Annotated in this window: 76 protein-coding genes and 4 pseudogenes (1 of these 80 only partly in view); 36 read left to right on the top strand and 44 right to left on the bottom strand. The window is 62.4% G+C overall.

Going from position 1 to position 115,343, the window contains the following annotated elements; all coding sequences use genetic code 11:
* Positions 1 to 21: 21 nt before the first annotated feature.
* From AB4N92_RS23960 to AB4N92_RS23930, 7 genes are all read right to left on the bottom strand, one after another.
* On the bottom strand, positions 22 to 1,050 hold the full coding sequence (locus AB4N92_RS23960; protein ID WP_176332215.1) for a Gfo/Idh/MocA family protein: 1,029 nt from the start codon (positions 1,048 to 1,050) through the stop codon (positions 22 to 24).
* A 155-nt stretch (positions 1,051 to 1,205) separates the two neighbouring features.
* Complete coding sequence (locus AB4N92_RS23955) at positions 1,206 to 2,216, bottom strand: bifunctional inositol 2-dehydrogenase/D-chiro-inositol 1-dehydrogenase (protein ID WP_021491721.1); 1,011 nt, start codon at positions 2,214 to 2,216, stop codon at positions 1,206 to 1,208.
* Between the two features lie 19 nt (positions 2,217 to 2,235).
* Complete coding sequence (gene iolD / locus AB4N92_RS23950; RefSeq protein WP_047543093.1) at positions 2,236 to 4,167, bottom strand: 3D-(3,5/4)-trihydroxycyclohexane-1,2-dione acylhydrolase (decyclizing); 1,932 nt, start codon at positions 4,165 to 4,167, stop codon at positions 2,236 to 2,238.
* A 149-nt stretch (positions 4,168 to 4,316) separates the two neighbouring features.
* Positions 4,317 to 5,138, bottom strand: coding sequence for a TIM barrel protein (locus tag AB4N92_RS23945; protein WP_236267316.1), 822 nt, complete (start codon positions 5,136 to 5,138; stop codon positions 4,317 to 4,319).
* A gap of 28 nt (positions 5,139 to 5,166) precedes the next feature.
* On the bottom strand, positions 5,167 to 5,955 hold the full coding sequence (iolB, locus tag AB4N92_RS23940; RefSeq protein WP_010211023.1) for a 5-deoxy-glucuronate isomerase: 789 nt from the start codon (positions 5,953 to 5,955) through the stop codon (positions 5,167 to 5,169).
* A 3-nt stretch (positions 5,956 to 5,958) separates the two neighbouring features.
* On the bottom strand, positions 5,959 to 6,846 hold the full coding sequence (gene iolE, locus AB4N92_RS23935; RefSeq protein ID WP_460128424.1) for a myo-inosose-2 dehydratase: 888 nt from the start codon (positions 6,844 to 6,846) through the stop codon (positions 5,959 to 5,961).
* A gap of 150 nt (positions 6,847 to 6,996) precedes the next feature.
* The gene (locus tag AB4N92_RS23930) at positions 6,997 to 8,934 is read right to left on the bottom strand and encodes a bifunctional 5-dehydro-2-deoxygluconokinase/5-dehydro-2-deoxyphosphogluconate aldolase (protein WP_021491725.1); all 1,938 of its coding nucleotides are present in this window, start codon (positions 8,932 to 8,934) and stop codon (positions 6,997 to 6,999) included.
* Between AB4N92_RS23930 and AB4N92_RS23925 the strand changes: the two genes are divergently transcribed.
* Complete coding sequence (locus AB4N92_RS23925; protein WP_047543088.1) at positions 8,933 to 9,169, top strand: hypothetical protein; 237 nt, start codon at positions 8,933 to 8,935, stop codon at positions 9,167 to 9,169. The genes AB4N92_RS23930 and AB4N92_RS23925 overlap by 2 nt on opposite strands.
* Positions 9,170 to 9,219: 50 nt before the next feature.
* A complete protein-coding gene (locus AB4N92_RS23920) occupies positions 9,220 to 10,128 on the top strand; it encodes a MurR/RpiR family transcriptional regulator (protein ID WP_010211026.1) in 909 nt (302 codons plus the stop codon).
* 6 nt (positions 10,129 to 10,134) lie between these two features.
* Here AB4N92_RS23920 and pdxR read toward each other — a convergent pair whose 3' ends face one another.
* On the bottom strand, positions 10,135 to 11,547 hold the full coding sequence (gene pdxR / locus AB4N92_RS23915) for a MocR-like pyridoxine biosynthesis transcription factor PdxR (protein WP_045792250.1): 1,413 nt from the start codon (positions 11,545 to 11,547) through the stop codon (positions 10,135 to 10,137).
* 92 nt (positions 11,548 to 11,639) lie between these two features.
* Between pdxR and AB4N92_RS23910 the strand changes: the two genes are divergently transcribed.
* Complete coding sequence (locus AB4N92_RS23910) at positions 11,640 to 12,851, top strand: multidrug effflux MFS transporter (protein WP_047543081.1); 1,212 nt, start codon at positions 11,640 to 11,642, stop codon at positions 12,849 to 12,851.
* A 117-nt stretch (positions 12,852 to 12,968) separates the two neighbouring features.
* On the opposite strand, the gene AB4N92_RS23905 is transcribed toward AB4N92_RS23910, so the two are convergent.
* The gene (locus AB4N92_RS23905; protein ID WP_010211029.1) at positions 12,969 to 13,874 is read right to left on the bottom strand and encodes a hypothetical protein; all 906 of its coding nucleotides are present in this window, start codon (positions 13,872 to 13,874) and stop codon (positions 12,969 to 12,971) included.
* 334 nt (positions 13,875 to 14,208) lie between these two features.
* On the opposite strand from AB4N92_RS23905, the gene AB4N92_RS23900 reads away from it, so the two are divergent.
* Both AB4N92_RS23900 and AB4N92_RS23895 read left to right on the top strand, forming a co-directional pair.
* The gene (locus tag AB4N92_RS23900; RefSeq protein WP_010211030.1) at positions 14,209 to 14,892 is read left to right on the top strand and encodes a response regulator transcription factor; all 684 of its coding nucleotides are present in this window, start codon (positions 14,209 to 14,211) and stop codon (positions 14,890 to 14,892) included.
* Complete coding sequence (locus AB4N92_RS23895; protein WP_010211031.1) at positions 14,870 to 16,261, top strand: sensor histidine kinase; 1,392 nt, start codon at positions 14,870 to 14,872, stop codon at positions 16,259 to 16,261. The genes AB4N92_RS23900 and AB4N92_RS23895 overlap by 23 nt, the downstream gene beginning before the upstream one ends.
* Positions 16,262 to 16,319: 58 nt before the next feature.
* On the opposite strand, the gene AB4N92_RS23890 is transcribed toward AB4N92_RS23895, so the two are convergent.
* The 3 genes from AB4N92_RS23890 to AB4N92_RS23880 are packed head-to-tail and all read right to left on the bottom strand — an operon-like array spanning position 16,320 to position 18,585.
* The gene (locus tag AB4N92_RS23890; protein WP_029529162.1) at positions 16,320 to 16,736 is read right to left on the bottom strand and encodes an SRPBCC family protein; all 417 of its coding nucleotides are present in this window, start codon (positions 16,734 to 16,736) and stop codon (positions 16,320 to 16,322) included.
* A gap of 29 nt (positions 16,737 to 16,765) precedes the next feature.
* The gene (locus tag AB4N92_RS23885) at positions 16,766 to 17,563 is read right to left on the bottom strand and encodes an SDR family NAD(P)-dependent oxidoreductase (RefSeq protein ID WP_047543077.1); all 798 of its coding nucleotides are present in this window, start codon (positions 17,561 to 17,563) and stop codon (positions 16,766 to 16,768) included.
* A 17-nt stretch (positions 17,564 to 17,580) separates the two neighbouring features.
* On the bottom strand, positions 17,581 to 18,585 hold the full coding sequence (locus AB4N92_RS23880) for an aldo/keto reductase (protein WP_010211034.1): 1,005 nt from the start codon (positions 18,583 to 18,585) through the stop codon (positions 17,581 to 17,583).
* 113 nt (positions 18,586 to 18,698) lie between these two features.
* Between AB4N92_RS23880 and AB4N92_RS23875 the strand changes: the two genes are divergently transcribed.
* On the top strand, positions 18,699 to 19,592 hold the full coding sequence (locus AB4N92_RS23875; RefSeq protein WP_010211035.1) for a LysR substrate-binding domain-containing protein: 894 nt from the start codon (positions 18,699 to 18,701) through the stop codon (positions 19,590 to 19,592).
* A 27-nt stretch (positions 19,593 to 19,619) separates the two neighbouring features.
* Here the strand turns inward: AB4N92_RS23875 and AB4N92_RS23870 are convergent, their stop codons facing one another.
* Genes AB4N92_RS23870 through AB4N92_RS23860 form a run of 3 tightly spaced genes read right to left on the bottom strand, consistent with a single transcriptional unit; the run spans position 19,620 to position 23,380 of the window.
* Positions 19,620 to 20,912 (bottom strand): NAD(P)/FAD-dependent oxidoreductase, encoded by a 1,293-nt coding sequence (locus AB4N92_RS23870; RefSeq protein ID WP_236267320.1) that lies wholly within the window; start codon positions 20,910 to 20,912, stop codon positions 19,620 to 19,622.
* Positions 20,909 to 21,997: a polyamine ABC transporter substrate-binding protein gene (locus tag AB4N92_RS23865; protein WP_010211037.1), complete on the bottom strand. Its 1,089-nt coding sequence runs from the start codon at positions 21,995 to 21,997 to the stop codon at positions 20,909 to 20,911. The genes AB4N92_RS23870 and AB4N92_RS23865 overlap by 4 nt, the downstream gene beginning before the upstream one ends.
* 24 nt (positions 21,998 to 22,021) lie before the next feature.
* Positions 22,022 to 23,380 carry a glutamine synthetase family protein gene (locus tag AB4N92_RS23860; RefSeq protein WP_010211038.1) on the bottom strand — a complete coding sequence of 453 codons (1,359 nt, stop codon included), beginning with the start codon at positions 23,378 to 23,380 and terminating at the stop codon, positions 22,022 to 22,024.
* Between the two features lie 140 nt (positions 23,381 to 23,520).
* Between AB4N92_RS23860 and AB4N92_RS23855 the strand changes: the two genes are divergently transcribed.
* Entirely contained in the window at positions 23,521 to 24,417 is an 897-nt protein-coding gene (locus AB4N92_RS23855; RefSeq protein ID WP_042572049.1) for a helix-turn-helix domain-containing protein, read from the top strand.
* A 9-nt stretch (positions 24,418 to 24,426) separates the two neighbouring features.
* Here the strand turns inward: AB4N92_RS23855 and AB4N92_RS23850 are convergent, their stop codons facing one another.
* The 3 genes from AB4N92_RS23850 to AB4N92_RS23840 are packed head-to-tail and all read right to left on the bottom strand — an operon-like array spanning position 24,427 to position 27,541.
* Positions 24,427 to 25,521: an acetoin dehydrogenase dihydrolipoyllysine-residue acetyltransferase subunit gene (locus tag AB4N92_RS23850; protein ID WP_038453166.1), complete on the bottom strand. Its 1,095-nt coding sequence runs from the start codon at positions 25,519 to 25,521 to the stop codon at positions 24,427 to 24,429.
* Positions 25,518 to 26,537: an alpha-ketoacid dehydrogenase subunit beta gene (locus AB4N92_RS23845; protein ID WP_044287028.1), complete on the bottom strand. Its 1,020-nt coding sequence runs from the start codon at positions 26,535 to 26,537 to the stop codon at positions 25,518 to 25,520. The genes AB4N92_RS23850 and AB4N92_RS23845 overlap by 4 nt, the downstream gene beginning before the upstream one ends.
* A 26-nt stretch (positions 26,538 to 26,563) precedes the next feature.
* Entirely contained in the window at positions 26,564 to 27,541 is a 978-nt protein-coding gene (locus AB4N92_RS23840; RefSeq protein ID WP_010211044.1) for a thiamine pyrophosphate-dependent dehydrogenase E1 component subunit alpha, read from the bottom strand.
* A gap of 309 nt (positions 27,542 to 27,850) precedes the next feature.
* On the opposite strand from AB4N92_RS23840, the gene AB4N92_RS23835 reads away from it, so the two are divergent.
* Positions 27,851 to 29,716 (top strand): sigma-54-dependent Fis family transcriptional regulator, encoded by a 1,866-nt coding sequence (locus AB4N92_RS23835; RefSeq protein ID WP_042572047.1) that lies wholly within the window; start codon positions 27,851 to 27,853, stop codon positions 29,714 to 29,716.
* A gap of 57 nt (positions 29,717 to 29,773) precedes the next feature.
* On the opposite strand, the gene AB4N92_RS23830 is transcribed toward AB4N92_RS23835, so the two are convergent.
* Positions 29,774 to 30,553 carry an acetoin reductase gene (locus AB4N92_RS23830; protein WP_010211047.1) on the bottom strand — a complete coding sequence of 260 codons (780 nt, stop codon included), beginning with the start codon at positions 30,551 to 30,553 and terminating at the stop codon, positions 29,774 to 29,776.
* 192 nt (positions 30,554 to 30,745) lie between these two features.
* Here AB4N92_RS23830 and AB4N92_RS23825 point away from each other — a divergent pair, with 192 nt between their 5' ends.
* Positions 30,746 to 32,911: a TonB-dependent siderophore receptor gene (locus AB4N92_RS23825; protein ID WP_044287026.1), complete on the top strand. Its 2,166-nt coding sequence runs from the start codon at positions 30,746 to 30,748 to the stop codon at positions 32,909 to 32,911.
* Positions 32,912 to 32,914: 3 nt separating this feature from the next.
* Here AB4N92_RS23825 and AB4N92_RS23820 read toward each other — a convergent pair whose 3' ends face one another.
* Together AB4N92_RS23820 and AB4N92_RS23815 are read right to left on the bottom strand one after the other, a co-directional pair.
* On the bottom strand, positions 32,915 to 33,352 hold the full coding sequence (locus AB4N92_RS23820) for a carboxymuconolactone decarboxylase family protein (RefSeq protein ID WP_021491739.1): 438 nt from the start codon (positions 33,350 to 33,352) through the stop codon (positions 32,915 to 32,917).
* Positions 33,353 to 33,501: 149 nt separating this feature from the next.
* Positions 33,502 to 33,972, bottom strand: a complete 471-nt coding sequence (locus tag AB4N92_RS23815) for an Lrp/AsnC family transcriptional regulator (RefSeq protein ID WP_010211050.1) — start codon at positions 33,970 to 33,972, stop codon at positions 33,502 to 33,504.
* A 123-nt stretch (positions 33,973 to 34,095) separates the two neighbouring features.
* Between AB4N92_RS23815 and AB4N92_RS23810 the strand changes: the two genes are divergently transcribed.
* Positions 34,096 to 35,331, top strand: coding sequence for a methionine gamma-lyase (locus AB4N92_RS23810; protein WP_010211051.1), 1,236 nt, complete (start codon positions 34,096 to 34,098; stop codon positions 35,329 to 35,331).
* A gap of 153 nt (positions 35,332 to 35,484) precedes the next feature.
* Here the strand turns inward: AB4N92_RS23810 and pvdP are convergent, their stop codons facing one another.
* Positions 35,485 to 37,110 (bottom strand): pyoverdine maturation tyrosinase PvdP, encoded by a 1,626-nt coding sequence (pvdP, locus tag AB4N92_RS23805; RefSeq protein ID WP_045792258.1) that lies wholly within the window; start codon positions 37,108 to 37,110, stop codon positions 35,485 to 35,487.
* Positions 37,111 to 37,252: 142 nt separating this feature from the next.
* On the opposite strand from pvdP, the gene pvdM reads away from it, so the two are divergent.
* The 3 genes from pvdM to pvdO are packed head-to-tail and all read left to right on the top strand — an operon-like array spanning position 37,253 to position 40,787.
* Entirely contained in the window at positions 37,253 to 38,602 is a 1,350-nt protein-coding gene (pvdM, locus tag AB4N92_RS23800; protein ID WP_236267321.1) for a pyoverdine-tailoring dipeptidase-like protein PvdM, read from the top strand.
* A gap of 18 nt (positions 38,603 to 38,620) precedes the next feature.
* Entirely contained in the window at positions 38,621 to 39,892 is a 1,272-nt protein-coding gene (pvdN, locus tag AB4N92_RS23795) for a pyoverdine-tailoring periplasmic protein PvdN (RefSeq protein WP_021491742.1), read from the top strand.
* Between the two features lie 34 nt (positions 39,893 to 39,926).
* Positions 39,927 to 40,787, top strand: coding sequence for a dihydropyoverdine dehydrogenase (gene pvdO / locus AB4N92_RS23790; protein ID WP_045792259.1), 861 nt, complete (start codon positions 39,927 to 39,929; stop codon positions 40,785 to 40,787).
* A 1,434-nt stretch (positions 40,788 to 42,221) separates the two neighbouring features.
* Here the strand turns inward: pvdO and AB4N92_RS23785 are convergent.
* Positions 42,222 to 43,052, bottom strand: a complete 831-nt coding sequence (locus AB4N92_RS23785) for a formyl transferase (RefSeq protein ID WP_031291047.1) — start codon at positions 43,050 to 43,052, stop codon at positions 42,222 to 42,224.
* A gap of 200 nt (positions 43,053 to 43,252) precedes the next feature.
* On the opposite strand from AB4N92_RS23785, the gene AB4N92_RS23780 reads away from it, so the two are divergent.
* Both AB4N92_RS23780 and AB4N92_RS23775 read left to right on the top strand, forming a co-directional pair.
* Positions 43,253 to 44,905 (top strand): cyclic peptide export ABC transporter, encoded by a 1,653-nt coding sequence (locus AB4N92_RS23780; RefSeq protein ID WP_236266762.1) that lies wholly within the window; start codon positions 43,253 to 43,255, stop codon positions 44,903 to 44,905.
* 110 nt (positions 44,906 to 45,015) lie between these two features.
* Complete coding sequence (locus AB4N92_RS23775; protein ID WP_236266763.1) at positions 45,016 to 47,451, top strand: TonB-dependent siderophore receptor; 2,436 nt, start codon at positions 45,016 to 45,018, stop codon at positions 47,449 to 47,451.
* A 143-nt stretch (positions 47,452 to 47,594) separates the two neighbouring features.
* Here AB4N92_RS23775 and AB4N92_RS23770 read toward each other — a convergent pair whose 3' ends face one another.
* A complete protein-coding gene (locus AB4N92_RS23770) occupies positions 47,595 to 59,444 on the bottom strand; it encodes a non-ribosomal peptide synthase/polyketide synthase (RefSeq protein ID WP_236298089.1) in 11,850 nt (3,949 codons plus the stop codon).
* A 3-nt stretch (positions 59,445 to 59,447) separates the two neighbouring features.
* The gene (locus tag AB4N92_RS23765) at positions 59,448 to 73,487 is read right to left on the bottom strand and encodes a non-ribosomal peptide synthase/polyketide synthase (RefSeq protein WP_460128404.1); all 14,040 of its coding nucleotides are present in this window, start codon (positions 73,485 to 73,487) and stop codon (positions 59,448 to 59,450) included.
* Positions 73,488 to 73,789: 302 nt separating this feature from the next.
* Between AB4N92_RS23765 and AB4N92_RS23760 the strand changes: the two are divergent.
* A pseudogene (locus AB4N92_RS23760) lies at positions 73,790 to 73,983 on the top strand (toxin-antitoxin system HicB family antitoxin); the annotation flags it as partial.
* A gap of 9 nt (positions 73,984 to 73,992) precedes the next feature.
* Here AB4N92_RS23760 and AB4N92_RS23755 read toward each other — a convergent pair.
* Complete coding sequence (locus tag AB4N92_RS23755; RefSeq protein ID WP_010211063.1) at positions 73,993 to 75,165, bottom strand: MFS transporter; 1,173 nt, start codon at positions 75,163 to 75,165, stop codon at positions 73,993 to 73,995.
* A gap of 140 nt (positions 75,166 to 75,305) precedes the next feature.
* Here AB4N92_RS23755 and AB4N92_RS23750 point away from each other — a divergent pair, with 140 nt between their 5' ends.
* Positions 75,306 to 75,893, top strand: a complete 588-nt coding sequence (locus tag AB4N92_RS23750) for a TetR/AcrR family transcriptional regulator (protein WP_044287021.1) — start codon at positions 75,306 to 75,308, stop codon at positions 75,891 to 75,893.
* Here AB4N92_RS23750 and AB4N92_RS23745 read toward each other — a convergent pair.
* The 5 genes from AB4N92_RS23745 to fmdA are packed head-to-tail and all read right to left on the bottom strand — an operon-like array spanning position 75,877 to position 80,896.
* A complete protein-coding gene (locus AB4N92_RS23745; protein ID WP_010211065.1) occupies positions 75,877 to 77,232 on the bottom strand; it encodes an MATE family efflux transporter in 1,356 nt (451 codons plus the stop codon). The two genes, AB4N92_RS23750 and AB4N92_RS23745, sit on opposite strands and share 17 nt — an antisense overlap.
* A gap of 56 nt (positions 77,233 to 77,288) precedes the next feature.
* Positions 77,289 to 78,254: an AAA family ATPase gene (locus tag AB4N92_RS23740; RefSeq protein ID WP_176332126.1), complete on the bottom strand. Its 966-nt coding sequence runs from the start codon at positions 78,252 to 78,254 to the stop codon at positions 77,289 to 77,291.
* Positions 78,255 to 78,257: 3 nt separating this feature from the next.
* Complete coding sequence (locus tag AB4N92_RS23735) at positions 78,258 to 79,301, bottom strand: aliphatic amidase (RefSeq protein WP_236266766.1); 1,044 nt, start codon at positions 79,299 to 79,301, stop codon at positions 78,258 to 78,260.
* Between the two features lie 15 nt (positions 79,302 to 79,316).
* The gene (locus AB4N92_RS23730; protein WP_010211068.1) at positions 79,317 to 79,664 is read right to left on the bottom strand and encodes an FmdB family zinc ribbon protein; all 348 of its coding nucleotides are present in this window, start codon (positions 79,662 to 79,664) and stop codon (positions 79,317 to 79,319) included.
* A 2-nt stretch (positions 79,665 to 79,666) separates the two neighbouring features.
* On the bottom strand, positions 79,667 to 80,896 hold the full coding sequence (gene fmdA, locus AB4N92_RS23725; RefSeq protein ID WP_010211069.1) for a formamidase: 1,230 nt from the start codon (positions 80,894 to 80,896) through the stop codon (positions 79,667 to 79,669).
* Positions 80,897 to 81,130: 234 nt separating this feature from the next.
* Here fmdA and AB4N92_RS23720 point away from each other — a divergent pair.
* Both AB4N92_RS23720 and AB4N92_RS23715 read left to right on the top strand, forming a co-directional pair.
* Positions 81,131 to 81,595 (top strand): annotated as a pseudogene (locus tag AB4N92_RS23720) (MCP four helix bundle domain-containing protein); the annotation flags it as partial.
* Positions 81,596 to 81,706: 111 nt separating this feature from the next.
* Entirely contained in the window at positions 81,707 to 82,771 is a 1,065-nt protein-coding gene (locus AB4N92_RS23715; RefSeq protein ID WP_373422408.1) for a methyl-accepting chemotaxis protein, read from the top strand.
* Here AB4N92_RS23715 and AB4N92_RS23710 read toward each other — a convergent pair.
* A pseudogene (locus AB4N92_RS23710) lies at positions 82,768 to 83,498 on the bottom strand (GntR family transcriptional regulator). The gene AB4N92_RS23715 and the pseudogene AB4N92_RS23710 overlap by 4 nt on opposite strands.
* Positions 83,499 to 83,611: 113 nt before the next feature.
* Here AB4N92_RS23710 and AB4N92_RS23705 point away from each other — a divergent pair.
* From AB4N92_RS23705 to AB4N92_RS23690, 4 genes are all read left to right on the top strand, one after another.
* Positions 83,612 to 84,967, top strand: a complete 1,356-nt coding sequence (locus AB4N92_RS23705; protein WP_010211073.1) for a class-II fumarase/aspartase family protein — start codon at positions 83,612 to 83,614, stop codon at positions 84,965 to 84,967.
* A gap of 179 nt (positions 84,968 to 85,146) precedes the next feature.
* Entirely contained in the window at positions 85,147 to 86,451 is a 1,305-nt protein-coding gene (locus tag AB4N92_RS23700; protein ID WP_010211074.1) for a cation:dicarboxylate symporter family transporter, read from the top strand.
* Positions 86,452 to 86,463: 12 nt separating this feature from the next.
* Positions 86,464 to 87,534 (top strand): cation:dicarboxylate symporter family transporter, encoded by a 1,071-nt coding sequence (locus tag AB4N92_RS23695; RefSeq protein WP_460128397.1) that lies wholly within the window; start codon positions 86,464 to 86,466, stop codon positions 87,532 to 87,534.
* A gap of 12 nt (positions 87,535 to 87,546) precedes the next feature.
* On the top strand, positions 87,547 to 88,941 hold the full coding sequence (locus tag AB4N92_RS23690; protein WP_236266768.1) for a class II fumarate hydratase: 1,395 nt from the start codon (positions 87,547 to 87,549) through the stop codon (positions 88,939 to 88,941).
* Positions 88,942 to 89,004: 63 nt separating this feature from the next.
* Here the strand turns inward: AB4N92_RS23690 and AB4N92_RS23685 are convergent, their stop codons facing one another.
* The 6 genes from AB4N92_RS23685 to urtA all read right to left on the bottom strand — a co-directional run bounded on the left by AB4N92_RS23685 (position 89,005) and on the right by urtA (position 95,311).
* Complete coding sequence (locus AB4N92_RS23685) at positions 89,005 to 90,243, bottom strand: hypothetical protein (protein WP_052806507.1); 1,239 nt, start codon at positions 90,241 to 90,243, stop codon at positions 89,005 to 89,007.
* Positions 90,244 to 90,392: 149 nt separating this feature from the next.
* Positions 90,393 to 91,082 (bottom strand): urea ABC transporter ATP-binding subunit UrtE, encoded by a 690-nt coding sequence (urtE, locus tag AB4N92_RS23680; protein ID WP_010211077.1) that lies wholly within the window; start codon positions 91,080 to 91,082, stop codon positions 90,393 to 90,395.
* Between the two features lie 10 nt (positions 91,083 to 91,092).
* A complete protein-coding gene (gene urtD, locus AB4N92_RS23675; protein WP_010211078.1) occupies positions 91,093 to 91,851 on the bottom strand; it encodes an urea ABC transporter ATP-binding protein UrtD in 759 nt (252 codons plus the stop codon).
* A complete protein-coding gene (gene urtC, locus AB4N92_RS23670; RefSeq protein WP_010211079.1) occupies positions 91,848 to 93,011 on the bottom strand; it encodes an urea ABC transporter permease subunit UrtC in 1,164 nt (387 codons plus the stop codon). The genes urtD and urtC overlap by 4 nt, the downstream gene beginning before the upstream one ends.
* A 10-nt stretch (positions 93,012 to 93,021) precedes the next feature.
* On the bottom strand, positions 93,022 to 93,939 hold the full coding sequence (gene urtB, locus AB4N92_RS23665; protein WP_010211080.1) for an urea ABC transporter permease subunit UrtB: 918 nt from the start codon (positions 93,937 to 93,939) through the stop codon (positions 93,022 to 93,024).
* 163 nt (positions 93,940 to 94,102) lie between these two features.
* The gene (gene urtA / locus AB4N92_RS23660; protein WP_010211081.1) at positions 94,103 to 95,311 is read right to left on the bottom strand and encodes an urea ABC transporter substrate-binding protein; all 1,209 of its coding nucleotides are present in this window, start codon (positions 95,309 to 95,311) and stop codon (positions 94,103 to 94,105) included.
* A 301-nt stretch (positions 95,312 to 95,612) separates the two neighbouring features.
* Between urtA and AB4N92_RS23655 the strand changes: the two genes are divergently transcribed.
* Positions 95,613 to 98,996, top strand: a complete 3,384-nt coding sequence (locus AB4N92_RS23655; protein ID WP_010211083.1) for an ATP-binding protein — start codon at positions 95,613 to 95,615, stop codon at positions 98,994 to 98,996.
* Positions 98,971 to 99,636, top strand: coding sequence for a response regulator (locus tag AB4N92_RS23650; RefSeq protein WP_010211084.1), 666 nt, complete (start codon positions 98,971 to 98,973; stop codon positions 99,634 to 99,636). Before AB4N92_RS23655 ends, AB4N92_RS23650 begins: the two co-directional genes overlap by 26 nt.
* Before the next feature lie 53 nt (positions 99,637 to 99,689).
* On the opposite strand, the gene AB4N92_RS23645 is transcribed toward AB4N92_RS23650, so the two are convergent.
* On the bottom strand, positions 99,690 to 100,520 hold the full coding sequence (locus tag AB4N92_RS23645) for an IclR family transcriptional regulator (protein ID WP_021493285.1): 831 nt from the start codon (positions 100,518 to 100,520) through the stop codon (positions 99,690 to 99,692).
* A gap of 242 nt (positions 100,521 to 100,762) precedes the next feature.
* On the opposite strand from AB4N92_RS23645, the gene AB4N92_RS23640 reads away from it, so the two are divergent.
* Genes AB4N92_RS23640 through AB4N92_RS23610 form a run of 7 tightly spaced genes read left to right on the top strand, consistent with a single transcriptional unit; the run spans position 100,763 to position 107,202 of the window.
* Positions 100,763 to 101,791 carry an ABC transporter ATP-binding protein gene (locus AB4N92_RS23640; RefSeq protein WP_021493286.1) on the top strand — a complete coding sequence of 343 codons (1,029 nt, stop codon included), beginning with the start codon at positions 100,763 to 100,765 and terminating at the stop codon, positions 101,789 to 101,791.
* Positions 101,788 to 102,633 (top strand): ABC transporter permease, encoded by an 846-nt coding sequence (locus tag AB4N92_RS23635; RefSeq protein ID WP_021493287.1) that lies wholly within the window; start codon positions 101,788 to 101,790, stop codon positions 102,631 to 102,633. Before AB4N92_RS23640 ends, AB4N92_RS23635 begins: the two co-directional genes overlap by 4 nt.
* 4 nt (positions 102,634 to 102,637) lie before the next feature.
* Positions 102,638 to 103,432: an ABC transporter permease gene (locus tag AB4N92_RS23630; protein WP_010211089.1), complete on the top strand. Its 795-nt coding sequence runs from the start codon at positions 102,638 to 102,640 to the stop codon at positions 103,430 to 103,432.
* Positions 103,432 to 103,722 carry a (2Fe-2S)-binding protein gene (locus AB4N92_RS23625; RefSeq protein ID WP_010211090.1) on the top strand — a complete coding sequence of 97 codons (291 nt, stop codon included), beginning with the start codon at positions 103,432 to 103,434 and terminating at the stop codon, positions 103,720 to 103,722. Before AB4N92_RS23630 ends, AB4N92_RS23625 begins: the two co-directional genes overlap by 1 nt.
* Positions 103,719 to 105,062 carry an FAD/NAD(P)-dependent oxidoreductase gene (locus tag AB4N92_RS23620; protein ID WP_042571138.1) on the top strand — a complete coding sequence of 448 codons (1,344 nt, stop codon included), beginning with the start codon at positions 103,719 to 103,721 and terminating at the stop codon, positions 105,060 to 105,062. Before AB4N92_RS23625 ends, AB4N92_RS23620 begins: the two co-directional genes overlap by 4 nt.
* Complete coding sequence (locus AB4N92_RS23615; RefSeq protein WP_236266770.1) at positions 105,059 to 106,156, top strand: NAD(P)/FAD-dependent oxidoreductase; 1,098 nt, start codon at positions 105,059 to 105,061, stop codon at positions 106,154 to 106,156. Before AB4N92_RS23620 ends, AB4N92_RS23615 begins: the two co-directional genes overlap by 4 nt.
* A gap of 14 nt (positions 106,157 to 106,170) precedes the next feature.
* The gene (locus AB4N92_RS23610) at positions 106,171 to 107,202 is read left to right on the top strand and encodes an ABC transporter substrate-binding protein (protein WP_042571137.1); all 1,032 of its coding nucleotides are present in this window, start codon (positions 106,171 to 106,173) and stop codon (positions 107,200 to 107,202) included.
* Between the two features lie 34 nt (positions 107,203 to 107,236).
* Here AB4N92_RS23610 and nadE read toward each other — a convergent pair whose 3' ends face one another.
* From nadE to AB4N92_RS23595, 3 genes and pseudogenes are all read right to left on the bottom strand, one after another.
* Positions 107,237 to 108,046 (bottom strand): ammonia-dependent NAD(+) synthetase, encoded by an 810-nt coding sequence (gene nadE, locus AB4N92_RS23605; protein ID WP_044287011.1) that lies wholly within the window; start codon positions 108,044 to 108,046, stop codon positions 107,237 to 107,239.
* Between the two features lies 1 nt (position 108,047).
* Entirely contained in the window at positions 108,048 to 109,265 is a 1,218-nt protein-coding gene (gene pncB / locus AB4N92_RS23600; RefSeq protein ID WP_198831587.1) for a nicotinate phosphoribosyltransferase, read from the bottom strand.
* 11 nt (positions 109,266 to 109,276) lie between these two features.
* Positions 109,277 to 109,923: pseudogene (locus AB4N92_RS23595) on the bottom strand (nicotinamidase).
* A gap of 147 nt (positions 109,924 to 110,070) precedes the next feature.
* Here AB4N92_RS23595 and AB4N92_RS23590 point away from each other — a divergent pair.
* The gene (locus AB4N92_RS23590) at positions 110,071 to 110,763 is read left to right on the top strand and encodes an NUDIX hydrolase (protein ID WP_021493289.1); all 693 of its coding nucleotides are present in this window, start codon (positions 110,071 to 110,073) and stop codon (positions 110,761 to 110,763) included.
* Between the two features lie 18 nt (positions 110,764 to 110,781).
* On the opposite strand, the gene AB4N92_RS23585 is transcribed toward AB4N92_RS23590, so the two are convergent.
* Together AB4N92_RS23585 and AB4N92_RS23580 are read right to left on the bottom strand one after the other, a co-directional pair.
* A complete protein-coding gene (locus AB4N92_RS23585; RefSeq protein ID WP_187517137.1) occupies positions 110,782 to 111,555 on the bottom strand; it encodes an L-iditol 2-dehydrogenase in 774 nt (257 codons plus the stop codon).
* A gap of 18 nt (positions 111,556 to 111,573) precedes the next feature.
* Positions 111,574 to 112,884, bottom strand: coding sequence for an ABC transporter substrate-binding protein (locus AB4N92_RS23580; protein WP_010211100.1), 1,311 nt, complete (start codon positions 112,882 to 112,884; stop codon positions 111,574 to 111,576).
* 211 nt (positions 112,885 to 113,095) lie between these two features.
* Here AB4N92_RS23580 and AB4N92_RS23575 point away from each other — a divergent pair, with 211 nt between their 5' ends.
* The 3 genes from AB4N92_RS23575 to AB4N92_RS23565 all read left to right on the top strand — a co-directional run.
* Positions 113,096 to 114,034, top strand: a complete 939-nt coding sequence (locus tag AB4N92_RS23575) for an AraC family transcriptional regulator (protein WP_154846881.1) — start codon at positions 113,096 to 113,098, stop codon at positions 114,032 to 114,034.
* A gap of 155 nt (positions 114,035 to 114,189) precedes the next feature.
* Positions 114,190 to 115,137 carry a nucleoside-specific channel-forming protein Tsx gene (locus AB4N92_RS23570; protein WP_021493292.1) on the top strand — a complete coding sequence of 316 codons (948 nt, stop codon included), beginning with the start codon at positions 114,190 to 114,192 and terminating at the stop codon, positions 115,135 to 115,137.
* A 14-nt stretch (positions 115,138 to 115,151) separates the two neighbouring features.
* A protein-coding gene (locus AB4N92_RS23565) for a purine-nucleoside phosphorylase (RefSeq protein WP_045792269.1) crosses the window boundary here: on the top strand, positions 115,152 to 115,343 show its 5' portion. It continues 837 nt past the right edge of the window; only the first 192 of its 1,029 coding nucleotides appear in the window; it begins with the start codon at positions 115,152 to 115,154; its stop codon lies off the right edge, out of view.

The following is a 115,343-nucleotide window of genomic DNA, read 5'->3' as shown; positions in this document are numbered from 1 at the left end:
ATATCAACCTGTTTTAGAATTTTATTCTATTTTTGTTGAAACCACCTGCTGGCGCTCGGCGCTCAGGCGTGCGGCGTCCAATATACGGGTGGTTTCCAGAGCGTCATAGGCATCCACCGGCAGCGGTCCCTGCCCGTGTACAGCCAGTTGCAACTGTCGATAGAACTGCGTCCAGCAGCCCTTCTCCGACGGTACCCGCTCGCGCTCCGGGCCTTGCTCGAACCATCCCCAACGTCGATGCTCTTCGGCGCCCCAATGCTCGCCTTCGGTTTTCGGCGACTTGCCGGCCATCAAGGCTTCTTCCTGGCCGTCGAGGCCTTCGACGGTGTAACAGCCTGCGCTGCCACTGACCCGAAAGCGCGGCGCCTGGCTGTTTTGCAACGCGCTGCCCCACAGGTGGGAGATCACGCCGTTGGCATGGGTCAGCGAGACAAAGAAGCCGTGATCTACCGTGGGGTGTTCGACGGTGTAGTGCAGTTGGGCGAATACACGATCAACCGGGCCAAACAGTTGCAACGCCTGGTCGACCAAATGGCTGCCCAGGTCGCGCAGCCAGCCGCCACCGCTGGCGTTGCCCACGGCTTGCGGGCTGTAGCGCTCCACACGGGATTCAAAGCGGGTGATCTTGCCCAGGGCGCCGGCATCAATGAGCTTGCGCAGGGTCAGGTAGTCCGAGTCCCAGCGTCGGTTCTGGTACACGCTGAGCAGCGTGCCCTGGCGCTCGGCGGCGGTGATCAGCGCCTGGGCCTGTTCAGCGTTGGCGGCGAAGGGTTTGTCGCTGACGACGGCAACGCCGTGTTCGATGGCTTCCAGCACCAGGGCTGGGCGGCCTTTGAGGGTGGTGGAGACGACCAGAGCGTCGACGCCGACTTCAACGATCTGGCCGATGTTGTCAAAAGCTCTGACACTGGGGTGGTCGGTTGCCAGTTGCTGGCGGCGTTCAAGTGAGCGAGTCACCACGCCGACAAACGTCGCACCTGGCAGGGTTGCAATCAGCGGCGCATGAAAAACGCGCCCTCCGTGGCCGTAGCCGACTAGACCGATGCGCATGCATACACTCCTTAATGAAGGGGAAACCCAATCAAAATGTGGGAGCGGGCTTGCTCGCGAATGCGGTGTGTCAGATACACATTCTTTAACTGACACATCGCATTCGCGAGCAAGCCCGCTCCCACACTGACTGCTTTCCATCTGTGGGATCGCGGTCAGCCGTAGAAGTGTGGGCGGTCCGGCAAGCTCACTTTCACAATCTGCTCACTGTTCTGCGCCTCAATACACGCATCCGCCGCCACCGCCGCCGCAAAGCCATCCCACGCCGACGGTCCACCGACCTGTCCCGCACGCACGCTGTCGATGAACGCCTGCAACTCCACGTCGTATGCGCCGATAAACCGATCTTTCCAATCCATCAGGATTGCGTTGGACAGCTTCGCGCCGCTGCGCAGTTGCACCTGGGACGGCTCCGGCAGCTTGGCGATGCCGGTCTCCCCCACCACTTCGCACTGGATGTCATAGCCGTACTGGCAGTTCACGAACACTTCCACATCAATGCGCGTGCCTTTGGCGGTCTCCAACAGCACGATCTGCGGGTCGCGCAGATGGGCGAGCGCCTTGCTGGATTTGCGCGGAAACACCACTTGCACCGAGACGTAGTCATCGTTGAGCAACCACCGCAGCACATCCAGTTCGTGGATCAGGGTGTCGGTGATCGCCATGTCGGTCTTGTAGTTCTCGCCCACCGTCGGGTTGCGATGCGCGCAGTGCAGCATCAGCGGCTCGCCGATCTGGCCGCTGTCGATCACGGCTTTGAGGGCGCGATAGCCTTCATCGTAAGGGCGCATGAAGCCGACCTGCACCAGGCGTTTGCCGAAAGCTACTTCGGCATCGACGATCTTGCGGCAGCCTTCGGCGGTGACCGCCAAGGGTTTTTCGCAGAACACCGGTTTGCCGGCGGCGATGGCGGCCAGCACGAATTCTTCGTGGCTCGGGCCCCAGGAGGTGACGAGGACCGCTTCGACCTCGGGTGAATGGATCAGCGCATGGCCGTCGGCGTACACCTCGGCGCTGATGTTCAAGTCAGCCACCACCTTGGCGGCTTGCTCCAGGTTGATGTCAGTCACCGCCACCACTTGGCTGTTGAGCAAGGTCTGACTGCAGCGACGGATATGGTCCCGGCCGATAGCGCCTGTACCGATCACACCCAGTTTCAAAGACATACAAACACTCCTCTTGTTATTAGTACTGCCGGGCCTTCGCCAGGTGTTCATTGAGTTTTTTCGCGGCGGCATTCGTGCGTTCGCTGGTGGAGACCTGCGCCACGCCCACCCGCCACCACGACAGGTAGCCGTGGATCATGGTCTTGGGCAGCACCTTGATATCGATCAGCGTGGAAACCGTCTGCTTACGTGCATCGGCCAGTGCCGCTTCGAGCTGTTCCACGCTGCTGACCTTGTAGGTCTTGCAGCCATAGGCCGCTGCGCTCATGGCGAAATCCACCGGTACAAGGCCACCGTCAAGCTTGCCGCTCTCGGGGTTGCGGTAGCGGAATTCGGTGCCGAAGCTGTCCATACCGTTGCCGATCTGCAGGTTGTTGATGCAGCCGAACGCCATATTGTCGAGCAGCACCACGTTGATCTTGCGCCGCTCCTGGATCGAGGTCGCCAGTTCCGAGTGCAGCATCATGTAGGACCCATCGCCGACCAAGGCGTAGACCTCTTTGGTCGGCTCCGCGAGTTTCACGCCCAGGGCCGCATTGATCTCGTACCCCATGCACGAATAGCCGTACTCGACGTGGTAGGTGTTGACGCCCTTGCTGCGCCAGGCACGCTGCAAATCGCCGGGCAGGCTGCCGGCGGCGGCGACGATGATCGCGTCGTCGGCCAGGGCCTCATTCAATACACCCAGCACGCGGCTTTGGGTCAGGCACGAGCCGGTCAGCTCGATAAATTCACGCAGCACCGTGCGGTCCAGGTGGTCGTCGACCTCAGGCACGAAACCGTCGCCGGCATACTCCACCTGATGCACGCGGTCCACTTCGGCCTCCAACTGCGCCTTGGCCTCAGCGATCTGCCCGCCCCAGCCGGAACGGTAATCGCCCAAGGCATCGGCCAGTGCTTCGAGGGCGACGTGCGCGTCGGCCAACACCTGTACGCCGTCGAGTTTCAGGGCATCGCAGGGGCTGATATTGAGGTTGAGAAACTTCACCTCGGCATGCTTGAACAGCGATTTTGACGAGGTGGTGAAGTCGGTGTAGCGCGTGCCGATACCAATGATCAGGTCCGCTTCGGGCGCCAGCAGATTCGCCGCCAGGCAGCCGGTTTCACCAATCCCGCCGACGTTCAGCGGATGACTGGAAACCACGGCGCTCTTACCCGCCTGGGTTTCCGCGAAGGGAATATCAAACCGTTCAGCAAAGGCTTGCAGCGCGGCATTGGCGCCGGAGTACTTCACGCCGCCACCGCAGATGATCAGCGGCTTGCGCTTGCCCCGGAACGCCGCCAACGCATCGCCGATCATCGCGGCGGTGGCCGGGCGGCGGTCGATACGGTGCACACGTTTTTGCAGGAAGTAGTCCGGGTAATCCCAAGCCTCGCCCTGCACATCCTGGGGCAGCGCCAGGGTCACCGCGCCGGTTTCGGCAGGATCGGTGAGCACGCGCATGGCGTGAATCGCCGCCGTCATCAGCTGCTCAGGCCGGTTGATGCGGTCCCAGTACTTGCTGACGGAACGGAACGCATCGTTGGTGCTGATGCTCAAGTCGTGGAACTGCTCGATCTGCTGCAACACCGGGTCGGGCTGGCGGCTGGCGTAGACATCGCCGGGCAGCAACAGCAACGGGATACGGTTGGCGGTGGCGGTCGCCGCCGCGGTAAGCATATTCGCAGCACCCGGGCCGACGGAGGCGGTGCAGGCGTAGATCTTGCGGCGCAGGTGCTGCTTGGCGAAACCAATCGCGGCATGCGCCATGCCCTGCTCGTTGCGGCCCTGGTGCACCACCAGGTCGCCGGCGTCCTGTTCAAGGGCCTGGCCCAGGCCCAGCACATTGCCGTGGCCGAAAATGGTGAACACGCCGGCGACGAACTTGCTTTGTACGCCGTCGACTTCGATGTATTGGTTATCCAGGAACTTCACCAGGGCCTGGGCCATGGTCAATCTTGTTGTGGTCATGTTCGCACCTTGTATGAATGCAAATCTGTCGATCAACAGTGATCCCATGTGGGAGCGGGCTTGCTCGCGAAAGCGATGGGTCAGTAAGTCAATCCGGTGACTGACACACCGCCTTCGCGAGCTCGCCCGCTCCCACAAGTTATCCGCTGTCAGTTCCGGGATTTGTTCAGATGGGCAATGCTCGCGCCCAACGCTTGCTGGATATCCGCCAGCTCGTGCACGCTTGTCGCAAACGGTTCGAACGACAGGTAGCCGCTGTAACCGCTGCTGAGCAAGGTGTCGATCTGCGCGGCGTTGCCGAGGATATCGCCCTCGCCCACCAGCACCCGGTGACCGTCGCGAATCGATTGGAGCGGCGCCTCGGCATCTTCCACACCGGAGATATGCACCAGCCCGGTCAACTCCGGAAAAAACTCATGTTCGCCGGCCAGGTGATGATGGAAGGTGTCGTGCACCAGGCGAAACACATCCAGGCCGCCGATGGACTGGATCGCGTTCACCGCCACGCGCTTACGGCGCATGGTGCATTCTTCGAAGCCCAGGGGCTCGATAAACCCGAGAATCCCGTACTCGCGCAGGATCGGCGCCAGCTCGCTCAACGCAGTGCGCAAACCGGCGGCACGCTGGGCTTCGTTGCGGGTGTCGCCGGGTTCATTGAACGGACACATCACCAAGCCCTGCGCACCGCATTCGCGAGCATACGTGGCGAGCGCTATCGCCTGGGCGCGGCGCTCGTCATTCCACACATCGAAGGGGTACAGCGCGTTGATCGACAGCACCGTGATGCCCTGGGCCGCACACAATTCACGCACGCGGCTGGCCGGGGTGCCGTATTCGATCTGACGATCCTTGAGGTCGTTGCGAATCTCGATGGCATCGCATTTCAAGGCCACGGCCAGTTGGATGAAATCCGGCAGGGACAGGTTGGGCGCGACCATACGGTTAAGGGCGAAACGTAGAGGCGACTTCATTCTTGTTGTTCTCCGTCCAAACCGCTGATTAAAGGTCCAGCAGCCAACTGTGCTGCGGGTCGTTATGGAAATGCCAGGCGCGCTTGGGGCCGGCCATCACGTTCAGGTAATAAGACTCGTAGCCATAGGGCACGCTAACCGGGTGATACCCCTTGGGCACCACCACCAGGTCGCTGTTTTCCACGGCCATGGCCTGGTCGATGCTGCGGTCGTCGGTGTAAACGCGCTGGAACACGAAGCCCTGGGGCGGGTTGATCTGGTGGTAGTAGGTTTCTTCCAGGAAGCTCTGGTGCGGCAGGTCATCGGTGTCGTGCTTGTGCGGCGGGTAACTCGACGAATGCCCGGACGGCGTACGTACTTCCACCACCAGCAGGGAATGGGCCGGCTCGCTGTCGGGCAGGATGTCGCAGACGTAGCGGGTGTTGGCGCCCTTGCCGCGTACGCTGCGCTTGCAATTTTCCGGGCGGATCAGACGCGGCTCGTAGCCCACGGTGCCCGGTGCGGCGCATACGGCAATCTGTACGTCGCTCAACGCGGTGACCAGGGCATCAGTGCCCGGCGGCAGGTAGGCGGCGAACGGGGATTTGTCTTCAAACACCGATTGTCGATCGCCCAGGTTCTGCCAGTTGAAACCTTCGCCTTCGATGTTCACCCGGCCGCTGAGCAGCACCAGGCACAGTTCTTTATCACCGGCACTGACCGGCAGGGTTTCCCCCAGGCTCAGGCGGTAGGCGCAAAAGCCCACATACTCCAGGCGTCCGGCTTCCAGGGCGACCATGGTCTGGCCGCGTTTGCTGCTTTTGACCAACAAGCTCATCACTCAAGTCCTCTCGTTGAGAAGCGCACGCAAGGTGTCATAGCCTTTTTTTGCATAGATATAGCTGGGTGCGACCGCCGGGTCCTGTTCGGCTTCCACCACCAGCCAACCTTCGTATTGGGCGGCCAGCAGCACATCGAGCAATTCGGCGAAGTCGATATCGCCATCGCCGGGCACGGTGAAAGTGCCGTTGACGATGCAGTCGGGGAAGCTCCACATCTGGTTGCGCGCCAGTTGCACCACCGCCTTGCGCACGTCCTTGAAATGCACGTGGCAGACGCGGTCGATGTGTTTGCGCAGCACCTCAATGGGCTCGCCGCCGCCCATGTAGCAGTGGCCCGAATCGAACAGCAGGCCGACTTCCGGGCCGGTACGGCGCATCAGTTGGTCGATGTCTTCCGGAGATTCAACATAAGCGCCCATATGGTGGTGGTACGCCAGGCGCACGCCTTGGGACAGGGTGAAACGCGCCAGTTCGGTGAGTTTGTCGGCGTAGTCCTGCCAGGCTTGTTCGCTGTGAAAGCGCGGGCGTTCGATCAGGCGGATGCGCGAGCCCTGGATTGAATCGGCCACCTCGCCGTACACCAGCACCGTAGCGCCATTGCGTTTCAGCAACTCGACATGCCCGACGATGGCCTCGATTTCTTCAGCCACCGAGCGCCGGGCCAGGCGGCTGGAGTACCAGCCGGAGACCAGCGCCAGGTCATAAGGGCGCAACACATCGCCGACGCCCTTGGCGTCCTTGGGGAATTTTCCGTTGAGTTCGAAGCCTTCGTAGCGGATGTCCTTGCCTTCGCTCAGGGCGGTGCTCAGAGGCGTTTCGCCGCCCAGGGCGGGGAGGTCATCGTTGCTCCAGGAGATCGGGTTGATGCCAATTCGGATTGCGGGCATGGCTGCACCTTTTGTTTTTATCTGACTTGAGCCTGGTGAGATTTGCGTTATGTGGGAGCGGGCTTGCTCGCGAATGCGGTCTATCAGATCGCAATTCTTTAACTGACCCACCGCGCTCGCGAGCAAGCCCGCTCCCACATTTGACCGTGTTTAATTTCGGGCACTGCGCCAGGCGTTTATGAGCTGTTCAAAGGTGGCCTGGACTTGCTGAATCAAAACCTCATCATCAATCTCCCCCGCCATCCACGCCCGGCTCGGCTCCTGGAAGATCGTGCGGCCAACGGCAAACCCTCGGCAGGTCGTGCTCTGGCTGGCCTGCTGGAAGCCGTCGGCGAGAAACTCGGCCGACGCATTCAGGCCCAGCAGCACCACGCCACGGCAGTACGGGTCGCGCTCCTGGATCAGTTCGTCGAGCTTCTTCCAGTCCTCGGCCGACTGCGCCTCGATCTTCCACCACGCCGGGTAGATACCCAGGTTGTACAGACGCTTGAGACTGCGGTAGAGCACGTCGGGGTAAGTCGACGGGTGATCCTTGGGCGGGATGACTTCCAGCAGCAGTTCATGGCCGCTGACAATCGACGCTTCGTACACTGCCTTGAGTTGCGCTTCCTGTTCCAGGCGCAGCAGCGGCTCGTCGTCGGGATGGAATTGCACCAGGCACTTGATGATCTGCTCCTGGGGCCAGGCAATCAGGTTGCTGCCCACCGAGCGACCGTGTTCGAACGCCAGGGGACGCGAGTTCTGCACTTCCACCGGACGCGCAATCCACCAGCCGCGACCGCTGGCGGCGTTGAGCGCATCCTGGCCGAAGCGCTGGTCAGCGAGCAGGCCGACGTCGGCCTCGACGCCTTGCTCTGCGAGTTTTTTCTCCACGCGCTCAATGGCCTGGATGAACAGTTGCTTGGCGTCACTGATGCGCGCCAGGTCCTGGCCGCCTTTCTGCGCCAGGTCCACCAGCTGCCAGCGATGATCGAAGGCAAACACGAACAGTTGTTTCCAGGCCTTGCGCGGCACCGTCACACGGTGCAGACGTTGCAGGGTCAGGTCCTGGTCCGGTCGGGTAATCGGTACCGGGCTGTTGAACAGGTATTCCAGCTCCGCCGGCGTGGGCATGGCCGGGGCGCAGGCGTGGCGTGAGACGACCAGGCCGCCACAGGCATTGGCCAACTGGCTGCAACGCTCGTCACTCGCATCGTTGATCCAGCCGCTGAGGAAGCCCGACATGAACGCATCGCCGGCACCGAGCACATTGAGCACTTCTACACGCACACCGGGGTAGATGGCGCCGTCTTCAAGACGTGCGGGAATGGCGCCGTGGATCACTGTGCAACCCTGCGGGCCGAGCTTGACCACCAGGGTCGCCGGGGTCAGTTCGCGCACCTTGCGCAGCGCAGTGAGCAAGTCTTCACTGCCCCCCGCGATGAGGAATTCTTCTTCAGTGCCGACGATCAGATCAAAGCGCGGCAGGATCTTCTGTACATGCTGGCTGACATTCTGGTCGGCGACAAAACGGGTTTCACCATCAGCCTTGCCCGCCAGGCCCCACAGTACGGGGCGGTAGTCGATATCCAGCACGCGCTGGACGTTGTGCTTGGCCGCGTAATCCAGCGCCTGGATGCTGGCCTTGTACACGCCGTCGGTGGAGAAATGCGTGCCGGTGATCAACAACGCCTTGCTGGAGGCGATAAAGGCTTCGCTGATGTCTTCGGCGCGCAGGGCCATGTCGGCGCAGTTTTCGCGGTAGAACACCAGGGGAAAGGTTTCGCGGTCCTTGAGACCAAGCAGGACCAGCGCGGTGAGGCGTTCCGGATCGACCTTGATGCCGCTGACATCACAGCCTTCGCGGGCCAGGGACTCCACCAGGAAGCGCCCCATATGGTCATCGCCGACCCGGCTCAACATCGCCGACCTGAGGCCCAGCCTGGCGGTGCCGAAGGCGATGTTGGCGGAGGAACCGCCGAGGTACTTGGCAAAGCTGGACACGTCCTCAAGCCGCGCACCCACTTGCTGCGCATAAAGGTCGACGCCCAGGCGCCCGAGGCAAATCAGATCCAATTGACGCCCACTGGCAAAACGAGTCTGGCCCATGCTGGCTCCTGTTATTTTTATCAGCCTGCGTTGTACCGACGTGGCGACGGCAAAACGCTCTTGGTGGGAGCAGACTAGAACGTCCGGCGACGCCAATCAATATTTATTCCAGATATTTTTTCATTGGAATATTTTTTCCATTAAGCTCGTACAGGGGCACTCCCACCACAGTGCATCGTTTCAGCAGGCCACGCCGGCCGTGATGCCAAGGTATTTTTTTGCGCCTACCCTGTAGACTTGCGCTACCCATCAGCGCAACAGACAAAAACGCCAGAAGGATTACCCATGTCCCGCACCGATCCCGAGACCACCCTGGAAGACACCATCGCCAGCCCTCCGATCAATGCCGAGCGCCTGTTGCAACTGATCACCGACGAATACGAGAGCCTGCCGCGCCAACTCAAGCGTATCGCCAGCTACATGAGCCAGCAGAGCGACCGGATCATGGTCGACCGCATCAGCGACATCGCCCGCGAGTGCGAAGTGCACCCGTCGGCCATCGTGCGCTTCTCGCAGCGCTTCGGGTTCAGTGGGTTCAGTGAGATGCAGGCGCTGTTCCGCGAGGCCTACACCCACAAGACCACGCCGGTGCAGAACTATCAGCAGCGCATCCGCAGCATGATCGCCAACAAGTCGCAGAAAGCCAGCGGCGGCGACCTGGCGCGCGAGTGCGTCAACGCGACCCTGTCCGGCATCGAGCGCCTGGGGCTGGAGTTGGATGATGTCGCTTTCGACAAAGCCGTGGACCTGGTGGTGAATGCCGACAATATCTACGTGGTCGGCGTGCGCCGCTCCTTCGCGGTGGCGGACTACCTGGTCTACAACCTGCAGCACACCAACAAACGCATCCATCTGATCTCAGGCCTGGGCGGCAGCTACCGCGAACAGATGCGCAGCGTGCGCGCCAATGACCTGGTGATCGCCATCAGCTTCACGCCCTACGGCAAAGAGACGCAGCATTGCCTGCGCATCGCCCAGCATCATCAGGCCAAGACCCTGATCATCACCGACAGCAACCTGTCGCCCCTGGCCAAGCGGGCGAACGCGGTGCTGTTGGTGAATGAAGGTTCGTCGTTTGCCTTCCGCTCGTTGAGCGCCACCCTGTGCCTGTGCCAGGCGTTGTTTATTGCGGTGGCGTACCGGTTGGAGTTGAAAGTGGATGAGATTCACGAGCAAGTCGGGTTCGACGACTGACGACGCCTACCACAACTGCGCCAACGCGCGGCCGTGGTAGCGGATCTGCGCCAGGGTCAGCGCGGTGTAGCCAATGATCACCGCCGGCGGCAAGGTCACCCCGTGACAGAACTTGCCCAGCGGCTGCAGCGTCAAACCTGCTTCAGCAGCGCGGTTGCAGAAATCGACCTCTTCGACACCCGCCGGCAGCCACATCACAAAATGCAATCCGGCCTGCTGGCCGCTGACCGCGCAGTGCCCGCCCAGGCACTCCAGCAACGTATCGCGTCGGGCCTGGTACGCTTGGCGCGAGGCACGCAAATGACGTACGAAGGCGCCGCTGCGCAGGAACTCCACCAGCCCCAATTGATCAGTGGCCCCCACCGAATGCCCGGTGAGTTGCAAGGTGCGCAACAGTCCGCGGCGCAACACCTTGGGCAACACCATGAAGCCTACGCGCAAGCCGGGGAACAGGTTCTTGTTGAAGCTGCCGCAATAGATCACGCGGTCGGCCGAATCCAGGGATTTGAGCGCCGCCAGCGGCGCGGTGTTGTAGTTGTACTCGCTGTCGTAATCGTCTTCGACCACCCAGGCGTCGGCGCGAGCGGCCCAGTCCAGCAACGCCAGGCGACGGGATACCGACAGGGTCATGCCCAGCGGCGCCTGGTGCGCCGGTGTGACATAGGCCAAGCGCGCCCTCTCAGGGAGTTGGCCAGTGTCGAGGCCCTCGGCAGTGACGGGAATACCCTGCACATTGGCGCCTGCCAGGGCGAACAGACGCCGCGCCGGCAGGTAGCCGGGGTCTTCGACACAGGCCGTCTCGCCCGCCTTGAGTACGCTGCGCGCAATCAAGTCGAGGGCATGACGGATGCCGGTGGTGACGATCACTTCATCGGCCTCGCAGTGCAGGCCGCGATAGCTGCGCAGGTAGTCGGCGATCTGTGCGCGCAATTCAGGCAGGCCGGCCGGGTGCGATGCTTCCAGCACGCCCGGCCCTGCTGCCAGCAACCCACGGGAGATGCAGCGGGCCCAGGTCTTCAGGTCAAACAGACTGGCATCCGGGCGGCGTGCGACAAAGGGCACATGGCTCTGCACACCGACATCCGGCGGATCAGGCTCCGCAGGGCGACGAGGTATGTCCTTGGCCAACGGCGCGGCGATGAACTGCTCCGGGATTACCGCACACACCCGCGTGCCAGACCCGGCGACGCGTTTTACGTAGCCTTCGCTGTGCAGGCGGTCGAACACGGCTTCCAGCGTGCCACGTGACACCCACCAGCGCTCGGCCAGGCTGCGCGTGGAGGGCAAGCGGCTGCCCGCCGGCAATTGCCGGTTGAGGATCGCCCCGCGCAAGGCTTCGTAGGCGCCCTGCTGCTTGCCCGCGCCCAGCGTGTCGGGACGCGGCAGGTCGAGCACGGATGCGGTTTTTCCTCGGCTCATAGTGGTCCTATCAAACAAGGCATAAGTGGTCCTCAGGATTAAACCACAATACAGCTAGAGTCCGGGCTCTACTCCTTGCTTCGAGACGCCCCATGACTCAACGCGCCCTCTCCACTGGGTTCTGGCTGATGCTGCTGACCGCGCTCATCGCCTTGCCACGCGTCACCCTGGACATGCACCTGCCGGCCCTACCCGCCATGGCTGACTATTTCCACACCAGCGACAGCCAGTTGCAACTGACCCTCACGCTGTACGCCCTCGGCTCGGCGATTTCGCTGCTGGTCAGTGGGCCACTCACCGACCGCTTCGGCCGCCGTCCGGTATTGCTGGTCGGGTTGTTCCTGTATGTCCTCGCCACGGCAGCGTGCGCCCTGGCGGACAACCTCGCCGTGTTGATCATCGCGCGCCTGTTCCAGGCCTTGGGCGGTTGCTGCACCACCGTGATCGGCCGCGTGATAGTGCGTGACTACTTCGACCGCGACGAACAGGCACGCCTGCTCGGCCTGATCTCCATGGCCATGGCCATCTCACCCATGGCCGCGCCGGTACTGGGCAGCCTGATGCTGCCGTTCATCAACTGGCGCGGGCTGTTCGTGCTGCTGGGGGGGATCGGAGCTGTGCTGTGCGGGGTGGTGTATCGCCGCCTGCCCGAAACCCGCCCGCCGGAAGTCGCCGCCGCCCCGCCGCAGGGACTGCTGCGCCTCTACGGCCAGTTGCTGCGCGATCGTTATTTTCTGCGTTACGCCTTGGCCATCGGTTGCGTGTACAGCACCTACTTTCCGTTTATCAGTGAGTCATCGGCGCTGCTGCAACGCGGCTTCCATCTGTCCGCCACGGCGTATGCCCTGGTGTTCGCCGCCACGATCAGCGGCTACATGCTGGGCGCGAACCTGTTCCGGCGCCTGGTCAGGCGCTTTGACCCGGACCGCTTGATCGCCGTGGGGATAGGCCTGAATCTGCTGGGCAGCGTCACTCTTGCACTGGCCACAACGGCACTGCCAGGGGAATGGCTGGCGATTGTGTTGCCAATGGTACTGATCATGGTATCGGTGGGTATGACGATTCCGGCCTGTCAGCTGTCGGTGCTGCAGCCTTATGGCGCAATCGCGGGAACGGCATCCGGGCTGTTCTTTTTCACCCAGATGTTGCTGACGGCGGTGAGCAGTTGGGCGACCGGGTTGATGTCCGATGGCACCTCTGCGCCATTGGTGATCATGACATCAGTCGCGAGTGTGTTACTGGTGACCAGCTGGCTGGCCTTGCAGCAAAAAGCCGCGCCTGTTACTCAGGCGCGGCTTGGATGAAACGGTAATCAGTGCATGAAGATCGCGATCAGGATGATCACAGGAATAGGCACACCGAGGAACCAAAGCAGTAGTGAACGCATGATGCTCTCCTTGAAAGAACGGGCCTTGAATGAATTAACGGACGAAGTGTTCGGTTTCCACATACACCACGGCATCGCGACGGCGACCGCCAAAGGTGGCTGCGAAACTGGCGAAGAACGCGCCGATCAACAGAGCAACAAAGGTCCAAAGCGACGTGTAGGCAGCGACCTTGGCGGCGGTGTCAGCGGCTTGTTTGGCTTTAAGCTTGGCGTCTTCCACTGCTTTGCGGGCATCGCCATAGACTTTGTCGATACGCGCTTCGGCATCTGCCTGGCTGAGGTTGGTGCGCTGGCTGATCAACTGGGCCAGGTAGGCACGGTCTTCAGCGGCCAATTGGCCGTCATTGCTCAGGGTGCGGGTGAAGATGCGGGCAACCACGCCGTGGGCGGCGTCATCGCTGACGGCTACCGGGCGGTCATCGCGGAACAGGCTGTCGACGTAGTAGTCGAAGTCGCCGCCATTGACACCCTTGGCGGCACTGCCGGCGGCTTGCGTAATGCCGCTGGCCGCGCCGGCTGCAACACTGGCACCGGCTTTCACGCCGCCACTGACGACACTGCTCACCGAACCGACCACCAGCACTGCGGTAATCAACGTGGCCACAGCCCAGGCCAGGAACCCATGGGCCGTGTCGCGGAAGTACACCTCATCGCCGTGCATATTCGCCCACTTCACCCGCAACCGACCGGCAATATAGCCGCCCAGCCCGGATGCGACGATCTGGGTAAACGCCAGCCAGACAATCGTGGAAATGCCAAGCCCCTTGGCGCTGATGCCACTGTCAGCCCACGGCGACACCGCCGAAAAGCCCAGGCCGAAGCCCAGCAGCACGAGGATCAGGGACAATGCGGCCGCAGCGGCCGCCCCGGCAAAAATCGCCCCCCAGGAAACCCCGGAGAGCGTGCTCGATTCTTGCAGCGTGGATGAGGATGTGATCATTGTTGTTGTGCTCCAAGGCAGAAAAATAGTGTTACAAGTCTCAAAAGGGACAGTGCAGGCACCATGCCAGGCAGCAAAAAATTTAAAACCGTTACAAATCATGAAGTTAAGTAAATTGAACTTACTCAAACCATGCAACTTGCAAGAAAGGGCCGTTGCGGGCGGGCGTTATGCATTCCCGTTAGCCGGTCATGAAAGATGTGTCAGTTTTGCCAATATGAAGTTTTATTTAGGAAGCGTTCAGCGATTTCTTGGCAAAATGCCCGCACTTCCGTAGGCGCCGGCTTGCTGGCGATTGCGGTCTTCCCGTGTGAATCGATCACCAGGTAATACCATGACCCGTATTTTGACTATCGAGGATGACGCCGTAACGGCCCGCGAGATCGTCGCCGAGCTGAGTAGCCATGGACTGGATGTAGATTGGGTAGACAACGGCCGCGAAGGCCTGGTCCGCGCCGTGAGTGGCGACTACGACCTGATCACCCTCGACCGCATGCTGCCGGAACTCGATGGCCTGGCCATCGTCACCACGCTGCGCACTATCGGTGTGTCGACGCCGATCCTGATGATCAGCGCCCTCTCCGATGTGGACGAACGTGTGCGCGGCCTGCGTGCCGGCGGTGATGACTACCTCACCAAACCGTTCGCCTCGGATGAAATGGCCGCTCGCGTTGAAGTGCTGCTGCGGCGCAAAAGCACCGTCCAGGAATTCGAAACCGCCCTGCGCGTGGCCGACCTGGAGCTGAACCTGATCAGCCGTGAAGCCAGTCGTGCCGATCAGCCCCTGAGCCTGTTGCCCACCGAATACAAGTTGCTGGAGTTCCTGATGCGCAACACTGGGCAGATCCTGTCGCGGATGATGATTTTCGAGGAAGTCTGGGGCTATCACTTCGACCCCGGCACCAACTTGATCGACGTGCACATCGGCCGTCTGCGCAAGAAGATCGACCCACCGGGCCTCACGCCGCTGATCCGCACGGTACGAGGTTCCGGTTATGTCATTGCTGAACCCCTCTAAGGGCTGGCGCTCTTCCAGCAGCCGCTTGCTGGCGCTGTACAGTTCGTTGTTCGTGGCCTGGAGCTGCATCCTCATGGGGGTGCTGTACTACGAGGTGTCGGGCTATCTGGGCGACCTGTCGCGCCATTCGCTGATGCAGCGCCAGCACCTGTTCCAGCGCTTTGACGGCGAGGAACTGGTGGAAGCCCTGACCACCAGCATGACCTTCGACATGAAGGGCGTGGACGCCTACGGCTTGTTCGATGAGCAGTTCCGCCCTCTCAATGGACCGATCCGCGCGGTGCCGCCCGACTTGCCCCTGGACGGCAAGATCCACGCCCTGACCAACTGCGTCGACTCCGACGACCCCAAGTTGCCCAAGGACAGCTGCGACGCCGTCGCCACCCATACCGATGACGGCCGCTGGCTGGTACTGGTACGCGCCAACGGCTCGCTGTTCGGCGTGACCCGTATCATCTGGCATGCCCTGCTGTGGGCGCTTTCCCTGACGATTATCCCTGGCGCTGCGGGCTGGCATTTGTTGCGTCGTCGCCCGTTGCGGCGGATTCGCGGGATCCAGGCCAGCGCCGAAGCCATCGTCGCCGGCGACCTGACCCACCGTCTGCCGCTGTCGAATCGGCGCGACGAACTGGACATGCTCGCGGCCATCGTCAACGCCATGCTTGATCGCATCGAGAAGCTGATGAACGAGGTCAAGGGCGTGTGCGACAACATCGCCCACGACCTGCGCACCCCGCTCACGCGCCTGCGTGCGCAGCTGTACCGCATCAAGCAGGAGGCCGAGGCGGAGTCGGACTACGCGGTGAAACTGGATGACGCGATTGCCGAAACCGACACCCTGATGGCGCGCTTCCGGGGGCTGTTACGTATCTCCGAACTGGAAGACCACCAGCGTCGCTCAGGCTTTTTGGTCATGGATCCACTGCCACTGTTGCGCGAGTTGCACGACTTCTACCTGCCCCTGGCCGAAGAAGGCGAACTGCAATTGCGGCTCGAAACGCCGGAGTCCCTGCCATGGATCACCGGCGACCGCGCATTGCTGTTCGAAGCCCTCGCCAACCTGCTGAGCAACTCGATCAAGTTCTCCCCACCGGGCGGCGAGGTGATTCTGCGTGGGGTCAACGACGCCGGCAGCACGCGCCTTGAAGTGCACGACTCCGGCCCCGGCATACCCGCAGCGGAACGTGACGCGGTGTTCCAGCGCTTCTATCGCGTGGATGAGAGCGACCAGCAAGGCGGCTTTGGATTGGGCTTGTCGATTGTGGCGGCGATCATCAACCTGCATGGGTTCAGGCTGGAAGTGGGTACGAGTGAGCGAGGCGGTGCACGCCTGGTTCTGGAGTGCCGCCAACAACTCATGCCCGAATAACGCATGCATCACAACACCCTGTAGGAGCCGGCTTGCCGGCTCCTACAGGGGACGCGGGTCAGCCTGGGAAATTGGCCCGCAACGCCTCCAGCCCACCGCTGTAAACACCCGCAAACAACTCTTCCGCCGCCGCATCCGTGGTGCCTGCCGCCGGCGTGAACACACCGGACCAGGTCACTTTCGCCGACGCTTCACCCAACGCCTCGACCTGCACCGTTGCCAGGTATGCACTCACCGGAAATGGCGACTGTTCAATGGTGTAGCTGTAAGTACGGCCGACGTTATCAAAGCTCTGCAAACGCTCCACCACCACCCCGCCATCGGCGGTTTGCAGATGACGCACGCGACCGCCATCAAGGGCCTCGCTTTTGACGATAAACGGCAACCAGTCCGGCAGGCTGTTGAAGCCGCCGATCAATTGCCAGACCTGATCGGCCGATACAGGGATTTCAATCACAGAAGACGCTGTTGCCACGTTAATTACTCCAGAAAATAGAAAACCATTCAGATGGCCATGCTGTCGACCACACCGCCGTCGACCCGCAACGCGGCACCGGTGGTGGCAGAAGACAGGGGTGAAGCAATGTACGCCACCAGGTTGGCGACTTCATCCACATTTGCTGCGCGCTGGATGATCGAGGTTGGCCGTGCGTTTCGCACAAACACATCCGCCTCGTCCCGCGCACTGCGCCCGGATTTTGCGGTGGCGTCCTTGAGCATCTGCTCCAGGCCGTCGGTAAAGGTCGGGCCAGGCAAAACCGCGTTAACCGTCACGCCGCTACCCGCCAGGCGCTTGGCCAAACCATGCGACACCGCCAGGTTGGCGCTCTTGGTCACGCCGTAGTTGATCATGTCCGCCGGGGTCGCCACGCCGGACTCCGACGACAGGAAGATCACTCGCCCCCAGCCCTGCCCGACCATGCCCGGCACGTAATGCCGCGCCAGGCGCACACCGGAGATCACGTTGACTTCATAGAAGCGTGCCCATTCGCTGTCCGGGGCCTCGAAGAAATCCACATCGTTGAAGATACCCAGGTTGTTGACCAGGATGTCGGCGCGCGGTTCGGCGGCGAACAGTTTTTCTGCACCTTCGGCCGTGCCGAGGTCTGCCACCAGCCCGCGCAGGTCCGCGCCGGGGACGGCCTGGCGGATGCTCGCCAAGGCGTCATCCACCTTGCCCGCTTCACGCCCGATCACCACCACGGTGGCGCCGGATGCTGCAAGCGCCTGGCTGATGCCCAGGCCAATGCCGGCCGTGCTGCCGCTGACGATGGCTACTTTACCGCTCACATCAATTTTCATCGGTTGAACTCCTGAAGTTAAAGCGGCAGTGGTGCACGGTCCGAAATCAATCGGGCCTCGCGCAGGGCCTGCCAGAAGGCTGCCGGAATAGTCTCTGACAACGCCGCAACGTCTTCGGCAATCCGCCCCGGACGACTGGCGCCTGGAATCACTGCCGCCACGGCCGGGTGGGCCAGGGAGAATTGCAGCGCCGCCGCTTTCACGCTGACGCCAAACGCCTGGGCAATCGCCCTGATTTGCTCGACCTTGCGGATGATTGCCGGGCTGGCTTGCTGGTACTCGAAGTGCGCGCCGCCCGCGAGGATGCCGGAGCTGTAGGGGCCACCGACGACGATCTCGACGTTCTGCGCCAGGGCCGCGTCCATCAGGCGCTGCAGGGCACGATCATGGTCCAACAGTGTGTAGCGGCCGGCCAGCAAAAAGCCGTCGGGCTGCGCTTCGGTCAGGTCCAGGGTCAGTTCGCACGGCTCGACGCGGTTTACGCCCAGGCCCCAGGCCTTGATCACGCCCTCTTCACGCAGGCGGGTCAGCACTTTGAAGGCACCGGTGCGGGCCTGGTTGAAGTACTCCAGCCATTGGTCGCCATAGAAGTCCTGGGCGATGTCGTGAATCCACACGATGTCCAGGCGGTCAGTGTTCAGGCGGGTCAGGCTGTCTTCGATGGAGCGGAGGGTGGCGTCGGCGCTGTAGTCGTTGAGCATCTTGTTCGGGCGGCCGTGTTCGAACACGCCGCTTTTTTCGCCGAGGTCGCGGGCGCTGTCTTCTATTTCGTCGAGGATCACCCGGCCGACCTTGGTGCTGAGCACGAAATCATCGCGGTTGTACTGCGACAGGGCGTGGCCCAGGCGGATTTCCGAGAGGCCCGAGCCGTAGAACGGCGCGGTGTCGAAGTAGCGCACGCCGGCATTCCAGGCAGCCTCGACAGTGGCCTGGGCTTCGTCTTCTGGAATGGCGCGGAACATGTTGCCCAGCGGCGCGGTGCCGAAGCCGAGCTGGCCTGGGAGTTTGTCTTTCAAGCTCATGGTAGATCCTCACTGGGTTCAGGGGTCGCTGTGACCGTTGAGCAGATCCTAGATTGCGCAGATCGGACCGTCCAAGACATACTGCGACCAACTTGAGTCCCTAGAGGTCTAACATGATCGACCTGCGCCAATTGCGCTACTTCGAAGTCGTCGCCGAGGAAGAGCACGTCGGCCGTGCTGCCGAGCGCTTGCACATCTCCCAGTCACCGCTGAGCCGACAGATAGCCCAGCTGGAAGAGCGCCTGGGACTGACCCTGTTCGAACGCAGTCAGCAACGCATCCGCCTGACCCGTGACGGCCAGACCTTCCTCGCCGAGACCAAGGCCTTGCTGACCCACGCCAACCGCCTGGAATCCTTGGGCAGGCGCCTGGGCCGAGGTGAGGAAGGCGGCCTGTGCATCGGCTATATCGAGAACGCCATGCATGCCGGGGTACTGCCCAATGCCTTGCGCGTGTTGCGCGACGACCGGCCTACCGTGCATATCAAGCTGTATAACCTGCCGTCTCTCGAACAGCTGGAAGGCCTACGCCAACGCAGCCTGGATATCGCATTGGTTGGCGAACCACCCGCCGCCGACGACCCGGACCTTATCGCGCGGCAAGTGCTGGATGACCCCATGCTGCTGGCCTTGCCCGAGCATCATCCATTGGCCCGTCAGAGCGAGTTGTTGCCCGAGCACCTGGCGGACCAGGAGTGGATCGGCGTGCAGCGCAAACCCGGCGCCAACCCCGCCGACGACTTCGTCGCCGCCTGCATCCGCGCCGGTTTCACCCCGCAGATCCCCATGGAAGCCGGGGAGCCGTTTACTGCGCTGGGGTTGGTCGCGTCAGGGCTGGGCGTGGCCATGGTGCAAAAAGGCCTGAGCCGTAATGCCCCGCCCGGCGTGGTGTTGCGTGAACTGCCGTGGTTGAACTACACCACCCCGCTGTGGGCGGCGTGGCACCGCGTCAACCTGCGGCCGCTGGTAGAAACCTTTCGCAAGGTGCTCACCGAATCTGAGCATTGATGGAGCTCCACAGGTGGGGGGCGTCAGTTAAATCAATTCCCGCAGGCGATACCACAGCATCCCCAACGCCAGCAGCGGCGACCGCAGCGCCTTGCCACCGGGAAACGTCATGTGCGGTACCTGGCTGAAAATATCCAGCCCGGTGCTGTGACCGGCCTGGATACCCTCGGCCAACAGCCTCGCGCACCAATGCGTCACGTTCAGCCCATGCCCGGAATACCCCTGGGCGTAAAACACGTTGGGGTACTGCTTCAAGCGACCGACCTGCGGGAAGCGATTGGCGGTAATGCCGATCTTGCCGCCCCACTGGAACTCGATGGCCGTATTGGCGAGCTGCGGGAACACCTTGAGCATTTTCGGCTGCATGTAAGCGGCAATGTCCGCCGGGTCGCGGCCGGAGTAATGGCAGGCGCCGCCGAACAACAGGCGCCGGTCTGCGGACAACCGGTAATAATCCAGGCCGACCTTCTGGTCGCACAGCGCCAGGTTCTGCGGGATCAGTTGGTTGGCCAGATCCGCCGATAACGGCTCGGTGGCGATGATGTAGCTGCCGGCCGGGAGTACCTTGCCACTCAGGCGCGGTTCCAGCTCCTCCAGATGAGCATTGCACGCCAGCACCAGGCTAGCGGCGCGCACCGTGCCGCCGGCGCAGCGCACGTGCACCGTGTCGCCGTGGATCAGTTCGAGTACTTCGGTGTGCTCGAAAATCCGGACCCCGAGGGATTCGGCCAACCGAGCCTCACCCAAAACCAGATTCAACGGGTGAAGATGCCCGGAGCCCATGTCCACCAGGCCGCCGGCATACACCGGCGAGCCGACTACTTGCTGTATATCCTGCGGCCCCACCAGACGCGTTTCGTGGGCGTAACCCAGCGCCGCCAGGTGCGCCTGCTCGCCCTTGAACGCCGCGAATTGCGCCGGGGTGTTGGCCAACTCGCAAAAGCCCCAGCGCAAGTCGCAGTCGATGCGGTGCGTTCGGATACGCTCGCCCACCAAGGCCACCGAGTCGATGCCGGCGCGCTCCAGGTAACGCACGCCCTCCTCGCCCACGTACTTGCCGAATCCCGACACGTCATGGCCGATACCGCGAATCAACTGCCCGCCGTTGCGCCCGCTGGCACCCCAGCCAATACGGCGGGCTTCCAGCAGGACCACCGAGAGCCCGCGCTGGGCCAGTTCGATGGCGGTGTTAACGCCGGTGAAACCGCCGCCGATCACGCACACGTCGGCGGTCAGCTCAGTGCCCAATGCGGGTCGCTCCGTCAAAGCGTTGGCCGTAGCCCGGTAGTAGGACCGGGCGTGGTCAGTCGACTGAATCATTTGTTGGTCTTCACTTTGCTCCAGGCGCGGGTCATCAGGCGCATGGTTGCCGGGGTCGGCGTGGTGGAAATATAGAGTTTGTCGAGCACGTCCTGGGACGGGTACACCTCAGGATTATTCACCAGTTCCGGGTCCATGAACGCCTTGGCCGCCGGGTTGGCGTTGGCATACCCCACCGAGGCGCTGACCTTGGCGATCACTTGAGGGTCGAGCAGGTAGTTGATGAACGCGTGGGCTTCTTTCGGGTGACTCGCGTCGGCGGGAATCGCCAGCAGGTCGAACCACAGGTTGGAGCCTTCCTTGGGAATCGAATAGGCGATCTTCACACCATTCTTGGCTTCCTTGGCACGGTTGGCCGCCTGGAACACGTCGCCGGAATAACCGAAGGCCACGCAGATATTACCGTTGGCCAGGTCCGAAATGTACTTGGAAGAATGGAAATAGGTGATGTACGGCCGCAGCGTCAGCAGCTTGGCCTCGGCCTGCTTGTAGTCCTCGGGATTCTCGCTGCGCGGGTCCTTGCCCATGTAATTGAGGATCGCCGGGAACAGCTCGTCCGCCGAATCGAGGAAAGCCACGCCGCACTGGTTGAGCTTCTTGATGTTCTCGGGCTCGAACAGCACCGCCCATGAATCGATAGCGTCGATGCCCAGCACCTCTTTGACCTTGTCGACGTTATAGCCGATGCCATTGGTACCCCACAGGTACGGCACCGAGTGCGCGTTGCCTGGGTCATTCTTTTCCAACAGCTTTAGCAACTTGGGGTCGAGGTTCTTGAAGTTGGGCAGTTGCGCGCGGTCCAGCTTGAGGAACGCACCGGCCTTCACCTGGCGCGCCAGGAAGTGGTTGGACGGCACCACCACGTCATAGCCGGTGCGTCCCGCCAGCAACTTGCCCTCCAGGGTTTCGTTGGAGTCGAACACGTCGTAGATCGGCTTGATCCCAGTCTTGGCCTGGAAGTCGGCCAGGGTGGTCTCACCGATATAGTCGGTCCAGTTGTAGACGCTGACCGTCGGCGCCGCCTGGCTGGCGCTGCTGAACGCAGCCACCAGGGCCAGCGGAAAAAGCTGTTTCACAAGACGCATATCGACACCCCTTTTTTGGTTTTTTTAGACGCTCAACAGCAGGAACTCGCGCTCCCAGGAACTGATCACCCGTTTGAAATTCTCGTGCTCGGCGCGCTTGACCGCGACGTAGCCGCGCACGAACTTGTCGCCCAGGTACTGCTTGACCGTGGCGCAATCCTCCATGCGTGCCAGCGCATCTTCGAGGGTGAACGGCAGGCGCAGGTTACGGCGCTCGTAGGCGCGGCCCTCCACCGGCGCGCTGGGCTCGATCTGTTCGATCATCCCGAGGTAGCCACACAGCAGACTAGCCGCTATCGCCAGGTAGGGATTGGCATCGGCGCCGGGCAAGCGGTTTTCCACGCGCATGGCGTCGGGACTGGAGGTGGGCACACGCAGGCCAACGGTGCGGTTTTCTTCGCCCCATTCGACATTGACCGGCGCCGAGGTGTCCGGCAGGAAGCGGCGGAACGAGTTCACGTTGGGCGCAAACATCGGCAACAGCTTGGGGATGTACTTCTGCAAGCCGCCGATGTGGTGCAGGAAAAGCTGGCTCATCTTGCCGTCGGCATCGACGAACACCGGTTTGCCGGTGGCGATGTCGACCACGCTCTGGTGCAGGTGCATGGCGCTGCCAGGCTCGTCGGCCACCGGCTTGGCCATGAACGTGGCGGCCACGTTGTGCTTGAGCGCGGCCTCGCGCAGGGTGCGCTTGAACACGGTGATTTGGTCGGCCAGGTCGAGGGCGTCGCCGTGGCGGAAGTTGATTTCCATCTGCGCCGGGCCGTCTTCGTGGATCAGCGTGTCGAGGTCCAGGCCCTGGGCTTCGCACCAGTCGTAGACGTCTTCGAACAGTGGGTCGAATTCGTTGGCGGCGTCGATGGAAAACGACTGGCGACCGGTCTCGGCGCGACCGGAGCGGCCAATCGGGGTTTTCAGCGGCAGGTCCGGGTCTTCGCAGCGCTGGGTCAGGTAGAACTCCATTTCCGGCGCGACGATCGGCTGCCAACCCTGGTCGGTGTAGAGCTGCAGGACTTTCTTCAGCACGTTGCGCGGCGACAGTTCGATGGGGTTGCCCTGTTTGTCGAAGGTGTCGTGGATGACGATCGCGGTAGGCTCGATGGCCCACGGCACCACATAGGTGGCGTGGGACACCGGACGGCAGATCATGTCGATGTCAGCCGGGTCGAGCAGGTCGTAGTAGACATCGTCGTCGACAAAGTCCCCGGTTACCGTTTGCAGCAACACACTTTCCGGCAGGCGCATGCCTCGCTCATGCAGGAACTTGTTGGTGGGCGCAATCTTGCCGCGTGCGATGCCAGTCAAATCACTGATCACGCATTCGACTTCGGTAATCTTGTGTTCTTTCAGCCAGGCGGACAGCTGATCGAAGGGGGCGTTCATAAGGACCTCGTCATGGGTTGGGTGCATGCGCCGGCTTGTACTCCTGGCGCATTGAGGTCTATCTTGATGCCGCCGCCCCTGCGGCATCTATCCACTTTGCACGAACCACAACGCACCAATAGAGTGCGCCCAGGTTACCCATGACACAGGCAACAGCTTTGCGCGTACAGGCCTTCACCACCGGTGATGTGGCTGCTCAATGCAGTGCGACACCCGGTTGGGTGCAGCAGTACCAGCAGATGTCCCCAGGGCATTTCGCCGGGCGAATCCGCTACCTGGACCTGCAAGGTGTGCAGGTGTACGAAGAGTGCATGAACACCCGCGTGGAGCAGCATTTCAACGCACCGCCAGGCTCGCTGGCCTTCTGTTTCGACGGCAGTGACAACGCGCTGTACCTGCTGAACGGTGAAAGCCACAACACCTGGATCACCCCGGAAAACTACCGTGAAGTGGCGGTGGTGTTCGGGTCGCAATTCGTGCAACGCCATGGGCTGGATGTGGCGAAACTTGAAGGCCTGTTCATGGCGCCGCTGACCTGCCAGCAGAATGGACTGTTCAGTCGTTGGTTGAGTGGCACCCTCACCCGCCTGTCCACAGCAATCGACCCCGCCAGCCGCGATGCCCTCACCCAGCAATTGCTGGAAGACTGCCTGTTCATCCTCGACAACGCCTGCGTATGCCTGGACCGCCACTCGTTGCAGCGGCGCAGCGAAGAACGGCGATTGATGGCGCGCATCGGCGAATGGGCGGCGGATGCTCCGGATGAGATCGTCAACGTGTTGGAACTGGCGCGGATTGCCGGCGTGCCATTGCGTCAGTTGCAACAGGGGTTCAAGACCTACACCGGGATGAGCCCGGCGCAGTGGTTGCGGCTGCGCCGGTTGAATGGGGCGCGGCGGGAGTTGTTGCAGACCCGTGAGACCACCGTCGCTGAAGTGGCGATGAATTGGTCGTTCTGGCACCTGGGAAGGTTCTCCAACAGCTACCGCGCCCTGTTCAAGGAGTTGCCCAGCGAGACCCTGAAGCGTCACGCCTGACTGCGGGCGCTATTTCAGGAAAGTGCCAATTAAGTGGTTGACCCGCTCCGCCGCCTCCATCTGCACCATATGGCCCTGTCCCGGCAAGATCTCCACTTGGGCGTCCAACCCCTCGGCGTGACTGGCCGGGATGATTGCATCGTCGCTGCCCCAGATCACCAGGCTCGGCTGTCGGCCCACCACATGACGCCTGTCCAACCTCTGTCGTCCGCCTTCGAACAACGCGGCATTGAGCTGCCGCAATGCCGGGTCGACTCCTTCCAACCGCTTGAACTTGAGCATGTCCTCCAGCATCTGCCGCGTCACCAGCGCGGGATCGCTGAACAGTTGGATCAATTGCGGCTTGAGCGCATTGCGGTTGTTGGCCTCGGCAAACCCTTGCAGGTAATCACCGTTGATGTCCATGCCCAGACCGGCGCTGGCGATCAGGGTCAGTGAGGCGACGCGCTGGGGCGCCCGGTCGGCAACGGTCAGCACGACCAGCCCGCCCATGGAGTGGCCGGCCAGGTGCACGCGGTCGAGCTTTAGATGATCAAGCAGGTCCAACACCGCTTGGCTCAGCTCATCAGCATCGCCGCGTTGCAGTTGCTTGCCCGACTCACCATGCGCTGGCAGGTCAAGGGCGACCACACGGCGTTCGGCGGCCAATGCCGGTTGGTTGAACAGCCAGTTGTTCAGGTCGCCACCGAATCCATGAACCAGCACCAACGGAATGCCACCCTCGCCCAAGTCGAGATAGCGCAACAAACGCCCGCCTATTTCAACCTTCTGCGCACTGGGCCCCGAGGCCTCTGCTTCGGCGGTACTGGAAACAAACCCGGCGTTGAAATGTTCGATCACCGCATCGATTTCTGCCTCGGTGGCCTCGCCCTCTACCACAATCCCCAGCAATGCGCCCACCGGCAGCGTCTCGTCACTCAGCGCCAGCACACGGCGCAGCACGCCAGTGAACGGTGCCTCGACGCTGCTGGAGATCTTGTCGGTCTCCACGTCCAGCACTTCCTCACCCTTCTCTACCCGGTCGCCGGGTTGCTTGAGCCAGACATCAATACGGCCCTCGGTCATCGATAGCCCCCACTTGGGCATGGTCAAGGTATGGATCATGCGGCGGTCCTCTTGTCGGCGATCTTCAGCACGGCGGCCTCGATCTTCGCCGCATTGGGGATGTACAGGTCTTCCAGTGCATCGGAGAACGGCACGGGCGTGTGCGGCGCGGTGACCATTTGGATCGGCGCGCGCAAGAACGAAAAGCCCTGCTGGGCGACCAACGCACTGATATCAGTGGCCATGGAGCAACGCGGGTTGGACTCGTCGATCACCACCAAGCGGCCCGTCTTTTCCACACTTTCAAGGATGCTGTCTTGATCCAGCGGGCTGGTGGTGCGCAGGTCCAGCACCTCACAGTCGATGCCTTGTCGTGCCAGCTGGGCGGCGGCCTCCAGGGCGATATGCACCATGCGCCCATAAGTCACCAGGGTCACATCCTTGCCCTCGCGAACAAAGTTGGCCTCACCGAAAGGCACGGTGTACAGCTCTTCGGGCACCTCGCCCTGCAGGCTGTAAAGCATCTTGTGCTCAAGGAAAATCACCGGATCGTTGTCGCGGATCGCCTGGATCAGCATGCCCTTGGCATCATACGGCGTGGCCGGGCACACCACCTTGAGGCCGGGAATGTGGGTCCACATTGAAGTGAGCATCTGCGAATGCTGGGCCGCCGCACGCAGGCCGGCGCCGTACATGGCGCGAATCACCAGCGGCGTTGTGGTCTTGCCGCCGAACATGTAGCGGAACTTGGCGGCCTGGTTGAGTAACTGGTCGAGGCAGCAGCCGATAAAATCGACGAACATCAATTCGCACACCGGGCGCATGCCACGGGTGGCAGCACCGACCGCCATGCCCACGTAGCCGACTTCGGACAACGGCGCATCGAGTACGCGCTCGGGAAACTCCGGGTACAGACCCTTGGTCACGCCGAGCACGCCGCCCCAGGCATCCTGCTCGCCAGGTGAGCCGGTGCCGCCGGACACATCCTGGCCAATAATGAACACGCTTTTGTCGCGGCGCATTTCCTGGGCCAGGGCTTCGTTGATTGCCTGCTGATAGCTGATTTTGCGAGCCATAAGATTCTCTCCACCTATTGTTGTTATTAGGGATACGCGACGTAGACGTCGCTGAGCAGGTCGGCGGCCTGGGGTTTGGGGTCGGACTTGGCCAGGCGCACGGCGTCCTCGATCAACTGCGCGACCTCGCCATCAATGCGCTCGAATTGCGCCGCATCGAGCCAGCCTTCGGCGCTGCAACGCTGACGAAACAGCGCCAGGCAGTCCGCGTTTTCCCGCAGGTTTTTCACTTCGTCGGGGCCGCGATAGGTTTGTGCATCGCCTTCGAAGTGGCCGTAGAAGCGGCTTAACTTCACTTCCACCAACGTTGGCCCGTCGCCCTTGCGCGCACGCTCCACGGCGACGCCAAGCGCTGCGTGCACGGCGAAGAAATCATTGCCGTCGACGATCACTCCCGGCATGCCAAAGCCCACGGCCCGTTCGGCGATGTCCTTGCACGCCACCGACCAACCGGAACCGGTGGCCTCGGCATAGCCGTTGTTTTCCGCGACGAACAGGCACGGCAGTTTCATGATCGAGGCCAGGTTCATCGCCTCGAACACCGCGCCTTCGTTGGAACCACCGTCGCCAAAAAACGCCACGGCCACGCCCTGGCTGCCCTTGAGCTTGGAGGCCAGCGCCGCGCCGGCCGCCAACGGTGCGCCGGCGCCGACAATGCCGTTGGCACCGAGCATGCCCTTCTCCTGGTCGGCAATGTGCATGGAGCCGCCCTTGCCGCCGCATACGCCGGTTTTCTTGCCGTAGATCTCGGCCATCATGCCAAACACATCCACGCCCTTGGCGATGCAATGGCCGTGGCCGCGGTGGTTGGAAGCAATGCAATCCTCATCATTGAGGTGAGCCATGACCCCGGCGGCGCTGGCTTCCTGGCCGGCGTACAGGTGCACGAAACCGGGGATCTCGCCGGTGGCGAATTCCACATGCAGGCGTTCTTCGAAATCACGGATGGTGCGCATCACGGTGTAGGCATGCAGCAATTGATCGGTGGACAGGTGAGTGGACATCTTGTTGTTCTCCAGGTTGTCTCGACGCACAAAAGGCTGGCTGCGGCCAGCTACAAGCCCTTCAGCACAGCCTGTGCCAAGGCCAGCAAAAACCTGGCAAAGCCTTGACCCAGAGCAGTTCCTTACGGTTGTGCCGCTAAGACAAGCCAGCGCAGAATGAGACGCGGCATTGCAACGTGCGGGCCGCGTCTCGGGCGGTTTGAGACGCTGCGTCTCATCCTGGGCAGTTGGTCAGCCCGCGCTTGTCCGACCCGACGCATGCGCGCTTAATAACGGGCATAACAACAAAGATCGAGAACCGGAGGCTTTATGCTCGCCGCGCACTCCAGAGAACACGTCGACTGCGTCAGTCGTGTGGTCCGCAACGCCGATCGCCTGCCCCAGGCTCCGGTGCCGTCGCTGATTTTCGATTCGTGGCGACGCTCCATGGAGCAACATCACCTGGACCCCGGTTCCCTGCAGGGGCCGCGCATCCTTAGCGAACCATTGCTCAGGGAGTGCCGCGAGCGCGCCGACCTGTTCATGCGCATTGCCAGCGAAGAAGTCGGGCAACTGCACCACCGCGTGCGGCATGCCGATTACTGCGTGATGCTGACCGACGCCCAGGGCCAGACCATCGACCATCGCGTGGACACCTCGATCCGCAACGACTGCCGCAAGGCCGGCCTGTACCTCGGCACCTGTTGGTCGGAAGCCGAAGAAGGCACTTGCGGCGTGGCCACGGTGCTCACCAGCCAATCAGCGGTGACGGTGCACAAGCGCGACCACTTCCGCGCAGCCTTCATCGGCCTTACCTGCTCCGCCGCGCCGATCTTCGACCCTCAAGGCAATCTGTTGGGGGTAATGGATGCCTCGGCACTCAAATCTCCGGATGACCGCCGCAGCCAGCACTTGGTGCGCCAGATGGTAGCCCAGAGCGCCCAGGCCATCGAAAACGCTTTTTTCATGCACAGCGCCCGCCAGCACTGGGTGCTGCAGGCCCACAGCACACCGGGATACGTGGACAGCCAGCCCGACCTGCTGCTGGCCTGGGACCAGGACGGCCGCCTGCATGCCCTGAACAGCAAGGCGCGCCAGGCTCTGCGCCGGCGCTTTGGCCAGGTGCCGGAGCATATCGGTGATGTATTCGACTTGGACGCCTTGCGCGCCGTGACCCACGATGCCACCCAGCAGTTGCCATGGTTGGGGGAGCCGGGGGTCCTGCACGTACGCGTCAATGCCCCGCGACGCAAACCGGCGCGTGCGGCGGTGATCCCGCTGGTCGATGCGCGCGTGGAGGAGCATCTGCGCCTGGCCCTGCGAGTCAAGAACCGTAACCTGCCAGTGCTGGTACAAGGCGAAACCGGTGCGGGCAAGGAGGTGTTTGCCCGCCAGTTGCATGAGCGCAGCGCCCGTCACACGGGGCCGTTCGTGGCGGTGAACTGCGCGGCGATCCCGGAAAACCTGATTGAAAGCGAGCTGTTCGGCTATGTGGCCGGGGCCTTTACCGGCGCGTCCAGCAAAGGCATGCCGGGGCTGTTGGTGCAGGCCGACGGCGGCACGCTGTTCCTCGATGAGATCGGCGACATGCCGCTGGCCTTGCAGACGCGCCTGTTGCGGGTGATGGCCGAGGGTGAAGTGGCGCCATTGGGCGCAGCGAAAACCCGTGCAGTGGATATCCATGTGATCTGTGCCAGCCACCGTGATTTGTCGGTACTGGTCAGTGAAGGCCGGTTTCGCGAGGACCTGTTCTTTCGCCTGGGTTGCGCACGCTTCTGCCTGCCACCGTTGCGCGAACGGACCGACAAGCTGGCCCTGATCAATCGGCTGCTGGAACAGGAAGCGCGCAACAGCAGGGTCTCGGTCGGCATCGCCCCTTCGGCGTTGCAACTGCTACTGGGTTACGCCTGGCCCGGCAATGTGCGGCAACTGCGGCATGTGCTGGCGTACGCCTGTGCAGTGTGTGAGGGCGGTACGGTTCAGGTGGCGGATTTGCCGGTGGAAGTGCGTGGGGAACAGGTTGCGGCACTGACGGAAGATCGCGCGAGTCCGGAACGCCAGGTGGTGCTGGATGCGTTGATTCGTCATCGCTGGAAGCCGTTGCCAACGGCCCAGGCGCTGGGAATTTCCCGTGCGACGCTGTACCGCCGCGTCAACCAACTGGGCATCGACATGCCCGGCAAACCGCGGCACTGACCCACACCGCAACACCGTAGGAGCCGGCTTGCCGGCCCCTACGGGGGAGATGGAGGGTCAGCGGTAGACCAGGCCACCATCGATCAGCGGCGATTGGCCGGTCATGTAGTCGGAGTCCGGCCCTGCCAGGTACGAGACCAACCCTGCCACGTCCTCCGGCGTTTCTGCACGGCCCAGGGCAATGCCATCCACATACTTCTTGTAGGTCGCGCCCACATCAGCGCCGGTGATTTCGGCCATGCGCTTGTCGATCTCGACCCACATATCGGTGCCCACTACACCCGGGCAATAAGCGTTGACCGTGATCCCGGCGCTCGCCAGCTCCTTGGCCGCGGCCTGGGTCAAGGCGCGCACGGCGAACTTGGTGGCCGAGTACACACCCAGTAACGCAAAGCCTTCGTGGCCGGCAATGGAACAGGCGTTGATGATCTTGCCCTTCTGCTTGAGCGCCTTGAACTTCTTGCCGGCCGCCTGGATACCCCACAGCACGCCCTGTACGTTGATACCCAGGGTGCGCTCGACCTGTTCCGGGCTGACCTCCAGCAGTGAGTCGATCTGCGCGACCCCGGCGTTGTTGACGATGATGTCGAAGCCACCCAGAGTCTGGTGCGCGTGCTCTACCGCTGCCACCACCTGCTCGCGCTTGGACACATCGGCGACGAACACCGAAGCCTGGCGGCCCAGCGCCACGACTTCGCTGGCCACGGCTTCGAGCCTGGCGCCATTGATGTCCACCAGGGCGATGTCGGCACCGTCCTGTGCCAAGCGCAAGGCGATAGCCCGGCCAATGCCTTGACCGGCGCCGGTGACCAGCGCGACTTTTCCAGTAATTGCCATGATGTTCTCCTGCGATGATGAGGGAAGCCTTGTCTATCGCAGGTCCAGCAAGGCGTGTCGAGGCGCGGGCTGATGGGTGTGCGGCTTGAGACGAAGCGTCTCAAGCCGCGAGTCATTCTCGAAAACTTGTAAAAGTGCGCACTTATGCCTAGCTTATGCGCCCCCCGCCCCGCGCTTTAAGGCCCTGCCCCCATGGTTTTGCGTTTTCGTCCCGTCGTCTCCTCACGTTTCGCCCTCGGCCTGCTGCTCAGTGGTGGCATTGGCAGCAGCCTGGCGGCGGAAATCGAACTGCCGGCAGTTAACGTCCAGGGCCAGGATGAATCCGGTTACCGCAGTGAAACCGCCTCGGTGGGCGGCTTCGATGACGCACCACTGCTCGACACCCCGGCTTCGATCACGGTGATCAACGCCGCGCTGATCAAGGACCAGCAGGCGCGCCTGCTCAGTGAAGTGCTGCGCAACGACGCTTCGGTGGGTGACAGTTATGCGCCCATCGGCTACTACGAAAACTTCGTGGTGCGCGGCTTTTCGCTGAATGCGGCGAGCAGCTACAAGATCAATGGGCGCACCATCACCGGCGAACAGAACGTCGCCCTGGAAAATAAGCAGCAGGTGGAAGTGCTCAAGGGCCTGGCGGGCCTGCAAAGCGGTATCTCGGAACCAAGCGGCGTGATCAATTACGTCACCAAGCGCCCGGAAGACGTGCGTTCGGTGACCGTCTCCACCGACGACCGTGGCAGCGGCTATGTGGCCACCGATGTCGGCGGCTGGTTCGGCAGTGAGCAACAGTTCGGCCTGCGTGCCAACGTGGCCCATGAAGACCTCAACGCCTATGTTGAGCACGCCAATGGCCAGCGCGATTTCGTGTCCCTGGCCTTCGACTGGAACATCAGCCCTGACGCGGTATTGCAACTGGACGCCGAGTACCAAAACAAGCAGCAGCGCTCGGTGCCGGGCTACCAGCTGTTGGGCGGCACCGAAGTGCCACATAATGCCTCGCCGAAAACACTGCTGGGTCACCAGACCGGTTCCAGGCAGGTGGGCATCGACTCGCTGAACCTCAACGGCAAGTTCGAATACCGTTTCAGTGATCAATGGAAAGGCAGCGTGAGCGCCGCGCGCAGCAAGGTGGTGATCGATGACTACAGTTCGTTTGCCTGGGGCTGCTATGGGTCGACCAGCTGCAGCTCATCGAGCGTGCCCAACTACTTCAGCCCTGAAGGCAATTACGACGTCTACGACTACCGCAGCCCGGACGACACCCGCCGCGACGACGAAGTGCAGGCGGCCATGACCGGGTTGTTCGACACCGGCGGTATCGGCCATGAACTGACCTTCGGCACCAGTGCTTTTCGCCGCGTGATCGACAAGCGCAAATCGGTGAACGAGTTCATCGGCACCGCCAATATCGATGAAGATGTACCGAGCTTCATGCCCACTGACAAACCACTGAACGACAGCCACCGCAACCTCGACAGCCGTCAATATGGCCTGTTCGTCACCGACCGCATCCGCCTCAACGAACAATGGCAAACCCTCCTCGGCGGCCGCGAAGTACGCCTGGATGAAAAAGCTTTCGACGGGACCACTGGCAACCAGACACGCCACACTCAGCAATACGTCTTCCTGCCGCAAGCGTCGTTGATCTACAAGCCCGTGGAAAACATCTCGCTCTACACCCGCTACAGCAAAGGTTTGTCCCTGGGCGGCACTGCGCCGTGGTTCGCCAGCAACGCTGATGAGACCCTGGCGCCCACCACCTCACGGCAAATCGAAGCCGGGGTGAAATACGACTGGCGTCGCATCAGCTTTGCCGCCGCGGTGTTCCAGACCCGCCAGGCCTACCAGTACGCCAAGCCGGATGGCGCCGGCCTCTTCACCTATGTGCAACAGGGCGAGCAGAAAAACACCGGGCTGGAACTGTCGGCCAACGGCTGGGCCACCGAGCGCCTGCAGATCGCAACCAGCGTGACGGCGATTCGCGCACGGGTGACCGGTAGTGGTACCGCGGACTATGAGGGCCACCAAGCGATCAACGTGCCCAAGCTGCGCGCCAGTGTGTATGCGGATTATGCGTTGCCGTGGGTGAACGGCCTGGCGGTACTGGGCGGTGTGCAATACAGCGCCAAGAAGTACGCCAATCGCAGCGGCAATGTGGAGGTGGGCGATTACGCCGTGGTGAACGTAGGCAGCCGCTACACCACCAAGGTGAGCGGCTATGAAACGGTATTTCGCCTGAGCGTCGACAACCTGTTCGACAAGCGCTACTGGCGCGACGCGGGCGAGTACATGGGCGATGACTATCTGTTCCAGGGCGCGCCCTTGAACGCGCGCCTGAGTGCGTCGGTCAACTTTTAAGGCTTACTTGGGCATCTTGCGGAAACCCACGGCCAAGCGGTTCCAACTGTTGATGGTGGCGATCGCCACGCTGAGGTCAACCTGCTCCTGAGGGCTGAATTCGGCGGCCAGTGCGTTGAAGTCCTCATCCGGAGCATGGGTCTGGCTGATCAGGGTCAAGCTCTCGGCCCAGGCCAGGGCGGCGCGTTCACGCGGGGTGAAGAACGGCGTTTCACGCCAGGCCGACACGGTGTACAGGCGGCGTTCGGTCTCGCCCCCTTTGCGGGCATCGGCGGTGTGCATATCCAGGCAGAAAGCACAGCCGTTGATTTGTGAAACGCGCAAGCGCACCAGCTCCAGCAGCGGCAGTTCGATGGACAATTTGCCGACGGCGGCTTCCAGGGCGAGCATGGCTTTCATGGCGTCTGGGGAGGCGGTGTAGAAATCGGTACGGGTTTGCATGGGGGTGCTCCAGGGCAGTGGGGATTGATGGCTAGGTTAGTCATCGGGCCTTGGGGGCGGAATATCCAATTTGGGGTAAGAATGGGTGACCAATTTTTGGGCGTGGGGAGTGTGTCGAAAACCGTTACCCAAATAACGGATTTGCCCAATCACCCCGGCAACGGAATCACCCTCAACGCCCTGACCGACTTATAAGAAAAGCTCGAATAAATCTCCTTGACGCAAGGCAGCGTCTGCAACACCTCCCGCGCAAACTCGCCAAACGACTCCAGGTCTTTGGCCACCACTTCCAGCAAAAAGTCATAGCGCCCCGAGACGTTATGGCACGCCACGATCTCCGGTATCTCCAGCAGCCGCTGCTCGAAAGCCCGTGCGATTTCCTGGGTGTGACTCTCCATCATGATGCTCACAAAGGCGGTCACCCCAAACCCCAAGGCCTTGGGCGAGAGGATCGCCTGGTAACCACTGATCACCCCACTCTCTTCCAGGTTACGCACCCGTCGCCAGCATGGCGAGGTGGTCAAGGATACGCGGTCGGCCAACTCGGCCACCGTGAGACGGGCGTTCCCTTGCAACGCGTTTAAAAGGGCTTTGTCGGTACGATCCAGGCTGACGGGCATAACTTGCCTCTGATTGTTGTTTTTAGCGGATTTTCATCCCGTGGTGCGGGAATTAGCGGCAAATATCGCAAAGTTCATCTTCAATTATGAGCATAGCATTGTAGGAAATAAGGAGCGCCCGACATGAACAATAAACACAATGCATTCGGCTTTTCCACCCGCGCCATCCACCACGGTTATGACCCCAAGGACCATCACGGCGCGCTCGTTCCGCCGATTTATCTGTCTGCCACCTTTGCTTTTCCCACCGCCGAATACGGCGCTGCCTGTTTCGCCGGCGAAGCCAGTGGGCACTTCTATACGCGTATTTCCAACCCGACCCTGGCGCTGCTGGAGTCGCGCATGGCGACCCTGGAAAACGGCGACGCGGCAGTGGCGTTCAGTTCCGGCATGGGCGCGATTGCCGCGACGTTCTGGACCCTGCTGCGCCCTGGCGACGAAGTGATCGTCAGCCAGACCCTGTACGGCTGCACCTTCGCCCTGCTGCACCATGGCATCGGCGAATTCGGTATCAAAGTGCGGCACGTCGACCTCACTGACCTGACGGCACTGCAAGCTGCACTCACCCCGGCCACCCGCATGATCTACTGCGAGACCCCGGCCAACCCCAACCTGCGACTGGTGGATATCGCTGCCGTGGCCGCCCTCGCCCACCAGCAGCCGAACGTCACCCTGGTCGTCGACAACACCTACTGCACGCCCTATCTGCAACGCCCCCTCGAGCTGGGCGCCGACGTGGTGGTGCACTCGGCCACCAAGTACCTCAGCGGCCACGGCGATATCACGGCGGGCATCGCCGTAAGCAACCAAGCCCTGGCCCAGCGCATTCGCCTGCAAGGCCTCAAGGACCTGACCGGTGCGGTGATGTCGCCCCAGGACGCCTCGCTGCTTATGCGCGGCCTCAAGACCCTGGCCCTGCGCATGGATCGCCATTGCAGCAACGCCCAGGCCGTGGCCGAAGCCTTGCAGGCACACCCGGCCGTGCAGTCGGTGACGTACCCGGGATTGCGCTCGTTCCCGCAGTACGAACTGGCGACACAGCAGATGAAAATGCCCGGAGGCATGATCGCCTTCGAACTCAAGGGCGGCATCGAAACCGGTCGGCGGTTCATGAATGCGCTCAAGTTGTTTACCCGTGCGGTCAGCCTGGGTGATGCCGAGTCACTGGCCCAGCACCCGGCGAGCATGACCCATTCCACCTACACCCCGCAGGAGCGCGCGGCGCACGGCATCAGCGAGGGATTGGTGCGTTTGTCGGTAGGGCTTGAGGACGTGGCCGACCTGTTGGCGGATGTGCAACAGGCACTGGCCAAGTGCACCCGTACTGCCACGCGTCCTTCCAAGCTGGCGAGCTTTTAATCCGATTTTCTAGGATTGGCCCCCCTTCCCGTCGCCGCCGCCATCCAACCGTGCCGCCATGCGAATGTCGATCTCAGGGGGACGCTCGGTAACGGCCCCCCGCATGATTGACGCGGTCTTCCAGCCCCTGGCTCGGCTTGCCGGCTTACAGGTTCAGGCGGGGGGTAATTTCAGGTGACGGGCGTACCACGGTCGTCTCGGCACGCGCTTGAACAGGCCCTGCAACAGGTGTTCGTCTTCGCCAAAGGTAATGCGCAGCGCGAGCTTCATGGTCTCGGGGTCCATCTCCATCGAACGGCCCATCTGCAACCCCGGCGTGGTGCTGCAGCCATGGGTATCCGGGCCCAGCCAGGGGTCGCCGACTTCCACCCAACGGCCCGGTGCGAACCAGGCCACGCCGTTGACTTCCATGCGCTGGACTTCGCCCGGATTGAAGCGCTCATGGGCGCGGAACCAGTCCTCGATGCGGTCGTCGATCCAGCCATGGAAATGCCAGAACACCGGGTTGACGTGAGAGGAAAATGGGTCGCCGAGGAAATCGTTTTCCGCCGCATACCAGCGCGCAGCGAAGTCGGCGGGGTCGCGAGCCATGGGCACGGGGGCGCCGTTGGAGGGGTCGCGCGGCACCGAAGCCCAGCGCATGTGCAACCAGTCGTGCAGACCCAGCTCCATCTCAGAACCCAGTTGACCGAGGGTGAATTTAGCCAGGTAACGTGGGTCACGGTATTGGGACTCCCAGACCTGGAAGTTGCTGTGATAGGTCTCGGCAGCCTTGATGTCGCTGACCCACTGGGTGTACTCGGTATCGTCCGGGGCCGACCAGGTGGGCGGCAGCGCGAAGCCATCGTGGTTGTCGAAGTAACGCAGGAAGCCCAGGCGATCCAGCTCCAGGGCCGGTTGCGGTTCGGGAAATTGCGGCCACGAGGGCAGATCCTGCATTGAACGCGCAGTGCCGAGCATGTGCCGATGCATAAAGAAAAAGTCGATCCCCGAGCCGTTGCGGTCCTTGTGTTTTCCCCGCGCATCGCGTTCCTGGCCGCGGGGGCCGGGTTGCCAGCCGATGCCGCGCAGGGCATCGCGTTTCTCTTCGGAGAGCTTGTGCCACTGGTCGCGGGTCGCGTGCCACAGCTGGTGAAACAGGCGGTGCTCGGGGGCAATCAGCCAAGCCAGCAGGGTCGGATTGAGGCCAATGCGCTGGCGAGCCTCGGGGAACCACTGCTTGTGGGCAATGAAACGATTGTCGCGCTCAACTAAAGCCAGCGGCCGGTCGAGGTCGAGGATCTGCCCACTGAGGGTGCTGCTGCCAGCGTTGGCAAAGGCAGCCCAGACCTCATCAAGGGTCATCTTGAATTCATAGGCCGGCGCGCCGTCGGCCGAAGCGCGGTCGATCAGGCGCCAATAGAGCACGGCGCTCTCCCCTGTCAGCAGGTCACCCAGCACACGGTAACGCGGCTCGCCCTCGGCGCGCAGATGGTCTGCGGTGTCCAGGTACCCCCGCAGACCGCGTCCACGGGGCGCGATGTCGAGCAGCAGTTGCAAATCTTGCAGTGGCAGCCCTTTGAGGCCGGCGTCGCGGCCTTCAAGGCGCAGGTCCCAAACCCCACGCAGCGTGTTCGCCAGGTGCTGGCCGGCGGTGTCGGCCAGGTCCACCGTGGCTTCGCCGGGGGTGATGGGGAATTCTTCTTCGCGCGTCAACTCGCGATGGGCATAGAAGGCGGCCGGCACAGCCGCGCCTGTCAGCGCCAGGCCTGCGATGAACCCACGTCGAGAGATGGTCATTGTCTACCTTAGGAAACGGCTTTATCAGAGCTAGAACGTTTGCCCGCCGGGGAAATTTACCGGCGCGCCCTGCCCGCCTAAATTTCCCCACCCATCACTCGTTCCTCCCTGATAGCGAAGGCCTCAACTGACTGAGATGGCAATGACAAAACCACGTTCGAAAAAGGCGCTGTATATCGGCTTGCCCCTGGCACTGGCCATCGGTGCCGGGGCCGGTTTCCTGGTCTGGGATCACTGGTTCAAGGGCAATGCCGGTTACCCGTTGGCGGTGATCAAGCAGGCCGATGAAATGCAGGATAGGTTGTTGTCGTTTGACAGCCATATCACCGTGCCCGTGGATTTCGGTACCGCAGGCAACGAGGCGGACAAGGACGGCGAAGGTCAGTTCGACCTGGCCAAGGCGGCACGCGGGCGCTTGTCCGGCGCAGCGTTGACCATTTTCGGCTGGCCGGAAATCTGGAACGGCCCCAACGCCCCGCACAAACCCACCGATGGGTTTGTCGAAGCCGCGCGCAACGAACAGGAAGTGCGCTACAAGATCATCAGCGGCATGGTGCGTGACTTCCCCAACCAGGTCGCCATCGCCTACACCCCGGATGACTTCCGGCGCCTGCATGGCGAGGGCAAGTTCGCAATCTTCATCAGCATGCTCAACGCCTACCCGCTGGGCAACGACTTGAACCAGTTGGACCTGTGGGCGGCGCGCGGCATGCGCATGTTCGGCTTCAGCTATGTGGGCAACAATGCCTGGTCGGACTCGTCGCGGCCGCTGCCGTTTTTCAATGATTCCACCGACGCCCTTGACGGCTTGTCGGACATTGGCAAGCAAGCGGTGCACCGCCTCAATGACCTGGGGGTGATCATCGATGTGTCGCAAATGTCGACCAAGGCCCTGGAGCAAGTGGCGCAGTTGAGCGGCACACCGATGGTGGCGTCCCATTCGGCGCCGCGCGCCTCCGTGGATATCCCGCGCAACCTGAGCGACAAAGAGCTGCAACTGATCAAGAACAGCGGCGGCGTCGTGCAGATCGTGGGCTTCTCCGCCTACCTGCGTCCCCTGAGCCAGCCGACCCAGGACAAGCTCAACGCCCTGCGCGCACGCTTCGACCTGCCGCCCCTGCCTAATCTGGCCGTGGCGCTGATGCCGGGCGACGCAATCATCGCCGCCTGGCCCGAGCACAGGTTCGGCGAGTACGCCAGCGCGCTGTACGGCATCCTCGACGAGGAACCCAAGGCCACCCTCAAGGATCTGGGGGATGCCATCGACTACACCGTGCGCAAGATCGGCATCGATCATGTCGGCCTGTCTTCGGACTTCAACGACGGGGGCGGCATCCAGGGCTGGAACAACGTCGGCGAGATACGCAACGTCACTGCCGAATTGATCCAGCGCGGCTATTCCGAGGCCGATATCGCCAAGCTGTGGGGAGGCAACTTCCTGCGGGTGTGGGACCAGGTACAAAAAGCCGCCAAACCCTTGGCCAACCGCTAATCATCCAGAAGCCCGTCCATGACCGACCGCCGTACCTTTCTCAAGCAGGCTGGTGTATTTGCTGCCAGCCTGCCACTGGGCGCCGCCCTGCTTCCGCAGGCCCTTGCCGCCCCTGCAACCGATGACCCATGGACGGGGCTCAAGCAACTGTTCAACCAGGACCCGGATTACCTGCACTTTTCCAATTTCCTGGTGGCTACCCACCCCAAGCCGGTGCGCGAGGCTATCGAGCGTTACCGCGCACAGATCGACCGCAACCCAGGGCTGGCCATGGACTGGGACCTGCAGGAAACCTGGAAGCGCGAAGGCCAGGTGCGCGAGTGGGCGGGACGCTACCTGAAGGCCACCCCGCCGCAGATCGCCCTCACCGGCAGCACGTCCGAAGGGCTGGCGATGATTTACGGCGGGATCAAGGTGCGACCTGACCAGGAAATCCTCACCACCGTCCACGAACACTATGCCACCGAGTACAGCCTGGACTTTCGCGTGCGCAAGGAGCAGACCCAGGTCCGCAAGATTCGCCTGTTCGACAGCGCCAACCGCGTGTCTGCCGACGAGGTGCTGGGCAACATCCAGCGCAATATCCGCCCCAACACCCGCGTCCTCGGTATGACCTGGGTGCAGTCCGGCAGCGGCGTGAAGCTGCCCATTGGCGAGATCGGCAAGCTGGTCGAAGAACACAACCGCAACCGTGACGACAAGGACCGTATCCTTTACGTGGTGGATGGCGTGCACGGTTTCGGCGTAGAAAACCTCGACTTCCCGGATATGCATTGCGACTTTTTCATCGCGGGTACCCACAAGTGGATGTTCGGCCCACGCGGCACGGGCCTGGTCTGCGCCCGCGACCCGCAAAACAACGACGTGACCCCGATGGTGCCAACCTTCTCCGAAGACAAGGACTTCGCCACCGTCATGACCCCGGGCGGCTACCACGCCTTCGAGCATCGCTGGGCGGCGGACGAAGCCTTCAAGCTGCATCTGCAACTGGGCAAGGCGCAGGTGCAGGCGCGGATTCATGCACTCAACACCGAACTGAAAGACCAGTTGCTGGCACACCCAAAGATCGAACTGGTCACCCCCCACAGCCCTGAACTGTCGGCCGGTTTCACCTTCTTCCGCGTCAACGGCCAGGACAGTGATGCCGTGGCGGCCTACATGATGAAAAACCGCGTGGTGATCGACGCCGTGGACCGCGATGTCGGCCCGGTGATCCGAACCGCCCCCGGCCTGCTCAATTCCTCCGCCGAGATCCAGCGCTTCATGACCTTGCTGAGCCAGCGGGCGTGACACCCACCTTTTCCCCTTTGAATGAGAGGCCCACATGAACAAACCGCTCACAGCCCTGGCGCTTTCCGCCCTGTGCAGCGCCTTGCTGCCCAACCTGGCCCAGGCCGCCGCGCCACAACCCGGCAAAGTGTTCAAGGACTGCAAGGACTGTCCGGAAATGGTGGTGCTGCCTGCCGGCACCTTCACCATGGGTACGCCGGACGATGAAGTCGGCCGCGAGCCGGATGAAGGCCCGATGCACGACGTGACCTTCGCCAAACCGTTCGCCATGAGCCGCTTTCACATCACCGCCGGCGAATGGGACAGCTACATCCGCCAGACCGGGGTGAAGATCGCCGACGGTGACACCCGCCCCGGCCGCGAATGCATTGCCAGCAAGCCGCGCTACCCCCAGGGCCCACGCCAGCCGGCGGTGTGCATGGACATGAACGACATCAAGCAGTACGTGGCCTGGCTGTCGAAAAAAACCGGCCAGCAGTACCACATGGTCAGCGAAGCCCAACGTGAATACGCTGCGCGCGCCGGTTCTACCGGGCCATTCCCCTTCCCGTTCGACGAGGGCAAGGACTACAGCATCGCCAAGCACGCCAACACCTATGGCCCGGCCGATGGTTACAGCTACTCGTCGCCCGTCGGCAGCTACCCGCCGAATGCGTTTGGCATGTACGACATGCATGGCAACGTCTACGAGCGAGTGGCCGACTGCGAGCACTCCAACTACATCGGCGCGCCTACCGACGGCAGCGCATGGATGGAGCCAAACTGCGAGGGCTACATGATTCGCGGCAATGACTGGGGAGAAGCGCCGGTGTTCTCGCGCTCCGGCAACCGCAACAACATCTACCCGCAGACGCGGGGGGATTGGATTGGCTTCAGGGTCGTGCGCGACCTGTAATAACGCAGAAGATCAAATGAGGGAGGGGACTTACCCGATGGTGGTGTACCCGTCAGAGTATCAGTACCGACCTACCGCCCTCGGCGGTATAAGTCTCTACACAACGCTGTAGCAACCCCGGCGACCAAGGTAACCACGATGCGAAGCGAGCCGCTCTTGATCTCGCTTTTGATCTCAGGCGCCCCGTCAAACACGCTGGCCGGAATTCGACAGGGATTTGGGGGGTAAACCGGCAGGGATGCCGGTTTAGCCGCCCCGCGCCATGGATGGCGCGTGGCGGCGGCCCCCCAAATACCTGTCGGATTACGGGCACACCGAGCCTAGGCGAGGTGCCGAGTGTTGGGGCGAAGGCCTTTTGGTTACTTTTGGGCCTTTCCAAAAGTGACCCGCCGTAAGGGCGGAACCCATAGCGGCCGTTACCCAAATAACGGATATGTACCCAGTCTGATCCAACATCCAGGCCAGCGGTCAGGCCGCCACGGGAGCAAGCTCCCTCGCCACAGGTCCAGCGCCATACCCAGAATTGTGTAGATACCGAGGCCTCGATGGCGCTGAATCAGTCACCTGATGAATTGACTGATACACCGCTATCGGGGGCAAGCCCCCTCCCACATTTGGATCGCAGCCTAACCGTTAGATGGCGCTCGGCTGTCAGGCCGCCACGGGAGCAAGCCCCCTCGCCACAGGTCCAGCGCCATACCCAGAATTGTGTAGATACCGAGGCCCGGATGGCGCCGAATCAGTCACCTGATGAATTGACTGACACACCGCTATCGGGGGCAAGCCCCCTCCACATTTGGATCGCAGCCTAACCGTCAGATGGCGCTCGGCTGTCAGGCCGCCACGGGAGCAAGCCCCCTCGCCACAGGTCCAGCGCCATACCCAGAATTGTGTAGATACCGAGGCCCGGATGGCGCCGAATCAGTCACCTGATGAATTGACTGACACACCGCTATCGGGGGCAAGCCCCCTCCCACATTTGGATCGCAGCCTAACCGTTAGATGGCGCTCGGCTGTCAGGCCGCCACGGGAGCAAGCTCCCTCGCCACAGGTCCAGCGCCATACCTAGAATTGTGTAGATACCGAGGCCCGGATGGCGCCGAATCAGTCACCTGATGAATTGACTGACCCACCGCTATCGGGGGCAAGCCCCCTCCCACATTTGGATCGCAGCCTAACCGTTAGATGGCGCTCGGCTGTCAGGCCGCCACGGGAGCAAGCTCCCTCGCCACAGGTCCAGCGCCATACCTAGAATTGTGTAGATACCGAGGCCTCGATGGCGCTGAATCAGTCACCTGATGAATTGACTGACACACCGCTATCGGGGGCAAGCCCCCTCCCACATTTGGATCGCAGCCTAACCGTTAGATGGCACTCGGCTGTCAGGCCGCCACGGGAGCAAGCCCCCCTCCCACATTTTTAACTGTGCCCGCTTTAGATTCCCTGCTGCGCCAACAACGCCAACCCTTCATGCAACGCCGGGAACAGGCTGTTATTGAAGTTGTTCCAACGCAACTCAAGGATGGTGTCCTCCGGCGAGATCTCGGTCTTGAGCACGTCGTGGAACACTTCGCCCGAGTCGATGCCGTTGTCCACGTAGTGGAACGACGCGCCGGTGAGGTACAGCGGCGCCGAGGGCGTCGTGGCCTTGGTCGCCCAATCCGTGACCGTCAGCCCACGCGCGCCGTACAGGGCATTCCAGGTCGCATACGCACCACGGCGCTCGTACGGCGATTCGATGCGGGTGATACCCGGGTGGATGTTCATGATGCGACGGGCAAACGGCGCACCGGGGCGCACCAGCTCGTCCAGAATCACCAGCAGGCCGTCCAGCACCACGATATCGGCCTTCAACTCCACCAGCGTGTCATGCAGGCGGCGTTCGAAATCCTGCTTGCCGGCGATATGTTCCGCGCTGCCCCGAGGCAGGCGCCGATAGGTCGACGGCACACTCAGTAACAGATCATTGACCAGGCGCCCCTGCACGCGCAGGTCGGCGGGATACAGCCACTGGCGACCCGGCTGGTAGGCAAAACCGTAGTCGCTGACCAATTGCTGGTCCCGTGGGTTCTGCTCGTCATCGTCATACACCACGCCCACCAGGTTGTAGGCCTCGCCCAGCGGCGTGTCGTTCAGCGCCCCCACCAGGGATTCCAGCACCGACATCATGTAGCGCTCATGGTCCTTGTACGCCACCGGCTGCCCGGCCTTGTCGGCCGCGGCATTGCGCAGGGACCACACGTACACCAGATTCTTTTTCGTCATTGTCTCGCTCTCGCTGGATAGATCAGGCACGCGCCAATACGCGTGCGCCTACACCACAAGAACGAACCAGCCCACGCGCAATTTATCCACCCCGGCCACCGCCCGGCACACCGAGCTAAATAGTCGCGTCGACACTTCGTTTGTCATGGGTAAGGGTCTGTGTGCCCAGCCCCCTCTTTTTCACTTTCCGGGAAGTATTTATGACCGACCCCAAGCGCGGCGCCTTCAACGGTCTGCTCGCATTGCTCAGGCCCTTTCGCACCATCGTGACCGTCTCCGTCGCCCTGGGCATGGCCGGCGGCCTGGCCATCACGTTGCTGCTGGCGACGATCAACAATGCCCTGCACTCCCCACAAGGCATGACCCAGGGCGTGATCCTGACCTTTGCAGCCTTGTGCGTGCTGGCCCTGGTCAGCTCGATCATTTCCGACATCGGCACCAACTACGTCGGCCAACGGATAATTGCCGCCCTGCGCAAAGACCTGGGGGAAAAAGTGCTGTCGGCGCCCATCGGGCAAATCGAGCGCTACCGCTCCCATCGACTGATCCCGGTGCTGACCCACGATGTCGACACCATCAGCGACTTCTCCTTCGCGTTCACGCCCTTGGCCATTGCCGCCACGGTGACGCTGGGCTGCCTGGGCTACCTGGCTTACCTGTCGGTACCGATGTTCCTGATGATGGTCGTCGCCATCGTGATTGGCAGCGCCGTGCAGTTCATCGCCGGCGGCAAAGGTATCCAAGGCTTTGACTTGGCACGCAGCCATGAAGACGAATTGCAGCGTTATTACAACGCCATCGCGTCCGGCGCCAAGGAACTGCGCATGCATCGGCCACGACGCTTTCGCATGAACACCCACCGTATCCAGGAAACGGCGGACCGCATCAGCGATATTCAGGTGCGTTCGGTCAACATCTATATCCTCGCCAAGACCTTCGGCTCGATGCTGTTCTTCGTCGTCATCGGCCTGGCCCTGGCGATGCAGGCCTATAACCCGAACCCGGACCCGACCGTGATCACCGGCTTCGTGCTGGTGCTGTTGTACATGAAAGGCCCGCTGGAACACCTGCTGGGTTACCTGCCCGTGGTGGGCAAGGCGAAGATTGCCTTTGGGCGTATCAGCGAGTTGTCGGAGCGCTTCTCCTCTCCGGAACCGCACCTGCTGATGGATGACAGCGAGGCGCCGACACCGATCGTCAACAGACTGGAACTGCGCAACGTGAGCTACAGCCCACCGGCCGTGGAAGGCAGCGAGCCGTTTCACCTGGGGCCGATCAACCTGAGCATTGCCCAGGGCGACATCGTGTTTATCGTCGGCGAAAACGGCAGTGGCAAGACCACGCTGATCAAATTGCTGCTGGGGCTCTACCCGCCGCAGTCCGGCGAAATCCTGCTCAACGGCGAGGCCGTGACCGACCCCGAGCGCGATGACTATCGCCAATTGTTCACCACGGTATTCGCCGACTATTACCTGTTCGACGACCTCGTCCAGGGCAGCGCCACCCAGTCACTGGACAGCGCGACTAAATACCTGGAACGCCTGGAGATCGCGCACAAGGTCAGCGTCAAGGACGGCGTATTCAGCACCACCGACCTGTCCACCGGCCAGCGCAAGCGCCTGGCACTGGTCAACGCATGGCTGGAAGAACGCCCAGTGCTGGTGTTCGACGAATGGGCCGCCGACCAGGACCCGGCCTTCCGTCGAATTTTCTATACCGAACTGCTGCCGGACCTCAAGCGCCTGGGCAAAACCATCATCGTGATCAGCCATGACGACCGTTATTTCGACATCGCCGATCAGCTCGTACGGCTGCGCGCCGGCCAGGTGGTGCACGAGATGGAGCCTGCATGAAATTTTCTTTTCCGGTTTTCCGAAGTAGAAACGTCTCACTAGTGGTAATGAGAACCAACCTCAATAAACTTTAAAATTTGCCCACTTAAAACACAGAAGAGAAACCATCCATGTCAGCACGACTCGGTCTCAGCCCACTGAGCAAAGCGCTAACCAGGGCCCTGAACATCAACCTCCTGCCGAGCGCGCTTGCCCTTGCGGTATCGCTGCCGGTTGCCGGCTATGTGCAGGCACAGGAGATCGAGTTGGACATTCCAGCACAGGCACTGGGGAGTGCACTGCAGGAATTCGGCCGCCAGGCCAACCTGCAGGTGCTGTACAGCCCGACCGACGTAGCAGGAAAAAACAGCACTGCGATCAAAGGCAAACTGGATCCACAGCAGGCGATCAACACCTTGCTGGCAGGCACTTCAACCACCCACAGCCTCAGTGGCAACGCGCTGACCGTTACCGCCGCCGGCGCGTCCGCCGGGCTGGAATTGAGTCCGACCCAAGTGACCGGCAACGTGCTGGGCAACATCACCGAGGGCTCCGGCTCCTACACGCCGGGCACCATTGCCACGGCCACGCGGCTGACCCTGACCCCGCGGGAAACCCCACAGTCGATCACGGTGATTACCCGGCAACATATCGAGGACTTCGGCCTCAACAACGTCGATGACGTGATGCGCCACACGCCTGGCATCACCGTATCGGCCTATGACACCGACCGTACCAACTATTACTCGCGTGGATTCTCGGTCAACAGTTTCCAGTACGACGGTATTCCGTCCACCGTGCGCAACGTCGGCTACTCGGCGGGGAACACCCTGAGCGACATGGCGATCTATGACCGCGTCGAAGTGCTCAAGGGTGCCACCGGCCTGCTCAACGGCGCCGGCTCCCTGGGCGCGACCATCAACTTGATCCGCAAGAAGCCGACGTCGGAGTTCAAGGGCCACGTGCAACTGGGGGCCGGCTCCTGGGACAACTATCGCAGCGAAGTGGATGTGAGCGGCCCGTTGACCGACAGCGGCAATGTCCGGGGCCGTGCAGTGGCGGCGTACCAGGACAAAAAGTCCTTCATGGACCACTACTCGCGCAAGACCGAAACCTACTACGGCATTACCGAGTTCGACCTGTCACCCGACACCATGTTGACCGTCGGCTTCGACTATCAGGACAACATTCCAAAAGGCTCCAGCTGGTCCGGTTCGTTCCCGTTGGTCAACTCCAACGGCAGCATCAACAAGATGCCACGCTCCTATAACAACGGCACCACCTGGAGTTCCTGGGAACAGAACACCCGCACCGCCTTTGCCATGCTTGAGCATGATATGGGTGACGGCTGGGTCACTAAATTCCAGCTCGACCACAAGATCAACAGCTACCATGCCGACCTCGGTTCGATCCAGTTTGTCCAGCCGGCAGCCGATGGCACCGCCGAGATCAACGGTCAGAAATACACCGGTGAAACCAAAAGCACTTCGGCCGACCTCTACGCCACCGGGCCTTTCAGCCTGTTCGGCCGCGAACATGAACTGGTGGTGGGCGGCTCGATCGGCACGTCGCGTTGGCAAGGCAAGGGGTACTGGTCGCCAGAATGGCCAGGCGGCAACAAAGTCGATTTCTATAACTGGAATGGCCACATCGCCAAGCCGATCTACGGCCCCGTCCAGCAATACAACGACGATACCATCCGCCAGACCGGCTACTACATGACCACACGCTTGAACGTGATGGATGACCTGCACGTGATCCTCGGTGGGCGCGTCGCCAACTACCACGTCACCGGTATCAACCCTTCCTACAAGGAAACCGGTCGGTTCGTGCCGTATGCCGGCGTGATCTACGACCTGAACGACAATCTCTCGGTGTACACCAGCTACACCGATATCTTCCAACCCCAGGAAAGCACGTACAAAGACCGCAACCAGACGTTGCTGGAACCGGACGAAGGCCAAAACTACGAGCTGGGCCTGAAGGGCGAGTTTCTCGACGGTCGCTTGAACACCAGCATTGCCTACTTCGAAGTGCATGAAGACAACCGTGCCATCCCGGACGATGCCTATAACAACCAGACTCCTTCCCCGCAAAACTATGCGTTCAAGAGCTCCAAGGCCGTCACCAAGGGTTACGAAGCAGAAATCTCAGGTGAGCTGGCGCCCGGCTGGCAAGTACAAGGCGGTTACACCCACAAGATCGTGCGGGACGCAGACGACAAGAAGATCTCCACCTTCGAACCTGAGCACCAGGTCAACCTGAACACCACTTACAAACTCAAGGGCGACCTCGACAAGTTCACCATCGGTGGCGGCCTGCGCTGGCAGAGCAAGGGTTGGAATGAAATCTACAACTCGCAGCTCAACACCAACCAGGACATCACCCAGAAGGCCTATTGGCTGGTGGACTTGATGACCCGCTACCAGGTCACCAAGAACCTTTCGGCGACTGTCAACTTCAACAACATCTTCGACAAGTCCTACTACACCAACGTGGGCTTCTATAACTCGGCGGCCTACGGTGAGCCGCGCAACGTGATGTTCAGCACCCGCTGGGACTTCTGATGTGATGCCTTGATCGCCCTTGCGGCGACCAATCGAAAGCCCGATGGAAGCGCTGCTTTCATCGGGCTTTTTTGTGCCCGCCCTCCCCTGTGGCGAGGGAGCTTGCCCCCTCGCCACAGGTTCAGTGTTCATCATTTGAGGTGTTATCCCATGGCCGCCACCAGGCTACGGATGAACTCGGCACTGTCGATGATCCCGTCGTGATCAGTCTCGATCACCACTGAACGCTCGATCCGCCCCTGAACAAGGGTGCTTGCCATGTGCTGCTCAATGAGGTCCTTGAATTGGCCGGCGCGGCTCATGGACGCCCACCAGCAACTGACCGGGGCCTTGATCGGCTTGAAGTCCGCCGCCGACAGACGCTCACTGAGCGCGCGGTCGACCTCCCAGGAAATCTGCGCCTCGTTGCCACGCAGCAACTCATCCTTGATACCGGTAAAGGCCTCGCCCAGGGTCTGCTCGGCCCAGGCGATAAACCCTTGCCATTGCCCCGCTTCGTCTTGGGCATCGCGCTGACATTGCTGCCAGGCCGCCTGAATCCGCTCGGCAAACGCCGGGAACATCACGCCCAACAAGGCCGCACGCCGCTCGTTCGCCGAGATTTCACGGTCATCCTCGGTGACGACCGCCTGCCAATAGGGCGTGAGCCACTGCGGCGGCGCGGAGTCGATCCAGCCGACAAATTCGACGTCGCGTCCCGCTTGCTCCAGCACGTAGGCCACTTCCATCGCCAGGTTGCCACCCAACGACCAGCCTGCCAGGCGGAAGGCGCCTTGGGGCTGGGCCAACAGAAGTTGCTCGGCGTAATCCTCGACCATGGCTTGCCATTCGGGCACCTCTGCCCCCGCCTCGGCCAGCGCACGACAGATCACCCCGAACACCGGACGCTGCTCCCGTAGCGCGAGGGCAATCGCGGTGTAGCAATGCACCGAACCGAAGCTTGGGTGGAACATGAACAACGGCGTGCCTTCGGTCTGGCTGTTGAGCTTGACGATCAACGAGCTGCGCGCGTCGCCCTGCAGGCAGTTGACCTGGCCGCGTACGGTCGGGTTAAGCATCAACTGGCTGACGGACAAGCCGACACCGCTGACTTTACGGATACGCTCCTTGAGCATCAGCACCAGCAAGGAGTGACCGCCCAACTCGAAGAAGTTGTCGTTCAGCCCTACGCGCTCGACACCCAGGACATCCCGCCAGATCGCCGCGACCTGCTGCTCGATGACGCTTTGCGGGGCCTGATACGCGCCTGCACCTTGCGCCTCCGGTTTAGGCAACGCCTTGCGGTCCAGCTTGCCATTGGGGCTCAGCGGCATCTGTGTCAACACCACCCACTGTGCCGGCACCATGTAGTCCGGCAACTGCGCCGCGAGGTGCATCGCCACCTGTGCTTTCCAGTCCTCGCTCGGCGCCTGCAGCACCAGGTAGCCCACCAGGTGCGTGCCGTCCACGGCGAGCACCGCCGCTTCACGCACATACGCGTGCTCCAGCAGGCGGGCCTCGATTTCACCCAACTCGATGCGCAAGCCACGCAGCTTGACCTGGTGATCGATGCGCCCGGCGTACTCGATCACCCCATCGTCGCGATAACGCGCCAGGTCTCCGGTGCGATACAAACGGCTGCCACTGCCGAACGGATCGGTCACAAAGCGTTCGGCGGTCAGCGCCGGCCGACGGTGATAACCGCGCGCCAGGCCGACGCCGCCCAGATAAAGTTCACCCAACACGCCAACGGGTGCCGGTTCCAGGTTGCCGTCCAATACGTAGCAGCCCAGGTTGGCGATCGGCCGACCAATCGGCACGGCGTCACGCCCTTCGTCGACGCAGGTCCAATGGGTCACGTCGATTGCCGCTTCGGTCGGCCCATACAGGTTGTACAAACCGGCATGGGGCAGCTTGGCGAACACCTGTTGCTGGGCATCCACCGGCAGCGCTTCACCGCTGCACACAATGCGCTGCAGGCTATGACAGGCGCCGACGCCGGCATCCTGCAAGAAGGCCTGGAGCATGGACGGCACAAAGTGCAACGTCGTGACGTGCTCGGCGTTGATCAGGCTCACCAGCCTGGCCGGATCACGATGGTCGCCCGGCGCTGCCACGACCAGGCGCGCGCCGGTCATCAACGGCCAGAAGAACTCCCACACCGACACGTCGAAACTGAACGGCGTCTTCTGCAAGACCGTATCACTGCTCTCCAGGCCATACGCGTGCTGCATCCAGCACAGCCGGTTGGTCAGCGCCGAATGGCGGTTACCCGCGCCTTTGGGCTGGCCGGTGGAGCCCGAGGTGTAGATTACATAGGCGAGGTTTTCGCCATCGACGGTGACTAGCGGATTCTGCTCGGCGTAGGCCTGCAACCACTCATCGCCCTGCTCCAGCACCAGGCTGTGCAAGCCCGTTGGAATCGGCAGTTGCTCCAGCAAATGCACCTGGGTCAACAATAGCTTCACGTCGCTGTCTTGCAGCATGTAGGCCAATCGATCGCGGGGGTATTCCGGGTCCAGCGGCACATAAGCGCCACCGGCCTTGAGTACCGCCAGCAGGCCAACGACCATTTCAATCGAACGCTCAACCGCCAGTCCCACGAGGACGTCCGGTCCAACGCCGGCTGCTATCAGGCGATGCGCCAGGCGGTTTGCCCGACGGTTAAGCGCGGCGTAACTCAACACCTGCCCGGCGAATACCAGCGCCGGTGCGTCCGGTGTGCGCACCACCTGGGCTTCGATCAGCTGATGCACCGCAAGGTGCAGCGGGTAGTCCGCGGCTGTGGCGTTCCAGGCATGCAGGACCGTTTCACGTTCGGTACTGGCCAGCGAAGGCAACGTTGCCAAACGCTGGGTGCCGTCCACTGCCAATGCCTGCAACAGCTGCTGGAAGTGCTCGGCCAACTGTTCGATATGCGCCGCGCTGAAGGCGTGGCGGTCGTAATTGAACTCCATGCCCAAGGTGTCACCGATGCCCAGCAACACGGTCAACGGGTAATGGGTTTGCTCCAGGCTGTGGACGGCACCAAACGTCAGCCCCGAGGGTGCGCCCTGCTCCAGCGCTTCGGAGACCGGGTAGTTCTCAAACACCAGAATGCTGTCGAACAGCGCTTCGCCCCCCAGCCCGGCCCAGCGCTGGATCTCGAACAGCGGCGTATGCTCCTGCTCACGCAAGCGCACGTTCTGCGCCTGGATCTGCTGCAGCCACTGGCTGACCGTCATCTGTGCATCCGGCGTGGCAACGACGGGCAAGGTGTTGATGAACAGACCCACCTGTTGTTCGATACCGCGCAATTGCGCCGGACGGCCTGCCACGGTGGCGCCGAACGCCACGGTGGCCTGTCCGGTGTGATGCTGCAACAGCAGCAGCCAGGCGCTTTGCACCAGCGTATTGAGGGTGACTTTATGGCGCTGTGCGAAGGCCTTGAGCTGAGCGGTCTGGCTGGCGTCCAGGTTCAGACGGTGCTCGCCGTTGACCGCCAGCGCCTCGCTTTGCGCAGCCTGTAGGCCACGGGCCAAGCGGGTCGGTTCCTGCAGGTTGAGCAGTTGCGCTTTCCAGAATGCCTCGCTGACCGACTTGTCCTGCGCCTGCAGCCAGGCAATGTAATCGCGGTAACGCCCGATGGGCGCACGCAGCGGTTCACCGGCGTAATGTTGCAGCACCTCGCCAAACAACTGCGAACCACTCCAGCCGTCCATCAAGATGTGGTGGTTGGTGTAGATCAAGTGATAACGGGACGCCCCCGTACGGACCACCGTCAGGCTCAGCAACGGCGCCTGTTCCAGCACGAACCCCTGGGCCCGCGCCGACTCGGCGAGGCTATCGAGTGCCGCACTGCTGTCAGGACGACCTTGCCAGTCCAGCTCGGCGAACGGCATGCGCATCTGTTTGTAGACCACCTGCAACGGCTGCTCAAACTCGGTCTGCCAGAGAAAACCGCTGCGCAGGATCTCATGGCTGTCCACCGCCGCCTGCCAGGCCTGGCGGAAGCGCGGTGCATCCAGGCCCTCGACATCGATGCGCATCTGGTTGATGTAGTCACCCGAGCCTTCGCCGTACAGCGATTGGAAGAGCATGCCTTGCTGCATCGGCGACAGCGGGTAAACGTCTTCGATGTCAGCCACCGTCACCGGCAAGCTGTCCAGTTGCGCCTGGGACAGACGCGCCAGCGGGAAGTCCGAAGGCGTGACACCCTGGTTGACACCACAGTGCTCGATCAACGCCTTGAGTTCCGCGGCGTAGTCATCCGCCAGGCGTTGTACCGTCGCCTCGTCGAACATCTGCTGGCTGAAGCTCCAGTTCAACTTCAATTCGCCCGCGTAGACCTGGCCGTTGATTTCCAACCAGTTGCCCAGCGGGGCCTCGCCACTCTGTTCGGCACCACTGCCATCACCGGAGGGGACGAACAAGCCTTCTTGTTCGCCGCCGTCAAAACTGCCGTCGAATTGCCCCAGGTAGTTGAAGGTGATGCGTGGGCGCGGCAGTTCGCTCAGGGCCTGTTGAGCCTCGGCATTCCCCAGGTAACGCAGGGCACCAAAGCCCAGGCCCTTGTCGGGAATCGCGCGCAGCTGCTCCTTGATCTGCTTGAGGGAGCCGGCCAGCGAATCGGTCGGCACCAGCTTCACCGGGTAGAGGCTGGTGAACCAGCCGACGGTACGGGTCAGGTCGATCTCGTCGAACAGGTCTTCACGGCCATGGCCTTCCAGGCGGATCAACATCGACGCGTCACCGGTCCAGCGCACAACGACGCGCGCCAGTGCGGTCAGCAACAGGTCATTGATCTGGGTGCGGTAAGCACTGGGGGCGTCCTGCAACAGACGCCGCGTGAAGACCTGATCCAGATGGGTGGTCACGCTCAGCGCATGCCGGTTGCTCAAACTGGCCTGTGGATCGGCCCCCGGCAGGCCGGTTGGGCTGCCTTGCAACTGCGTCTGCCACCAGGCCAGTTCCTGCGCCAGTGCGGCGCTGCGTGCATAGGCTTGCAGACGCTCGGCCCAGGCCCGGATCGCGCTGGTCTTGGCGGGCAACACGACCGTGGCACCTTGGGCAACTTGGCGGTAAGCCGTTTGCAGGTCTTCCAGCAGGATGCGCCAGGACACGCCGTCCACCACCAAGTGATGAATCACCAGCAGCAAGCGCTGGGAGCCGTCGGCCAGGTCGACGAGCACCGCACGCAGCAGCGGCCCTTCACTCAGGTCGAGGCTGCGCTGGGCTTCCTCACCCAGGGCCTCCAACTCTTCGACCGCATTCAAGGTGGTCTGCCACAGGACCTGCTCGGCCTGATGCTGCTGCGGCCCGCGATACGCCGCGCTCCAGCCTGCCGCGCCCTGGACGAAACCGATGCGCAAGGCGTCGTGATGCACGATCAAGGCCTGCAGCGCCGCCACCAGCAGCGGCGCCTGCAACGCCTGGTGAGGCTGTAGCACCACCGACTGGTTCCAGTGGTGACGCTGGGGGATGTCATCGGCGAAAAACGCCTGCTGGACGGGCAGCAACAACAACTCACCGGTCAATGCCGACTGATCCAGCACCACCGCGCCCTCGCCTTCGCGGGCCACGGCCGCCAGGCTTTGGACCGTCTGGTGCTGGAACAGATCCTTGGGCGTGAAGCGCACACCGGCCTGACGGGCACGGCTGACCACCTGGATCGAGATGATCGAGTCACCGCCCAATTCGAAGAAGTTATCGTGTAAACCAACACGTGGCAGACGCAGCACGTCGGACCAGATCGCGGCGATCTTCTGCTCCAGCTCACTCTGCGGCGCCACGTACACCTGCTGCATCTGGCTGACATCCGGGCGCGGCAGGCCCTTGCGGTCAAGCTTGCCGTTCGGCGTCAGCGGCATGCGCTCAAGGAACATCAGGTGCGTGGGCACCATATAGTCCGGCAACCGGGCTTTCAGGGCGCGGCGCAGGGCTTCGCGGCAGGTCGACTGCGCCACTGCGTCGTCGATCAGCAGCGGGTCGAGCGGCACTACATAGGCAACAAGTTGCTTGCCGCTCGGCCCTTCCTGGGCCACCACCACGGTTTCGCCGACACTGTCCTGCTCGCGCAGACGGGCTTCGATCTCGCCCAGCTCGATACGGAAGCCCCGGATTTTCACTTGATGGTCGACGCGACCGAGGTAATCCACCACACCATCCGGGCGGCCACGGGTCAGGTCGCCGCTGCGATACACACGGCTGCCGGGCTTGCCGAACGGGTCCGGCACAAAGCGCTCGGCGGTCAGGGCCGGACGCTCCAGGTAACCCCGAGCCACGCCCTCACCGCCCAGGTACAACTCGCCGGCGACGCCGATGGGTTGCAGGTTGAGTTGCGCATCCAGCACGTAGCCGCTGCGATTGCCCAACAGCGTGCCGATCGGTGCGTAGACGGCACCGCAGGGATCGCCCTCGCGCGCTTTCCACAGCAACGGCGTGACCACGGTTTCCGTCGGGCCGTAGCCGTTGAACAGGTAGGTCGGCTTGAGTGCGCGCCAAGCCAGGTCATAGCTGGCCTGGGCCACGGCATCACCGCCGAAGCAGTACACACGAACCTTGGGCGGGTTACCGTCGCGCTCGGCATGTTCGGCCAACTGTTGCAGGTACACCGGCGGGAACACGGCCATGGTCACGTGATGGCGATGCATCTGCTGGTAGGTGTATTCCGGCAGCCACAGGCTGTCATCGCGAATCAGCACGCTGGCGCCGTTGATCAGCGGGTGCATCCAGCCTTCGTGGGAGCCGTCGAAGGCAAACGACATGAAATGCAGTTCGCAATCGGCCGGGGATGTTTCATAACGCTCGCCGGTGGCGATGATGTGCGCCACCAACGGGCCGTGGGACACCGCTACGCCCTTGGGCATGCCGGTGGAGCCGGAGGTGTAGATCACGTAGGCGAGGTTGTCGCGATCCAGCACGACCTCGGGTGCGCTGTCGTCGTTGGCGGACCAGGCTTGCGTCTGGTCCACGGCAAGGGCTTCCAGGCCGTCTGGAATCGGTAAGCGCTGTTGCACCGTCGAATGGGTCAACAGTAATCGGGCACGGCTGTCCTGCATCATGTACAGCAGGCGGTCACGCGGGTATTCGATGTCCAGCGGCACGTAGACGCCGCCGGCTTTCATCACTGCCAGGAACGCCACCATGATTTCGGCGCTGCGCGGCATGGCAATCGCCACGCGCACTTCGGGGCCGACGCCACGGGCAATCAATGCATGGGCCAGGCGATTGGCCTGGCGGTCCAGCTCGCCATAAGTCAGCTGTTGCTCGCCAAATTTCACCGCCACCGCTTCGGGGGTTTCCCCGGCGCGGTCGGCCACCAACTCGTGAACCAGACGCTTGGCCGAGAAACCTGCGTCGCTCTGGTCCCACCGTTGAAGGATCTGCTGCCGTTCGGTGTTGTCCAGCAGGTTCAATTGGCTGAGAGTCTGCCGTGGGTCGGCAACCATGCCTTGCAACAGGTTCTGCCAGTGTCGCGCCATGCGTTGCACGGTACTGGCCTCAAACAGGTCCTGGGCATAGCCGAGCGTGGCCCAGATACCTTCGGTGGATTCCTGGATATCCAGGTCCAGGTCGAAATGCGCCGTCTTGCTTTCCCATTCCAACCCCTCTACCGAAAGATTCGGCAGTTGCTGCTGAACCTGAGCCTGGCCCACGTCGGTCTGGTGGTTGAACATCACTTGGAACAACGGGTTGTGGCTCAGGCTGCGCTCGGGTTGCAGCGCTTCCACCAGTTGTTCGAAGGGCAGGTCCTGGTGAGCCTGGGCGTCCAGCGCCCGTTGCCGGGCCTGTTGCAGCAGTTGCTCGACGCTCATCTGCCCGTGGAGATCGGCCTTGAGCACCTGGGTGTTGACGAAGAAGCCGATCAGACGCTCGGTCTCGCTGCGATTGCGGTTGGCGATCGGTACCCCGACACGGATCTCTTCCTGGCCACTGTAGCGATGCAGCAAGGTCTGGAACGAGGCCAATAGCAGCATGAACAAGGTCACGTCCTGCTGCTTGGCCAGGGCCTTGAGGCCTTGGGTCAACGCGCCGGGCAGTTCGAATGCCAGGCGCGCGCCACGATGGCTTTGCACAGCAGGACGCGGGTGGTCGAACGGCAACGCCAACACGCTCTGCTCACCGCCGAGCATGTCGCGCCAATACGCCAGTTGACGGGCCTTCTCGCCCGCCTCCATCCAGTTGCGCTGCCATACGGCGTAGTCGGCGTACTGAATCGGCAGCGCCGGCCATTGCAACACCTGTCCCTGGCTGTAGGCCGCATACAGTTGCACCAGCTCTTCAACCATCAGTTGCATCGACCAGCCATCGGACACGATGTGATGCTGCACCAAGACCAGTACATGTTCATCAGCGGCGATGCGCAGCAACGAAACCCGCAGCAAAGGCCCTTGTTCCAGATTGAAGGGTTGGGCGATTTCGGCCTCGACCCGTGCCTTGAGTTGCGCTTCATGCACCTCGGCGTGCGCTATCTGCAACGACACCTGCGGCGAAATTATCTGAACCGTGCGGTCGCGCTCCTGGCGCAAATGGGTGCGCAGGCTTTCATGCCGAGCCAGCAAGGTATCGAAACTGCGTTGCAGTGCGCCCAAGTCAAGCTGCCCTTTCAAACGCAAGGCGCTGGGGATGTGGTACGCGGCGCTTTGCGGCTCCAGTTGCCACAAAAACCACTGGCGCTCCTGGGCGTAGGACAGCGGCAACGGCTGGTCCCGCCCTACCGGCAACAGCGCGGGCGCGGTCGGTGCGTCTGGGTCCTGGGTTGCCAGTGCGGCGACAAACCCCTCCAGGCGCGGCTGTTCGAACAGCAGCTTGAGCGGCACTTCGAGCTTCAAAGCCTGACGAATGCGCGAGACCACTTGCATGGCCAGCAGTGAATGCCCGCCCAGCTCGAAGAAGTGATGGGTCAGGCCCACACGCTCGACGCCAAGAATATCGGCCCAGATCGCCGCAACCTGCTGTTGCCGTGGCGTAACCGGTGCCTGCCAGGCCTGTTGCACCGCGCCGCCATCAGGTTTGGGCAGCGCCTGGCGGTCAAGCTTGCCGTTGGGGTTCAACGGCATGCGGTCGAGGAAGATCAGGTGCGCAGGCACCATGTAATCGGGCAGTTGCTCACGCAAGGTGGCCTTGAGCGTTTCGCCCGCCGCAGCCTGTTCCGCCGCGGACAACGGCTGGGCCGGTACGAGGTAGGCCACCAACTGGTTGTCGGCGGCCAGCAGGAAGGCTTCGCGCACCGCCTCCTGGGCCAACAGCAGCGCTTCGATCTCACCCAACTCGATACGGAACCCTCGGATTTTGACCTGATGGTCGACGCGACCGACATATTCGATCACCCCGTCAGCGCGATAACGCGCCAGGTCACCGGTGCGGTAAAGACGCTCCCCCAGGGTGCTGAACGGGTCGGCGACAAAACGTTCGGCAGTCAGGCTCGGGCGTTGCAGGTAATCACGGGCCAGGCCACTGGCACTGGCAATGTACAGCTCACCCACGGCGCCCACCGGCAACAGGTTAAGGTCAGGGTCCAACACATACAGGCCGCGCCCCGGCAACGCGCGGCCAATCGGGCTGGCCGTCGCACCCATCACGGCGTTGTCATCGCTGCAATCGAGCACGCTGGACACCACCGTGGCCTCGGTCGGCCCGTAGGTATTGAGCAGGCGTACATACCCCAACCCCGCGCGTCGCCACAGCACCGGGCCATCCAACGGCATCGCTTCGCCGCCGATATGCACCTGGCGCAATGCGCCATAGGGCCGTGGCCCCGCTGCCAGGCAATCCTGCAGGAACAGTTTCCAATAGGCCGTGGGCAAGTCGGCCAGGGTGATGCCTTGGTCGATAATCTGTCGGTACAGGTCCGCGCCGTCCCACAACTGCGGCCCGCGCAACACGACCGTCGCGCCCAAGGTCAGGGCCGGGTACAGCTGCTCGACAAAGCCATCGAAGTTAAGGGTCGCGAACTGCAGTACGCGGTCGTCCGCGACCAGACGCGAATACTCGGCCGCGATACCGGCGAATTCGCTCAATGCCGCATGGCTGATGGCAACGCCTTTTGGCTTGCCGGTGGAGCCGGAGGTGTAGATGACATACGCCAGGCTGCGGGGCTCGAACGCGGTAGGCGGGTTGTGCTCGGCACACTGCGCCAGCTGCGCGTCGGCCAGGTCGATGTCCAGCGCCGTCAGATCGGCCGGCAATGGCAAACGATCGCGCAGGTGGGATTGGGTTAACACCAGACGCACGTTACTGTCATCGAGCATATGTACCAGGCGTTCACGCGGATATTCAGGGTCAAGCGGCACGTAGGCACCACCCGCCTTGAGCACCGCCAACAGGCTGACCACCATGGTAAAGGAGCGCTCGACCGCGATCCCCACCAGCACTTCCGGGCCTACGCCATGGGCGATCAGGTAGTGTGCCAGGCGATTGGCCTGGCGGTTCAGTTCACCGTAGCTGAGCGTTTGGTCATCCAGGGCCAGCGCCTGGCGCGCCGGATGTTCGCGGGCCTGGGCCTCGAACAACTGGTGCACGGCATGCGGTGCCGCGACGGTGGCGGGGGCATTCCAGTCCTTGAGCATCCGCTGTTGTTCGGGCGCATCGAGCATCGACAGCGCGCAAAGACGGCTGCGAGGTGCGCTCACTGCCGCCTGGAGCAGGTTCTGCCAATGCTGCGCCAAGCGTTCGATGGTTGCGCTTTCGAACAAGTCGGTGGCATAGGTCAACGCCGCCCAGAGGCCTTCAGCGGACTCATGGGTGTCCAGGCTCAGGTCGAAATGCGTGGTCTGGTTTTCCCAATCCAGCTGCGCCACCCGCAGGCCGGGTAATTGCTGGCCATCGCGTCCGCCCTGGGCGTCGGTCTGGTGGTTGAACATCACTTGGAACAGCGGGTTGTGGCTCAGGCTGCGCTCAGGTTGCAGCGCCACCACCAGTTGTTCAAACGGCAAGTCTTGGTGCGCCTGGGCTTCCAGGGAGCGGCGCTTGGCCTGCTGCAGCAGTTCGGCAAAGCTCATCTGCCCGTCAAGGTCGGCCTTGAGCACTTGGGTGTTGACGAAAAAGCCGATCAGCCGTTCGGTTTCCACGCGGTTGCGGTTGGCATTCGGTACGCCGATGCGGATGTCCGACTGGCCGCTGTAGCGAAACAGCAGGGTCTGGAACGAGGCCAGCAACAGCATGAACGGGGTTACGCCCTCATGCTGGGCCAGGCGCTTGATACCGGCCACCAGGTCCGCCGGCAGATGCACCTGCAAGCTGGTGCCGCGATGGCTTTGCTGCGCCGGGCGCGGATGGTCCAGGGGTAATTCCAGCACCGGTTGCTCACCGCCCAGCAGGTCCTGCCAGTAGGCCAATTGACGGGCCTTCTCCCCGGCCTCCATCCAGCTGCGCTGCCACAGCGCGTAGTCGGCGTAGTGGATCGCCAAACCCGGCAGTTGCACCTCCCGGCCTTGGCTGTGCGCGGCGTAGAACTGCACCAGTTCCTCGACCATGACCTGCATCGACCAGCCATCGGAAATGATGTGGTGCTGCACCATCACCAGCACATGCTCGTCTTCGGCCAATTGCAGCAAGCTCACGCGCAACAGCGGCCCCGCCTGCAAATCGAAAGGCCGGGCTATCTCAGCCCCGACGCGCGCCAGCAATTGCTGTTCGTCGGCAACGTCCTGGCGTATCTCGATGCGCGCCTCAGGCGCTACGTTTTGCAGCAGGCGCTCGCCGTCCTGTACCAGGCGTGTGCGCAGGCTTTCATGGCGGGCCAGCAGGCTGTCGAACGCACGTTGCAGCGCCGCCAAGTCCAGACGGCCCTGCAAACGCAGTGCGCCGGGAATATGGTAAGTGGCGCTGTCCGGGTCCAGTTGCCAGAGAAACCACTGGCGCTCCTGGGCGTAGGACAACGGCAGCATCTGGCCGTCCTCACGGATCGAGGCAATCGGCAGTTGAGCGAAGCTCATGCCCCGGCTTTGCAGGCGCTGGTAAAACTGCTGGCGCTGTTCCAGAGGCAGGCGAAGGAAGCGCGAAACCAGATCGATATTAGGGTTGGAAAGCATGGGTCAAATCGCCTCTAGTTCGCTCAAAAAGTCACGAAGGTCATCAAAATCTTCCGCACTGCCGGCGCGGAAGGTGGCGGCGGCCTGTACATAGGCGCGCAGCGTTTCGGTCTGGAACACTTCCAGCAACGGCACTTCCAGGCCCAGTTCGGCCTGGACCCGCGAGGTGATCTGGATCGCCAGCAGGGAATGGCCGCCCACTTCGAAGAAGTTGTCGTTCAGGCCCACCTGCGGCAGGCGCAGCACGTCGGCCCAGATCGCGGCGATCTGCTGTTCCAGCTCGGTTTCGGGGGCCACATAGGCCTGTTGCAACAGGCTCGCGTCCGGTTCGGGCAAGCCCTTGCGGTCGAGTTTGCCGTTGGGGGTCAGCGGCATTTGCGCCAGGAACATGAAGTGCGTCGGCACCATGTAGTCCGGCAGGTGGGTTTTCAGAGCGCGGCGCAGGCTGTCGCGGAACTCGCTTTCATCGGCCAGGAGGGTGTCTGCCGGTACCACGTAGGCGACCAGTTGTTTGCCGGTCGGGCCTTCATGGGCCACCACGACGGTTTCACCGACATTGTCCTGTTCGCGCAGACGGGCTTCGATCTCGCCCAGCTCGATACGGAAGCCCCGGATTTTCACTTGATGGTCGGCGCGACCGAGGTAATCCACCACACCATCCGGGCGGCCACGGGTCAGGTCGCCGCTGCGATACACACGGCTGCCGGGCTTGCCGAACGGGTCCGGCACAAAACGCTCGGCGGTCAGGGCCGGACGCTCCAGATAACCCCGGGCCACGCCCTCACCGCCCAGGTACAACTCGCCGGCGACGCCGATGGGTTGCAGGTTGAGTTGCGCATCCAGCACGTAGCCGCTGCGATTGCCCAGCAGTGTGCCGATCGGCGCGTAGACGGCTCCGCAGGGGTCGCCCTTGCGCGCTTTCCACAGCAACGGCGTGACCACGGTTTCCGTCGGGCCGTAGCCATTGAACAGGTAGGTCGGCTTGAGTGCGCGCCAAGCCAGGTCATAGCTGGCCTGGGCCACGGCATCACCGCCGAAGCAGTACACACGAACCTTGGGCGGGTTACCGTCGCGCTCGGCATGTTCGGCCAACTGTTGCAGGTACACCGGCGGGAACACGGCCATGGTCACGTGATGGCGATGCATCTGCTGGTAGGTGTACTCCGGCAGCCACAGGCTGTCATCGCGAATCAGCACGCTGGCGCCGTTGATCAGCGGGTGCATCCAGCCTTCGTGGGAGCCGTCAAAGGCAAACGACATGAAATGCAGTTCGCAATCGGCCGGCGATGTTTCATAACGCTCGCCGGTGGCAATGATGTGCGCCACCAACGGGCCGTGGGACACCGCCACGCCCTTGGGCATGCCGGTGGAGCCGGAGGTGTAGATCACGTAGGCGAGGTTGTCGCCGTCCAGTTTTACCTGCGGAGCCGTGTCGCTGAAGCCTGCCCATTCCTCGGTACGATCAATTGCCAGGCTATCAAGGCCGTCGGGGATCGGCAGTTGCTGCAAGGCACGGGTGTGGGTCAGCAGCAACTGCGCGCGGCTGTCCTGCATCATGTACAGCAGGCGATCACGCGGGTATTCGATGTCCAGCGGCACGTAGACGCCACCGGCTTTCATCACCGCCAGGAACGCCACCATGATCTCGGCGCTGCGCGGCATGGCAATCGCCACGCGCACTTCGGGGCCGACGCCACGGGCGATCAATGCATGGGCCAAGCGATTGGCCTGGCGGTCCAGCTCGCCATAGCTCAGGGTTTGTGCGTCGAATTTCACCGCAACTGCATCCGGGTTTTCCCGGGCGCGGTCGGCGACTAATTCGTGGACCAGACGCTTGGCCGAGAAGCCGGCGTCGGTCTGGTCCCACAGTTGAAGAATGTGGTGTTGCTCGTCCTGGCCCAGCAGGTTGAGTTGGCTGATGGGTTGCTGTTGGTCGGCGACCATCGCCTGCAACAGGTTCTGCCAGTGGCCGGCCATGCGTTCAATCGTGGCGGGCGCAAACAGGTCGGTGGCGTAGTTCAGGGAAGCCCGCAGGGTCGCCTGGCTTTCCTCCACATCCAGTGCCAGGTCGAACTGGGCCACGCCTTCATCCCAACTCAGCACCTCGACATCGAGTTCGGTGAGGCGCTGCAGGTGATGGGCAGCCGAGGTTACGCGATGGTTGAACAGCACCTGGAACAGCGGGCTCAGGCTCATGCTGCGCTCGGGTTGCAGGGCTTCTACCAGTTGCTCGAACGGCAGGTCCTGGTGGGCCTGGGCCTCCAGAGAACGCTGGCGTACCTGTTGCAGCAGTTGCACGACACTCATCTGCCCGTGGATATCGGCCTTGAGCACCTGGGTGTTGACGAAGAAGCCGATCAGCCCCTCGGTTTCCAGGCGATTGCGGTTGGCAATCGGCACGCCCACGCGCACGTCTTCCTGGCCGCTGTAGCGGTGCAGCAACGCCTGGTAGGACGCCAACAGCACCATCGGCAACGTCACACCGGCGCCTTGGGCCAAGCGGCGCAAACCGGCCAAGAGTTGCGGTTGCAACTCGATTCCCAGGCGTGCGCCACGGTGACTTTGTACCGCCGGGCGCAGGTAGTCGAAAGGCAACTCCAGTACCGGCTGCACGCCACCCAACTGGGCCTGCCAGTACGCCAGTTGGCGGGCCTTCTCGCCGGCCTCCATCCAGTTGCGCTGCCACAGGGCGTAGTCGGCGTACTGGATCGGCAAGGCCGGCAAGTCTGGCATGTGGCCGTGGCTGAAGGCGGCATACAGCTGCACCAGTTCCTCGACCATCAGTTGCATCGACCAGCCATCGGAGACGATGTGGTGCTGCACCAGCACCAGCACATGATCATCAGCCGCCAGGCGCAGCAGTTTGACCCGCAGCAGCGGCCCGCGCAGCAGCTCGAACGGCTGCGCGACCACCTCAGCGACCCGTGCCTTGAGGCTGGCTTCATCGGTGTCGGCCAGGTCGATTTCGATCAGGCCCGAGTCCTCAATCACCTGCACGGTAGCCGCGGCGTCCTGGCGCACATGGGTGCGCAGGCTTTCATGGCGCGCCAGCAAGGTATCGAAACTGCGTTGCAGCGCCCCCAGGTCAAGCTGCCCTTGCAAACGCAAGGCGCTGGGGATGTGGTACGCGGTGCTGTGTGGGTCCAGTTGCCAGAGGAACCATTGGCGTTCCTGGGCGTAGGACAGCGGCAGCGGTTGGCGGCGGTCGGCCTTGAGCAAGGCCGGCGCAACCACGCCCTCCTCGCCCAGGGCCTGCACGAAGTCAACCAGCAGCGGGTGTTCGAACAGAGTCTTGAGCGCCACTTCCAGCGCCAGTGCCTGGCGAACCCGCGAGACTACCCGTGTGGCCAGCAGCGAATGCCCGCCCAGTTCGAAGAAGTGGTCATCGAGACCGACCTGCGGCAGGTCCAGCACGTCGGCCCAAATGGCCGCGACCTGCTGTTCACGCGGCGTCACGGGCGCCACATGACCGGTGCGCAACAGCGCCGCGTCCACCGCCGGCAATGCCTTGCGATCGAGCTTGCCATTGGGGGTCAGGGGCAGGCTGTCGAGGAACATCAGGTGCGCCGGCACCATGTAGTCCGGCAGGCGCTCGCGCAGGGCCGCCTTGTAGACCTCCGGCGCGTCGGGCGCGGAGCTGACCAGGTAGGCGATCAAACGATCGTTGTCGGCCAGGACCACGGCTTCGCGTATACCGGCCTGCTCGCGCAGGCAGGCTTCGACTTCACCCAGTTCGATACGGAACCCACGCACCTTGACCTGATGGTCGACCCGGCCGATGTACTCCACCACACCGTCGGCGCGGTAGCGGGCCAGGTCGCCGGTGCGGTACAGGCGTTCGCCCGGCGCACCATACGGGTTAGGCACAAATCGCTCGGCGGTCAGCGCGGGGCGCTCGTGGTAACCGCGCGCCAGGCCGACGCCGCCGATCAGCAACTCACCGGCCGCGCCCACCGGGCTTGGGGTCAAGCCGGCATTGAGGATGAACAACGCGGTATTGGCGATAGGCCGCCCGACCAAAGGCTGGGCCTCGTGCAGACGATGGGCTGCCGACCAGATAGTGGTTTCCGTCGGGCCATAGAGGTTCCACAGCGGGCCTTGCAGGTCGAGCAGGCGCTGGGCCAGGTCCGACGGCAGTGCTTCGCCGCCGCACAGGCATTTGATACCGCGCAGCAGCTGGGCACGCGGGCTCTCCAGCAGCATGCGCCAGGTCGACGGCGTGGCTTGCAGGACGTTGGCAGACTGGCTGTGCACCAGGTCGATGATGGCTTCGGGGTCGAGGGCCAGTTCCTGGCCACTCAGCAGCACGGTGGCGCCGACCGTCAGCGGCACGTACAGCTCCAGGGCGAAGATGTCGAACGAGAAGGTGGTCAGCGACAAGACGCGGGCGTCAGCACCGATGTCCAGGGTGCCGGCCATCCCGCAGGTGAAGCTGCACAGCGCCTGGTGGCGCACCATCACACCCTTGGGCGTGCCGGTGGAGCCGGAGGTGTAGATCACGTAGGCCAGGTGTTCCGGCGTGACGTTGACCTGCGGGTCGTGCTCGGCGGCGTCGTCATCCGCCTCGACCATCAGCACCTGCACACCCTGCGGGTGCGCCAGGCTGCCGTCCAGGTGCGACTGGGTCAGCAACACTCGCGCACGGCTGTCTTCAAGCATGAAGGCCAAGCGGTCCGCCGGGAACTGCGGGTCGAGCGGCACATACGCGCCACCCGCCTTGAGGGTCGCCAACAGGCCGATCACCATGTCCAGCGAACGCTCGACATGCACCGCCACCAGCACGTCCGGGCCTACGCCCGCCGCAATCAGGCGATGGGCCAGGCGATTGGCGCGGCGGTTGAGTTCGCCGTAGCTGAGCGCCTGACCATTGAACTGCAGCGCCAGCGCGTCCGGTTGTGCCAGTGCCTGGGCCTCGAACAGCGTGTGCACGCAACGCTCGCGGGGATAATCCACCGACGTGTCGTTCCAGGCCTCGACCATCTGTTGCCATTGCGGTGCGCTGAGCATCGCCAGCTCATCCACGGCCTGGGACGCATCGTTCACCACGGTGCGCAACAGGTTTTGCCAGTGCTCGGCCAGGCGCTCGACGGTGGTGGCATCGAACAGGTCGGTGGCATAGGTCAGGGACGCCCACAGGCCTTCGGCGGACTCTTCGGTCTCCAGGTTCAGGTCAAACTGGGTGCTGTGCCCGGCCCAATCCACCGCTTGCAGGTCCAGGCCCGGCAATTGCAGCGGGGCTGCACGCAGGTTGTCCTGGTGGTTGAACATCACCTGGAACAGCGGGTTATGGCTAAGGCTGCGCTCCGGCTGCAGGGCTTCGACCAGTTGTTCGAACGGCAGGTCCTGATGCGCCTGGGCGTCCAGGGCCTGCTGCTTGACCTGGGCGAGCAATTGGTCGAAGGCCATCTGCCCGTGCACGTCGGCTTGCAGCACCTGGGTGTTGACGAAGAAGCCCAGCAGGCGCTCGGTTTCCAGGCGATTACGGTTGGCGATCGGTACGCCGACACGGATCCGGGACTGGCCGCTGTAGCGATGCAGCAAGGTCTGGAACGACGCCAGCAGCAGCACGAACAGGGTCACTTCCTGACGCTGGGCCAGCGCCTTAAGCTCAGCGACCAGCGCGTTGTCGAGCTGGACTTGCCGGCGTGCGCCACGATGGCTTTGCAGCGCCGGCCGCGGGTGATCCAGCGGCAGCTCAAGCACCGGATGCTCGGTGCCCAAACGGGTGCGCCAGTAGTCGAGTTGGCGCTGTTTTTCACCGGCCGCCATCCAGTCACGTTGCCACTGGGCATAGTCGACGTACTGGATCGGCAGCGCAGGCAACTCAGCCTGGCCCTGATAGAGCGCCACCAGCTCGTCGACCATCACTTGCATCGACCAACCGTCGGAGATGATGTGGTGCTGGGTGATCACCAGCACATGGTGCTCGGCCTCGACCTCCAGCAAGTTGACGCGCATCAGCGGGCCATTGACCAGGTCGAACGGACGCTGGATTTCCTGCGCCACCGCGTGTTCGATCGCCGACGCCGCGACCCGCTGGCGTTCGATCGGCATCGCCAAGCGCGGATGAATCACTTGCCAGGTGTGCTCGCCCTCTTCCATAAAAGTGGTGCGCAGCGGCTCATGGCGCTGCACCAGAACCTGGAACGCCTGCTCCAGCGCCGCGACGTCCAAGCGTCCGCGCAGATGCAGTGCACTCGGCACGTGGTAAGCCGCGCTGGTCGGGTCCAGTTGCCAGAGGAACCATTGGCGCTCCTGGGCGAACGACAGCGCCAGCGGCTGGTCCCGCGTCACCGCCACCAGCGGCAGCGCCGGGGCGGTCTGCAACCCGGCGCAAGCGGCTGCGAACGCTTCCAGCGTCGGTTGTTCGAACAGTGCGCGCAACGGCACTTCCAGCTTCAGGTCATGACGCACCCGCGAGACCACTTGGGTCGCCAGCAACGAATGGCCGCCGCGTTCGAAGAAGTGGTCGTTGAGGCCCACCTGTTCCACTTGCAACACCGCTTGCCAGATGACGGCCAATCGCGATTGAAGGGGATTCTGCGGTGCCAGGTAGGCCTGGCGCGCTTGATTCAGGTCCGGCGCCGGCAATGCGCGACGGTCAAGCTTGCCGTTGCTGTTCAACGGCAAGGCCTCAAGGATGACCCATTGCCCCGGCACCATGTAGTCCGGCAGGGACTGGCGCAAGGTGGCCGCCAATGCTTGCGGGTCGAGCGTCTGCGCCGTAACGGGCACCACATACGCCACCAATTGCGTGCCCGTCGCGCTCGGTTGCGCGATGACAGCCGCTTCACGCAACGACGGCAAGGCTTGCAGGCTGGCTTCGATCTCGCCCATTTCCACGCGGAAACCGCGAATTTTCACTTGATGGTCGATACGCCCGACGTACTCCAGCGCACCCGCCTCGTTGTAACGGGCCAGATCGCCACTGCGGTAGAGCCGTGCACCCGGCACGGCGGAAAACGGGTCCGGCAGGAAGCGCTCGGCGGTCAACGCCGGGCGGTCAAAATAGCATTGCGCCAGGCCGTGCTCGGCGCCGATGCACAGCTCGCCCACGCCATCGCTGGCCAGCAGTTCGAAACCACTGTCCAGCACATACAAGGCACGGCCTTCGATGGCCCGGCCAATCGGCACGCCAAACGCATCGCTGGCGTCCGCCAACTGGCAGTCGTGCACGCTGGACACGACGGTGGCCTCGGTGGGCCCGTAGGTGTTGACCAGGCGCACGCCGCCCAGACCGGCAGTGTGCCAGGCGCGCAGCCCTTCCACCGACATCGCCTCGCCACCCACGTGGACCTGGCGCAGGTTGCCCAGGGTGCGTCGGTCGACGGCGCATTCCTTGGCGAGCAGATACCAGTACGCAGCCGGCAAGTCCGCCAGGGTCACGCCCTGCTCGACGATTTCGCGGGCCAGTTGCCCGGCATCCCACAGCTCATCGCCGCGCATGATCAACGCCGCGCCCACACACAGCGGCGGGTAGCATTGCTCGACGAAGCCGTCAAAGCTGAACGTCGCAAATTGCAGCACGCGATCAGAAGCACTCAAGCGGCTGTAAGCCTCGGCGCTGTCGCAGAACTGGCTGAGGGCGGCATGGTCGATAGCCACACCCTTGGGTAACCCGGTCGAGCCGGAGGTGTAGATCACATAGGCCAGGTCGGCAGCGGCGGCATGGTTGGCGGGAGGGGTCGACGGGTAGTCGGCCAACTCTGCGCCCGACGCGGTGAAGTCCAAACGCGCCAGCCCTTGGGGCAGTGGCAGGTCGGCCAGCAGCCCGGTTTCGCTGAGCAGCAGGTCCAGGCGGCTGTCCGCCAGCATGTAGGCCAGGCGTTCGGTCGGATAGTTCGGGTCCAGCGGCACATAGGCGGCGCCGCTTTTGAGCACCGCCAGCAGGCTGACGATCAACTGCGGGCCACGTCGGGCCGCCAGGCCGACGCGCTGGCCTGGGCCAACACCCAGCGCCAGCAGGCGATGGGCAAGACGGTTGGCGTGGTCATTCAGCTGTGCGTAGCTCAGGCGCGCGTCGCCCGCTTGTACCGCCAGCGCGTCAGGCGTGGCGGCAGCTTGGGCGGCGATACGCTCGTGCACGCGCAGCTGGCGCGGGGCGGCACCGGTCGCCCGGCTATGAGCGAGCACGTCGCGGTGAGTAGCGGCGTCGAGCAGGCGCAGGTTGCCAAGCGGTGCCTGGGCGTCTGCGAGCATCTGCACCAGCAGGTGATGCAGGTTGCCGCTCAGTCGAGCAACCTGCTGCGCGCTGAATCGGGCCTGGTCGTAGCCGAACTCCAGGCGCAGGCTGGCGCCCAACTCGATCCCCAGCGTCAGCGGATAGTGGGTCTGCTCATGGTTGTGCAGGCGTCCGAACGTCAGGCCGGCGGGCGCGCCTTGTTTCAAGGCTTCGGCCACCGGGAAGTTTTCGAACACCAACAAGGTGTCGAACAACGCAGCGCCCTGCTGCCCCGCCCAGTCCTGGATGTCGTAGAGCGGCACATGTTCGTGGTCGCGCAAGCTCAGGTTGAGCGCTTGCAGTTCGCTCAGCCAACCGGCCACCGACAGCGCTGGCGAGGCCGCGCTGACAATGGGCAGCGTGTTGATGAACAGGCCCAGTTGCTGTTCGATTCCCGGCAACGGTGCCGAGCGCCCCGCGACCGTGGCGCCAAAGGCCACGCAGTCCTGCCCGGTATAGCGCTGCAGCAACAAGCTCCAGGCGCCTTGAAGCACGGTGTTGAGGGTGACTTTGTGGCGGCGGGCAAACTCGCCGAGGGCACGCGTGAAGTCGTCGCCCAGCAGCACCTGATGCTCAGCCATGCCTTTGCCTTCGGTCGGTACACGCAGCGCCTGCGCCAGCAAGGTGGGCGTTTGCAACGGTGCCAGAGTGGCTTTCCAGAACGTCTCGCCCGAAGCTTGCTGATGCAGCCAACCCAGGTAATCGCGGAACTGCCCCAGCGGCGCTGGCACGGCGTGCCCGGCGTAATGAGCGATGACCTCACCCAGCAACTGCGCGTTACTCCAGCCGTCCATGAGGATGTGGTGGCTGGTGAAGATCAGGTGCCAGGCCGTACCGGCACCGCGTACCAGCATCAGGCGAAACAGCGGCGCTGCATTCAGTGTGAAACCTTTCTCGCGCTCGGCCACGGCGAGCGCATCGCAGTCGGCGTCGATGTCTTCGATCACATGCAACTGCACATCGACCTGGCGCTGGATCACCTGATGGGCGCTGTCCAGGCCAAGCCAGTGGAAGCTGCTGCGCAGAATGTCATGGCGGTCCAGCGCGGCTTGCCAGGCACGGCCGAACGCCAGCAGGTCCAAGCCTTCGATGTCCAGGCGCAACTGGTTGATGTAAGCCTCGGCCTCAGGCTCATACAGGGTGTGGAACAACATGCCCTGCTGCATCGGCGACAATGGGTAGAGATCGGCAATCGCCGGCCCGGCGATGGGCAAGCCGTCCAGTTGCTGCTGGGTCAGGCGTGCCAGAGGGAAGTCCGAAGGCGTGACCTGCCCCGCCGGCGTGGCGCAACAGTGTTCGATCAGGGCCTGGAGTTCCGCCCTGTAGTCATCGGCCAGGCGCTGGACCGTCGCCACGTCGAACATCTCGCGACTGAATCCCCACTGCAAAGCGAGTTCACCGCCATACACCTGCCCTTCCACGGTCAGCCAGTTGGCCAGCGGCGCCTGCGGGTCCTGGGCCTGGCCACTGCCCTGGGTAGCCGGGACGAACAGCGCCGACTCATTGAACTGGCGGTCGAACTGGCCCAGGTAGTTGAAGGTGATGCGTGGCGCGGCCAAGGCTGACAACGCTTCGCGGGCGTCAGGCGTGCCGAGGTAGCGCAACAGGCCGTAGCCAATGCCTTTGTGCGGCACGGCGCGCAGTTGCTCCTTCACCGATTTGATCGCCGCCGACAGCTCGCCATCGGCGTGCAGGCGCACAGGGAACAGGCTGGTGAACCAGCCGACGGTGCGGCTCAGGTCAACCGAGTCGAACAGGTCTTCACGGCCATGGCCTTCCAGCTGGATCAGCGCGGCGGGCTGTTCGCTCCAGCGGCTGATGACCCGTGCCAACGCGGTCAGCAGCAGGTCGTTGACCTGGGTGCGGTAGGCCGCCGGGGCATCTTGCAGCAGTTGCCGAGTGTGTTCGGCACTGAGACGGATCTCCAGCAGGCTGCCCAGGCGATTTTGCAGGCCGCCCTGGGGGTTGTCGCACGGCAGATCGGCACTCGCGGTCTGCGCTTGCCAATACGGCAGTTGCTCGTCCAGCGTCTGTGCATGGCGCTGCAACTGCTGCGCCCACAGCTGGTAGGCGCTGGTCTTGGCTGGCAACGCGGCGTTGCGATAGGCCTGTTGCAAGTCTTCGAGCAGGATGCGCCACGACACACCGTCCACCGCCAAGTGGTGCACCACCAGCAGCAGGCGCTGGGTGCCGTCGGCCATCACGGCCAGGACCGCGCGCAGCAGCGGGCCCTGTTCGAGGTCGAGACTGCGTTGCGCCTCGTCGCACAGCGCGGCCAACTCGGCCTCGTCAGCAACCTGGGATTGCCACAACGACGCGGTGGCAACCGGCTCGGCGTGAGCTTGTCGCCAACCGTCTGCCTGCTGCACAAAACGCAGGCGCAGGGCGTCGTGGTGGTTGATCAACCGAGTCAAGGCGGCCTCTAGGCGCGCGGGCTCAAGGGCTTCACGCGGGGTCAGCAGCAACGACTGGTTCCAGTGTTGACGCGCCGGGATCGCCTGCTCGAAAAAGCTGTGTTGGACGGGCGTGAGGATCACCTCGCCGGTCACCGGCCCCTGATCGATAGCAGTCGCCTGCTCGAAGGTCGCCACCAGCGCCAGGCTGCGCACGCTCTGGTACTGGAACAGGTCCCGTGGGCTGAGGCGAATACCCGCCTGGCGCGCACGGCTGACCACCTGGATGGAGATGATCGAATCGCCGCCCAGTTCGAAAAAGTTGTCGTCCAGGCCGACCTGTTCCACACCCAGCACATCGCTCCAGATCGCCGCCACGGCTTTCTGCAGGTCGTCTTCCGGGGCGACAAAGGCCTGCTGTGGCGCGACATCCGGCAATGGCAGGGCCTTGCGGTCGAGCTTGCCGTTGGCGGTCACGGGCAGCTTGGCCAGGGGCACCATATGGCTGGGCACCATGTACTCGGGCAGGCTGCTGAGCAGCCAGGCTTTGAGGTCGACCGGCGCAGTGTCCTCCAGCACCAGGTACGCCACCAGTTGCTTGCCACCCTGCACCAGTACCACGGCTTCGCGCACCGAGGGGTGTTGCATCAGGCGTGTCTCGATTTCACCCAGCTCGATCCGCAGGCCGCGCAGCTTGACCTGGTGATCGAGACGGCCAAGGTATTCAATCACCCCGTCGGCCCGCTGACGCACGCGGTCGCCCGTGCGATACAGACGCGCGCCGTCACCGAAGGGGCTGGGCACAAAACGTTCTGCGGTGAGCGCCGGGCGCCGGTGGTAACTGCGGGCAAGGCCAATGCCGCCCAAGTAGAGTTCGCCGCTGACGCCAGCGGGCACCGGGTTGAGCTGGGCATCGAGCACGTAGGTGCCGAGGTTGGCGATTGGACGGCCGATGGGCACGCTGTCGGCGCCTTCGTCGACGCAGGTCCAGTGGGTGACGTCGATGGCCGCTTCGGTCGGGCCGTAGAGGTTGAACAGCCCGGCTTGAGGCAACTTGGCAAACACTTGCAATTGCGCATCCAGCGGCAAGGCTTCGCCGCTGCACACGATGCGCTGGAGGCTGGTGCAGGCCTGCACTCCGGGCTCATGGATAAACGCCTGGAGCATCGAGGGCACGAAGTGCAGCGTGGTGATGCCGTGCCGACCAATCGTCTCGATCAGGCGGGCCGGTTCGCGATGCTCGCCAGGGGCCGCGACCACCAGGCGTGCGCCGGTCATCAACGGCCAGAAAAACTCCCACACCGAGACGTCGAAGCTGAACGGGGTTTTCTGCAGGACCGCATCGCGGGCATCCAGACCGTAGGCCCGCTGCATCCAGCACAGGCGGTTGACCAGTGCGCGATGACTGTTACCGGCACCCTTGGGCTTGCCGGTGGAGCCCGAGGTGTAGATCACGTAGGCCAGGTTCAGCGCGTGAAGGGGGACGTTTGCCGACTCGGCGCTGTAGCCATCGAGCCAACTGGCAGGCTGGTCCAGGGCAATCACCTGGATACCCTCGACAGGCAGCACTGGCAACAGGCTGTGCTGGCTGAGCAACAACTGAATGCCACTGTCCTCGATCATGTAGGCCAGGCGTTCCTGGGGATATTCAGGATCCAACGGAACGTAGGCGCCACCCGCCTTGAGAATGGCCAGCAGACCGACCACCATTTCGATGGAGCGCTCGATGCAGATTCCGACCAGCACGTCCGGGGCTACGCCCTTCTCGCGCAGGGCATGGGCCAGCTGGTTGGCACGCGCATCCAGCTGGGCGTAGGTCAGCGTCGTGGTGCCGAACACCAGCGCCGGCGCGTCGGGCGTGGCCTGCACCTGGTCTTCGATCAGGTGATGGATGCCGCGCTCGGTCGGGTACGCCTCGGCGGTCTGGTTCCACGCGTGGACCAGCAATTGCTGTTCATCTGCGGCCAGCATCGGCAACTCGCCGATACGCTGCGTGCCGTCCGCCACCATGGCCTGCAACAGGCGGATCCAATGCCCGGCCATGCGCTCGATGGTCAGCGCGTCGAACAGGTCATTGGCGTAGGTCAGCGCGGCGTGCAGGGTGCCGGATTTTTCATAGGTGTCGAGGGTCAGGTCAAACTGGGTGGTACGGCCTTGCCACTCCACCAGCGCCAGCTCCAGGCCGGAGGCGGTGCTGACGCCGGCAATGTCGGCCACCACTGGCTGGTGGTTGTACATGACCTGAAACAGCGGCGTATGGCTGAGGCTGCGCTCGACCTTGAGCGCTTCCACCAGCCGCTCGAACGGCAACTCCTGATGGGCCTGGGCGCCCAGTGCGTGTTCCTTGATGCTTTGCAGCAGCTCAGTGATACGGGTTTGCCCGGTCAGCTCGGTGCGCAGGACTTGGGTGTTGACGAAAAAGCCGATCAGGCCTTCGACTTCCGTGCGGTTGCGGTTGGCGATCGGCACGCCGACGCGGATATCGCCCTGCCCGGTGTAACGATGCAGCAGCACGTTGAACGCGCCGAGTAACAGCATGAACAGGGTGACGTTGTGCTTTTGCGCACAGGTGCGCAATTGCGCGGCCAGCTGCGGGTTGATCGCAAAATCATGGCGCGTGCCCTGATAGCTCGGCATGGCCGGGCGTGGGCGGTCGGTGGGCAGCTCCAGCACCGGGTGCTCATCACCCAGGCGCGCCTGCCAGTACTCCAGCTGACGCGCCTGCTCGCCGGCTTCGAGCCAGCGGCGCTGCCACAGGGCGTAGTCGCTGTACTGGATCGGCAAGGCCGGCAATTGTGGGGCCTGGCTGCGCTCATGGGCGTCGTAGCAGCGGATGAACTCGTCGATCAGCACGTTCATCGACCAGCCGTCGGAGACGATGTGGTGCAGGGTCAGCAGCAACACGTGCTCCTGGGCGTCGAGTTTGAGCAGTTGCACGCGCAGCAGCGGGCCGTTTTCCAGGTCGAACGGCAGCAGCGATTGACGGGTCGCAGCGGCGTTGACGGCCTCTTCACGCTCGGCGAGGGCCAGGTGACTCAGATCGAGTTGCTCGACGGTCAACGACGTGTCGGCCGCCACCTGCAACAGGCGTTCATCCGCCTGGCGCTGGAACACGGTGCGCAAGGTTTCGTGGCGCGCAACCAGGCTGGCAAACGCCTGCTCCAGCGCATTAAGGCTCAACGCGCCCTTGAGCCGCACGGCACCCGGCAGGTTGTAGGCCCCGCTGGCCGGGTCCAATTGCCAGAGAAACCACATGCGCTGCTGCGCGTAGGACAGCGCCTGGCGATCCTCCAATTGCACCCCTGCCGGAATCGGAAACCGGGAAAAGTCCACGCCTTCTTTCTGCAAGGCCTGCAGGAACAGTTGGCGTTTTTCCAGGGGTAACCCGATAAACCGGCGAGCAAGTTTCAAGGAGTCTTCAGCATTCATTTCTTGGAGTCCGGAGCAATAGGCAGGAAGCACAAAGGCACGTCGTCCCTATAAAACGAACCGGAGAGGGAAAAATTAGCGGGGGGATGGGAGGCGCAAGGCGAGGTGTCATCAAGGGTTACATCAGTCTCAGGAAGACCGCACAACGTCGGGCTAGCATTGACGAACACCACTTTTTGCAACTGAATTTAGTTACACGCAGGAAACGCCTTGCCCAAAACAAGCTGCTCGCCAAACTGCTCGATGAGCACATGGCATTTACCTGGCCCGAACTCGTCACGCTGCTGCGTCGACTGGGCTACTACCTCACTACGTGCCAGTCCCTGGGCCACACACCGGAGAAGCCTTGCACGGCTCCTTCAATGTCCGGGTCGGCCATGACCTGCACTTGGCGGCGGCCCTGGCGGCGACCCGCAAGAAACTGACCCTCAATGACCTGACTCGCCAAGCCTTGAGCGATTTTCCGCACCACCACAGTGCAGACGCTTGCCCAGCGATAAGCCGATTATCCCAACCGCCGATACCCCAGCACCGCGGCCCCCAGCACCACCGCCCCGGCCACCAACGCGACCCAGAACCCGCTGGTGGCGCCAAAGTGGTCGATCATCCAACCGGAACTGGCGGCGCCGATGGCCACGCCGATGCTGAGGCCGGTGATCAGCCAGGTCATGCCTTCGGTCAGGCGGCTGGCGGGCACGATCTGCTCCACCAGGGCCATGGACACGATCAACGTGGGGGCGAAGAACAGCCCGGAAATAAAGATCGCCACCGCCAGCCCCGGGATGTTGCTCACCAGCAGCAACGGCAAGGTGGTCAACGCGGTGGCCACGCCGCAGAACAGGAACTGCCTGGGCAACGGTGCCTTGAGCTTGAGGGTACCGAACGCCAGCCCCGCCAGGCACGAACCGATGGCGTACACCGACAGCACAATGCTCGCCGCCGCCGGCTGGCCCTGATGCTGGGCAAAGGCGACGCTGACCACGTCCACCACGCCGACGATCACGCCCATGGCCAGCAGCAGGATCATCAGGATCAGCACCGAGGGCGATGCAATCAGCCAGCCGCCGTGATGGTCCTGATGTTCATGGACGGGAGGCTCGGTCTCACGTTGCAATACAAAGGTGGTGACGCCGACCGCCAGTAACAGCGCCGCCACCAAGGGCCCCGCCTCGGGGAACAGCACCACGCTCAAACCCACCGAAATGGGTGGCCCGATGATGAAGCACACCTCATCCAGCACCGACTCCAGGGCGAACGCGGTCTGCAACTTGGGCTGGCCACGGTACAACTCGGTCCAGCGCGCACGCACCATGGCCGACATGTTCGGCATGCAACCGGCCAAGGCGGCAAACAGGAACAACGTCCAGTTCGGTGCCTGCAAGCGGGTGCACAGCAGCACCATCAACAAAGCCCCACCGCCGATCAGCGCGGCCACCGGCAGCACCCGGCCCTGGCTGTAGCGATCTACCAGCCGTGATACCTGGGGTGCGCAAAACGCCGTGGCCAGGGCAAATACCGCTGCCACCGAACCCGCCAGGCCGTAACCGCCGTGCACCTGGGAAAGCATGGTGATCAAGCCAATCCCTGTCATCGACACGGGCATGCGCGCCAGCATGCCTGCCAGTACAAAGGCCCGGGCGCCGGGGACCTGGAATAACTCGGCGTAAGGGTTTGCCATCCTGCTGGACCTCTTCCTGAATGCCTGCGACTTGCTATCTGCAATGACCGAGGCAAAATACATACGGTGCGTATGTGGCAAATCATGCGTAACATACGCGACGTATGTCAATCGTTCACTTGCCCGTTGTGAGACCTACCATGAGCCGAGCCCGTGCCGAAATGATCGAAGACACCCGTGCCCGGCTGATCGCCAGCGCCCGAAAGGCCTTTGCCACCCAAGGCTACGCGAACACATCAATGGACGATTTTACCGCCCGCGCCGGCCTGACACGCGGCGCGTTGTACCATCACTTTGGTGACAAAAAAGGACTGTTGGCCGCCGTGGTTGCCCAACTCGACAGTGAGATGGACACACACTTGCAGCGCATTACAGATGAAGCAACGGATCCGTGGGCCGGCTTTTGCGAACGTTGCCGCGCCTATTTGCGCATGGCTCAGGACGACGAGATCCAGCGCATTGTGTTGCAGGATGCGCCCGCCGTATTGGGCGATACCGGCTCCCAGCAACAGTGTGTCGAGTCGTTGCGCCAACGGCTGGAAGCCCTGATGCAAACCGGTGTCATCCGCCCCGCCCCGAGCGCCGCGCTGGCGCAATTGATCAACGGCAGCCTGGTCAACACCGCCCTGTGGATCGCCCGGGATGAGCATCCGGGCGAGCGGCTGGAGCAAGGTTTGCAGGGCCTGGAGCTGTTGTTGCGTGGCCTCAGCCTTACACCAACCGCTTGATCTGCTTGTGTCGCCACACCAGGCGGTAATACGCAGTCTGCAATGCCAGCATGGCCAGGTAGGTCACCGGAAACGCCATCCACACCCCTTCCAGGCCGAAGTGGGCGTTCAACAGGTAAGCCATCGGCAGTTCAACGCAGAGCACACAGAAAATCGAGATCACCACCGGCATCAGCACCACACCGCTGGCGCGCATGATCCCGCCGATCACAGCCTGGAAGCCAAACACCAGGATGCTCCACAGCATGATGTGCAGCAGGTGCTCGGCATTGACCCGCGCCGCGTCGTCGGTGATGAACAGGCCGAGCAACCAGTGCGACAAGACGTAACCCAGCACAATCAGGCCACCGGTAAGGCAGGTATTGATCAACAGGCCGGTGCGCAGGATCGGGCCGATGCGCTCCAAACGCCCGGCACCAATCGCCTGGGCGCCGAGAATCGACGCGGTGATGGCAATCGACAGCGCGGGGAACTGCACGTAGTTGACGATCTGCGTCACCGCGCCATAGGCCGCCGTGGCTTGGGAGCCATGGCCGTTGACCAAGGCGAGGATGACCAATTCCGACAGCGACAGCACCACCATCTGCAGGCCGGTGGGCAAGCCGATACGCAGGACTTTGCCAAGAATCACACGGTCCAGGCGCAAGGCGGCGAGCAGTTCGCGGTCCGGTGCCATCACATGGTTTTTATGCCGAAGGCGCAAGATCAAAAACAGCATGGCTAACGCGTTGCCCACCAGCCCGGCATACACCGCGCTCTGGATACCCATGGGTGGCAGGCCGACCCAGCCGCGAATCAGCGCCGGCGTCAGCAGCAGGCCGACCAGGGTCGAGACCATCAGCGCCAGCAACGGCGAGATCGTGTCGCTGACACCGCGCAGCAGCTGGGTGTAGAGGATGAACACCAGCAGCAGCGGCATGATCAGCATCATCTTCTGCGCATAGCCGACCGCATCGTCGAGCACATCAACCGGTGTGCCCAGCGCCTGCAGCGCCGGGCGCGCAAATAGGCTGCCCAACACTGCGGCAACCACACCCACCAGCGCGCCCAGGGTCAGGGTCGCGCCGGTGATTGCCTTGACCATTGCCGTTTCCTGGGCCCCCCAGGCCTGGCCGATCAACACCGAGGCGCCCGCCCCCAGGCCAATCACCAGGGCAATGAAGAAAAACACGATGGGAAACATCCCCGACACCGCCGCCAACGCCTGGGTACCGAGCATTTGCCCGACATAGATACCGTTGAGGGTGCCGGAAAAACTTTGCAGGAAGTTGGACAGGACCATCGGTGCCAGAAAGATCAGGTAGATCTGCCACAGCGGGCGTTGCAAAGGGCTTTGCATGAAAAAACGGGGCCTCGAAGAACTAAAGCGTCCGAGGGTTATACCGTAAGTGGATCCTATCTTCCTGTGCTTTCGGGTTCGACCACCAAACAGGCGTTGCGCACTGTCGCACTCAGGTGTCGGGCATTACCTTGCAATAAGCATTCGGCAATCGCGGGCTCCAGTTCGACCCGCAAGCGCCTGGCCAGCGCCCTCGCGCCAAATCGCATGTCGTGCTGGCGGCACAGCCAAGCCCGCGCCTGCGCATCCAGCACCAACGAGCGCTGCTGCACCGCCAGGCGCTGGTTGAGTTTGTCGAGTTCCACCGCCAGCAGCGCCTCCAGCCACTGCGCGTCGATGGGCTCGAACATCAGGATACGGTCGATCCGATTGAGAAACTCCGGTTCGAAATGCCCATGCAGCGCCTCTTCCAACACCTGTGCCTCACCCCTTACACACACGCGCAGCAGACGTCGCCAGCCCTGGGTAAAACGCAGGCGATGCCGACGCGCCTGTTGCGCGCCGATGTTGCTGGTCATGAAGATCAGACTGTTGCGAAAGTCTAACGTGCGCGTGCCGCCGGCCAAGGTCAGCTGACCGTTTTCCAGTATGCCCAACAGGCTGCGTACCACCTCCTGGCTGGCCTTTTCCAGTTCATCGAACAGCACGATCCCCGGCCGGCTGTAGGTGCCCTGGATCAACTCGCTGTTGAACAGGCTGATGCCCTCCTTGCTGCCCACATACCCCGGCGGCGCGCCGGTCAGCGCGGCCGCGTAATGTTCCTGGGCCAGGGTGTGCATGTCGATGCGGCAGAAACCGTCGGCACGACCGTGCAGCGCCTGGGCCAGCAGGCGCACGATTTCGGTCTTGCCGACACCGGTCGGCCCCATGAACAGGTTGACGCTGAGGGGGCGGTCACGCTCACTGATATCGGCCTTGACCACCTTGAGCAAGCCTTCCACCTGGGCCAGCGCCGCCTCCTGGCCGATGATCCGGCTGCGCAGCAGGGCCATCACCTGGGCCGGTTCAAAGGTAAAGCGCATGCCCTACCCCGCCGTCTTTTCTTGACCACCATGGGGCAAATTCGCCACCGGGCACTCCGCGACGCCTACCGTGCTGCGGGTGATTTTCTCCACGTTTTCCTGGGCTTTCTGCGCATCCAAGACCCAGGTGCGATAGAACTCGAACGGGCAATCCGCCACGCCCTTGTCGCCATCGCCCGAGGCATGCATGCCGGTGTAGCCCCGATGCAGCAGCTTGAACAGATGGTTCTGCGACTGGTCATTGGCCCGCGCATCGCGGATCTGCGACACCGACAACTGCGCATACTGAATGCCCATCTCCTCCTCGCCGCACTCGCCCAGGGTGCGCCCATCAAAGCCGATGATCGCCGAGTGTCCGAAGTACGAGTACACCCCGTCGAACCCCGCCGCATTCGCCACCGCCACATAGCAGTTATTGGCCCAGGCCATGCTCTTGGACATCTGCACCTGCTGCTCCTTGGCCGGGTACATATAGCCCTGGCACCGCACGATCAGCTCGGCGCCCTTCATGGCGCAGTCTCGCCAGATCTCCGGGTAGTTGCCGTCGTCGCAGATGATCAGGCTGATCTTCATGCCCTTGGGCCCGTCGCACACGTAGGTGCGATCCCCCGGATACCAACCCTCGATCGGGCACCAGGGAATGCACTTGCGATAGCGCTGCACGATCTCGCCCAGGTTATTGATCAATACCAAGGTGTTATAGGGCGCCTTGTGCGGATGTTCTTCGTGGCGCTCGCCGGTCAGGGAGAACACGCCCCAGGTATTCGCCTGGCGGCAGGCTACCGAGAAGATCGCGGTCTCCTCGCCGGGAATGCTCGCGGCGGTCGCCATCATCTCGTCATGGTCGTACATGATCCCCATGGTGCTGTATTCCGGGAACACCACCAAATCCATGCCGGGCAGGCCCTGTTTCATGCCGACAATGATCTCGGCAATCTTGCTTGCGTTGTCGATGACCTCGGCCTTGCTGTGCAGGCGCGGCATCTTGTAGTTCACCACCGCTACACCGACGGTGTCCGGGCTGCTGGAAATGTCGCCATGGCGCATTACAACGCTCCTGTTCTAGTGACTGATCATCCACGGCCGTGGGCCGGTGCGGGTCTTGAGCCCCAAGGGGTTGGCCTTGCTGGGCTCGACCTTCTTGCGGGTGCCGCAGCAACTACAACCGGCCGGGTGTTTGCGGCTGTCCTGGTATTCGCCGACCGTTTGCGGCGCGTTGGCGCTGCGCTCGTTGCCGGCGATGGCCCTGCGCTGGTTGGCCGACAGGGTTTGCAGCGCCGGAGCCGACACCCGCAACTGCCCGCCGGGCCCTGCGCAATACGGGCATTGGCTGGGTTCGTTGCGCTGTGCAATCGGGCGCAACATCGTGAAGGTGCCGCAGGTGTCGCAGGCGTATTCGTAGGTCGGCATGGCTAGAGGTCCGGAGCGATGGGCAGGTCGATGCTGCCGTCGAGAAATTGAGTTGGGCCACTGGCGTTGGGGTTGATGTCGAACTCGAAGATTTCCGTCGGCAGCCACAATGTGGCGCAGGCATTCGGGATGTCCACCACGCCGCTGATATGCCCTTGCACCGGTGCCGAGCCGAGCAGCGCGTAACCCTGGGCCGGCGAGTAGCCGAACTTGGTCAGGTAGTTGATCGCATTCAGGCACGCCTGGCGGTAGGCGACATTGACGTCCAGGTAGTGCTGCTGGCCCTGTTCGTCCACCGAAATGCCTTCGAAGATCAAGTAATTCTTGTAGTTCGGCGTGATCGGGCTCGGCTTGAACACCGGGTTCTTGATCCCGTACTTGGCCATGCCGCCCTTGATCAGCTCGACCTTCATGTGCACCCAACCAGCCATCTCGATCGCGCCGCAAAAGGTGATTTCGCCGTCGCCCTGGCTGAAGTGCAGATCGCCCACCGACAGCCCGGCGCCGTTGACGTAGACCGGGAAGAAGATCTTCGAGCCCCGGGATAAATCCTTGATATCGCAGTTACCGCCATGCTCGCGCGGCGGCACTGTGCGTGCGCCGGTCGCTGCCGCATCGTCACGGGCCTGCCCGGTGAGTTTGCCCATGTGGGCAGTGGCGGCCAGCGGTGCGTTGGCCAGTGGCGGAACGCGCGTCGGGTTTGTGTCAATCAGCTCCTGCTCGCGACGGTTCCAGTCGGCGAGCATCACCGGGTCGGGCAGGCAACCGATCAAGCCTGGGTGGATCAGCCCGGCAAAGTTCACCCCGGGGATATGCCGCGAACGGGTGAACATGCCTTTGAAGTCCCAGATGGCTTTCTGCGCGCTGGGGAAGTGATCAGTAAGGAAACCACCGCCGTTCTGCCGCGAGAAAAAACCATTGAAGCCCCACTGGGAATCGGCCTTGGCACCGATATCCAGCAAGTCCACCACCAACAAATCCCCCGGTTCGGCGCCGTGTACACCCACCGGGCCCGACAGATAGTGCACGGTCGACAGGTCGACATCGCGCACATCGCTGGCGTCGTCATTGTTCTTGATCGCGCCGGCGGTCCAATCGTAGGTTTCCAGGATGAAGTCATCGCCCGGCTTGACCCAACAGGCCATGGGGATGTCCGGGTGCCAGCGGTTATGGATCTGCTCGTTCTCGGTGACAGGCTGGTTGAGGTCGACTTTGATCAGCGTTTCGGTCATGGACTGGCTCCTGGACGGATGACGGGGTGCGTGGGATCCAGTCTCAGGCGGCCAGGAAAAACGGGAAATACGTTGGATGACGTATTAACGACGGTGTCGCGGTTTTATTCCATCAATTCGCTCGATGACAGCTTAAGTATTTACTGATTGGACGCCAGGCAGGCAGGTCGTTAGATTCCACCGCGAAGATAGCTTTTAGCCATCACTCCTGCCCCCTTGAATATCGAGCCTTTTATGAAAAACCCTATGTCGTTGGCAATGCGTATCGGGCTGGGCTTCGCGTCCACCTTGTCGTTGCTGGTGCTGATCACTGCCGTCGGTATTCAACGCGTGGGTTTTATCGACAGTACGCTCAAGGATGTCGGTGAAAAAGCCGCCGTCGTCCAGCGCTACGCGATCAACTTCCGTGGCAGCGTGCACAACCGCGCCATCGCCATTCGCGATGCGGTACTGGTCAAGGATGAAGCGGCGCTCAACCGCCATCTGGCCGAGATCGACCAGCTCAAGCGCGATTACCAGGACTCTGCCGTGATGCTGGACCGCCTGTTCGCCAACACCACCGCCAGCGCCGAGGAAACCCGTCTGCTGGGTGATATCAAGGCCATCGAGACCCAGGCCCTGGCGTCCACCGAACGGGTGATCAACCTGCGTCGCAGCAATGACATTGCCGGCGCCCAGGACTTGCTGCTGGCCCAGGCTTCGGTCCACTACACCGAGTGGCTCAAACGCGTGAATGCGCTGATCGACTTCGAAGAAGCGCACATCAAGCAACGCCTGGATACCGTGCAATCGGCTGCCGGCACCTTTGCCATGCTGATGGTGCTGGCCAGCGCCGTCGCGATCATCTTGAGCGTGCTGGTGTCACTGCTGATTATCCGCAAGGTCAAGGCCACCCTTGGCGCAGAGCCGGAGGAAGTCGCCGAGGCGATCCGCCGCCTGGCCGATGGCGAGCTGGACCAGCGCATCGAGACCCGCTACCCCGACAGCGTGATGGGCATCCTGAAAAACGCCCTGGCACGCCTGAGCGACACCATCAGCGAAGTGCGCTCGGCAGCCCAGGCCCTGCGCCATTCCTCGGTCACCCTGCTGTCAGTGGCCAGCGATAACCGCCAGCAGATCAACCTGCAGACCAGCGAAGCCCAGCACGTGGCCGCCGCAATCACGCAAATGGCCGCCTCGGTCAGCGAGGTCTCGGGCTACGCTTCCGCCGCATCCAAGGCGACTATCCTGGCCGACGCCGAAGTGGACAGCGGCCACCGCCTGGTGGGCGAAGTGACCGTGTCCATCGAAGAATTGGCGACGATCCTCGACCAGGCCACCCTTCGGGTCAACCAGGTGTCCAGCGACAGTGAAAACATCGAAACCGTGATCGAAGTGATCAACGCCATCGCCGCCCAGACCAACCTGTTGGCGCTGAACGCGGCGATTGAGGCCGCACGTGCCGGTGAACATGGCCGAGGATTTGCGGTGGTGGCCGATGAAGTGCGCTCCCTGGCGACGCGCACCCAGGAGTCCACCCAGGAAATCCGCGACATGATCGGCAAGCTGCAAAGCGGCACCCAGGACGCCGCCGACATCATGCAACGCAGCCGCAGCCTGGCCCAGACCACCGTGACGCAGACCCGCGACTCTCAGTTGGCGCTCGGCAAGATCAGCCAGGAAGTCGGCGCGATCAATGCGATGAACGCGCAGATCGCCAGTGTTTCCGTGCAGCAAAGCGCGGCGGCTGAAGAGGTTGCACAGAACGTCACGCGCATCCACAGCTCCACCGTGCAATCGGCGGCGGGCTCCGAGCAGGTGGAAAATTCCAATCACGAACTGGCGGAGCTGGCGGATCGCTTGAGCACCAAGGTGGCGTTTTTCAACGTGGCCTAGCGTTTGTCGCGTTTCATCTGCATGGTCAGGGTGAAACGGTCGGCAGGGTAGACCGATTCCGATACGGCGATCAGCACGCCGGCCTCATCGCGGTACTGGCGAATGATGGTCAGCCCCAGCGCACCGCTCTGCGCCTTGAGGCTGGCGGCCAATTCGGACGATAACTGTACCGGGCGCACTTGCTGGTCCACCACATCGATGTGCCGCGAGAAGGCCTTGCCGATCAGTGCCGCGATCAGTTCATCCGGGTGCTTGCGTGCTTCAGGAATCACCTCGGCAAAGGTCTGTTCGGCATATACATCGGTCCAGCACAACGGCGCATTGCCAGCGCCGGCATCGACCTTGATGCTCGACACACAGAAGTAATGCCCGCCCGGCTCCAACCCCAGGCGCCGGGCCAGGGCGATGTCGACAACGAACTCGCGCACCGCCTGGATATCGCGGATATGGGTTTCGGCCACTTGCACGAGGTCGGCCACCGACGCCATCGCCTGGGAGTACCCCCCTGGGGCGACGACGCTTCGACGCGCGTGCCCACGCGCTTGCGCCGCGAGACCATGCCCTGCCCCTGCAACTGGTCAATGGCCGCGCGCACGGTGTGGCGGCTCACCGCATACAGCGAGCAGAGTTCGAACTCAGTCGGCAACAACGAACCCACCGGGTAATGGCCGCTGCCAATCTGGTCGATCAAATCCTTGGCAACCGCCGCATAACGCCTCTGGCTCACGCTTTCCATTTTTACCCTCGTTATCGAGTTGACAGTGTATCAGCACAAGCGCAATCATAATGTACGGACATATAAAATATGTATGGTTTAAAAATAACAATTAGGATTTTCCCATGTCGAGTACCGTTTTTGATTCCGCCCTGTTCCGCGACATGTTCGGCACCGCCGAAATGCGCGGCGTGTTCTCCGATAAAGCCCTGATCGAACGCTATATCGAAGTGGAAGTGGCCCTGGCCCGTGCCGAAGCGCGTTGCGGCGTTATCCCGACCGACGCGGCCGAGCAGATCGCCACGCTGTCGCAGTACGAAGCCCTGGACCTGGCGCTGATGCAGCACGAGACAGAAATCGTCGGTTACCCGATCCTCCCGCTGGTTGAGCAACTGTCGAAGATCTGTGGTGAAGCGGGCCGCTACGTGCATTGGGGCGCCACCACGCAGGACATCATGGACACCGCCGTGGTCCTGCAAGTACGCGCCGCACTGGCCATCGTCGAGCGCGATATCCAGACCGTGCGCGGGCTGCTCGCCGGCCTGGCCGAGCGTTATCGCGACACGCCCATGGCCGGCCGCACACACTTGCAGCACGCGCTGCCGATCACCTTCGGCTACAAGTGCGCGGTGTGGCTGAGCATGTTCGATCGCCACGCCGAGCGCTTGGTGGAACTGCGCCCACGCGTCGAAATCGGCCAGTTCGCCGGGGCTGCAGGTACCCTCGCCTCCCTCGGCGACAAAGGCCTGGAAGTCCAGGAAGCGTTGATGAGCGAACTCGGCCTGGGCGTACCGCAGGCCACCTGGCACGTGGCCCGCGATGGCCTGGCCGAGACCCTGAACTTCCTCGGGCTGGTCACCGGTTCCCTGGGCAAGATTGCACTCGACATCATGATGATGATGACCAGCGAACTGGGCGAAGTGTACGAGCCGTTCGTCAAGGGCCGTGGCGCCAGCAGCACCATGCCGCAAAAGCGCAATCCGATTTCCTGCGAGCTGATGTACGCCGCCGCCAAGGGCGTGCGCCAACACGCCGGGCTGATGCTCGACGCGATGATCCAGGACTTCGAACGCTCCACCGGCCCGTGGCAGGCGGAGTGGATCGCCATTCCCGAAGCCTTTGCGCTCAGCGCCGCGTCCCTCGGCCAGGCGACCTTTATGCTCGCCGGCCTGGAGGTGCGCCCCGAGCGCATGCGCAAGAACCTCGACATGACCCAGGGCCTGATCGTCGCCGAAGCCGTGATGATGGGCCTCGCCCCGGCCCTTGGCCGCCAAGTGGCCCATGATGTGGTGTATGCCGCGTGCCGCATGGCTAACGACCAGGGCACCAGCTTGCTCGACGCCCTGCTCGCCCAGGGTGAAGCCACCGCGCAACTGGACCTGGCCGAGCTGCAACGCCTGACCGATCCCGCCAACTACCTGGGGCTGGCGCCGCAGATGGTGGATATCGCGCTGGCGCGCCAGGGTGCCGTGAAACGCTGACGCCAACGCGGATGAAGATCCAACTGTGGGAGCGGGCTTGCTCGCGAATGCAATGCCTCAGTCAACCAATGCATCAACTGACAGAGCGCTTTCGCGAGCAAGCCCGCTCCCACAGGGGTTCTCTTTCGTTTCACAAGCCTGTGTAACACCCGAACCATAACAACAATGAGAGCACAGACATGTCATCCACCACCGCAAAAAAACCGCTCTACAAGGACCTGACCTTCCAGGTCATCGCCGCCATGTTCCTCGGCATCGCCTTCGGCTTTCTCGCCCCCGAGCTGGCCGCCGGTTTCAAGATCCTTGGCGATATCTTCCTCAAGCTGATCAAGACCGCCGTCGCGCCGCTGGTGTTTTTCACCGTGGTCCACGGCATCGCCTCGGCCGGCGATATCAAGCGCGTCGGCAAGGTCGGCTTGCGCGCGTTGATTTACTTCGAAGTGGTCTCCACCATTGCCCTGGCCATCGGCCTGTTGTGGGGCAACCTGTTGCAGATCGGCTCCGGCATGCACGACGCCCACCCGAGCAGCGCCGCCGCGACCGCCGCGAGTGCCGCCGTGGCCAAGGGGCATGCGCCGGCGTCGACCCTGGACTTTATCTACGGCATCTTTCCGGACAATTTCGTCGGTGCCTTCGCCGGCGGCCAGTTGCTGCAAGTACTGGTGATCTCGGTGTTGTTCGGCTTCGCCCTGCTGGCGTTGAAGCCCGAACGCCGCGAAGTGATCGAAGACGGCCTGAACCGCATCTCCGAGTGCTTCTTCGAGTTTATCAACCTGATCATGAAGTTCGCGCCCCTGGGTGCCTTCGGGTCGGTGGCTTACGCGGTTGGCAGCAATGGCACGGCGGTGCTGATGTCCCTGGCCAACCTGGTGTTGATGTTCTACGTCGGCATCGCATTCTTTATCTGTGTGGTGCTCGGCGCCGTATGCCGGTTGAGCGGCTTCAGCCTGTGGCGTTTCCTCACCTATATCAAGGATGAAATCTTCATCGTGCTCGGCACCGCCTCGTCGGAAAGCGCCCTGCCGCGCCTGCTGCAAAAACTCGAGAAATTCGGTTGCTCCAAACAGAGCGTTGGCCTGGTGCTGCCCACCGGCTATGCGTTCAACCTCGACGGCACCTCGATCTACATGTCGCTGTGCGTGCTGTTTATCGCCAATGCCTACGGAGTGCCGCTGAGCTGGGAACAACAGCTGGGCATCATCGCGATCATGCTGGTGACCTCCAAAGGCGCGGCGGCGGTGTCGGGTGGCAGCTTCGTGGTGTTCGCCGCGACGGTCACGGCCATCGGCGTGCTGCCGGCAGAAGGCCTGGCGCTGCTGTTCGGCGTGTACCGCTTCATGTCGATGGCCATTGCCACCTGCAACACCATCGGCAATAGCGTCGCGACGGTGGTGGTGTCGAAATGGTCCGGGGAGTTCTCCCAACAGACTGCCCAGGATGAATACCAACGCGTGCTCGGGCGTGCTGCCGGCGCTGCGCTTTAACGGAGCCTCGTGATGACGACTCTGCGAATCGAACATGACGCGTTCGGCCCCGTGTCCATACCGGCCGACCGCTACTGGGGCGCGCAAACCCAACGGGCGCTGGAGGTCTTCGGCGGTAAGCAGCCGTTCCCCGCCAGCCTGATCCGCGCCTTTGGCCAACAAAAACGTGCGTGTGCGCGTGCCAATGCACGCCTCGGCGTATTGGCGCCGGCCCTGGCGCAAGCGATCGAACAGGCCGCCGAAGCACTGGCCAAAGGCGACCTTGACCAGCATTTCCCGCTGTCGATCTGGCAAACCGGCTCCGGCACCCAGACCAACATGAACGCCAATGAGGTGATCGCCAACTGCGCCAACCTCACCCTCGGCGGCGAACTGGGCAGCAAGTCGCCGGTGCACCCCAACGACCATGTGAACCGTTCACAGTCGTCCAACGACAGCTTCCCCACGGTGATGCACCTGACCACTGTGCTGGAACTGCGCGGTCGACTGCTGCCTGTGCTGGGCCATCTGCGTGATGCGCTCGATAACAAAGCCGACGCCTGGCAGGAGGTGCTTAAAATCGGCCGTACCCACCTGATGGATGCGGTGCCCATGAGCCAAGGCCAGGCATTTGGCGCGTTTGCCCAGCAAATCCAGCACGGCATCGCGCGCATCGAAGCGTGCATGCCGCGCCTGCGCCTGCTGCCCCAAGGGGGGACAGCGGTGGGCACTGGACTGAATACACCGGCGGGTTTTGACCTGGCGTTCTGCGAGGAAATCAGCCGACTCACTGGCGAACGCTTCGAAACCAACCCGTGCAAGTTCGAAGGCATGGGCACCCACGATGCCTTGGTAGAAGCCTCTGGGGCATTGAACGTGGTGTTCGCCGCGACGGTCACGGCCATCGGCGTGCTGCCGGCAGAAGGCCTGGCGCTGCTGTTCGGCGTGTACCGCTTCATGTCGATGGCCATTGCCACCTGCAACACCATCGGCAATAGCGTCGCGACGGTGGTGGTGTCGAAATGGTCCGGGGAGTTCTCCCAACAGACTGCCCAGGATGAATACCAACGCGTGCTCGGGCGTGCTGCCGGCGCTGCGCTTTAACGGAGCCTCGTGATGACGACTCTGCGAATCGAACATGACGCGTTCGGCCCCGTGTCCATACCGGCCGACCGCTACTGGGGCGCGCAAACCCAACGGGCGCTGGAGGTCTTCGGCGGTAAGCAGCCGTTCCCCGCCAGCCTGATCCGCGCCTTTGGCCAACAAAAACGTGCGTGTGCGCGTGCCAATGCACGCCTCGGCGTATTGGCGCCGGCCCTGGCGCAAGCGATCGAACAGGCCGCCGAAGCACTGGCCAAAGGCGACCTTGACCAGCATTTCCCGCTGTCGATCTGGCAAACCGGCTCCGGCACCCAGACCAACATGAACGCCAATGAGGTGATCGCCAACTGCGCCAACCTCACCCTCGGCGGCGAACTGGGCAGCAAGTCGCCGGTGCACCCCAACGACCATGTGAACCGTTCACAGTCGTCCAACGACAGCTTCCCCACGGTGATGCACCTGACCACTGTGCTGGAACTGCGCGGTCGACTGCTGCCTGTGCTGGGCCATCTGCGTGATGCGCTCGATAACAAAGCCGACGCCTGGCAGGAGGTGCTTAAAATCGGCCGTACCCACCTGATGGATGCGGTGCCCATGAGCCAAGGCCAGGCATTTGGCGCGTTTGCCCAGCAAATCCAGCACGGCATCGCGCGCATCGAAGCGTGCATGCCGCGCCTGCGCCTGCTGCCCCAAGGGGGGACAGCGGTGGGCACTGGACTGAATACACCGGCGGGTTTTGACCTGGCGTTCTGCGAGGAAATCAGCCGACTCACTGGCGAACGCTTCGAAACCAACCCGTGCAAGTTCGAAGGCATGGGCACCCACGATGCCTTGGTAGAAGCCTCTGGGGCATTGAATGTGCTCGCCGTGTCACTGACCAAGATCGCCAATGACATCCGCCTGCTTGGCTCGGGGCCGCGCTGCGGCCTGGGTGAATTGATCGTGCCCGACGACGGCCTGACCTCTTCGATCATGCCCGGCAAACGCAACCCGACCATCGCCGAAGTGCTGGTGCAGGCGGCGATGCAGGTGATCGGCAACCACACCACCATCACCCTGGCGGGGGCTTCCAGCACCTTCGAATTGAACGTGGCCAAGCCGGTATTGATCCACAACCTGCTGCACTCGATCGAGGTACTCAGCGACTGCGCCAGCCTGTTCACCCACAAGCTGCTGGGCGGCCTGGAAGTGAACCGCCGGCGCCTGGCGCACAATGTGGAGCACTCATTATTGATGGCGACCGCACTGAACCCGGTGCTGGGCTATGACCGCGTGGCGCAGATCACCCGTAAGGCCGCGGACGAGGGCCTGTCACCCAAGGACGCGGCGGTGCAACTAGGGCTGATAACCGCCGAAGATTATGAGCGACAGGTGCGGCCGGAAAGGATGATCACACCCAGCGACGACTGAACGTTGCCCGACAGGACGTTCAGTCCGACACCCCCGCAAGGCGCTCTACCTGAGCATGAAAAGTCATAACTCCAATGTTTGGACTGTATCGCGTCCAATCAGCCTGTCCGGTAGATCGCTGTCGGTAACGGAGTCCAACTGACGGTTGAACTCCGGCCGGCTAAGGATCTCCCGGGCCAGCAGGGTCATCCTATCGTTCACGGGATTGCCGTCCATCGTCTGGCTTGCTACTTCACGTAATGATTGCTGGCTGATTTTGTCATTGGCGTTGGGAGCGAAGTAGTCAAAGTTATTACCCAGCTCTTTCGCCAAATCAGCGTTTGTGGCACCTCTCAACTCACGAAAAACCTCACCACTCTGCGGGCTCATGCCTTCGCCTTGCGACGATGCGGACATGCTGCCGAATGCCTGCGGGCGATAGTACTCGTCATAGGTGTTTTCAACACGTTGGCGCTGCATGGAACCGGTGTACCTTCCGGCCCAACTCTGCATGGACGGTGTCTCTTGGGATTGGTAGTAATCAACCACCCTGTTCGCGTCCCCCTGGCTGATCAGCCCGTCTTCAAGGCCACTGTGGTTGATTGCATCGAGCAAATGACTCATTTCAGGACGGCTGAGAATCTCGTTGGCCAGCAGTGTCATCCGGTCTTCTACCGGGTTACCGGTCAACGGACGATTGGCAGCGTCCTCAAGGACTGCACGTGTGACAAAGCCGGACGGGCCCTGGAAGTAGCTGAAGTTATCGGCAAAATCCCGTGCAACCGTGGTATTCGAAGGCGCGCGATAGTCCCCCGGTGAATGATTCATTGCGGGCTGGTTGAACGCTCCGACGTTATTAATGGGGCGCTCATATTGCGCAGGGTAAGCCTGCGAAAATGACGGTGCAGTGCTCGGCTCTCCGGCCCTGGACTGCTGGCCGGCAGACGCGTCATCGCTCGTGTAGTAATCAACGAGCTGTTCAACGTTTTCACGGTCAACTAGACCGTCGTGTATACCGCGCTCATTCAACTTATCCAACTTGCGGTTCACGTCCGGGCGATTAAGGATTTCGCCTGCCAATAGCGTCATATTGTCGTCGACGGAATGACCGGTCAGCGGACGAGCCGCCACTTCACGGAGTCTGGCCTGGTCCACGAAGCCGGTCTTGGTATTGACGAAGTAATCAAAGTTATTCCCAAACGTCTTTACCAGATTCAAATTTGAAGTGTTCTTGTATTTGTCCTCCCGCGAGGTGGGTTGCCCGTCAAGATCAGGCCTATTGAAACTGAGTGGGTAATTTTGACCGTATTGAGTATTTACCATGGCAACACCTCAGGGAGTAGATGCATCACAGCCGACCAACGTTCGGCTGGACAGTTTGTCGACATCCATCTGTGGCCACACAAAGAGCAACGGTTCCAGTAAAACATAGGTTAAAACCAGCACTTACGAAGCGGCAACCCAACCTGCATTCACACCGATAAGTACCGGCTGATCATCGCCTCATCCACTCGGTCGCGGGTCTCTTCAATCACAAACCGCCCCTTCTCGATCACCAGAAAACGGTCCGCGATGTCCAGGGTAAACGACAGCACCTGCTCCGACACCACAATGGTCAAATCGCGCAGGTTACGGATTTCCTTCAGCGTGCGGGCAATGTCCTTGATGATCGACGGCTGGATACCCTCTGTCGGCTCATCCAACAACAACACTTTGGGGTTGGTCGCCAGCGCCCGGGCTATCGCCAGTTGTTGTTGCTGCCCGCCAGACAGGTTACCGCCCTTTCGCGACTGCATGTCGTGGAGCACCGGAAACAGCGCATACAAGTCTTCCGGCACTTTGCCGCGTGCCGATGCCGGCAAGCCGGTCTGAATATTTTCCAGCACGGTCATACTCGGGAAAATCATGCGGCCCTGGGGCACATAGGCGATCCCCCGCGCGACCCGTTCATGGGTTTCCAGCGCCGAGACATCCTGCCCATCCACGCTGACTTGGCCCTGCCACTGCGGCAGGATGCCCATCAGGCTCTTGAACAACGTGGTCTTACCCATGCCGTTGCGGCCCATCACCGCGACAATCTCGCGCTTGGCGACATTCAGGTTCAAGTCATGGAGAATCTGGCTCTGCCCGTAGCCGCAGGACAACTGGTCGATCTTGAACATGCGCGGCTCCTCAGTGGCCCAAATACACTTCGATAACTTTCGGGTTGCTTTGCACCGATGCCATGCTGCCCTCGGCCAACACTTTGCCCTGGTGCAGCACCGTGACCTTGTGGGCGATGCTTTTGACGAACTCCATGTCGTGCTCGATCACCAGCACCGAACGGCCCTGGCTGATGCGGTTGAGCAGCTCGGCGGTTTGCGCGCGCTCATTGACGCTCATGCCAGCCACCGGTTCATCGAGCATCAGCAACTCGGGGTCCTGCATCAGTAGCATGCCGATCTCCAGCCACTGCTTCTGGCCGTGGGACAGCAGGTCGGCCTGTTGTTGCAGCAGGTCGCCGAGAAAGATCTCCCGCGCCACCTCCTCCACCCGGGCGATCACCTGGGCGTTGCGCTTGAAGAACAGCGCGCCCCATACCTTGCGACCGGCCGGGTAAGACATCTCCAGGTTCTCGAACACCGTGAGGTTTTCGTAGATCGACGGGTTCTGGAACTTGCGGCCCACGCCGGCACGCACAATGTTGTACTCGCGCATGTTGGTCAGCTCCTGGCCATCGAACTGGATGCTGCCGCTGGTGGCGCGGGTTTTGCCGCAGATCAGGTCAAGCACGGTGGTCTTGCCGGCGCCGTTTGGGCCGATCACCACGCGCACTTCATTGCGGTCGATGTACAGGTTAAGGTTGTCGACCGCCTTGAAGCCGTCGAACGACACGGTGAGGCCTTCAATGGCCAGCACCGGTTTTTTCATTTCAAAGCCGACGGCGGTCATGGCTGGGTCTCCAGGATTTTGCTTGTGGCCTTGGGTGTTAACGGTGCGTTCACCGGGGTCGCCGCTACAGGTTTACGCCGCAACATTTTCGCCAGTGCCTGACGCCCATGGCTGTCCCACAAACCGGCGAGGCCGTTGGGGAAGTACATCACCACCGCGATAAACAGCCCGCCCATCAGGTACAACCACAACTCGGGGAAGGACTCGGAAAAGTAAGTCTTGCCGTAGTTCACCAGCAACGCGCCATACACTGCACCGAGCAGTGACATGCGCCCGCCCACCGCCGCAAAGATCACCATCTCGATCGACGGCACGATGCCCACGAACGACGGCGACATAAAGCCCACCTGCAAGGCAAACATCGCCCCGCCAATCGCCGAGAACGCGGCGGCCACGCAGAACACGAAGATCTTGAAGCTGGCCACGTCATACCCGGAGAAACGCACGCGTTCTTCCTTGTCGCGCATCGCCATCAGCAACCGGCCGAGCTTGGAAGCAAGGATGAAGCGGCCAATGAAGATGCAGCCGAACAGCAACCCGGCGTTGATGAAGTACAGGATCATCTTCGCGCTGTCGGTGCGCAGGTCCCAGCCAAGCAGGGTCTTGAGGTCGGTGATGCCGTTGACGCCACCGGTCAGGCCTTGTTGGCCGACGATCAGCACCGTGAGGATCAGCGCAATCGCCTGGGTGACGATGGAGAAATACACATCGCCCACGCGCCGCTTGAACAGCGCCATACCGATGATGAACGCCAGCAGCACCGGCACCGCAATCACCGCCGCCAAGGTGAAGCTGAAACTGTGGAACGGCTGCCACAGCCACGGCAGCTCGGTGATCTGGTTCCAATCCATGAAGTCCGGAATGCCCGGTGTGGACTGGATCTTGGTGCTTTCGGGGTCCGAGGCTTCCAGTTTGAGGAACATTGCCATGCAGTAGCCGCCGACGCCAAAGAACACGCCCTGCCCCAGGCTGAGGATGCCGCCATAGCCCCAGCACAACACCAGGCCCACCGCGACAAACGCATAGGTCAGGTATTTGCCGACCATGTTCAGGCGGAACGCATCCAGGGTCAGGGGGAATACCACCAGGATCAACAGCGCCAGCAACACGATGCCGATCAGGTTTTGCTGGCCGCCCAGCAGCTTGTCTAAAGCCTTCATCCGCTCGCCTCTACTTGCGCACTTTGATGGAGAACAACCCTTGCGGGCGCAGCATCAGGATCAGAATCACCGAGGACAAGGTGAGTACCTTGGCCATCGAGCCACTGAGGAAAAACTCCGACAGCGATTGGGTCTGGGCAATCACGAAAGCCGAAGCGATGGTGCCGAACAGGCTCTGCGCGCCGCCGAAGACCACCACCAGGAAGGTGTCGACGATGTACTGCGAGCCCGCCGTCGGCCCGGTGGAGCCGATGGTGGTGAACGCCGCGCCGGCCACCCCGGCGACGCCGCAGCCCAAGGCGAAGGTCATGCGGTCGACCTTGCGCGTATTAATGCCCACCGCGCGGCTCATCAGGCGGTTCTGCACCGTGGCGCGCACTTGCAGGCCCCAACGCGAGCGGTAGAGCATCAGGAAGATCGCGGCGGTGAGCAGCAGGGTCAGGGCCATCATGAACAGGCCATTGCGCGGGATCTCGATGGCATCGGTGAAATTCACCGAGCCCATCAACCAGGCCGGTGGTTCAGCGCTGACCTCACGGGCGCCGAACACCGAGCGGAAGGTCTGCTGCATCACCAGCGACAGCCCCCAGGTGGCGAGCAAAGTGTCCAGCGGGCGCTTGTACAAGCGGCTGATCATCGCCCACTCCACCAGCCAGCCAATCGCACCGGCCACCAGGAATGACAGGGCAATGGCGAAGAAGAAGTAATAGGGTTGAAAGCCCGGCGCAAAGTGCGCCGTGAGGCTGGAACACACGTAGGTGGTGTACGCGCCGATGGTCAGGAACTCACCGTGGGCCATGTTGATCACACCCATCTGGCCAAAGATGATCGCCAGCCCCAATGCCATCAGCAACAGCACGCAGAACACGGACAAGCCGTTGAACCCCTGCATCGCCGCGATGGCTCCAAATTCCGATAGCCATTCCATGATGATGGTCTCCTGAGCGCCAGGTTGAATTGCAATCTGCTTCCGCTTTAGGTGGGAGCGGGCTTGCTCGCGAATGAGGTGGATCAGTCAATACACCGGCGAATGACACTCCGCATTCGCGAGCAAGCCCGCTCCCACACTTAGGTCAGCGTCAAGACCGGGGTTATTGGTAGCCTTTGGGAAACGGATTCGGCTCGATCAGATCCGACTCGTAGATCACCTTGAACTGACCGTTGGGCTGCACTTCACCGATGCGCGACTTGCTCCATAGGTGATGGTTCTCGTGAATCTTCACGTAGCCTTCCGGCGCGGTTTTCAGCTCGATGCCAGGCGACGCGGCCACAACTTTATCCACGTCGAAACTGCCGGCCTTCTCCACCGCCGCTTTCCACAGCCACGGCCCCAGATAGGCCGCCTGGGTCACGTCGCCGATCACTGCGTCCTTGCCGTATTTGGCCTTGAAGGCCTCGACGAAGGCTTTGTTGTTGGGGTTATCCAGACTCTGGAAGTACTTCATGGAGGCATAGAAACCGGCCATGTTTTCACCGCCGATGCCGAGCAGTTCGTCCTCGGTGACCGACAGGGTCAGCAGGGTCTGCTTGGCCGAATTAACGCCCGCCGCGTTGAGTTGTTTGTAGAACGCCACGTTGGACCCACCCACCACCGCCGCAAACACCACATCAGGCTTTTTCAGCTTGACCTTGTTGATCAGCGAACCGAACTGGGTGTTGCCCAGCGGGTAGTAGTCTTCGCCGACCACGGTGCCGTGCAGGACGTTTTCGATGTGCTTGCGCGCAATCTTCATCGACGTGCGCGGCCAGATGTAGTCGGAGCCGACCAGGTAGAAGGTCTTGGCGCCCTTGGTCTTGGCGATCCAGTCGAGGCTGGCGAGAATTTGCTGGGTGGCTTCCTGCCCGGTGTAGATCACGTTTTTCGACTGTTCCAGGCCTTCATAGAAGGTCGGGTAGTAGAGCAGGCCGTTTTCCTTTTCGAAGATCGGTAGTACGGCTTTGCGCGAGGCCGAGGTCCAGCAGCCGAACACGGCGGCGACCTTGTCGTTGACCAGCAGCTTCTTGGCTTTTTCGGCGAAGGTCGGCCAATCGGAGGCGCCGTCTTCCTGGATCACCTTGATCTGCCGTCCGAGGATCCCGCCAGAGGCATTGATCTGTTCGATGGCCAAGCGTTCGGCCTGGATCGAACCGGTTTCGGAAATCGCCATGGTGCCGGTGGCGGAGTGCAACTGGCCGACGGTGACTTCGGTCGGGGTCACGGCGAGGCCTTCGTTATCGGCCAGCACGCCCTGGCTGAACAGAGCGGCCGCCAGCAATGACAGGGCCAACAGCGGTGTGGAGCGGATCAATCGTGGTGCCATGGGGCGACTCCTCTGCAATGAGGAGTCCAGCATGGCGGCAGAGGACTGGGGCGGGTATACGCAGCCTGACGTAACGGCGTACGTCATTTGACGTATGCCACTGCGCACCATTTTCGAGCAGGATCCCGCCCGCCCTGACAGCACCGATCAATGTGGGAGCTGGCTTGCCTGCGATGGCGGTGTATCAACCGACTTCCCCATGCCTGACCCACCGCCATCGCAGGCAAGCCAGCTCCCACATTTTGAATCGGGGCATGGAACTTGCTCATTAACACCCGCCCTCTTTCCGGAGTCTCCCGCCGTGCACCCTCCTTCCGGCACCCAGCGCATCGTCAAGATCCGCCGCGACTACAACACCTGGGTCGCCGACGAGACCATGGAAGACTACGCCCTGCGCTACACCCCCAAGTCCTTCCGCAAGTGGTCGGAGCTGCGCATTGCCAACACCGCACTCGGCGCGGTGTCGTTCCTGGCGCTGGAGGCCATCGGCGGCGTGCTGGCCTTGAACTACGGTTTTACCAACACCTTCTGGGCGATCCTCGCCATCAGCGTGGTGATCTTCCTCACCGGCCTGCCCATCAGCTATTACGCCGCGCGCTACGGCGTGGACATGGACCTGCTCACCCGTGGCGCCGGCTTCGGCTATATCGGTTCCACCATCACCTCGCTGATCTACGCCAGCTTCACTTTCCTGTTCTTCGCCCTGGAAGCGGCGATCATGGCGCTGGCACTGGAGCTGTATTTCCATATCCCGCTGGCCCTGGCCTATGTGATCTGCTCGCTGCTGGTGATCCCGCTGGTGGCGTACGGCGTGACGCTGATCAGCCGCCTGCAACTGTGGACGCAACCGATCTGGCTGTTGTTGCTGGTGCTGCCGTATGGCTTTGTGGGGTGGAAGAACCCCGACGCCTTCAGCGACTGGACCAGCTTTGTCGGACGCAGCGGTGACGGCGGCGGCTTCAACCTGTTGGCGTTCTGCGCCGCCTGCACGGTGGCGTTGTCGCTGGTGACGCAGATCGGTGAACAGGTGGATTATCTGCGGTTCCTGCCGGAAAAAACTGCTGCCAACCGCAAGCGCTGGTGGGCCGCCCTGCTCTGCGCCGGCCCCGGCTGGATCATCCCCGGCGCTTTGAAGATGTTCGCCGGGGCGTTCCTGGCGTTTCTCGCGCTGCAACATGAAATCCCCATGGAACGCGCTGCCGAGCCGACCCAGATGTACCTGGTTGCGTTCCGCTACGTGTTCAGTTCGCCGGAATGGGCGCTCGGCGCCATGGTGCTGTTCGTGATCATTTCGCAAATGAAGATCAACCTGACCAATGCCTACGCGGGCTCCCTGGCCTGGTCGAACTTTTTCGCCCGCGTGACCCACAGCCACCCCGGTCGCGTGGTGTGGCTGGTGTTCAATGTGGCCATCGCGCTGATGTTGATGGAGTTGGGCGTGTTCGACGTCATCGACCAGGTGCTGGGGCTCTACGCCAATATCGCGATCGCGTGGATCGGCACGCTGGTGGCGGACCTGGTGATCAATAAGCCATTGGGCCTGTCGCCCCGGCACATCGAGTTCAAGCGCGCGCACCTCTACGATATCAACCCGGTGGGCGTCGGCTCGATGCTGATTGCGTCGTTGCTGTCGATCCTCGCCCACTTCGGCCTGTTCGGCGCCCTGGCCCAGGCGGCACCGCCCTTCGTGGCCCTGAGCACGGCGCTGGTGATGGCGCCGCTGCTGGCCTGGCTGACCCAGGGCAAGTACTACATCGCCCGCACCAGCGACGTGCAGTTGATTCACCCGGTTGCCCCCGCGACCCACGCGGTGTGCGGGCTGTGCAGCAACCCGTTCGAGACCGCGGACATGGCGTTCTGTCCGGCCTACAGCACGCCGATCTGCTCACTGTGTTGCTCGCTGGATGCGCGCTGCGGTGATCGTTGCAAGCCCCACGCCCGCCTGGTCACCCAGTTCGAAGGCGTACTGCGCTGGCTGCTGCCCAACACGATGATGCCGCGCCTGCACACACGCCTGGCCCATTACCTGGGATTGTTGCTCGCCCTGGTGCTGATGCTGGCCGGCGCATTGGCGTTGATCTACGTACAGGCGGCCCAGGGCTTGCCCCATTCGGAAACCCTGTACCAGGCGTTCTTCAAGGCGTTCCTGACCCTCTCGGTCCTGGCCGCGGTGCTCGCCTGGTGGGTGGTGCTGACCCGCGAAAGCCGTGGCGTAGCCCAGGAGGAATCCGACCGCCAAACCCTGCTGCTGATGCAGGAAATCGACGCCCACAGCCTCACCGACCAGGCCCTGCAGCAAGCCAAGGAAGCCTCGGAAGCCGCGAATGCCGCCAAGAGCCGCTACGTCACTGGGCTGTCCCACGAACTGCGCACGCCGCTCAACAGCATCCTTGGCTTCACCCAGATTCTGCAGCGCGACAGCGCCATGCCCGAACAGCATCAGGATGCACTGGCGACCATCCTGCGCAGTGGTTCGCACTTGGTGTCATTGATCGACGGTTTGCTCGACGTGGCCAAGATCGAGGCCGGCAAGTTGCGCCTGGAACTCACCGAAATCCCCTTCCCCGAGCTGCTCCACGACCTGGAGCAGATGTTCACCCCGCAAGCTCACGACAAGGGTCTGCGTTTTCGCCTGGACTGCGTGGGCAAGATCCCGGCGGTGGTGCGCGGCGATGAAAAACGCGTGCGCCAGATCCTGATCAACCTGCTGGGCAACGCCGTGAACTTCACCGACAGCGGCGAAGTGCGCCTGCGGGTCAGTTATATGCGCGAGACCGCCAACTTCGAGATTATCGACACCGGCATCGGCATCGATCCTGGGCAGTTGGAGCGGATATTCCAGCCGTTCGAGCGCGGCGACCTGATGCGCCAGGACAACGGCGTGGGCCTGGGGCTGACTATCACGCGCATGCTGACTGCGTTGATGGGCGGCGAACTGCGAGTAACCAGCGAGCTGGACAAGGGCACCTGCTTCCAGGTGCGGCTGTTCCTGTCTCAGGTGCGCGCGCCGCAAGCGGTGGTGCATGTGGAGCACGACATCATCGGTTATCAAGGCGAGCGGCGGCGCATCCTGGTGGTGGATGACCATGTAGACCATCGCAAGGTGCTCAGCGGCATGCTCACGCCGCTGGGCTTCGAGGTGATCCAGGCCAGTAATGGCCAGGACGCGATCCGCCAGGTGGCGCTGCTGGCGCCGGACCTGATCCTGATGGACCTGTCGATGCCGACCCTGGATGGCTACGAAACCAGCCGCCTGATCCGCCGTAATGCGCTGTGCACCGCACCGATCATCGTGATCTCGGCCAACGCCTTTACCGACGACCGCGAACGCAGCATTGCCGCCGCTTGCAACGACTACCTGGCCAAGCCCGTGCGCACGCCGGAGCTGCTCGGGCGCCTGCAACAGCACCTGGACCTGCACTGGCTACGGCGCACCCAGCGCTCGATACCGCCACCGCCTCCCCGTGTGCTGCCCGGCGCCGAAGACCTGGCGGTACTCGCCGAACTCAGCGCCATCGGTTACGTGCGCGGCCTGCACGAAAAACTCGACACGATCCTTGCGCAGCAGCCCGACACCGAGCCTTTCATCAGCAAGGTACGCGGGCTGCTCAAGGGTTTTCGCCTGGATGAACTCAACCGCACCCTCAAGGAGGCCGAAGATGAATGCACTCACCCGCAGCACTGAACCCGGCGTTGTGCTGATCGTCGACGACACGCCGGATAACCTGGCGATGCTCTCTGACGCCCTCGACGACGCGGGCTATATGGTGCTGGTGGCCCTCGATGGCCTCAGCGCGTTGAACCGCGTACAACGCCGGCGCCCGGACCTGATCCTGCTGGACGCAATGATGCCCGGCCTGGACGGCTTCGAAACCTGCCGCCGGCTCAAGGCGCAACCCGCCAGTGCGGACATCCCGGTGGTGTTCATGACCGGGCTGACCGACACCAGGCACGTGGTGCAGGGTTTTGAAGTGGGTGGCAGTGACTACGTGACCAAGCCGATCCAGACCGACGAGGTACTGGCGCGGGTGGCGGCACATTTGCGCACGTCACGTATTTTGTTGTCGGCGCGGGAGGCGCAGCAGCCGAGTGTGTTGACGCTTGAAGATGAGCCGGCGCAGAGGCTGCTGTCAGCCCGGTTTCAGTTGACCGAGCGTGAGGTAGAGGTGCTGCGCTGGGTGGCGTGCGGGAAAACCAATCGGGATATCGGGGATATTCTGGGGTTGAGCCCGAGGACGGTAAACAAGCATCTGGAGCATGTGTATGTGAAGTTGGGCGTGGAGACCCGCACGGCGGCCACCTCAGTCGCCCTGGCCGCCATCTGAATGTGTGTGAGGCCCGCTCCCCCATTTTTTGCTCTTCATCGTGGCTGAAATCGTTACCCGCCGAAGGTTTGTGAGGGCCGGCGCAACGTCGGATCAAACGGATTGATCCGGGGCCCGATCGCCGCCGCTTCGCGCTTCAACAACTCCACCACCATTGGCAACCGGCTCGGCCCCAGCCGATCGCTGATGGTCGCCACACTCAATGCCGCCACCGCATGTCCGTCACGATTGAGGATCGGCACCGCCAACCCCGCCATGCCTTCCAACACCCCGGTATTGCGTGCGGCATAGCCCAGGTTGCGCACGTTCTCCACTTCCGAGCGCAGCAGCACTTCGTCATACAGGTGGAAGTCCTTGAGCCGTGGCAAGTTGTAACGGATCACCGTCTCGCGCTCCTCCTCCGGCAAGAACGCCAGGATCGCCAGGCTGCCCTGCCCCACACCCAATGCCACGCGCCCGCCGATATCGCCGGTGAAGGTGCGGATCGGGTACGGGCCTTCGCTGCGGTCCAGGCAGATCGCATCGAAGCCTGAACGCGCCAGCAGGAACAGCGAATCACCCAATGATGCGCTCAGGCGCAACATGCTTGGCCGCACCAGGTCACGCAGGTTGCCGGTCTTGCCCGCATGCGCCGCCAGGGCGAAGAACTCCAGGCTCAGGCGATAGCGCTTGCTGCGTGCGTCCTGCTCGACCATGCCTTCGTCCATCAGGCTGCGCAGCAGCCGGTGAGTGGTGGGTTGGGACAGGCCCACCTGTTGCGCGAGCTGGGTAACGCGTTCGCCGCCCTCCGGCACCTGACCCAGGGTGCGCAGCAGCGCGAACAGCCGAGACACCGCACCGGCACCCACTTCTTTACCGCCATCATTTCGGTCAGTGGAATCCATAATAACCAATATCTTAGTTAATTCCGGTGAGTGAATAAATTTGAAAATAGTAGTCCATTCAGTGAAATTCCATCTTCCGCCCATCCTAGTCTTCGTCCTAATCTGCGTCCACAGGGGCGAATTGAACAACTAACGGCAGCCGACTCAAGATCGAGCGCCAACGCACCGGCTACACCTCATTCGCATCTGCCCAAAACAAAAAAGCGCGTTTCGACGCGACTCAAAAAAGGTGGAACGCAGACATGGCATTTCTCCAACTCAACGCCTTGAGCAAACGCTATGGCGCCGTCGATGCGGTGGTCGCCACTGACCTTGCGGTGGAAAAAGGCGAGTTCGTTTCCCTGCTCGGCCCCTCGGGCTGTGGCAAGACCACCACGCTGCAAATGATCGCCGGCTTCGTTGATGTAAGTGGCGGGCAGATCCTGCTCGACGGCCGTGACATCACCCACGCCAAGCCCGCCAGTCGAGGCCTGGGCGTGGTGTTCCAGAGCTACGCGCTGTTCCCGCACATGAGCGTGCGCGACAACGTCGCCTTCGGCCTGAAGATGCGCAAAGTGCCGGCCGCCGAGATCGCCAGCAAGGTCAAGACTGTGCTGGAACTGGTGCGCCTGGCCCCCCACGCCGACCGTTACCCGCGTGAACTGTCCGGCGGCCAACGCCAGCGCGTGGCCCTCGCCCGCGCACTGGTGATTGAGCCGCCGGTGTTGCTGCTGGATGAACCGCTGTCCAACCTCGACGCCAACTTGCGCGAAGAGATGCAGTTCGAAATCCGCCGCATCCAGTGCGCCGTCGGTATCACCACCTTGATGGTCACCCACGACCAGGCCGAAGCGCTGTCCATCAGCGACCGCGTGGTGGTCATGCAAGCCGGGCGCGTGACCCAGATCGACGCACCGTACAAGCTCTACGAACACCCGCGTACCCGCTTCATCTCGGACTTTGTCGGCAAGGCTAACCTGTTGCCGGGCGACTACGACCTGTTGGGAAGCCCACAAGTACGTCACGAAAGCGGCGACGGCGAACTGACCCTGAGCCTGCGTCCGGAAAAGATCCAATTGGTCGACGCAGGCAGCGGCCGACTGCAAGGCAAGGTCCTCGACAGCTACTTTTTCGGCAGCCAATGGCTGTATCGCATCCACACCAGCCTGGGCGAAATCACCGTGGTGCGCAGCAACGACGGCAGCGCGCCGCTCGGTTGCGGTGCGGCGGTGGGCCTGGACTGGCAAGCCAGTCTGCTACGCGTGCTGGCGAAGGATGAGGTGCACGCATGAGCCGGGGCTACCTGTTGTCATTGCCCGCCCTGGTGCTGTTTGCCGGGTTGCTGATCCTGCCGTTGGGGCTGACCCTGGTGTTGTCGTTCAACGTGTTCGACTACCAGGTGGGCGTGAAGGCCGATGAATGGACCTTCGCGCATTACCTGTCGCTATTGAGCGACTCGTACTTCTACGAGATCTTCTGGCGCACCTTCTGGATCAGTGCACTGGTCACGCTGCTGTGCGTGCTGATCGGTGTGCCCGAGGCCTACATCCTCAGCCGCATGGGCACGCCATGGCGCTCGATCTTCCTGATCCTGATCCTTACGCCCTTGCTGATTTCGGTGGTGGTGCGCGCCTTTGGCTGGAGCCTGTTGCTTGGCGCAGACGGGTTGGCGAACCAGGTCATCCAGTTCCTCGGCGGGCGCCCGGTGAAGCTGCTGTACACGCCGTTCGCGGTGATCATTGCCCTGGTGCACGTGATGCTGCCGTTCATGATCATCCCGGTGTGGACCTCCCTGCAGAAGCTCGACCCGTCGGCTGAACAAGCCGCGTTGTCCCTGGGCGCCAGCCAGGCCACGGTGATGCGCAAGATCGTGTTGCCGCAGGTCATGCCCGGCGTGCTGTCCGGCACCCTGATCGTGTTTGGCCTGGCCGCCAGTTCCTTTGCGATCCCTGGCCTGCTCGGCGGTCGTCGCCTGAAAATGGTCGCCACCGTGGTGTACGACCAATACCTCTCGGAACTCAACTGGCCCATGGGCGCGACCATCGCGGTGGTGCTGCTGTTGGTCAATCTGCTGATCATGCTGAGCTGGAACCGCATGGTCGAAGGCCGCTACAAAAAGTCCCTGGGGGTTTAAGCGCATGTCCAGAAACGGTCCTTTGGCCCTCGGTTTCCACGGTGTGGTGGTGCTGTTCATGATGGCGCCACTGGTGGTGGTGTGCCTGGTGGCCTTCACGCCGGAAAACACCTTGAGCCTGCCCACGTCGGGCTTCTCCCTGCGTTGGTTTCGCGCGGTGTTCGAGCGCGCGGATTTCATCCAGGCGTTCTATAACAGCCTCATTCTGGCATTCACCGCCGCGACCCTGGCCACCTTGATTGCCGTGCCAGCGGCCTTGGCGATCAGCCGGTACACATTCCCAGGGCGCAATTTTTTCAGCGCGTTGTTCCTGTCGCCGATCATCATCCCGCACCTGGTGCTGGGCGTGGCGATGCTGCGCTTGTTCGCGCTGATGGGCGTCAATGGCAGCTTCACCTGGCTGATGCTGGCCCATGTGGTGATCATCACCCCGTACGTGCTGCGCCTGGTGTTGGCCGCCGCGATTGGTATTGATCGCAGCGCCGAGCAGGCTGCCGAGTCCCTGGGTGCCAGCCGCTTTACGCTGTTTCGCCAGATCACCCTGCCGATGATCCTGCCCGGCGTGGCGGGCGGCTGGCTGTTGGCGTTCATCAACAGTTTCGATGAGGTGACGTTGTCGATCTTCGTCAGTTCGCCGGCGACCCAGACCTTGCCGGTGCGCATGTATGTGTATGCCACCGAGTCCATCGATCCGATGATGGCGGCGGTGTCGGCGCTGGTGATTGCATTGACAGCGGCCACCATGATCCTGTTGGACCGGGTCTACGGCCTGGACCGTGTATTGGTGGGGAAACACTGATGGCCCTGTTCAAACGCCTGGCCGAAACCCAGCGCCCGGCCCTGGCCTTCACCCTTGATGGGCAACCTGCCAGCGGTTTGCTCGGTGACACCCTGCTGACCGCCGTACTGACCTGCGCCGAACACCTGCGTGGCAGTGACTTCAGCGCCGAACGACGGGCCGGTTTCTGCCTGATGGGCGCGTGCCAGGATTGTTGGGTGCGGCTTGAAGACGGGCGCCGCGTGCGCGCCTGTTCGACGCTACTGGAAGAAGGCCAGGCCATCAGCCGCGATCCGGGGCGCCGACCATGAAGCCCGTGGTGATTGTGGGCGCAGGCCCGGCCGGAATCAGCGCGGCGCGCACGTTGCTCGACCACGGCATCAAACCTTGCCTGGTGGATGAAAGCTTGCGCGGCGGCGGGCAGATTTATCGACGTCAACCGCTGGGCTTTCAACGCACCGCCAAGCAGATCTACGGATTTGAAGCGCGCAAGGCCCAAGCCATGCACCGCACGATGGATGAGCTCGCCCCCCTGATCGACTACCGCCCTGAAACCCTGGTGTGGAATGCCGAGGACGGGCGCCTGGACATGCTCAACAACGGCCGCGCCGAAAGCATCGAGTACGCGCAACTCATCGTCGCCACGGGCGCCACCGACCGCATCCTGCCCGTGCCGGGATGGACCTTGCCGGGCGTGTATAGCCTGGGTGCGGCGCAAATCGCGCTGAAGTACCAGGGCTGCGCCATCGGTGAGCGCGTCGCGTTTTGTGGCAGCGGGCCGTTGCTCTACCTGGTCGCCTATCAATACGCCAAGGCCGGCGCCAGGGTGGTGGCGGTGCTCGACAGCGCGCCGTTCAGTGCCCAGTGCCGTGCATTACCCGCGCTGTTAGGGCAACCGGCGACGTTAGCCAAAGGTTTGTATTACCGCGCCTGGCTGACGGCCCATGGGATTCCCGTGCATCAAGGCGCCACGCTTCAACAGATCGACGGCGCGCAACGGGTCAGCGGCATTCAATGGGATGATCAGGCCTTGGAATGCGACGCCGTGGCCTTCGCCCACGCCCTGCGCAGCGAGACGCAGCTGGCGGACTTGCTCGGCTGTGAATTCGCTTGGAGTGCCCTGAACCGCGCATGGTTGCCCCATCGGGACAGCGCCGGACGCAGCAGCGTCAATGGCGTGTACCTGGCGGGCGATGGCGCCGGAATCATGGGCGCGGATGCGGCGCAAATGGCGGGTGAACGTGCGGCGCTGGCCGTGCTCGAGGATTCGCGCATTGCCATCGATCACCGCCGCCCTGCTGTGCTGGAGCAACAACTGACGGCCATCCAGCGCTTTCGCCATGGCTTGGAAACCGCATTCCCGTTCCCGGAGGAATGGGCAGCCGAAGCCCCCGATAAGTTGATCCTCTGTCGTTGCGAAGAAGTCAGCGTCGGCGACGTACGCGCGGTGGTGGATGAAGGTCACTGGGAGATCAATCGCGTCAAGGCCCATTGTCGGGTAGGCATGGGCCGCTGCCAGGGCCGGATGTGCGGGTTGGCGGCAGCGGAGATTGTCGCCGAACGCAGTGGTCGGGCCATCGAACACGTCGGCCGCTTGCGGGGCCAGGCGCCGATCAAACCGCTCCCGTTTGGCGTGGAGGTACAGCCATGATCGACGTCATCGTACTGGGCGGCGGGATCGTCGGCGCCTCGGCAGCGCTGATGCTGGCGCAGAAAAGCCAGCGGGTGGCGCTGGTGGAGCGGGATTTCTGCGGCTCCCATTCCAGCGGCGTCAACTATGGCGGCGTGCGGCGCCAAGGCCGGCCATTGCACCAGTTACCACTGTCGCAACGCGCCCACCAGCTGTGGGCGGACTTGCCGGGATTGATCGGCATTGACGGCGAATACGTGCGCTCCGGGCATTTGAAGCTGGCGCGCAGTCACGCCGATTTCTCAGCGTTGCAGGCGTATGCCGAGCAGACACGGGGATTTGGCCTGGGTTTGCAGTTGCTCGACTACACCGCATTGCGTGCACGCTTCCCGTGGGTGGGTGATATCGCCGTAGGCGCCTCGCTCTGCCCGGAAGATGGCCACGCCAACCCACGTCTGGTGTCGCCCGCCTTTGCTCGCGCGGCGAAACACCGCGGTGCGCACATTTATGAACAGTCGCAGGTCACGCGTATCGAGCATGACGGCCAGCACTTCCAGGTGCACTGCGCCAACGGCCTGCATCTGCAAGCGCCGTGGCTGCTCAATTGCGCAGGGGCGTGGGCAGGTGCGGTGGCCGAGCAGTTTGGCGAAGCAGTGCCTATGACTTCGGCACACCCGGCGATGCTGGTCACTGAGCCCTTGCCGGTAGTGATGGACGTGAGCACTGGCGTCGAAGGTGGTGGGATCTATGCACGACAGGTCGCCCGGGGCAATTGCATCCTCGGCGGCGGTCGCGGCTTTGCCCTCGGCCCGCAGCAAGCACGACCTGGGCAGGCCGCGGTGCTGGAGATCCTGCGCAATGCCGGCGAGCTGTACCCGTTCCTCAAAGGTGCCCAGGCCATCCGCACCTGGAGTGGCACCGAAGGTTACCTCCCCGATCATGAACCGGTGATCGGCCCCAGCAGCACTCAACCCGGCCTGCTCCACGGTTTCGGCTTTGCCGGCGCCGGGTTCCAGCTCGGTCCTGCGGTCGGTGAAGCCCTGGCAGAGATCGTCTGCGACGGAGCCAGCCGCCAACCCATCGAAGCGTTTTCCATCCGTCGTTTCGAAGCCTGAGAGGAAAAACATCCATGAACCCACGTATTGCGCTGTCCTGCTTGTCCCTCGCCCTGCTCGCCTCCACCTCGCACGCCGCGCCCACGCTGTACCTGGGCATGAACGGCGGCACCATGGAGCGGGTGTACGCCGATAAGGTGCTGCCCGCGTTCGAAAAGGCCAATAACGTCAACGTGGTGATCGTGCCCGGCACCTCGTCGGACATCCTCGCCAAGGTCCAGGCCAACAAAGACAACCCGCAGATGCACGTGATGTTCCTCGATGATGGGATCATGTACCGCGCCATCGCCATGGGCCTGTGCGACAAGCTGGCGCCAAGCCCGACCCTGGAACAGATCCCCGCCAAGGCGAAGATCAAGGAAGAAGCCGTGGCCGTAACCCTCGGCGTCACCGGCCTGGGCTACAACGCCAAGATGTTCAAGGAAAAAGGCTGGGCCGCGCCCACCTCCTGGATGGACCTCGCCGACCCGCGCTTCAAGGACAAAGTGGTGTTCCAGTCCCTGGCTTCATCCACCTTCGGCCTGCACGGTTTCCTGATGTTCAACCGTATCCAGGGCGGCGACGAAACCAACGTGGACCCCGGCTTCAAGGCCTGGCCGAAAACTGTCGGCCCCAATGTGCTGGAATACATCGCCAGCTCCGCGAAGATCTCCGAAATGGTGCAGACCGACGAAGCCGCGATCTTCCCGCTGACGCCCACCCAGGTCGCCACCCAGAAACTGCTCGGCGTGCCCATGGAATATGCGCAACCCAAGGAAGGTGCGGTGGTGCTGAACGTGGCTGAATGTGTGATTGCCCGTAACGACCAGCCGGAACTGGCGCAGAAACTGGCAGCCTTCCTGCTCACCGCCGAAGCCCAGGCCCCGGCGCTGGAAGAAGGTGACCAGATCCCATCGAACCCGACCACGCCGACCACCGACAAGACCCGGGCACGGGTCGAAGCCATGCAGGGTTACTTGCAGACCGCGATTTCAATTGATTGGGACCAGGTCAACCAGGCGCGGCCGGAGTGGAATGCGCGCTGGAGCCGCTCAATCGAACGTTGACCGAAATCCCCTGTAGCAACTGGCTCGCCAGCGCCTACAAGGGGGTAATGGGCAGCGCGCGTTTGTGGGCGGTCTTCAGGTAGGCCTGCTCGACAATGGTTCTCACGCGCTCGCTCACCGGTTCGCCCATCAGGTAGGCGTCGATCTCTGCATACGTGCAACCGTAGGCATATTCATCCAGCTTGCCGGGTACGAGTTCTTCCAGGTCGGCGGTGGGGTGTTTGTGCACCAGGTTGTCGGGGGCGCCAAGGGCCGTGGCGAGCAGGCGCACCTGGGTTTTTGTCAGGCCTGACAGCGGGGCCAGATCGCAGGCGCCGTCACCGAACTTGGTGAAAAATCCCATCAAGGCTTCAGCGCCGTGGTCGGTACCGACCACCAGGCCGTCATGCAAGTTGGCCACGGCGTACTGGGCGATCATCCGCGTGCGTGCCTTGACGTTGCCCTTGATGAAATCGACATGGGCGGCGCTGACTTCAGTGGTGGTCAGGCTGGCCATGAGGCCGTCGACGCTGGCGGCGATGTTGAGCGTGTCGATCTGGTCCGGGGTGATGAACGCCAGGGAGGCCTGGGCGTCGCTTTCGTCGGCCTGGGTTTTATAAGGCAGGCGCATGGCGATGAAGCGCGCGGCGTAGTCTTCGTCGCGCAATTGCGTCACTGCCAACTGGCACAGACGACCGGCCGTGAGGGAGTCAACACCCCCACTGATGCCCAGTACCAACGCCTTGCAGCCGGAGCCGCGCAAAGTGGCCTTGATGAAGTCGATGCGCCGCTGGATTTCGTTGGCCTCACCGCCCTTCACCAGCGTGCGGTCGATATTCAGTTCCTGCACGATACGGTCTTGCATGTCACACCTCCACGTGGCCGACGTTGAATACCTTGGCTGCATACTGCAAAAACGAGGCGTCTTCGCAGACGTTCTTGACCGGGTCGTCCGAGAATTTAACCACCGGTTCGCCATGCACCCGCACCAGCTTCATCACGATGCTCAACGGCTCCACGCCCTCCACATCGCAGGCCAGGCTGGTGCCCATGCCGAACCCGAACCGGGCCTTGCCACGCACGTGGCGCAGGATCGGCAGGCATTTTTCGAAGTTCAGGCCGTCGGAGAACATCAAGTCCTTGGTCATCGGGTCGATGCCCAGTTGCTTGTAGCGGGCCAGCACCTTGTCGGCCCAGACGATGGGGTCACCGGAATCCTGGCGCAGGCCGTCATACAGCTTGGCGAAGTAAAGGTCGAAGTCCTTGAGGAAAAAGTCGGTGCTGATGCAGTCAGTCAGGGCGATACCCAGGCGGCCACGGTATTCGCGCACCCAGTTTTCCAGCGCAGCGTTCTGGCTTTCGCGCAGCCGCCCCAGTTGCTGGTGCACCATCAGCCATTGGTGGGCCATGGTGCCGATCAGCGGCAGGTCGAATTCGTAGGCCAGGTGCGCGTTACTGGTGCCGACGAACTGACCGGGGAAGTCGCGGCGCATGATATCGACCACCTCGCGCTGGGCCTTGAATGACAGGCGCCGCCGGGTAGAAAAGTCGGACACACGCAGGTCGGCCAGCTCTTCGCGGCTGAGGTTTTTCTCCAACCAGTCGAACTTCTGGTAGAGCTTGCGGGTGACGTCTTCCAGGGTCACATCGGGGTATTTGTCGCGGTTGCGCAGCTCACTGACCAGGGCCAAGACCGGCTGTTCGAACATGATGCAGTGCAGCATCGGGCCAACCACGCGGATGTTAAGTTGGCCGTCGATTTCGCTGACGTGAACGTAACGCAGGTTGAAGCGGAACAGGCCGAGGAAACGCTCGTAATCCGGGGTGAGGTATTCGCGAAAGCGCGGGTTGAACAGAAAGCGCAGTTCACCTTCGCGCATGTGCAGCCCGGCCATTTTCTCAAGCTCGGCGCGCAGTTCGGGGATCAAGTGGCCGAGTTTCTCCTTGGTGCGGACGATGAAGTTGTATTCCACATCGACATTCGGGTGTTGGTGCAACACGGCTTGCATCATGGTGAAGGTGTAGTAATCGGTGTCGAGCAAACCCTGGATAACGGGCGTTTCGTAGTCGTAGGCACTTTCCATGGTGTCTCTCCTTAACGCGCGGCCATCGCGGCCAGTTCTTCGCGGGTGCTGCTGATGACGGCACCAGCCTTGAGCAACTCATTGACCGCCTGCACACCCCCTCCTCCGTGATACCTCGGCATGCCGGCAAATGCAGGATCACCTCCAGGCCGGCCTTGAGCAATTGCAATGCGGTGGTCTTGACGCAGTAGTCCAGGGCCAGGCCGCCGACGATCACGCGGGTCACGCCTTGGGCGTTCAGGTACTCGATCACGCCGGTGGACAGTTTGTCGTGCAGGTCGTGGTAACAGGCGCCGTAGGGGTGCAGGTCGGGTTCAACACCTTTCCAGATGAAGTAGTCATAGTCATAGGGCGTAGGCAACGCGTCCAGCAAGGTGAAGCCCTCGGTGCCCGGTACGCAATGGCTCACCCAGGTCACATCGGCATGGGCCAGGCCGGTGGGTTGCAACATCTCGCCGTGCTGCGACACCACCCAGGGCGCATGCGGGGTGTGGGCATCCTTGCTGCCGACGCGATGGCCGGCCAGGCTGGCCATGTAGTTGAGCTCGGCACCGATCTGGTCGCCGCCGGCCACCGGCAATTCGTTGGGGCACAGTGGCGTGAAGCTCTTCTGGGCGTCGACATCGAATGAAGCAATGGCAGTTTTCGCGAGGGTCATGGCGGTTCTCCTGTGGCCTGGAAACAAAAGTACATGTCATGTACTTTCATTGCAAGAAACATTTGGTTATCTACGCTTGAGCCAGTACATGACATATCTGCTCGATTCGTTAGACTGTGCCCCACAGCTGTCTAGAAGGACGTCAACATGCCCCTTAGCCCCTACCTGCACACGGTCGACCTGTGCGTACTGTTTTACTGCCGCGCCGCTGGCGAACTGAAACTGTTGCTGAACAAGCGCGAGGCCGAGCCGTTCGCCGGGCATTGGGCGCTACCGGGTGTGGTGGTGAATGGCGATGTGCAAGATCTGAGCCTCCAGGCTGCGGTGGAGCGTTTGCGTGCAAGTGACAAGGTCGGGCTGAGCCTGGCCTGGAGCGAGCAAGTGGGTACGGTGGGCGATGCATTTCGCGACCCGCGCTGCTGGTCGTCGTCCACCTATTACCTGGCGATCGTGAGCGATGAGACGCAGTTGGGTGAGCACCAAGACTGGTTTTCACTGAAGGCAGTGGCCGATGGCAGCATCAAGCTGCCCTTCGATCACAACAGCATCGTGGCCGCCGTGCAGGAACGCTTGTTCTCCAAGTCGCTGTACAGCAGCTTGCCGTTGATGTTCCTGGGCAATGAGTTCAGCGCGCCGGAAGCGACCACGATTTTTTCCCTGGTGCTGGCGCGGCCGGTGTTGAAGACCAGTATTCGTCAGCGCTTGCTGAAGCTGACTGAGGCGGGGTATTTGCGCGAGACGGGGCGTAAAAAGCAAGGTGAAGGCGGCAGGCCCCAGGCAACGGTGGAAAACCTGAAGCCCGGGGATATTTATTTCTTCGACCGCAGTTTTGCCGAGTAAAACACTCGCTGCCGGAGTTCAATTCATCCAGTTGCCGCCGTCGACGTTGTAGGTCTGGGCCACCACATAGTCGGCCTCTTTGGAAGCCAGGAAGATTGCCATACCCGTCAAGTCTTCCGCCGTGCCCATGCGCCCAAACGGCACCTCCGTCCCTACGCGCTGCTTCTTCTCGCCCGGCGCCAGGCCCTCGTGCTTGGCAAACAATGCATCTACGCCATCCCAATGCTCCCCATCCACTACACCGGGTGCGATGGCGTTGACGTTGATCCCCTGCTTGATCAGGTTCAACCCCGCCGATTGCGTCAGGCTGATCACCGCCGCCTTGGTCGCGCAGTAGATCGCCACCAACGGCTCACCCCGGCGCCCGGCCTGGCTGGCCATGTTGATGATCTTGCCGCCGTGGCCCTGCCTGATCATCTGCCGCGCCGCAGCCTGCAGGGTGAACAGCGTGCCGGCGACGTTGATCGAGAACAGCCGATCGTAACTGTCGCGGGTGATGTCGACGACGGGCGCCAGGTCGAACAATGCGGCGTTGTTGATGAGGATATCGAGCTTGCCAGCCTGGGCGACCACCGCGGTAATTGCGCCGTCGATGGACGCCTGATCGGTGACGTCCATGGCGACGGCATAGGCCTGTGGGCCCAACTCAGCGGCGGTGGCCTGGGCCCGTTGCAGGTCGATGTCGGCGATGGCCACGGTGGCGCCTTCGGCGATGTAGGCCTGGGCAAAGGCGCGGCCGATACCACGCGCCGAACCGGTGATCAGTGCGCTCTTGCCTTCAAGTCGTTTCATGGAAAAGTCCTGTTGAAGTTATTTCGGGTAGCCGGCGCGTTTCATTTCGCGCTCGGTGGTGGACTGGGCGTCCAGCAAGGCCTGGTCAACCGACATACCGCCAGTCAACGCCGCCGAAAACAGCTTGCCGACCGAGGTGCCAATCGCCTGGAACTCGGGAATGGTCACGTACTGGATGCCCACGTACGGCACTGGCTTGGCCGAAGGATGCGCGGGGTCGGCGTGCTTCATCATCTCCAGGGTCACCTGGGCGAACGGTGCGGCCTTCAAGTACGCCTCGCTGTAGGTAGACTGGCGAGTGCCTGGCGGTACGTTGGTGATGCCTTCTTTGTCGGCGACCAACTGGATGTAGTCCTTGGATGTCGCCCAACTGATGAACGCCTTGGCGGCGTCCTTGTGCTTGGAGGTGGCCGGAATCGCCAGGGACCAGGCGTACAACCAGGACGAGCCTTTGTCGGTGACTTCGGTAGGCGCGGCGGCGAAACCAACGCTGTCGGCGACCTTGCTCTGGCTCTTGTCGGTGGTGAAGGAGCCGGCGACGCTGGCATCGACCCAGATCGCGCATTTGCCGCTGTTGAACAGTGCCAGGGTTTCGTTGAAACCATTGCTGGAAACGCCCGGCGGGCCATATTGCTTGAGGGTGTTGACGTAGAAGTTGGCGGCCGCCGTCCACTCGGGACTGGTCAGCTCGGGCTTCCACTGCTCGTCGAACCAACGTGCGCCAAAGGCGTTGGCCATGGTGCTCAGCAAGGCGATATTTTCACCCCAGCCGGCCTTGCCGCGCAGGCACATGCCGTATTGGCCTTTGTCCTTGGCGGTGAGCTTGGCGGCGAACTCGCCGAGCTGGCTCCAGGTAGGATGCGCGGGCATGCTCAACCCGGCCTGCTTGAACAGGTCGGTGCGGTAGTAGGTGACGGTGCTTTCGCCGTAGAACGGCAAGGCGTACAGGGTGTTGTTGACCGACAGGCCCTGGCGCACCGAAGGGAAGATGTCGTCGGCGTCGTAGTCGGGCGGCAGTTGAGTCAAGGGTTCCAGCCAGTGCTTGGCGCCCCACAATGGGGTTTCGTAGGTGCCGATGGTCAGCACATCGAACTGCCCGCCCTGGGTGGCGATATCGGTGGTAAGGCGCTGACGCAGCACGTTTTCTTCCAGTACCACCCAGTTGAGCTTGATGTCCGGGTGCTGCTCTTCGAACACCTTGGACAGGCGCTGCATGCGGATCATGTCGCTGTTGTTGACCGTGGCGATGGTCACGGTGTCGGCGGCGTGGCTGGGTATGGCCAGCGCCAGGCCGGAAAGCAGGAACAACGCTTGCGGGAGCTTGGACATAGCGGTTTCTACCTGTTGTTTTTGTTGTTGAGGGCCGATTACAGCAGCTTGACCAAGCCCCCACAAACGCGTGGAGGATGAGCGAGTGGTACTTTTTTAACCTTGGTGTGAAGGTTAAAAAAGTATCAGTGCCAGGCAAAACCAGGGGTAGCGCGCCCCTGTCCGAGGCGCGTATTTTGGAGCGATTCCAAGCATCATAAGAATCCCCGCCATGCCCATCAGCCGCGCCAAGCTGTTCGAGCACCGCCCCGCCGAACTCGAAGTGATCCTGCCCGAGCCAGAGCATTGCTTTCGCTGGTTTGAACACGACTACCCCTATGACCTGGCGCGCTGGAACCACCACCCCGAATTTGAAATCCACCTGATCCGTCAAGGCAGCGGCAAACTGGTAGCGGGCGACTACATCGGTGCGTTCAGTGCCGGGCATGTGGCCCTCATCGGCCCTGACCTGCCCCACGACTGGATCGGCGAACTGGCGCCCGGCGATTACCTGACCGGCCGCGATGTGGTACTGCAATTCGACGGCGCCGCCCTCCTCGCCCTGCGCACAACCCTGCCAGAGCTCGGTGACCTGCAACCGCTGTTCGAGCATGCCCGCCGCGGGCTGGAATTCACTGGCGACACCGCGTTGCAGGCTGCGCGCTTGATGGAAGCCATCGGCACCGCCCACGGCCTGCAACGCTTGATCCTGTTCCTGCAACTGCTCGATACCCTGAAGAACGCCCCGACGCAACAGGTCAAGGCCCTGGCCAGCCCCTGCTATGCGCCGACGCTGGATGCACGCAGCGCCGAACGCATCAACCAGGCGTTCGATTATCTGATGCGCGAGTTGACCGGCGATGTGCGCCTGTCGGTAATCGCACAGCAACTGGAGATGAGCGAGCCGGGCTTCTCACGTTTCTTCAAGCGCAACACCGGCCACGGGTTCATCGACCTGATGCGCAAGTTCCGTGTCCAGCGCGCCTGCCGGCTGCTGTTGCAAAGCGACATGTCGGTGGCGGACATCTGCTTTGAAGTGGGCTACGCCAACCTGTCCAATTTCAACCGGCACTTTCGCATCGAGATGCACCAGACGCCGAGCGATTATCGACGGGAAACCGCGATGCATCTGTTCCAGTGCAGTGAGAAAATGACACCCAGTCAATTCTGACCAAAAGGTCGACTAAATCGCGTTTTTTTCAGTTTGATCAAGCCATTGAGCAAACTTGGTACAGCCTGTGCAAACGTTTGCGGTACGAACTTGCCTGCCAAGTTCATCCTTACCCGAAGCATCGGGTTCAAACCGCGTACGAATAGGGATTTTCAATGCACTCCACCTCAAGGCGTCCTGCCCTCTTTGGTGTTTCCTTGCTACTGGCCGCCGTTACGGGAGTACTCAGCGCCCCCATTTTGGCGCAGGCCAAACCCATCGATGACTCAGCACAGGGCGAAACCCTCAGCCCTGAAGCCAGCCCGGCGAAAAAAGGCGTGTACCTGTCGGACTGGTTCAACCAGGACCTGACATTGATCGGCAGCAAAGACATTAGCTTCGGCCCCAAGCCGCAGGATGACATCTACCTGGAATACGAGTACTTCGGCCGCAAGGGGCCCTTCGAGTTGTACGGCTATATCGACGTGCCGAAGATCCTCACCATCGGTAACAGTAATGACAAAGGCGTGTGGGACCATGGTTCGCCGGTGTTCATGGAACACGAACCCCGTATCTCCATCGACTACCTGGCCGGCCGCAGCCTGGCGATCGGGCCATTCAAAGAATGGTACGTGGCGTTCGACTGGATCTACGACCACGGCAGCCGCAAGGAAAACCGCGCCAACACCCTGTACAGCGGCCTCGGCACCGACATCGACACCCATTCGCGGGTGAACCTGTCGGCCAATTTCTACGGGCGCTACCAGTGGGAAAACTACGGCGCCAGCAATGAATATTCATGGGACGGCTACCGCGCGCAAATGAAGTACATCGTGCCCATCGGCAAGTTTGATAACGGCGCCTCGCTGACCTACATCGGCTTTACCAACTACGATTTCGGCTCCGACCTGCACAAGGACAACCCGGCGCGAACCGCCAACTCCCTGGTGGCGACCAACGTGCTGCTGTACTCGTTTACCCACCTGCGCTTCACCCTGGTCGGCCGTTACTTCCATAACGGCGGCAACTGGGAAGACGGCAGTGAGTTGAATTTCGGCGAAGGCAACTTCCGCGCCCGTTCCGACGGCTGGGGTTACTACGCCGGCGTGGGCTACCAATTCTGATAAAGGAGCTTTAGATGAAAGCGTTTACACGTCTCTCAATAGCCATCGGCCTGGCCTTGCTGCCCCACGTGGTACTGGCTGATACACCTGCGCCGATCAAACCCAAGGTCATGCTGATCACCATGTTCGCCCCCGAGGCGCAAACCTGGATCGATCGCCTGGAACTCAAGCAGGAAGTGCGCGTGCCAGGACTGTCCGCCGAATAC

The sequence above is a fragment of the Pseudomonas sp. S3_A09 genome, assembly GCF_054668065.1.
The sequence above is the reverse complement of the archived record's forward strand: the minus strand, read 5'-3'. Positions and strand labels throughout refer to the sequence as shown.

Excerpts from the sequence above, each read along its gene's own strand:
- AB4N92_RS23770 (WP_236298089.1), bottom strand. The coding sequence starts at position 59,444 with ATGCTTTCCAACCCTAATATCGATCTGGTTTCGCGCTTCCTTCGCCTG.
- AB4N92_RS23695 (WP_460128397.1), top strand. The coding sequence starts at position 86,464 with ATGACGACTCTGCGAATCGAACATGACGCGTTCGGCCCCGTGTCCATA.
- AB4N92_RS23785 (WP_031291047.1), bottom strand. The coding sequence starts at position 43,052 with ATGACGAAAAAGAATCTGGTGTACGTGTGGTCCCTGCGCAATGCCGCG.
- iolE (WP_460128424.1), bottom strand. The coding sequence starts at position 6,846 with ATGCCCGCAATCCGAATTGGCATCAACCCGATCTCCTGGAGCAACGAT.
- pdxR (WP_045792250.1), bottom strand. The coding sequence starts at position 11,547 with ATGAGCCGAGGAAAAACCGCATCCGTGCTCGACCTGCCGCGTCCCGAC.
- pncB (WP_198831587.1), bottom strand. The coding sequence starts at position 109,265 with ATGGAAAGTGCCTACGACTACGAAACGCCCGTTATCCAGGGTTTGCTC.
- AB4N92_RS23700 (WP_010211074.1), top strand. The coding sequence starts at position 85,147 with ATGTCATCCACCACCGCAAAAAAACCGCTCTACAAGGACCTGACCTTC.
- AB4N92_RS23810 (WP_010211051.1), top strand. The coding sequence starts at position 34,096 with ATGAACAATAAACACAATGCATTCGGCTTTTCCACCCGCGCCATCCAC.
- AB4N92_RS23820 (WP_021491739.1), bottom strand. The coding sequence starts at position 33,352 with ATGCAAACCCGTACCGATTTCTACACCGCCTCCCCAGACGCCATGAAA.
- pvdP (WP_045792258.1), bottom strand. The coding sequence starts at position 37,110 with ATGACCATCTCTCGACGTGGGTTCATCGCAGGCCTGGCGCTGACAGGC.
- AB4N92_RS23835 (WP_042572047.1), top strand. The coding sequence starts at position 27,851 with ATGCTCGCCGCGCACTCCAGAGAACACGTCGACTGCGTCAGTCGTGTG.
- nadE (WP_044287011.1), bottom strand. The coding sequence starts at position 108,046 with ATGCAAGACCGTATCGTGCAGGAACTGAATATCGACCGCACGCTGGTG.
- AB4N92_RS23780 (WP_236266762.1), top strand. The coding sequence starts at position 43,253 with ATGACCGACCCCAAGCGCGGCGCCTTCAACGGTCTGCTCGCATTGCTC.
- AB4N92_RS23825 (WP_044287026.1), top strand. The coding sequence starts at position 30,746 with ATGGTTTTGCGTTTTCGTCCCGTCGTCTCCTCACGTTTCGCCCTCGGC.
- AB4N92_RS23715 (WP_373422408.1), top strand. The coding sequence starts at position 81,707 with ATGCTGATGGTGCTGGCCAGCGCCGTCGCGATCATCTTGAGCGTGCTG.
- AB4N92_RS23880 (WP_010211034.1), bottom strand. The coding sequence starts at position 18,585 with ATGAGCTTGAAAGACAAACTCCCAGGCCAGCTCGGCTTCGGCACCGCG.
- AB4N92_RS23860 (WP_010211038.1), bottom strand. The coding sequence starts at position 23,380 with ATGAACGCCCCCTTCGATCAGCTGTCCGCCTGGCTGAAAGAACACAAG.
- AB4N92_RS23690 (WP_236266768.1), top strand. The coding sequence starts at position 87,547 with ATGACGACTCTGCGAATCGAACATGACGCGTTCGGCCCCGTGTCCATA.
- AB4N92_RS23635 (WP_021493287.1), top strand. The coding sequence starts at position 101,788 with ATGAGCCGGGGCTACCTGTTGTCATTGCCCGCCCTGGTGCTGTTTGCC.
- AB4N92_RS23650 (WP_010211084.1), top strand. The coding sequence starts at position 98,971 with ATGAATGCACTCACCCGCAGCACTGAACCCGGCGTTGTGCTGATCGTC.
- AB4N92_RS23925 (WP_047543088.1), top strand. The coding sequence starts at position 8,933 with ATGCTGGCTCCTGTTATTTTTATCAGCCTGCGTTGTACCGACGTGGCG.
- AB4N92_RS23575 (WP_154846881.1), top strand. The coding sequence starts at position 113,096 with ATGCCCATCAGCCGCGCCAAGCTGTTCGAGCACCGCCCCGCCGAACTC.
- urtE (WP_010211077.1), bottom strand. The coding sequence starts at position 91,082 with ATGTTCAAGATCGACCAGTTGTCCTGCGGCTACGGGCAGAGCCAGATT.
- AB4N92_RS23865 (WP_010211037.1), bottom strand. The coding sequence starts at position 21,997 with ATGCGTCTTGTGAAACAGCTTTTTCCGCTGGCCCTGGTGGCTGCGTTC.
- AB4N92_RS23580 (WP_010211100.1), bottom strand. The coding sequence starts at position 112,884 with ATGTCCAAGCTCCCGCAAGCGTTGTTCCTGCTTTCCGGCCTGGCGCTG.
- AB4N92_RS23645 (WP_021493285.1), bottom strand. The coding sequence starts at position 100,520 with ATGGATTCCACTGACCGAAATGATGGCGGTAAAGAAGTGGGTGCCGGT.
- AB4N92_RS23840 (WP_010211044.1), bottom strand. The coding sequence starts at position 27,541 with ATGTCCACTCACCTGTCCACCGATCAATTGCTGCATGCCTACACCGTG.
- AB4N92_RS23870 (WP_236267320.1), bottom strand. The coding sequence starts at position 20,912 with ATGATTCAGTCGACTGACCACGCCCGGTCCTACTACCGGGCTACGGCC.
- AB4N92_RS23905 (WP_010211029.1), bottom strand. The coding sequence starts at position 13,874 with ATGATCACATCCTCATCCACGCTGCAAGAATCGAGCACGCTCTCCGGG.
- AB4N92_RS23730 (WP_010211068.1), bottom strand. The coding sequence starts at position 79,664 with ATGCCGACCTACGAATACGCCTGCGACACCTGCGGCACCTTCACGATG.
- AB4N92_RS23705 (WP_010211073.1), top strand. The coding sequence starts at position 83,612 with ATGTCGAGTACCGTTTTTGATTCCGCCCTGTTCCGCGACATGTTCGGC.
- urtB (WP_010211080.1), bottom strand. The coding sequence starts at position 93,939 with ATGGAATGGCTATCGGAATTTGGAGCCATCGCGGCGATGCAGGGGTTC.
- AB4N92_RS23570 (WP_021493292.1), top strand. The coding sequence starts at position 114,190 with ATGCACTCCACCTCAAGGCGTCCTGCCCTCTTTGGTGTTTCCTTGCTA.
- AB4N92_RS23740 (WP_176332126.1), bottom strand. The coding sequence starts at position 78,254 with ATGCGCTTTACCTTTGAACCGGCCCAGGTGATGGCCCTGCTGCGCAGC.
- AB4N92_RS23910 (WP_047543081.1), top strand. The coding sequence starts at position 11,640 with ATGACTCAACGCGCCCTCTCCACTGGGTTCTGGCTGATGCTGCTGACC.
- urtD (WP_010211078.1), bottom strand. The coding sequence starts at position 91,851 with ATGACCGCCGTCGGCTTTGAAATGAAAAAACCGGTGCTGGCCATTGAA.
- urtC (WP_010211079.1), bottom strand. The coding sequence starts at position 93,011 with ATGAAGGCTTTAGACAAGCTGCTGGGCGGCCAGCAAAACCTGATCGGC.
- pvdN (WP_021491742.1), top strand. The coding sequence starts at position 38,621 with ATGACCGACCGCCGTACCTTTCTCAAGCAGGCTGGTGTATTTGCTGCC.
- AB4N92_RS23615 (WP_236266770.1), top strand. The coding sequence starts at position 105,059 with ATGATCGACGTCATCGTACTGGGCGGCGGGATCGTCGGCGCCTCGGCA.
- urtA (WP_010211081.1), bottom strand. The coding sequence starts at position 95,311 with ATGGCACCACGATTGATCCGCTCCACACCGCTGTTGGCCCTGTCATTG.
- AB4N92_RS23610 (WP_042571137.1), top strand. The coding sequence starts at position 106,171 with ATGAACCCACGTATTGCGCTGTCCTGCTTGTCCCTCGCCCTGCTCGCC.
- AB4N92_RS23765 (WP_460128404.1), bottom strand. The coding sequence starts at position 73,487 with ATGAATGCTGAAGACTCCTTGAAACTTGCTCGCCGGTTTATCGGGTTA.
- AB4N92_RS23855 (WP_042572049.1), top strand. The coding sequence starts at position 23,521 with ATGACACAGGCAACAGCTTTGCGCGTACAGGCCTTCACCACCGGTGAT.
- AB4N92_RS23945 (WP_236267316.1), bottom strand. The coding sequence starts at position 5,138 with ATGAAGTCGCCTCTACGTTTCGCCCTTAACCGTATGGTCGCGCCCAAC.
- AB4N92_RS23585 (WP_187517137.1), bottom strand. The coding sequence starts at position 111,555 with ATGAAACGACTTGAAGGCAAGAGCGCACTGATCACCGGTTCGGCGCGT.
- AB4N92_RS23755 (WP_010211063.1), bottom strand. The coding sequence starts at position 75,165 with ATGGCAAACCCTTACGCCGAGTTATTCCAGGTCCCCGGCGCCCGGGCC.
- AB4N92_RS23620 (WP_042571138.1), top strand. The coding sequence starts at position 103,719 with ATGAAGCCCGTGGTGATTGTGGGCGCAGGCCCGGCCGGAATCAGCGCG.
- AB4N92_RS23895 (WP_010211031.1), top strand. The coding sequence starts at position 14,870 with ATGTCATTGCTGAACCCCTCTAAGGGCTGGCGCTCTTCCAGCAGCCGC.
- AB4N92_RS23930 (WP_021491725.1), bottom strand. The coding sequence starts at position 8,934 with ATGGGCCAGACTCGTTTTGCCAGTGGGCGTCAATTGGATCTGATTTGC.
- pvdM (WP_236267321.1), top strand. The coding sequence starts at position 37,253 with ATGACAAAACCACGTTCGAAAAAGGCGCTGTATATCGGCTTGCCCCTG.
- iolB (WP_010211023.1), bottom strand. The coding sequence starts at position 5,955 with ATGAGCTTGTTGGTCAAAAGCAGCAAACGCGGCCAGACCATGGTCGCC.
- AB4N92_RS23850 (WP_038453166.1), bottom strand. The coding sequence starts at position 25,521 with ATGATCCATACCTTGACCATGCCCAAGTGGGGGCTATCGATGACCGAG.
- AB4N92_RS23630 (WP_010211089.1), top strand. The coding sequence starts at position 102,638 with ATGTCCAGAAACGGTCCTTTGGCCCTCGGTTTCCACGGTGTGGTGGTG.
- AB4N92_RS23590 (WP_021493289.1), top strand. The coding sequence starts at position 110,071 with ATGCCCCTTAGCCCCTACCTGCACACGGTCGACCTGTGCGTACTGTTT.
- AB4N92_RS23625 (WP_010211090.1), top strand. The coding sequence starts at position 103,432 with ATGGCCCTGTTCAAACGCCTGGCCGAAACCCAGCGCCCGGCCCTGGCC.
- fmdA (WP_010211069.1), bottom strand. The coding sequence starts at position 80,896 with ATGACCGAAACGCTGATCAAAGTCGACCTCAACCAGCCTGTCACCGAG.
- AB4N92_RS23640 (WP_021493286.1), top strand. The coding sequence starts at position 100,763 with ATGGCATTTCTCCAACTCAACGCCTTGAGCAAACGCTATGGCGCCGTC.
- AB4N92_RS23735 (WP_236266766.1), bottom strand. The coding sequence starts at position 79,301 with ATGCGCCATGGCGACATTTCCAGCAGCCCGGACACCGTCGGTGTAGCG.
- iolD (WP_047543093.1), bottom strand. The coding sequence starts at position 4,167 with ATGACCACAACAAGATTGACCATGGCCCAGGCCCTGGTGAAGTTCCTG.
- AB4N92_RS23815 (WP_010211050.1), bottom strand. The coding sequence starts at position 33,972 with ATGCCCGTCAGCCTGGATCGTACCGACAAAGCCCTTTTAAACGCGTTG.
- AB4N92_RS23775 (WP_236266763.1), top strand. The coding sequence starts at position 45,016 with ATGTCAGCACGACTCGGTCTCAGCCCACTGAGCAAAGCGCTAACCAGG.
- AB4N92_RS23900 (WP_010211030.1), top strand. The coding sequence starts at position 14,209 with ATGACCCGTATTTTGACTATCGAGGATGACGCCGTAACGGCCCGCGAG.
- AB4N92_RS23845 (WP_044287028.1), bottom strand. The coding sequence starts at position 26,537 with ATGGCTCGCAAAATCAGCTATCAGCAGGCAATCAACGAAGCCCTGGCC.
- AB4N92_RS23955 (WP_021491721.1), bottom strand. The coding sequence starts at position 2,216 with ATGTCTTTGAAACTGGGTGTGATCGGTACAGGCGCTATCGGCCGGGAC.
- AB4N92_RS23750 (WP_044287021.1), top strand. The coding sequence starts at position 75,306 with ATGAGCCGAGCCCGTGCCGAAATGATCGAAGACACCCGTGCCCGGCTG.
- AB4N92_RS23875 (WP_010211035.1), top strand. The coding sequence starts at position 18,699 with ATGATCGACCTGCGCCAATTGCGCTACTTCGAAGTCGTCGCCGAGGAA.
- AB4N92_RS23685 (WP_052806507.1), bottom strand. The coding sequence starts at position 90,243 with ATGGTAAATACTCAATACGGTCAAAATTACCCACTCAGTTTCAATAGG.
- AB4N92_RS23830 (WP_010211047.1), bottom strand. The coding sequence starts at position 30,553 with ATGGCAATTACTGGAAAAGTCGCGCTGGTCACCGGCGCCGGTCAAGGC.
- pvdO (WP_045792259.1), top strand. The coding sequence starts at position 39,927 with ATGAACAAACCGCTCACAGCCCTGGCGCTTTCCGCCCTGTGCAGCGCC.
- AB4N92_RS23745 (WP_010211065.1), bottom strand. The coding sequence starts at position 77,232 with ATGCAAAGCCCTTTGCAACGCCCGCTGTGGCAGATCTACCTGATCTTT.
- AB4N92_RS23885 (WP_047543077.1), bottom strand. The coding sequence starts at position 17,563 with ATGAAAATTGATGTGAGCGGTAAAGTAGCCATCGTCAGCGGCAGCACG.
- AB4N92_RS23920 (WP_010211026.1), top strand. The coding sequence starts at position 9,220 with ATGTCCCGCACCGATCCCGAGACCACCCTGGAAGACACCATCGCCAGC.
- AB4N92_RS23960 (WP_176332215.1), bottom strand. The coding sequence starts at position 1,050 with ATGCGCATCGGTCTAGTCGGCTACGGCCACGGAGGGCGCGTTTTTCAT.